Origin of the sequence: Nocardia jiangxiensis NBRC 101359 (genome assembly GCF_000308615.1) — a bacterium.
GTDB lineage: Bacteria > Actinomycetota > Actinomycetes > Mycobacteriales > Mycobacteriaceae > Nocardia > Nocardia jiangxiensis.
Map to the genome: position 1 here is coordinate 171598 of NZ_BAGB01000068.1, position 115343 is coordinate 286940.

General features: G+C 66.6%; 104 protein-coding genes and 1 pseudogene (1 of these 105 running past the window's edge). 43 read left to right on the forward strand and 62 right to left on the reverse strand.

The annotated features are described in order from the left end of the window. Both ON40_RS30150 and ON40_RS30155 read right to left on the reverse strand, forming a co-directional pair. Positions 1–512: the 5' portion of an acetaldehyde dehydrogenase (acetylating) gene (locus ON40_RS30150; protein ID WP_051193739.1), read on the reverse strand. The gene continues 415 nt to the left of window position 1, outside the view; the window shows 512 of its 927 coding nt (coding positions 1–512); it begins with the start codon at positions 510–512; its stop codon lies beyond the left edge, outside the window. 10 nt (positions 513–522) lie between these two features. Continuing rightward, positions 523–1308 carry a 2-keto-4-pentenoate hydratase gene (locus tag ON40_RS30155; RefSeq protein WP_040828259.1) on the reverse strand — a complete coding sequence of 262 codons (786 nt, stop codon included), beginning with the start codon at positions 1306–1308 and terminating at the stop codon, positions 523–525. Between the two features lie 140 nt (positions 1309–1448). Between ON40_RS30155 and kstD the strand changes: the two genes are divergently transcribed. Beyond that, complete coding sequence (gene kstD, locus ON40_RS30160) at positions 1449–3161, forward strand: 3-oxosteroid 1-dehydrogenase (protein ID WP_083896051.1); 1713 nt, start codon at positions 1449–1451, stop codon at positions 3159–3161. 40 nt (positions 3162–3201) lie between these two features. Next, positions 3202–4065, forward strand: a complete 864-nt coding sequence (gene chsH3, locus ON40_RS30165) for an enoyl-CoA hydratase ChsH3 (RefSeq protein WP_040828261.1) — start codon at positions 3202–3204, stop codon at positions 4063–4065. Between the two features lie 210 nt (positions 4066–4275). Here the strand turns inward: chsH3 and ON40_RS30170 are convergent, their stop codons facing one another. From ON40_RS30170 to ON40_RS30185, 4 genes are all read right to left on the reverse strand, one after another. Then, positions 4276–4899 carry an alcohol dehydrogenase catalytic domain-containing protein gene (locus tag ON40_RS30170; RefSeq protein WP_051193740.1) on the reverse strand — a complete coding sequence of 208 codons (624 nt, stop codon included), beginning with the start codon at positions 4897–4899 and terminating at the stop codon, positions 4276–4278. A gap of 9 nt (positions 4900–4908) precedes the next feature. After that, positions 4909–5646 carry a WS/DGAT domain-containing protein gene (locus ON40_RS30175; protein WP_157186466.1) on the reverse strand — a complete coding sequence of 246 codons (738 nt, stop codon included), beginning with the start codon at positions 5644–5646 and terminating at the stop codon, positions 4909–4911. Between the two features lie 54 nt (positions 5647–5700). Next, the gene (locus ON40_RS30180) at positions 5701–6159 is read right to left on the reverse strand and encodes a wax ester/triacylglycerol synthase domain-containing protein (RefSeq protein ID WP_157186467.1); all 459 of its coding nucleotides are present in this window, start codon (positions 6157–6159) and stop codon (positions 5701–5703) included. A 228-nt stretch (positions 6160–6387) separates the two neighbouring features. Next, positions 6388–7029: a TetR/AcrR family transcriptional regulator gene (locus ON40_RS30185; protein ID WP_040828265.1), complete on the reverse strand. Its 642-nt coding sequence runs from the start codon at positions 7027–7029 to the stop codon at positions 6388–6390. A 127-nt stretch (positions 7030–7156) separates the two neighbouring features. Between ON40_RS30185 and ON40_RS30190 the strand changes: the two genes are divergently transcribed. From ON40_RS30190 to ON40_RS30225, 8 genes are read left to right on the forward strand one after another with little or no spacing between them, the layout of a single operon-like run. Then, on the forward strand, positions 7157–7957 hold the full coding sequence (locus ON40_RS30190) for an enoyl-CoA hydratase-related protein (RefSeq protein ID WP_040828472.1): 801 nt from the start codon (positions 7157–7159) through the stop codon (positions 7955–7957). Positions 7958–7959: 2 nt separating this feature from the next. Next, positions 7960–9105 (forward strand): acyl-CoA dehydrogenase family protein, encoded by a 1146-nt coding sequence (locus tag ON40_RS30195; RefSeq protein ID WP_040828266.1) that lies wholly within the window; start codon positions 7960–7962, stop codon positions 9103–9105. A 22-nt stretch (positions 9106–9127) separates the two neighbouring features. Continuing rightward, on the forward strand, positions 9128–9874 hold the full coding sequence (locus ON40_RS30200) for an SDR family NAD(P)-dependent oxidoreductase (RefSeq protein WP_040828267.1): 747 nt from the start codon (positions 9128–9130) through the stop codon (positions 9872–9874). 13 nt (positions 9875–9887) lie between these two features. Next, a complete protein-coding gene (locus ON40_RS30205; protein ID WP_040828268.1) occupies positions 9888–11501 on the forward strand; it encodes an AMP-binding protein in 1614 nt (537 codons plus the stop codon). A gap of 59 nt (positions 11502–11560) precedes the next feature. Continuing rightward, complete coding sequence (locus tag ON40_RS30210) at positions 11561–11941, forward strand: enoyl-CoA hydratase/isomerase family protein (protein ID WP_040828269.1); 381 nt, start codon at positions 11561–11563, stop codon at positions 11939–11941. A 2-nt stretch (positions 11942–11943) separates the two neighbouring features. Then, positions 11944–12837: a 3-hydroxyacyl-CoA dehydrogenase family protein gene (locus tag ON40_RS30215; RefSeq protein WP_040828270.1), complete on the forward strand. Its 894-nt coding sequence runs from the start codon at positions 11944–11946 to the stop codon at positions 12835–12837. Positions 12838–12839: 2 nt separating this feature from the next. Then, on the forward strand, positions 12840–13991 hold the full coding sequence (locus ON40_RS30220) for an acyl-CoA dehydrogenase family protein (protein WP_040828473.1): 1152 nt from the start codon (positions 12840–12842) through the stop codon (positions 13989–13991). A gap of 32 nt (positions 13992–14023) precedes the next feature. Then, positions 14024–15196 carry an acyl-CoA dehydrogenase family protein gene (locus tag ON40_RS30225; protein WP_040828474.1) on the forward strand — a complete coding sequence of 391 codons (1173 nt, stop codon included), beginning with the start codon at positions 14024–14026 and terminating at the stop codon, positions 15194–15196. Positions 15197–15382: 186 nt separating this feature from the next. Here the strand turns inward: ON40_RS30225 and ON40_RS30230 are convergent, their stop codons facing one another. The 8 genes from ON40_RS30230 to ON40_RS30265 form a co-directional block, all read right to left on the reverse strand. Continuing rightward, the gene (locus ON40_RS30230; protein ID WP_040828271.1) at positions 15383–15811 is read right to left on the reverse strand and encodes a hypothetical protein; all 429 of its coding nucleotides are present in this window, start codon (positions 15809–15811) and stop codon (positions 15383–15385) included. Then, complete coding sequence (locus ON40_RS30235; protein WP_040828272.1) at positions 15808–17082, reverse strand: DUF58 domain-containing protein; 1275 nt, start codon at positions 17080–17082, stop codon at positions 15808–15810. The genes ON40_RS30230 and ON40_RS30235 overlap by 4 nt, the downstream gene beginning before the upstream one ends. Then, a complete protein-coding gene (locus ON40_RS30240; RefSeq protein WP_040828273.1) occupies positions 17079–18041 on the reverse strand; it encodes an AAA family ATPase in 963 nt (320 codons plus the stop codon). Before ON40_RS30240 ends, ON40_RS30235 begins: the two co-directional genes overlap by 4 nt. Before the next feature lie 31 nt (positions 18042–18072). Continuing rightward, positions 18073–18594, reverse strand: coding sequence for a hypothetical protein (locus ON40_RS30245; RefSeq protein ID WP_245568056.1), 522 nt, complete (start codon positions 18592–18594; stop codon positions 18073–18075). A 22-nt stretch (positions 18595–18616) separates the two neighbouring features. Beyond that, complete coding sequence (locus ON40_RS30250) at positions 18617–19552, reverse strand: DUF4129 domain-containing protein (protein WP_040828274.1); 936 nt, start codon at positions 19550–19552, stop codon at positions 18617–18619. Between the two features lie 188 nt (positions 19553–19740). Continuing rightward, positions 19741–20880, reverse strand: a complete 1140-nt coding sequence (locus ON40_RS30255) for an RNA polymerase sigma factor (protein ID WP_040828275.1) — start codon at positions 20878–20880, stop codon at positions 19741–19743. Next, positions 20877–21284 (reverse strand): YciI family protein, encoded by a 408-nt coding sequence (locus ON40_RS30260; RefSeq protein ID WP_040828276.1) that lies wholly within the window; start codon positions 21282–21284, stop codon positions 20877–20879. Before ON40_RS30260 ends, ON40_RS30255 begins: the two co-directional genes overlap by 4 nt. A gap of 31 nt (positions 21285–21315) precedes the next feature. Beyond that, the gene (locus ON40_RS30265) at positions 21316–21813 is read right to left on the reverse strand and encodes a pyridoxamine 5'-phosphate oxidase family protein (protein ID WP_040828277.1); all 498 of its coding nucleotides are present in this window, start codon (positions 21811–21813) and stop codon (positions 21316–21318) included. 523 nt (positions 21814–22336) lie between these two features. On the opposite strand from ON40_RS30265, the gene ON40_RS52185 reads away from it, so the two are divergent. After that, on the forward strand, positions 22337–23407 hold the full coding sequence (locus ON40_RS52185) for an LppU/SCO3897 family protein (RefSeq protein WP_157186468.1): 1071 nt from the start codon (positions 22337–22339) through the stop codon (positions 23405–23407). 183 nt (positions 23408–23590) lie between these two features. On the opposite strand, the gene ON40_RS30275 is transcribed toward ON40_RS52185, so the two are convergent. After that, positions 23591–24232, reverse strand: a complete 642-nt coding sequence (locus tag ON40_RS30275) for a hypothetical protein (RefSeq protein ID WP_157186469.1) — start codon at positions 24230–24232, stop codon at positions 23591–23593. A 765-nt stretch (positions 24233–24997) separates the two neighbouring features. Between ON40_RS30275 and ON40_RS53350 the strand changes: the two genes are divergently transcribed. After that, positions 24998–25195 (forward strand): hypothetical protein, encoded by a 198-nt coding sequence (locus ON40_RS53350; protein ID WP_169541918.1) that lies wholly within the window; start codon positions 24998–25000, stop codon positions 25193–25195. A 339-nt stretch (positions 25196–25534) separates the two neighbouring features. Here the strand turns inward: ON40_RS53350 and ON40_RS30285 are convergent, their stop codons facing one another. The 4 genes from ON40_RS30285 to ON40_RS30300 are packed head-to-tail and all read right to left on the reverse strand — an operon-like array spanning position 25535 to position 27570. Then, positions 25535–25795: a Txe/YoeB family addiction module toxin gene (locus ON40_RS30285; protein WP_040828280.1), complete on the reverse strand. Its 261-nt coding sequence runs from the start codon at positions 25793–25795 to the stop codon at positions 25535–25537. Continuing rightward, positions 25792–26076, reverse strand: a complete 285-nt coding sequence (locus ON40_RS30290) for a type II toxin-antitoxin system Phd/YefM family antitoxin (protein ID WP_040828282.1) — start codon at positions 26074–26076, stop codon at positions 25792–25794. Before ON40_RS30290 ends, ON40_RS30285 begins: the two co-directional genes overlap by 4 nt. Continuing rightward, positions 26000–26620, reverse strand: a complete 621-nt coding sequence (locus ON40_RS56195; protein WP_083896035.1) for an IS1096 element passenger TnpR family protein — start codon at positions 26618–26620, stop codon at positions 26000–26002. The genes ON40_RS30290 and ON40_RS56195 overlap by 77 nt, the downstream gene beginning before the upstream one ends. Positions 26621–26643: 23 nt before the next feature. Then, a complete protein-coding gene (locus ON40_RS30300) occupies positions 26644–27570 on the reverse strand; it encodes a DUF3048 domain-containing protein (protein WP_157186471.1) in 927 nt (308 codons plus the stop codon). Positions 27571–27770: 200 nt separating this feature from the next. On the opposite strand from ON40_RS30300, the gene dapA reads away from it, so the two are divergent. From dapA to ON40_RS30315, 4 genes and pseudogenes are all read left to right on the forward strand, one after another. Then, the gene (gene dapA, locus ON40_RS30305) at positions 27771–28673 is read left to right on the forward strand and encodes a 4-hydroxy-tetrahydrodipicolinate synthase (RefSeq protein ID WP_040828478.1); all 903 of its coding nucleotides are present in this window, start codon (positions 27771–27773) and stop codon (positions 28671–28673) included. 69 nt (positions 28674–28742) lie between these two features. Then, on the forward strand, positions 28743–28940 hold the full coding sequence (locus ON40_RS53355; protein ID WP_040828287.1) for a hypothetical protein: 198 nt from the start codon (positions 28743–28745) through the stop codon (positions 28938–28940). Between the two features lie 38 nt (positions 28941–28978). Then, positions 28979–29125, forward strand: a pseudogene (locus ON40_RS56200) (DUF4236 domain-containing protein); the annotation flags it as partial. A gap of 69 nt (positions 29126–29194) precedes the next feature. After that, complete coding sequence (locus ON40_RS30315) at positions 29195–30109, forward strand: DUF2510 domain-containing protein (protein ID WP_245568058.1); 915 nt, start codon at positions 29195–29197, stop codon at positions 30107–30109. Between the two features lie 104 nt (positions 30110–30213). On the opposite strand, the gene ON40_RS30320 is transcribed toward ON40_RS30315, so the two are convergent. The 6 genes from ON40_RS30320 to ON40_RS30345 form a co-directional block, all read right to left on the reverse strand. Further along, entirely contained in the window at positions 30214–33717 is a 3504-nt protein-coding gene (locus ON40_RS30320; RefSeq protein WP_218008886.1) for a DEAD/DEAH box helicase, read from the reverse strand. 385 nt (positions 33718–34102) lie between these two features. After that, positions 34103–34579, reverse strand: a complete 477-nt coding sequence (locus ON40_RS30325; protein WP_040828291.1) for a GNAT family N-acetyltransferase — start codon at positions 34577–34579, stop codon at positions 34103–34105. Between the two features lie 3 nt (positions 34580–34582). Then, positions 34583–38179, reverse strand: a complete 3597-nt coding sequence (locus ON40_RS30330; protein ID WP_051193744.1) for a caspase, EACC1-associated type — start codon at positions 38177–38179, stop codon at positions 34583–34585. A gap of 13 nt (positions 38180–38192) precedes the next feature. After that, complete coding sequence (locus tag ON40_RS30335) at positions 38193–38579, reverse strand: effector-associated constant component EACC1 (RefSeq protein WP_040828294.1); 387 nt, start codon at positions 38577–38579, stop codon at positions 38193–38195. An 84-nt stretch (positions 38580–38663) separates the two neighbouring features. Continuing rightward, positions 38664–40148: an FGGY-family carbohydrate kinase gene (locus ON40_RS30340; RefSeq protein WP_040828295.1), complete on the reverse strand. Its 1485-nt coding sequence runs from the start codon at positions 40146–40148 to the stop codon at positions 38664–38666. A 94-nt stretch (positions 40149–40242) separates the two neighbouring features. Continuing rightward, positions 40243–43059: a GmrSD restriction endonuclease domain-containing protein gene (locus tag ON40_RS30345; RefSeq protein WP_063713114.1), complete on the reverse strand. Its 2817-nt coding sequence runs from the start codon at positions 43057–43059 to the stop codon at positions 40243–40245. 491 nt (positions 43060–43550) lie between these two features. Here ON40_RS30345 and ON40_RS55800 point away from each other — a divergent pair, with 491 nt between their 5' ends. From ON40_RS55800 to ON40_RS30355, 3 genes are read left to right on the forward strand one after another with little or no spacing between them, the layout of a single operon-like run. After that, entirely contained in the window at positions 43551–46352 is a 2802-nt protein-coding gene (locus ON40_RS55800; RefSeq protein WP_306305401.1) for a DEAD/DEAH box helicase, read from the forward strand. Then, positions 46283–49900, forward strand: a complete 3618-nt coding sequence (locus ON40_RS55805; protein WP_306305402.1) for a helicase-related protein — start codon at positions 46283–46285, stop codon at positions 49898–49900. The genes ON40_RS55800 and ON40_RS55805 overlap by 70 nt, the downstream gene beginning before the upstream one ends. Further along, the gene (locus ON40_RS30355; protein WP_040828296.1) at positions 49900–52131 is read left to right on the forward strand and encodes a 3'-5' exonuclease; all 2232 of its coding nucleotides are present in this window, start codon (positions 49900–49902) and stop codon (positions 52129–52131) included. Before ON40_RS55805 ends, ON40_RS30355 begins: the two co-directional genes overlap by 1 nt. Here the strand turns inward: ON40_RS30355 and ON40_RS30360 are convergent. Then, a complete protein-coding gene (locus ON40_RS30360; RefSeq protein WP_040828297.1) occupies positions 52128–52700 on the reverse strand; it encodes a TetR/AcrR family transcriptional regulator in 573 nt (190 codons plus the stop codon). The genes ON40_RS30355 and ON40_RS30360 overlap by 4 nt on opposite strands. Before the next feature lie 162 nt (positions 52701–52862). Here ON40_RS30360 and ON40_RS30365 point away from each other — a divergent pair, with 162 nt between their 5' ends. Both ON40_RS30365 and ON40_RS30370 read left to right on the forward strand, forming a co-directional pair. After that, entirely contained in the window at positions 52863–53456 is a 594-nt protein-coding gene (locus ON40_RS30365) for a hypothetical protein (RefSeq protein WP_218008887.1), read from the forward strand. A 232-nt stretch (positions 53457–53688) separates the two neighbouring features. Then, positions 53689–55803 (forward strand): oxidoreductase, encoded by a 2115-nt coding sequence (locus ON40_RS30370; protein ID WP_040828298.1) that lies wholly within the window; start codon positions 53689–53691, stop codon positions 55801–55803. A gap of 207 nt (positions 55804–56010) precedes the next feature. On the opposite strand, the gene ON40_RS30375 is transcribed toward ON40_RS30370, so the two are convergent. Then, the gene (locus ON40_RS30375; RefSeq protein WP_040828299.1) at positions 56011–56934 is read right to left on the reverse strand and encodes an NmrA family NAD(P)-binding protein; all 924 of its coding nucleotides are present in this window, start codon (positions 56932–56934) and stop codon (positions 56011–56013) included. 101 nt (positions 56935–57035) lie between these two features. On the opposite strand from ON40_RS30375, the gene ON40_RS30380 reads away from it, so the two are divergent. After that, on the forward strand, positions 57036–57608 hold the full coding sequence (locus ON40_RS30380) for a TetR/AcrR family transcriptional regulator (protein ID WP_040828300.1): 573 nt from the start codon (positions 57036–57038) through the stop codon (positions 57606–57608). Positions 57609–57851: 243 nt separating this feature from the next. On the opposite strand, the gene ON40_RS30385 is transcribed toward ON40_RS30380, so the two are convergent. The 6 genes from ON40_RS30385 to ON40_RS30410 form a co-directional block, all read right to left on the reverse strand. Further along, on the reverse strand, positions 57852–59027 hold the full coding sequence (locus ON40_RS30385; RefSeq protein ID WP_040828301.1) for a lipid-transfer protein: 1176 nt from the start codon (positions 59025–59027) through the stop codon (positions 57852–57854). A 71-nt stretch (positions 59028–59098) separates the two neighbouring features. Continuing rightward, the gene (locus tag ON40_RS30390; protein ID WP_040828302.1) at positions 59099–59515 is read right to left on the reverse strand and encodes a MaoC family dehydratase; all 417 of its coding nucleotides are present in this window, start codon (positions 59513–59515) and stop codon (positions 59099–59101) included. Beyond that, positions 59512–60405 (reverse strand): bifunctional MaoC family dehydratase N-terminal/OB-fold nucleic acid binding domain-containing protein, encoded by an 894-nt coding sequence (locus tag ON40_RS30395; RefSeq protein WP_083896053.1) that lies wholly within the window; start codon positions 60403–60405, stop codon positions 59512–59514. Before ON40_RS30395 ends, ON40_RS30390 begins: the two co-directional genes overlap by 4 nt. A 60-nt stretch (positions 60406–60465) precedes the next feature. Next, on the reverse strand, positions 60466–61635 hold the full coding sequence (locus ON40_RS30400) for an acyl-CoA dehydrogenase family protein (protein ID WP_040828305.1): 1170 nt from the start codon (positions 61633–61635) through the stop codon (positions 60466–60468). After that, positions 61620–62684, reverse strand: coding sequence for an acyl-CoA dehydrogenase family protein (locus ON40_RS30405; protein WP_040828485.1), 1065 nt, complete (start codon positions 62682–62684; stop codon positions 61620–61622). Before ON40_RS30405 ends, ON40_RS30400 begins: the two co-directional genes overlap by 16 nt. A gap of 27 nt (positions 62685–62711) precedes the next feature. Continuing rightward, positions 62712–64991, reverse strand: a complete 2280-nt coding sequence (locus tag ON40_RS30410) for an acyl-CoA dehydrogenase family protein (RefSeq protein WP_040828307.1) — start codon at positions 64989–64991, stop codon at positions 62712–62714. A gap of 145 nt (positions 64992–65136) precedes the next feature. On the opposite strand from ON40_RS30410, the gene kstR reads away from it, so the two are divergent. The 5 genes from kstR (at position 65137) to ON40_RS30435 (ending at position 72042) form a co-directional block, all read left to right on the forward strand. Next, the gene (gene kstR, locus ON40_RS30415) at positions 65137–65796 is read left to right on the forward strand and encodes a cholesterol catabolism transcriptional regulator KstR (protein ID WP_051193745.1); all 660 of its coding nucleotides are present in this window, start codon (positions 65137–65139) and stop codon (positions 65794–65796) included. A gap of 246 nt (positions 65797–66042) precedes the next feature. Next, the gene (gene otsB / locus ON40_RS30420) at positions 66043–68616 is read left to right on the forward strand and encodes a trehalose-phosphatase (protein WP_040828310.1); all 2574 of its coding nucleotides are present in this window, start codon (positions 66043–66045) and stop codon (positions 68614–68616) included. Between the two features lie 185 nt (positions 68617–68801). Beyond that, positions 68802–69692, forward strand: a complete 891-nt coding sequence (locus ON40_RS30425; RefSeq protein ID WP_040828312.1) for a metal ABC transporter solute-binding protein, Zn/Mn family — start codon at positions 68802–68804, stop codon at positions 69690–69692. Between the two features lie 605 nt (positions 69693–70297). Further along, complete coding sequence (locus ON40_RS30430) at positions 70298–71122, forward strand: metal ABC transporter ATP-binding protein (RefSeq protein WP_051193767.1); 825 nt, start codon at positions 70298–70300, stop codon at positions 71120–71122. After that, positions 71119–72042: a metal ABC transporter permease gene (locus tag ON40_RS30435; protein ID WP_051193746.1), complete on the forward strand. Its 924-nt coding sequence runs from the start codon at positions 71119–71121 to the stop codon at positions 72040–72042. The genes ON40_RS30430 and ON40_RS30435 overlap by 4 nt, the downstream gene beginning before the upstream one ends. Positions 72043–72115: 73 nt before the next feature. Here the strand turns inward: ON40_RS30435 and ON40_RS30440 are convergent, their stop codons facing one another. Then, on the reverse strand, positions 72116–72991 hold the full coding sequence (locus ON40_RS30440; protein WP_040828488.1) for an HhH-GPD family protein: 876 nt from the start codon (positions 72989–72991) through the stop codon (positions 72116–72118). 300 nt (positions 72992–73291) lie between these two features. Between ON40_RS30440 and ON40_RS30445 the strand changes: the two genes are divergently transcribed. Together ON40_RS30445 and ON40_RS30450 are read left to right on the forward strand one after the other, a co-directional pair. After that, positions 73292–73915 (forward strand): carbonic anhydrase, encoded by a 624-nt coding sequence (locus tag ON40_RS30445; RefSeq protein ID WP_040828313.1) that lies wholly within the window; start codon positions 73292–73294, stop codon positions 73913–73915. 106 nt (positions 73916–74021) lie between these two features. Continuing rightward, positions 74022–74708: a hypothetical protein gene (locus tag ON40_RS30450; RefSeq protein WP_040828315.1), complete on the forward strand. Its 687-nt coding sequence runs from the start codon at positions 74022–74024 to the stop codon at positions 74706–74708. An 11-nt stretch (positions 74709–74719) separates the two neighbouring features. Here the strand turns inward: ON40_RS30450 and disA are convergent, their stop codons facing one another. From disA to ON40_RS52190, 3 genes are all read right to left on the reverse strand, one after another. After that, entirely contained in the window at positions 74720–75820 is a 1101-nt protein-coding gene (gene disA / locus ON40_RS30455; protein WP_051193768.1) for a DNA integrity scanning diadenylate cyclase DisA, read from the reverse strand. 41 nt (positions 75821–75861) lie between these two features. Then, positions 75862–77256, reverse strand: a complete 1395-nt coding sequence (radA, locus tag ON40_RS30460) for a DNA repair protein RadA (RefSeq protein ID WP_040828316.1) — start codon at positions 77254–77256, stop codon at positions 75862–75864. A gap of 104 nt (positions 77257–77360) precedes the next feature. Next, positions 77361–78035, reverse strand: coding sequence for a copper chaperone PCu(A)C domain-containing protein (locus tag ON40_RS52190; RefSeq protein WP_063713115.1), 675 nt, complete (start codon positions 78033–78035; stop codon positions 77361–77363). A 282-nt stretch (positions 78036–78317) separates the two neighbouring features. Here ON40_RS52190 and carD point away from each other — a divergent pair, with 282 nt between their 5' ends. The 6 genes from carD (at position 78318) to ON40_RS30500 (ending at position 82956) form a co-directional block, all read left to right on the forward strand. Next, positions 78318–78806 (forward strand): RNA polymerase-binding transcription factor CarD, encoded by a 489-nt coding sequence (gene carD, locus ON40_RS30475; RefSeq protein ID WP_019931623.1) that lies wholly within the window; start codon positions 78318–78320, stop codon positions 78804–78806. Between the two features lie 2 nt (positions 78807–78808). Continuing rightward, on the forward strand, positions 78809–79561 hold the full coding sequence (ispD, locus tag ON40_RS30480; protein WP_373281994.1) for a 2-C-methyl-D-erythritol 4-phosphate cytidylyltransferase: 753 nt from the start codon (positions 78809–78811) through the stop codon (positions 79559–79561). Positions 79562–79575: 14 nt separating this feature from the next. Next, entirely contained in the window at positions 79576–80043 is a 468-nt protein-coding gene (ispF, locus tag ON40_RS30485) for a 2-C-methyl-D-erythritol 2,4-cyclodiphosphate synthase (protein WP_040828492.1), read from the forward strand. An 89-nt stretch (positions 80044–80132) separates the two neighbouring features. Continuing rightward, the gene (gene cysS / locus ON40_RS30490; protein ID WP_040828318.1) at positions 80133–81539 is read left to right on the forward strand and encodes a cysteine--tRNA ligase; all 1407 of its coding nucleotides are present in this window, start codon (positions 80133–80135) and stop codon (positions 81537–81539) included. Next, a complete protein-coding gene (rlmB, locus tag ON40_RS30495; protein ID WP_040828493.1) occupies positions 81539–82513 on the forward strand; it encodes a 23S rRNA (guanosine(2251)-2'-O)-methyltransferase RlmB in 975 nt (324 codons plus the stop codon). The genes cysS and rlmB overlap by 1 nt, the downstream gene beginning before the upstream one ends. Before the next feature lie 119 nt (positions 82514–82632). Beyond that, complete coding sequence (locus ON40_RS30500; RefSeq protein WP_040828494.1) at positions 82633–82956, forward strand: DUF4190 domain-containing protein; 324 nt, start codon at positions 82633–82635, stop codon at positions 82954–82956. Positions 82957–82969: 13 nt separating this feature from the next. Here ON40_RS30500 and ON40_RS30505 read toward each other — a convergent pair whose 3' ends face one another. After that, a complete protein-coding gene (locus ON40_RS30505; RefSeq protein ID WP_040828495.1) occupies positions 82970–83779 on the reverse strand; it encodes an enoyl-CoA hydratase/isomerase family protein in 810 nt (269 codons plus the stop codon). Positions 83780–84048: 269 nt separating this feature from the next. On the opposite strand from ON40_RS30505, the gene ON40_RS30510 reads away from it, so the two are divergent. From ON40_RS30510 to ON40_RS30520, 3 genes are all read left to right on the forward strand, one after another. Then, positions 84049–84792, forward strand: a complete 744-nt coding sequence (locus tag ON40_RS30510; RefSeq protein WP_040828319.1) for an alpha/beta fold hydrolase — start codon at positions 84049–84051, stop codon at positions 84790–84792. A 148-nt stretch (positions 84793–84940) separates the two neighbouring features. Beyond that, entirely contained in the window at positions 84941–86113 is a 1173-nt protein-coding gene (locus ON40_RS30515) for an acyl-CoA dehydrogenase family protein (RefSeq protein WP_040828320.1), read from the forward strand. A gap of 9 nt (positions 86114–86122) precedes the next feature. Further along, entirely contained in the window at positions 86123–86437 is a 315-nt protein-coding gene (locus ON40_RS30520) for an antibiotic biosynthesis monooxygenase family protein (RefSeq protein WP_040828321.1), read from the forward strand. A 102-nt stretch (positions 86438–86539) separates the two neighbouring features. Here the strand turns inward: ON40_RS30520 and ON40_RS30525 are convergent, their stop codons facing one another. The 3 genes from ON40_RS30525 to ON40_RS30535 all read right to left on the reverse strand — a co-directional run bounded on the left by ON40_RS30525 (position 86540) and on the right by ON40_RS30535 (position 89026). Further along, positions 86540–86983, reverse strand: a complete 444-nt coding sequence (locus ON40_RS30525; protein WP_040828322.1) for an OsmC family peroxiredoxin — start codon at positions 86981–86983, stop codon at positions 86540–86542. Between the two features lie 226 nt (positions 86984–87209). After that, positions 87210–88058: an ABC transporter permease subunit gene (locus ON40_RS30530; protein ID WP_040828323.1), complete on the reverse strand. Its 849-nt coding sequence runs from the start codon at positions 88056–88058 to the stop codon at positions 87210–87212. 53 nt (positions 88059–88111) lie between these two features. After that, a complete protein-coding gene (locus ON40_RS30535; RefSeq protein ID WP_040828324.1) occupies positions 88112–89026 on the reverse strand; it encodes an ABC transporter ATP-binding protein in 915 nt (304 codons plus the stop codon). 286 nt (positions 89027–89312) lie between these two features. Here ON40_RS30535 and ON40_RS30540 point away from each other — a divergent pair, with 286 nt between their 5' ends. The 3 genes from ON40_RS30540 (at position 89313) to ON40_RS30550 (ending at position 92062) form a co-directional block, all read left to right on the forward strand. Continuing rightward, on the forward strand, positions 89313–90509 hold the full coding sequence (locus ON40_RS30540; protein WP_040828496.1) for a sensor histidine kinase: 1197 nt from the start codon (positions 89313–89315) through the stop codon (positions 90507–90509). Next, positions 90506–91183, forward strand: a complete 678-nt coding sequence (locus ON40_RS30545) for a response regulator transcription factor (protein WP_040828325.1) — start codon at positions 90506–90508, stop codon at positions 91181–91183. The genes ON40_RS30540 and ON40_RS30545 overlap by 4 nt, the downstream gene beginning before the upstream one ends. An 84-nt stretch (positions 91184–91267) precedes the next feature. After that, a complete protein-coding gene (locus ON40_RS30550; RefSeq protein WP_040828326.1) occupies positions 91268–92062 on the forward strand; it encodes an LLM class flavin-dependent oxidoreductase in 795 nt (264 codons plus the stop codon). 15 nt (positions 92063–92077) lie between these two features. Here the strand turns inward: ON40_RS30550 and ON40_RS30555 are convergent, their stop codons facing one another. From ON40_RS30555 to ftsH, 19 genes are all read right to left on the reverse strand, one after another. Beyond that, on the reverse strand, positions 92078–92893 hold the full coding sequence (locus tag ON40_RS30555) for a TrmH family RNA methyltransferase (RefSeq protein ID WP_040828497.1): 816 nt from the start codon (positions 92891–92893) through the stop codon (positions 92078–92080). Between the two features lie 94 nt (positions 92894–92987). Continuing rightward, positions 92988–95534 (reverse strand): ATP-dependent Clp protease ATP-binding subunit, encoded by a 2547-nt coding sequence (locus tag ON40_RS30560; RefSeq protein WP_040828498.1) that lies wholly within the window; start codon positions 95532–95534, stop codon positions 92988–92990. Between the two features lie 243 nt (positions 95535–95777). Continuing rightward, positions 95778–96719 (reverse strand): esterase/lipase family protein, encoded by a 942-nt coding sequence (locus ON40_RS30565; protein WP_040828499.1) that lies wholly within the window; start codon positions 96717–96719, stop codon positions 95778–95780. Positions 96720–96966: 247 nt separating this feature from the next. Next, the gene (locus tag ON40_RS30570) at positions 96967–97590 is read right to left on the reverse strand and encodes an FHA domain-containing protein (protein ID WP_040828327.1); all 624 of its coding nucleotides are present in this window, start codon (positions 97588–97590) and stop codon (positions 96967–96969) included. A gap of 227 nt (positions 97591–97817) precedes the next feature. Further along, positions 97818–98183, reverse strand: coding sequence for a histone-like nucleoid-structuring protein Lsr2 (locus ON40_RS30575; protein ID WP_040828329.1), 366 nt, complete (start codon positions 98181–98183; stop codon positions 97818–97820). A gap of 116 nt (positions 98184–98299) precedes the next feature. Then, complete coding sequence (lysS, locus tag ON40_RS30580; protein ID WP_040828330.1) at positions 98300–99766, reverse strand: lysine--tRNA ligase; 1467 nt, start codon at positions 99764–99766, stop codon at positions 98300–98302. Between the two features lie 298 nt (positions 99767–100064). Next, on the reverse strand, positions 100065–100487 hold the full coding sequence (locus ON40_RS30585; RefSeq protein WP_040828500.1) for a rhodanese-like domain-containing protein: 423 nt from the start codon (positions 100485–100487) through the stop codon (positions 100065–100067). 10 nt (positions 100488–100497) lie between these two features. Next, positions 100498–101190, reverse strand: a complete 693-nt coding sequence (locus ON40_RS30590) for a cysteine dioxygenase (RefSeq protein ID WP_063713116.1) — start codon at positions 101188–101190, stop codon at positions 100498–100500. Positions 101191–101361: 171 nt separating this feature from the next. Further along, the gene (locus ON40_RS30595; RefSeq protein ID WP_040828331.1) at positions 101362–102180 is read right to left on the reverse strand and encodes a type III pantothenate kinase; all 819 of its coding nucleotides are present in this window, start codon (positions 102178–102180) and stop codon (positions 101362–101364) included. Between the two features lie 7 nt (positions 102181–102187). Then, entirely contained in the window at positions 102188–102607 is a 420-nt protein-coding gene (panD, locus tag ON40_RS30600; protein ID WP_040828332.1) for an aspartate 1-decarboxylase, read from the reverse strand. A gap of 13 nt (positions 102608–102620) precedes the next feature. Then, the gene (panC, locus tag ON40_RS30605; RefSeq protein WP_040828333.1) at positions 102621–103577 is read right to left on the reverse strand and encodes a pantoate--beta-alanine ligase; all 957 of its coding nucleotides are present in this window, start codon (positions 103575–103577) and stop codon (positions 102621–102623) included. Continuing rightward, positions 103577–104557 (reverse strand): Rossmann-like and DUF2520 domain-containing protein, encoded by a 981-nt coding sequence (locus tag ON40_RS30610; protein WP_051193772.1) that lies wholly within the window; start codon positions 104555–104557, stop codon positions 103577–103579. The genes panC and ON40_RS30610 overlap by 1 nt, the downstream gene beginning before the upstream one ends. Before the next feature lie 148 nt (positions 104558–104705). Then, positions 104706–105584, reverse strand: coding sequence for a DUF6779 domain-containing protein (locus ON40_RS30615; RefSeq protein WP_085997823.1), 879 nt, complete (start codon positions 105582–105584; stop codon positions 104706–104708). A 72-nt stretch (positions 105585–105656) separates the two neighbouring features. After that, complete coding sequence (locus tag ON40_RS30620) at positions 105657–106124, reverse strand: DUF3180 domain-containing protein (protein WP_040828504.1); 468 nt, start codon at positions 106122–106124, stop codon at positions 105657–105659. Positions 106125–106179: 55 nt separating this feature from the next. After that, positions 106180–106716 (reverse strand): 2-amino-4-hydroxy-6-hydroxymethyldihydropteridine diphosphokinase, encoded by a 537-nt coding sequence (folK, locus tag ON40_RS30625; protein ID WP_040828334.1) that lies wholly within the window; start codon positions 106714–106716, stop codon positions 106180–106182. After that, positions 106713–107117, reverse strand: coding sequence for a dihydroneopterin aldolase (gene folB / locus ON40_RS30630; RefSeq protein WP_040828335.1), 405 nt, complete (start codon positions 107115–107117; stop codon positions 106713–106715). Before folB ends, folK begins: the two co-directional genes overlap by 4 nt. Beyond that, positions 107114–107947, reverse strand: coding sequence for a dihydropteroate synthase (folP, locus tag ON40_RS30635; protein ID WP_051193748.1), 834 nt, complete (start codon positions 107945–107947; stop codon positions 107114–107116). The genes folB and folP overlap by 4 nt, the downstream gene beginning before the upstream one ends. 119 nt (positions 107948–108066) lie before the next feature. Further along, complete coding sequence (folE, locus tag ON40_RS30640; protein ID WP_051193749.1) at positions 108067–108699, reverse strand: GTP cyclohydrolase I FolE; 633 nt, start codon at positions 108697–108699, stop codon at positions 108067–108069. A 78-nt stretch (positions 108700–108777) separates the two neighbouring features. Then, positions 108778–111132 carry an ATP-dependent zinc metalloprotease FtsH gene (gene ftsH, locus ON40_RS30645; RefSeq protein ID WP_040828336.1) on the reverse strand — a complete coding sequence of 785 codons (2355 nt, stop codon included), beginning with the start codon at positions 111130–111132 and terminating at the stop codon, positions 108778–108780. Positions 111133–111610: 478 nt separating this feature from the next. Here ftsH and ON40_RS30650 point away from each other — a divergent pair, with 478 nt between their 5' ends. Continuing rightward, positions 111611–112450: a hypothetical protein gene (locus ON40_RS30650; RefSeq protein WP_245568060.1), complete on the forward strand. Its 840-nt coding sequence runs from the start codon at positions 111611–111613 to the stop codon at positions 112448–112450. Positions 112451–112497: 47 nt separating this feature from the next. Here ON40_RS30650 and ON40_RS30655 read toward each other — a convergent pair whose 3' ends face one another. Further along, a complete protein-coding gene (locus ON40_RS30655) occupies positions 112498–113319 on the reverse strand; it encodes a DUF1266 domain-containing protein (protein ID WP_040828339.1) in 822 nt (273 codons plus the stop codon). Positions 113320–113478: 159 nt separating this feature from the next. Here ON40_RS30655 and ON40_RS30660 point away from each other — a divergent pair, with 159 nt between their 5' ends. Further along, entirely contained in the window at positions 113479–113730 is a 252-nt protein-coding gene (locus ON40_RS30660) for a DUF2277 domain-containing protein (RefSeq protein ID WP_040828340.1), read from the forward strand. A gap of 117 nt (positions 113731–113847) precedes the next feature. Here ON40_RS30660 and ON40_RS30665 read toward each other — a convergent pair whose 3' ends face one another. After that, a complete protein-coding gene (locus ON40_RS30665) occupies positions 113848–115194 on the reverse strand; it encodes a PucR family transcriptional regulator (RefSeq protein WP_040828342.1) in 1347 nt (448 codons plus the stop codon). Positions 115195–115343 lie beyond the last annotated feature (149 nt).

Here is a 115343-nt window from a genome sequence, read left to right on the forward strand (position 1 = left end):
CGAGTTCCGGGCCCGGCCGACACCGAGGACACCGACGCGACGATCTCCGCGTAGGGCACCTCGACCACCCGCGACACGGCCGCGACGATCGGAATCGTCGCCTGCCCGCCGCAGGTGATCATGTTGACGTTCGGGGTATCCAGATTCGCGTCCAGGTTCACCGGCGGCACCACCGCCGGACCGACCGCGGCCGGGGTCAGATCGATCGCGCGGATCCCCGCCTCGGCGTACTTCGGCGCGTACTCCCGGTGCACGTAGGCCGAGGTCGCCTCGAACAGCATGTCCGGCTTCTCCGGCAAGCCCAGCAGCCATTCCGCGCCCTCGTGCGAGGTCTCCAGACCGAGCCCGGCCGCACGCTTCAAACCCTCACTGCCCGGGTCGATTCCGATCATCCAGCGCGGTTCGATCCGGTCCGAACGCAGCAATTTGTACAGCAGATCGGTGCTGATGTTGCCGGACCCGACGATGGCGGCCGAAACCTTCTTCCCGGCGGCATTTCCGTTGTCGCTCACTCGACTCTCCTCAGCTGAAACGCAAACGAACAGAACCGAGTCCGTCGAACTCGGCATGGAAGTCATCGCCCGGACGGGCGTCGATCGCGCGGGTGCACGAACCGGGCAGCACGATGTCACCGGCCTTCAACCGCACGCCGAACGAGGCGACCTTGCGCGCCAGCCACGCCACCGCGATCGTCGGATCGCCCAGTACCGCATCGCTGCGGCCCTCGGCGATCGGTTCACCGTTGCGGGTCAGGCGGGCGTCGATCTTCTTGACGTCCAACGCATCCGGCGCGATCCGCTCGGGTCCGAGCACCCAGCCCGCCGAGGACGCGTTGTCGGCGATGGTGTCGCACAGGGCGATCTTCCAGTCCTTGATCCGGCTGTCGATCAACTCGATCGAGGGCGCGTAGGCGACCGTCGCGGCCAGCACATCGGCCTCGGTGCAGTCCTCGCCGGGCAGATCCGCGCCCAGCACGAATCCGACCTCCACCTCGACTCGCGGATAGAGGTACTTCGAGGTGTCCACGGGTGTGTTCTCGAACACTTCCATCTCGCCGAGCAGATGGCCGTAGTCCGGCTCGTCCACGCCCATCATCTGCTGCATCGCCTCGGACGAGAGCCCGACCTTGTGGCCGACGACCTTCGCACCGCCGTCCAGGCGAGCGCGGATGTTGCGCAACTGGATCTCGTAGGAATCGACCACGTCGATGTCGGGATAGCGCGCGAGGAGCGGGTCGATCGGCACCCGGTCTCGTTCGGCGGCCGCGAGCTCCGCAGCCAGTTCCCTCCGTACCGCGTCGGACAGCACGCTACTTCCTTCCACTGAGGGCCCGGTCCGGTGACTGAGACAGAAACTGAAACGAGTTTTCCTGCGGAAACTTGCCCCAGCAGTACCTTCTGCCTGACCAATATAGACCAAACGTAGGCCGATTCTATAACGTGTTCTACATGACTGATCGGGAATACGACGTGGTGGTGGTCGGCAGCGGCGCCGCCGGTATGACGGCCGCCCTCGCCGCGGCGCACCACGGCCTGCGCGTGGTGCTCATCGAGAAGGCCGCGCACTACGGCGGGAACACCGCGCGCAGCGGAGGCGGTGTGTGGGTCCCGGGCAACAAGGCGTTGCGCGCCTCGGGCCGCCCCGACGATCGCGAGGACGCGCGCACCTACCTGCACGCGATCATCGGCGACGGCGCACCCGCCGAGCGGATCGACACCTACATCGACCGCGGCGCGGAGGCGTTCGACTTCGTGCTTGACCACACGCCGCTGAAGATGCGGTGGGTGCCGAACTACTCCGACTACTACCCGGAGGCCCCCGGCGGCCGCTCCTCGGGACGTTCCTGTGAACCCAAGCCGTTCAACGCCAAGATCCTCGGCGAGGAGCGGTTCAACCTGGAACCGCCGTATGCGAAGGCCCCGCTGAACGTCGTGGTCACCCAGGCCGACTTCGTCAAACTGAACCTGATCAGGCGTCATCCGCGCGGCATCGTGACCGCGATGCGCGTCGGCGCGCGCACCTACCTGGCCAAGTGGACCGGTAAGCATCTGCTCGGCATGGGCCAGGCGCTGATCGCCGCCATGCGCAAGGGCCTGATGGACGCGAATGTGCCGGTGCTGCTGAACACCCCGATGACCGGACTGGTCGTCGAGGACGGGCGCGTGGTCGGCGTCGAAGCAAGGGTGGGCGTGGGGGCAGACGGCACAGCCGAGCCCGTCACCTTCCGCGCGCGATACGGCGTCGTCCTCGGCTCCGGCGGCTTCGAGCACAACGCGGAAATGCGGCACAAATACCAGCGTGAGCCCATCGGCACCGAATGGACAACCGGTGCCGCCGGAAATACCGGTGACGGGATCGTCGCGGGTATGGCCGCGGGCGCGAATATCGACGTCATGGAGGATTCGTGGTGGGGGCCGACCCTTTTCAAGGGCGGTAAACCGTGGTTCGCGCTCGCGGAACGGAATCTGCCGGGCAGCATCATGGTCGACGCGGCGGGTGAGCGATTCGGTAACGAGTCCGCTCCTTACGTCGAGGCCGTGCACACCATGTACGGCGGCAAATACGGGCAGGGCGAGGGTCCGGGCGAGCACGTGCCCGCATGGCTGGTGTTCGACCAGCGCTACCGGAACCGCTACATTTTCGCGGGTCTGCAGCCTGGCCAGCGGATTCCGTCCCGCTGGATGGAAAACGATCTGATCGTGAAGGCCGACACCCTCGCGGAACTGGCCACGAAGATCGGCGTTCCCGAACAGGCGCTCGCGGAGACCGTCGCGCGGTTCAACTCCTTCGCCGAGAAGGGGAAGGACGAGGACTTCGGCCGCGGCGACAGCGCGTACGACCGCTACTACGGCGACCCGACCGTCAAGCCGAACCCGAGCCTGGCCGGGCTGGTGCAGGGCCCGTTCTACGCGGCCAAGATGGTCCCGGGCGACCTGGGCACCAAGGGCGGGCTGGTCACCGACACCGCCGGCCGGGTGTTGCGGGAGGACGAGACCGTCATCGACGGCCTGTACGCCTCGGGCAACTGCTCGGCGCCGGTGATGGGACACACCTACGCCGGTCCGGGCGCGACCATCGGCCCCGCGATCACCTTCGGCTACCTCGCGATCAAGGACATCACCGATCGAGTGAAGCCCGCGGCCGAGACCGCTCACCGGTAGCGCGGTCGACAACGCGACCACGATCAGCTAGGAGAACTACATGCCGATTGATCCGAAAGTTGCCCTGGGAGCGGCACTCGCGCCGCAGGAGTTCGCGTGGACGCCCTCGGATGTGCAGCTCTACCACCTGGGCCTGAGCGCAGGCGCGCGCTGGACCGATCCGGGCGAGCTGCGCTATCTGGACGACCGCGCCCCGCAAGTGCTGCCGACGTTCGCGACGGTCGCACCGACCATGCGGGTCACCGAACCACCGCGGGTGAGTTTCCCGGGCGTGGAGATCGACCTGGCCAAGGTGGTGCACGCCAGCCAGGAGGTCGTGCTGCACCGGCCGATCCCGGCCGAGGGCAAGGCCTCCAGCACCGGGCACATCACCGAGGTGTGGGACAAGGGTTCCGCGGCGGTGGTCGCGCACGAGACCGTCGTCACCGGTTCGGACGGCGAATTGTTGTGGACGGCCAAGTCATCGATCTTCGCCAAGGGCGAGGGCGGCTTCGGCGGCGAACGCGGGCCCAGCAGCAAGATCGAATTGCCGGACCGGGCACCGGATTTCAATGTGACCACTCCCACACTGCCGCAGCAGGCGCTGCTCTACCGCATGTGCGGTGATCGCAACCCGCTGCATTCGGATCCCGAATTCGCCCGCGCCGCAGGGTTTCCCAATCCGATCCTGCACGGACTGTGCACCTACGGCCTGGTCTGCAAGACCGCCGCGGACGTCGTGCTGGATTCCGACACCAGCCGAATCACCGGATTCCGCGCACGTTTCGCCGGTGTGCTCTATCCCGGGGAAACAATTCGGTCCCGAATGTGGTTGGAAAGCAATGAGCTCGTCATCGCGGCCACGGTGGTGGACCGTGAAGAGGCTCCGGTTCTCAGCGACGTCCGCCTGACGTTCACGTCCTAGAACACCCCGACCCCGCCGTCCCGGCGCCGGAGGAGGCACGCAGCGGTCCCTCATCCCGCTGCACCCTTCGTCCCGCCGGGGCGGCGGACTCCATTTCCGGACCGTTCACCGCCGCCCGGCCCCGGTGACGGACTCCGGATCGATCAACGACCCGAGAGCGCGGTCGCCGATCACCAGGCGGATCGGCGAGGATGCGTACACCAGCGACTCTTACACTCGGACAAGAACTTTGGTGGCGCGACGGTCGGCCATCAGCCGATATCCCCGCGCGGCGTCGGTCAGGGGAACCGTCGACTCGAAGATCGGGGACGGGTCGAGCCGACCGGCGAGGACCTCCGCGAGGAGTTCGGGGAGGTAACGGCGCGCAGGGCCGGTGGCCATGACGTCGGCGAGGGTCAGCACAGCCGGAATCCGCTCATCGGTCACGTCCACCGGGACCGGCACCAGCGTCCCGTCGGCGAACGGCACCCGCACGGCCTCGGCTTGGGCGCCACCGGCCGCGACCGCCCACATCCCACCCGCACGGCAGGACGTCGGCACCCCGCGAACACACTGCACGCACACGCCATCGGCGAACATGAACGGGGCGACCACGACCGCACCGCGCCGCAGCGTCACCACATCGGCGCCGAGATCCTCGACCACGCCGACGAATTCGTGCCCGCACGCGGGTCCGGCCACCGGCCCCGGCCGCCCGGCGAACGCGCGAATATCCGTCCCGCAGACCCCGGCCGCGATCACTCGCACGACCGCATCGGTCGAATCGCGCACCCCCGCATCGTCCACCTCCCCGACGACGATCTCACCGGGCGCGTTCAGCAGTACCGCTCTCATTCACTTTCCTCATCTCGTACCCGACGACACCATCGGCGTCGCAGCACCTTTGCGCCGCGACGCAACATCGGCCGCGGCGGCGAGTACGGCGACCTCCTCGGCCCAGTTCCGCGCCAGCTCAGCGGCCTCGGCCACGCCGGTATCGGTCAGCACGGACAGGGTCGCCGTGGACCCGTAGCGGGCGAGAATGATGAAACATCCGTGCCCCGGCGGCAGCCAGGGCAGCGCGAACAGGTCTTCGACGGGACGTTCCAGGACGGTCAACGCGGGGGCGGACCGGAACACCGAGGCGGTCAGCGCGACGTTGCGCCGATCGCCGAGCCGCCGCAGGGCGGGACCGCTCCACCGGACCGGCACCTGATCGATCAGAGCCCGCGCACCGCTGCGCGCCGAGGACATCCGACGTTGCGACATCCGTTGCGCCACAAGGTGAAGCCGCCGACCCGGATCCGCGGTGGCGGTGGGCAGCGCGATGCGGACCAGTCCGAGATGAACGCCGCTGCGATCGTGCTCGTCCGGACGCCGGGTGTCGACCGGGACGCACACCGGCACATCCGCACCGACCGCCGTCCACCGCCGCACCGCACCCGCCAGGGCCGCCAGATGCACCTGCCCGACGCTGACCCCCGCACCGTCCGCGATCGCCCGCAACTCGGCCACCGGCACCGCGGCGGTATCGATCCGGCGCTGTCCGGTGAGCTCGCCGAACATCGTCAGCTCCGGCGCGGAACGCAAGGTGCGCAACACATTCGGCACCACCCGTGCCGCCGGCAGCGCACTGCCCGCCGACTGCTCGACCGTTTAGGCCGCGCGTCCGGCGAACAACACCTCGAGCGCCCGCATCACCGCCGTCCCGTCGAGTACGCCGTGATGCACCGCGAAAGCCAGCCCCCACTGCGCACCCTCACCGGGTAGCAACCACATCCGCCACAGCGGATGATCGTGACTCGGCGGATCCGGCATCCACTCGCGAATCGGCGCGACCTCGACCGGCCCCGCCGCCCGCATCCGCACATGGTTCTCGATATCGAACTGCGGGTCCGGTTCCCAGCCGACCTCCGCGGTGAGCCGATGCGTCAGCGCCGGAACCAGTCCGACCCGGCTCAGCACCTGCGCCCGCAGCTCCCCCAGCGACGGAGCCACCCCGCCACAACGCAGCAGAACCCCGAAATACACATCACTCGGGTCCGCGGCCACCTGCTCCATCGCGAGAAAGGTATGCGTCAGCAGATCGGGAGCGGCCGGACGGTGCAACGACATGGACGGGACTGTGGCACGCAGCCACACTCCGCACAATATGCCCGAGGCAAACGACCATCGTCGGCAACAAGACTTCACACGCCCGACACGAATTCCTCACCGCAGTTCAATCAATGGTCGACCGCGAGAAATCCTTCCGCCCTTGCCGATAGCCGATTCCACGACTCCATCGCAACGTCGTCGCCGACGCGATTCCGGGCAGGCACACCCGAGCGTCCGGGGGAGGATTCACTCCGCTGCGGGATTGATCCCGACCAGCATCATCAGGGTGTCGGCCAGTTCGGCGACCGCATGCTGCTGTGCCTTGCCGGTCAGGTCGGCGCACCACAGCGGCGCCTGGCTCATGGCCGCGTGCATGCACTGCAGGACGGTGTCGACGCCGGTGACGGTGAATTCCCCCGACTCGACTCCGGCCTCCACCAGCCCCCGGAACAGCTGATCGTGCCGTTGCCGCAGGTCCTTGATGCGTTCGCGCTGGGCGTCCGGCCATTCGCGGGGCATCAGAAACAGGCGCAGGGCGGCCGGATAATCGCGCACGGCGATGGTGACGTGTTCGTGGATCAGCGCGCGCAGTTGCGTTGTGGGCGTGCCCTCGGTGGCGACCAGATGCTCCTCGAGCCGTGCGGTCCACTCGTTGCCGAGCGTCTCGATCGCGGCGGTACCGAGCTCGTCCTTACTCGAAAAGTAGTAGTACAGCGAGCCTTTGGTGACATCGAGACGTTCGGCGACGTCCTCGAGGCTCACCGCGTCGTACCCGCGCTCGCCGAACAGCTCCGCGGCCGCGGCGAGGATCTCCTGGATCCGGCGGCCGCGTTTGCGCTGCACCCGGCCGGACGCCGGGCTCGCCTGCGCGGTCGGTGAAGACGTCATCAGGTTCTCCCCTCTCTCGTAGCTCTCCCGCGGACTCGACCCGAGAGTACCGGTTTGACTGTCAATTCAATTATTGACTCTAAAGTCAAAATTTGCCACGATGGTCAAACAACGAGAGGAGCGGGAGATGAGCACGTACGAGGACATCCGCTACGAGACCGAGGGTCCAGCGGCGATCATCACGATCAACCGGCCCGAGCGATACAACGCGTTCCGCGGTAAGACGGTCGAGGAGCTGATCCGGGCCTTCCGCACCGCGTGGACGGATCGGCAGGTGCAGGCGGTCATCCTGACCGGCGCGGGCGAGAAGGCGTTCTGCACCGGCGGCGACGTCAAACAGCGCGCGGAGACCGGCGACTACGGCCCGACCGAGAGCGGCATGTTCGAGATCGGCAACCTGCACAAGCTCATTCGCGATATCCCCAAGCCGGTGATCGCCGCGGTGAATGGCATCGCCGTGGGCGGCGGGCACGTGCTGCACGTGTTGTGCGACGTCTCCATCGCCAGTGAGACCGCCCGCTTCGGCCAGGCCGGTCCCAAGGTCGGCTCATTCGACGCCGGATTCGGCTCGGCCTATCTCGCCCGCGTCGTCGGCGAGAAGCGCGCCCGCGAGATCTGGTTCTGGTGCCGGCAGTACAGCGCCGTCGAGGCCGAGCGCATGGGCCTGGTCAACGCCGTCGTCCCGGCCGACCAGCTACGCGAGACCGCGCTGGCCTGGGCGAACGAGGTGGCCGAGAAGAGTCCGACCGCGATCCGCTTCCTCAAGCAGTCGTTCAACGCCGACACCGACCACCAGGCGGGCCTGTCCAATCTGGCCATGTCGGCACTGGATCTGTTCACCGCATCACCCGAGGGACTCGAGGGCGCGGCGGCGTTCGCCGAGAAGCGCAAGCCCGATTTCAACTCGCACGTCGACTGGCACTACTGATCATGGACTTCACATTCGACGACGGGGTCGAGGCGTACCGGCAGGAGTTGCGGCGCTTCGCGACCAAGGTTCTGGCCCCGCACTATCAGGCCGACGACAAGGCGGCGAAACTGCGCCCGGAACTGGTCGCCGACATGGCCCGCATGGGGCTGACCGGATTGCGCATCCCGGAGCGGCACGGCGGGCAGGATGCCAGCGCGGTGATCGCCGGCATGGCCGCGGAGGAAGTCGCGCGCGGTGATTTCAACGCCACCTACCTGATCATCGTCAACGCGCTGGTCAGCGACATCCTCACCCGCAACACCACCGAGGAGCAGCAGGCGGCCTGGCTGCCGGACATCGCGTCGGGCGCGATCGTGCCCGCGTTCTGCATCACCGAACCCGGACACGGCACCGACGCGGCCGCACTGGAAACCAAGGCCGAACCCGACGGCGACGGCTGGCGGATCACCGGCGAGAAGACCTCGATCACGCTCGGGATGTCCGCGCATCGCGCGCTGGTGCTGGCCCGCACAGGTGGGCCCGGGGCGCGCGGAGTCAGCGCGTTCTGGGTGGATCTCGATGATCAATACGTCTCGCGAGCGGCGTTCGACGATCTGGGCAGTCGCGCGATCGGCAGGGCCACACTGCATTTCGACGGTCTGCCGGTCGGCCGGGACCGGCTGGTGGGCGAGCCGGGAGCCGGATTCGTCTCGGTGATGCAGGGTTTCGACTACTCTCGCGCGGTCATCGGCCTGGCTTGTCTCGGCACAGCACAGGTTTCCCTCGACGAGGCGTTGCAGTGGGCTCGCGATCGCACGGCCTTCGGCAATCCGATCGGCACCTTCCAGGGGGTGTCCTTCCCGCTCGCGGAGTACGCCACCTATCTGCGCGGGGCGCGGCACGTCTGCTACGAGGCGTTGTGGCGCAAGGACAACGGGATCGAGCACAGCACCGAGGCCGCGATGGCCAAGTTCTGGGCCCCCAAACTGGCCGCGGAGGTCATCCACCAGTGCCTGCTGACGTTCGGGCATCTGGGCTACTCCAGTGAGAGTCCGGTCGGTCAGCGGATGCGCGACGTCATCGGACTCGAGATCGGCGACGGCACCGCGCAGGTCTCCAAGCTCGTCATCGCCCGAAATCTGCTGGGCCGCAGCTTCGCTCCCTAACCACCGAGAAAGGAAGTCCGCCATGGGCACACTCGAGGACAAGATCGCCATCGTGACCGGCGCCGGACAGGGCATCGGCCGCGGTATCGCCGAGAAGCTCTACGCCGAGGGCGCGACGGTGGTCATCGCCGACATCAATGAGAACAGCGCGAAAGGCACTGCCGCCGAACTGGGTTCGCGCGCCGTGGGCCTGCATGCGGACGTGACCGCGCCCGAATCGGTCCAGGCGATGGTCGAGCAGGTCCGTCAGCAGTTCGGCCGCATCGACGTGCTGGTCAACAACGCGGGCTGGGACAAGGCCGCCCCCTTCGTCGACTCCGATCGCGCCGACTGGGATCGGGTGATCCAGATCAACCTGTACGGCGTGCTGAACACCTGCAAGGCCGTACTGCCGATCATGGCCGAACAGAAGTCCGGCACCGTGGTCAACGTCGCCTCGGACGCCGGACGGGTCGGCTCCTCGGGTGAGGCCGTCTACTCCGCGGCCAAGGGCGGTGTCATCTCGTTCACCAAATCCGTTGCGCGCGAGATGGCCCGGTATCAGGTCAACGCCAACGCGGTGTGCCCCGGCCCGACCGACACCGCCCTTTTCGCCTCGATCGGCGGCGACGATCCGCGCCTGCGCGAGGCGCTCACCAAGGCGATCCCGTTCCGCCGGCTCGCCCAGCCCAGCGACCTCGCCAACGTGGTCGCCTTCTTCGCCTCCGACGAGGCCGCCTACGTCACCGGCCAGACCGTCAGCGTCAGCGGCGGCCTCACCATGAGCTGAACCGGAGTTCGCCATGCCATTCGCGACGATCCTCACCGCCGAGCAGATCGACCGCTACACCCGTGCGGGTTTCTGGCGAGATCGCGTCATCACCGATTATCTGGACGAGGCCGCCGCCGACGCGCCGGACAAGCTCGCCTTCGTCGATTCGCAGCGTCGAATCACCTACGCACAGTTGCGATCCGAGGTCGATCGCTGTGCGCTGGGACTGCTGGAACTGGGTGTGCGCCCCGGTGACGTGGTGTCCTTCCAACTGCCCAACCGGATCGAATGGATCGTGACGCATTTCGCCGCGACCCGCATCGGCGCGATCAGCAATCCGCTGATCCCGATCTATCGCGAACGCGAGGTCGGCTTCATGGTCGCCATGGCGAAATCGAAGGTGCTGGTCGTTCCGGCGGAGTTCCGCGGGTACGACTATCCGACCATGGTGGAACGCATCCGGCCCGGGCTTCCCGACCTCGAACATGTTCTGGCCGTGGGATCTTCGTGGGACGAGTTCATCAGCACCCCGTGGGAGCAGCGTCGCGATCCGGCCGAACTCACCACGCTGCGGCCCGATCCGAACGAGGTGACGCTGCTGATCTTCACCTCCGGCACCACCGGCGAGCCCAAAGGTGTGATGCACACCCACAATACGGCCGTCGCGGCGAACGATCCGCTGCCCGCGCGACTGGGTATCACCGCCGACACGGTGTTCCACATGGCCTCGACGCTGGCGCACCTGACCGGATTCCTCTACGGCGCGAGACTTCCCGTGCAGAATGCGGCAACCTGTGTGTTGCAGGACATCTGGGATGCCGAACGTTTCACCGAACTCGTCGCCGAGCACCGCATCACCTACACCTCGGGGGCGACGCCGTTCCTGCACGACCTGCTGGCCGCACCGCACCTGGCGGCTCACGACATGTCCTCCCTGCGCCTTTTCTGCTGCATGGGTGCGCCCATTCCGCGGGCGATCGTGCGCGAGGCGCGACGCACCCTGCCGGGCACGGTCGTACTCGGCGGTTGGGGACAGACCGAGGATGCGCTGGTCACGCTGGGTGTGCCGGGTGATCCGGACGAGAAGATCATCGATACCGACGGTTATCCGTGGCCGGGTATGCGAATCCGGATTCTCGGCCCCGACGGGTCGGAAGTACCGCCGGGCGCCGAAGGCCGATTGCAGGTGGCCGGGCCGTTCCTGTTCGTCGGCTATGCCGATCGCGAGCAGCTGACCCGGGAGTGCTTCGACGGCGACTGGTTCGACACCGGAGACCTGGGCAGTGTCGACGCCGAGGGCTACCTGCGCATCGCGGGCCGCACCAAGGACGTGATCATCCGTGGCGGGGAGAACATCCCGGTCGCGTACGTGGAGAACGTGCTGTACGAGCATCCGGACGTCGAGGCCGTCGCCGTCGTCGGGGTGCCCGACCCCCGGCTCCAGGAACGCGCCTGCGCGTGCCTGGTGCTCAAACCCGGTGCGGCCGAGCTGGATTTCGAGGCGCTGCGCACCTTCCTGTCCGGCAAGGGCGTCGCCAAACAGTACTGGCCCGAGCGCTTGGAAATTCTGCCCGAACTGCCCCGCACCGCGAGCGGCAAGATCCAGAAATTCCAGCTGCGCGCACGCATCGGCGACACCGTATGAACGGACACCATGCTCACACCGGCGCTCGCACGAATTCTATTGATCGGCAAGGACTCCCGATGACATACGACACCGTTCGCACCGATGTCGCCGACGGCGTCGCGGTGCTCACCCTCGATCGCCCCGACGTGCGCAACGCCATCGATCGGCAGGTGCAGGCCGATGTGCGGGCCGCGCTCGCGACGTTCCGCGACGATCCCGAGGTCGGCGCGGTGGTGTTCACCGGCGCCGGCGACCGGGCGTTCGCCGCCGGAGCCGACATCACCCAGCTGGCCGTCCAGCTGGCCAAACTCGTCATCCGCACCGGCATGGACGCCGATCAACGCACCGGACTGGTCGTCGAGCGGCTGGCCCAGGCGCTGCTCTACACCACCGACGACAAACGTGAAGGCGCACAGGCATTTCTGGCCAAGCGTCCCGCCGCGTTCACCGGGAGCTGACCATGATCTCCCGCATACTCGTCGTCGGCGCGGGCGCGATGGGCGCGCAGATCGCCCTGACCGCGGCCCTGGCCGGATACGAGGCCGTACTCACCGATATCGACGACGGCCGACTCATCCAGGCTCGCTCCGAGCTGACCGATCTGTTGGCCACGCGCGTCCGCAGGGAACGCCTCACCGAAACAGCCGCACAGTCCGCACTGGACCGGCTCACCTGCACCTCCGAGACGGATCGGTGGGCGCCCAGCGTGGACTACGTCATCGAGGCCGCGGTGGAGAAGCTCGACGTCAAACGAAAGCTGTTCGCACACCTCGATGGCCTGCTCCCCGAACACGCCATCCTGGCCAGCAATTCCTCCGGCTTCGTCCCCTCCCGGCTCGCCGACGCGACCGGCCGACCGGACCGGGTCTGCAACCTGCACTTCTTCAATCCGGCGCTGATCATGCGCGGCGTCGAAATCGTGCGCGGGCCACAGACTTCCGATCACACCGTGCAGACGTCGGTGCAGCTCGCCGAGCGACTCGGCAAGACCCCGGTGGTACTCGACCGGGAGATTCCGGGCTTCCTCGCGAACCGGATTCTCAATGCCGTGCGGGACGAGGCGATCGCCCTGCTCGAAGCCGATATCGCGACCGTCGAGGCGATCGACAGCATCTGCCGCACGGCGCTGGGCTATCCGATGGGCCCGTTCGAACTGATGGATCTGACCGGTGTGGACATCGGATATCTCACCAAGACAGCGCGTTTCGAGGAGTCGGGCGATCCGCGCGACGCACCCAGCCGCAGCGTCGCCCTGCTCGTCGAGCGCGGCGAACTGGGCCGCAAGACCGGCCGCGGCTGGTACGACCACGCCGCCGACGGCACCGCATCCGCCCGCCCCCGCCCCCAGGAGTGACCATGGATCTGACCCTCACCGAAGCTCAGCTCGAATTCCGCGCTTACGCAAGGAAATTCCTGGACAGCGAAGTGGTCACGCAGCGAGCCGCCTGGGATCGCGCCGAAAGTGTGGACATCTCGATCGTCCCGAAACTGGGGGAGATGGGTTTCTTCGGCCTGACCATTCCCGAGCAATACGGCGGGCTCGGTGGTGACTACCTCACCTACTGCATCGGCATGGAGGAACTCGGGCGCGCGGATTCGGCGGTGCGCGGCATCGTCTCGGTGTCGATGGGGCTGGTGGGCAAGGTGATCCTGTCGCACGGCACCGAGGAGCAGCGGGGGCACTGGCTGCCGCGGATCGCGGACGGCTCGATGCTGGCCTGCTTCGGACTCACCGAGCCCGACACCGGTTCGGACGCAGGGAATTTGAGGACCCGCGCCACCCGCGAGGGCGACGAGTACGTGCTCAACGGCCAGAAGATGTTCATCACCAACGCAACCTGGGCCGATCTCTGCCTGGTCTTCGCCAGGACCGGCGGTCCCGGCCCGAAAGGCGTCTCGGCGTTCCTCGTACCCACCGACACCCCCGGATTCGAAACCCGGGAAATCAAAGGAAAATTGGGACTGCGCGGCCAGGCGACCGGCGAAATCTTCCTGACCGACGTGCGCGTCCCGGTCTCGGCCCGGCTCGGCGACGAGGGACAGGGCTTCAGCATCGCCATGCATTCCCTGGACAAGGGCCGCGTCTCGGTCGGCGCGGGCTGCGTCGGCATCATCTCCGGATGTCTGGACACGGTGGTGGACTACGCCACGCAGCGACAGCAGTTCGGCCGCCCGCTGGCCTCGTTCCAGCTGATCCAGGACATGATCGCCGACATCTCGGTGGAACTCGACGCCGCGCGGCTGTTGGTATGGCGCGCAGCCGATCTCATCGAACGCGGCGAGCCGTTCGGCACGGCCGCGTCCAAGGCCAAGTACTTCGCCAGCGAGGCCGCGGTGCGCGCGGCGAACAGTGCGATCCAGATCTTCGGCGGCTACGGCTACATCGACGAGTACCCGGTGCAGAAGTATCTGCGCGATGCCCGGGTGATGACCCTCTACGAGGGCACCAGCCAGATCCAGAAGCTGCTCATCGGGCGCGCCGAGACCGGCGTCAGCGCATTCCTGTGAGCGACCAGACCACCCGTGTGAAAGGATTCCCCATGCCCACTCCACAGACCCCGCTCGGCCTGTTCGGCATCGAAGAACTGATCGGCGAGGAGGATCGGGCGATCCGCGACACCGTGCGCGCGTTCACCGCCGATCGGCTGCGCCCGCACCTCGCGCAGTGGTACGAGTCCGCGACCATCCCCGCTCGCGAATTGGCCGGGGAATTGGGCAAACTCGGCGTCCTGGGGATGCATCTGGATGGTTACGGATGCGCCGGAACCAGTGCCCTGGCCTACGGGCTGGCCTGCCTGGAACTCGAGGCCGCCGACTCCGGGCTGCGCAGCCTGGTCTCGGTGCAGGGCTCGCTGACGATGTTCGCCATCCACCGATGGGGTTCGCCGGAGCAGAAGCAAGAGTGGCTGCCGCGCATGGCCGCCGGGGAGGCGATCGGCTGTTTCGGGCTGACCGAACCGGATTTCGGCTCCAACCCGGGCGAGATGCGCACCCACGCGCGCCGCGACGGGGACGACTGGGTGCTCGACGGTACGAAGATGTGGATCACCAACGGATCGGTCGCCGATGTCGCGGTGGTGTGGGCGCAGACCGAGGACAAGATCCGCGGATTCGTAGTGCCCACGGACACACCGGGTTTCAGCGCGCCGGAGATCAGGAACAAACTGTCCCTGCGAGCTTCGGTGACCAGTGAGCTGATCCTGGACGGAGTCCGGCTACCGGCCTCGGCGATGCTGCCCGAGGCGCGCGGCCTGTCCGGGCCGCTGTCATGCCTGAACGAGGCACGCTTCGGGATCGTGTTCGGCGCGATCGGCGCGGCACGGGATTGCCTGGAGACGGCCATCGCCTACACCCGCGACCGCGACATCTTCGGAAAACCGCTCGCCGCCTACCAGGCCACCCAGCTGAAACTGGCCGATATGACCGTCGAACTGGGCAAGGGCATGCTGTTGGCCCTGCACCTGGGCAACCGGAAGGATGCGGGCACGCTACGCCCCGAACAGGTCAGCCTCGGCAAACTCAACAACGTTCGCGAGGCCCTGGCGATCGCACGCGAATGCCGAACCCTGCTGGGGGCCAACGGAATCAGCCTGGAATATCCGATCCTGCGACATGCGGCCAATCTGGAGTCGGTGCTGACCTACGAGGGCACCTCCGAGATTCACCAGCTGGTGATCGGACAAGCGGTGACCGGCCATGCGGCCTTCCGCTGAGCGCGGATTCAGTCCTTGGGGAAGCCCGTGGTGAACAGACCGCCGATCGCGACGGCACAGATGACGGCGACAACAGGGATGATCCACATACCAGCAGACTACAAGCCGTAGTAGTTACCGAGGCATAATTGTGCGCAGCATCACCGCAGGCAGAGCGGGGTAATGGTAGTGGGCGGACGATCGAGCTCAGTCGTCCGCCCGTGCGGCAACGCCTCGAATCACCAGTGCGAACACCAGCAACACCAGCACCGGCGCGGCCAGCGGCACCCATTCCAGCCGCGCGGGCACCTCGGTCGCCAGGACCGCGACGGCCGCGAAACCCACCGCGCCCGCCACCGACGGCAGCGTCGTCGGAACCACCCCGACCGGCGCGGACACCGTGGCGGTATTGAGCAGATAGGTGGTGGCCACCAGTCCCGTCGCGGCCGCGGCGAGCGCACCGGAATCGGCCCAGGCCAGCGCCCCGAGCGCGACCAGCGCCGCACCCACCGCGCAGGTCCGCAGCCACCACCCCGCCATCACCAGCACCGCGGCCGGAATCGCGAACCAGGGCATGACGATTCCCACCGCCGTGATCAGCAGCAGACCGGACAGCACCGCGAGGAATCTGGTCATCGCCGCACCCGCACCAGTCGTCGGCGGTCCGGGATCAACCGCATCACCTGATCCAGCCGGGTGCCCTCGGCCCAGGACACGATGTCCACCCCGACCGTGCCCATGTCCCGGTACATCGCCATCCGCTCCAACTGCCACATGCGCGCCATCGTCGGATCCAGTTCCTCGCGAAACGGCGTGCCGCGCAACACATCCACGACCACCACGACATGTCCGCGCTTGCGCAGATCGATCAGGGCCAGGGCGAATTCGGTGTCCAGCATCGTGGAGAACGCCACCACGATCGCGCCGAGCGGCACCGCGGCGTGCGGGACCAGCGAACCGGAGGTGGATACGTGCTCGTCGCCCACGTCGAGCACGGTGTCGACGATGCGGTAGAACTGCCGTCGCCCGATATCGGCCCGCAGCCAGCGCGGCGACTGCCCCAGGCAGACCACGGCGGTGCGATCGCCCGCCTGCAGCGCGGTCTGCGCCACCTGCGCGGCCCCGCGCACCGACAACTCCAGTGAATCCGCCGCGGGCCCCGGTGCCTGCATCGAATTGTCCAGCAGTACAACGACATCCGCGGCACGGTTGGTCAGCCGCTCGGTGACGTGCAGTCGGCCGCGCCGCGCGCTCACCGACCAGTTCACCGTGCGCAGCGGATCGCCGGGCGTATACGCGCGGATGTCGGCGTACTCGACCCCGGGCCCCTGACGGCGAGTCAGGTGGGTGCCGATCCGTTCGGGATATTCGGTGCGTGGCAGGCGCATCGGTTGCGGATCGGCGATCGGGTACACGTACACCTGCCCGGCGGGCAGGCTCACCGCCGCGGTGGCCAGCCCCGCCGGACTCAGCGCCGTCACGCGGATCCGCATCGGATAGCGGCCCCAGCGTGTGGCCGACAACGCCATCCGCAGTCCGGCCGGCGCGGTCCCCGAATCGACCGACTTCTCCACGCGCAGTTCCATACCGTCGAGCGGTTCGGGCTTGCAGCGCAGCAGCGCATGCCCGTCCTCGACGAAGGCCGCCGCGGACAGCACCACCTCCTCACCTTCGAAGCAGCGCAGCACGCCCCCGCCGTCCACCTGGATCTTGGTGCGCGCCAACTGAATCGGTGCGGTGGCAAGCACGCCCAGCATGGGCGCGGCGAACACCACCAGCTGCCAGCGGCCCAGGACCACCGCCGCCGCGAGCGCGATTCCGCCCGCCACGGCGAGCATGTAGACCAGGGCGGCGGGCCGCCAGCGTAGTTCGACCTCGGTCGCCGAGCTCGAATCCCGGTGTCTCATGTCCCCATGGCCCGCGGAACCCGCAGGCGCCGAAGCAATTCGGAGATGACGTCCTCGCCGCGGATGCGCCGCACCCACATCTCCGGGCGCAACGTGATCCGATGCGCCATCGCCGGAACGGCCAGGGCCTTCACATCTTCCGGAATGACGTAGTCGCGGCCCTGCAACAGCGCGCGGGCGCGGGCCATCTGCACCAGATCCAGTTCCGCGCGCGGGCTGGCGCCGACCTCGACCTGCGGATGGCTGCGGGTCGCCGCGGCCAGCGAGACCACGTAACCGACGACGTCCGGGTGCACGGTGACGAATTCGACCGCATGCCGCATCTCCAGCAGCCCGGCGGCATCGACGACCTGCCCGACCTGCGCGGGCACCGAACCTCGTTCGAGGCGGCGGCGGATCATCTGCGTCTCGTCCTCCTCGGACAGATAACCCAGACGCAGTTGCAGGGCGAAGCGATCCAACTGGGCCTCGGGCAGCGGATAGGTGCCCTCGTACTCGATCGGGTTGTCGGTGGCCAGCACGACGAAAGGCTGTGGCAGCGGGAAGGTTTCGCCGTCGATGCTGACCTGGCCCTCGGCCATCGCCTCGAGCAGCGCGGCCTGGGTCTTGGGTGGCGTGCGGTTGATCTCGTCGGCCAGGAGCATGTTGGCGAAGACCGGGCCCTTGCGGAAGTTGAACCGCCCCGAATTCATGTCGTAGATGGTCGAACCGATCAGGTCCGCCGGTAGCAGGTCGGGGGTGAACTGCACGCGGGTGAAGTTCAAACCCAGTGCCGCGGCGAAGGATCGGGCAATCAACGTCTTGCCCAGCCCGGGTAGATCCTCGATCAGGACATGACCGCCGGACAGCACCGCGATCATGATCAGCTGCAATTCGTCCTGCTTGCCGACCACGACCCGCGACACCTCGCGCAACACCGCGTCGGTGCGTTTGACGGTCGCGTCCAACGGTTTCGTCATGACTGAACTCGCACGTGTTTCCAACCCTTTTTCACATTTCCTGAAGCCGACGCAGGATCTCGTCCAGCGCGGCGCGTCCCGGTGCTCGCGAATTGTCATCGCGCAGTTGGGAATCGGCCGGATCCACCCAGCGCCACAATTCCGGCCCGAATTGCAACCGGCCGGCGGCCTCGGTGGCCCGCCGGTCCTTGGCGATGCGATGTCCGCTCGACAATTCGAACTCCTTGGCCAGCAACGGCCGCAGATGCCGATCCCAGTCCGCGCGGCTACCGTCGGCTCGGTCGACGAGCATCTCCGCGCGGGCCCGCCAGCGGAACAACATCTCCGCCGGCCCGTTCTCGATATCACTGTCCGCCGGGTCGGCCGGACCGTCGGACTTCGTCCGCTCGGCCAGCGACCGCACCAGCATGACCACAGCGCACAACACCAGTACCCCCGTCAGTACCGGTAGCAGTGCACGTTGATTGTCGTAGCCGACCGCCTCGATCAGCAGGATCAACGCGATCGCCCCGCCCACGACCGCCCCGCGTCCCCATTCGGACATCCCGGTCATGAGCCCACCTCGCCGACATCGTTCACGACTCGGCCCTCTGCAGATCGCCCAGCACGATGCGCAGCAGCTGTTCTGCTCTCATACGTTGCCACTCCAGCATCGAATGCGGGCTGAATCGCGCCTCCTCGAAGAGAATGACCAGTTCACGTGCCGAAGCGTCGCGCAGGACGCCGCGGTCGAAGGCGCGGGCCAGCACCTCCGAGGGGGTGTCGGAGATCAGCGGAGCCACCTCCCGGGCACGCGCGAGACCGCTTTCCATGGCGGCATAGCAGGCGATGATGGCCGCCCGCGCATCCTTGCCGGAGGCGATCATCGCGGCCAGGCCCATTTCGGCGACCTGCGCGAGCGACACCGCCTGCTCGGCCGGTGCGGGCTCGGGCTCGGCCGCCGGTGCGTGCACGCGGCGACGAGTACCGACCCCGACCACGATCAATCCCACGATCGCCGCCAGGATCAGCGCACCCGCCGAGACCCCGATGACGGTCATGGCGTCTGGACTCAGCGGCGATTGGACGTCCGGCCCCGGCGACGGCGGTGCGGTGGTGGACGGCGGCGCCGGAGACGGTTGCGCGCCCGGACTCTGCGACGACGACGCCGGATGCACCACGCTGAGCTGATAGATCGCCCAGCTCAGCGCACCGAACACCGCGACCACCGCCAGCGTGACCACCAGGAACAACCCCAGTTGGCGCTTGCGCACCGGCCGCCGCACCCGATCCGGATGCGCGTCGGGCAGCGCCAGCGGCAGCCGATGCTGACTGGTGATCACACCCGCCAGCAGAATCACCACCGACACCAGCGACAGCACCGGCATCAACGCCACGGCGATCACCGACGGCGGCGACCCGATATGCGGCCCGGCGCCACCCGGCAGATATCCGTGCAACGCGATGACGACGAGCGCCAGCAGTGCGATCAACCCGATCGCACGCGGAATCGCCGTACCCACCCCGACCACGGGCTGTTCTCCAATACTTCAGCACTGCCACAAGCAGGCACATCGTTACATGCCGAATGGTCCGGGAGAGGTGAAATCGCCAGAGCAACCGCATTTCGACTGCGTATAGCCACCGCGGTTGGGGCGGGATCGGAAAAGTTTGTGAAATAGCACAATGGCCGGTGTCGGATATTCGACATATTCCGGTCTCATCGCATCTCGCGCACCCGAGCGGCCTCGCGGGTGAGGTGGGCACGCTCGGCCACACTCGTGGCCGCATCGGCGGCCTCGACATACAACTCGGCGGCCCGCTCGAGGTCACCGGCGCGTTCGAGGAGATAGGCGCGAACCGCGGCGTATCGAGGCAGGCCGGGATCCACCTTCTGCAACTCCGCCAACCCGGCCTGCGGTCCGTCGGCCTCACCGACCGCGACCGCGCGATTGAGCCGCACCACCGGGCTGCCGGTGAGCTGCAGCAGTTCGTCGTACCACTCGACGATCTGCACCCAGTCCGTCTCGGCCGTGCTCGGAGCGTCCGCGTGCAGCGCGGCGATCGCGGCCTGCGCCTGATATTCGCCCAGCCGATCGCGCGCCAGCGCCGCCTGCAGAATCATCACTCCCTCCGTGATAAGCCTTGTGTCCCAACGGGATCGATCCTGTTCGGCGAGTGGGATCAGCCGCCCGCCCGGACCGGTGCGCGACGCACGGCGGGCATGGTGCAGCAGCATCAGGGCGAGCAGTCCCGCGACCTCGGGCTCATCGGTCGCAGCGGCGAGCTGGCGGGTCAGGCGGATCGCCTCGGCCGCGAGGTCGAGATCCCCGCTGTAGCCCTCGTTGAATACCAGGTAGAGCACCCGCAACACCGTGGCCGGATCGCCCGGCCGATCCAGCGGCACCCCCGCGAGACGTCGCTTGGCCCGGCTGATCCGTTGCGCCATGGTCGATTCGGGCACCAGATACGCCGTCGCGATCTGCCGCGTCGTCAGACCGCCGACGGCGCGCAACGTCAGCGCGACCGCGGAACTCGGCGACAGCGACGGGTGCGCGCACAGGAAATACAGCCACAGCGACTCGTCCACACCCGCCACCGACCCGCTCGGCGGCTCGACCTCCACCGCGAGTTCCCTTCCCCGCCTGGATGTTTCGGCCCGAGCAGCATCGAGGAACTTGCGCCACGCGACCGCGACGAGCCAGCCCTTCGCATCGCGCGGCGGATCGTCCGCCCAGCTCTCCAACGCCCGAATCAGCGCCTCCTGCACGGCATCCTCGGCCGACGCGAAATCCGCTCCGCGCCGGACGAGGACACCGATCACCGCAGGCACGAGTTCCCGCAGCAGCGACTCGTTCACTCGGTCATCGTGCACGTCGCGGACAGGAACGGCCGCAGCTCCAGCCATTCCCGGATCGGCTGCCCACCCGCACCCGGCGCCTCGGACAACTCGGCGGCCAGCTCGAGCGCACGCTCATAGGTCTCGACGTCGATGATCATCCATCCGGCGATCAGATCCTTGGTCTCCGCGAACGGACCGTCGGTGAGCGGCGCGCGCCCCTCACCATCCGAACGCACGAACGTCCCCTGCGGCGAGAGCGCCTGGTGGTCGACGTACTCGCCGGTGCCCACCAACTTCACCGCGAAGTCCTCCATGTACTGCACGTGCGCGGTGATCTCCGCGGGTGTCCACTGGTCCATCGGCACGTTGTTGACCGACGCGGGCGCACCTCGATAGTGCTTGAGGATCAGGTACTTCATCATCAACTCCTCGTGGTCGTGGGGGTGTCGGTCATCACGCGTGCTGACATTCGGCCCGCTGCGCGATCAGTTCCTCGACCGCACTGGGCAGGGTGTTCTCGAAGTCGATCAGCTTCACCCAGGTCGGGGTGACGACGATCCGGACCATCCCGTCGTACAGCGACCGAACCTCGGCCTCCCACTCGACACGTTGCTCGGGCGTCATCTCATAACTCCCGTTCATCTGCAGATACTCCTCCGGAATGCCGTCGACGACGTCCAGTTCGGCCCGCCCGCGAATCAGCAGGATCTTCGGCGGATGCACCTCGGTGTCGATGGTCAGCGCGACCTGTGGATTGTGCCGCAGCGAGGGCAGTTTCGGCGCGTTCTTCGCGGTGCACAACACGATCTGCGACCCGTTCCAGGTGAACGCGATCGGAATGTTGCGCGGCGTGCCGTCCTTGGCGACGTACGCCAGGCGGAGCAGATCGCGGGCCAGCAACTCCCGGCTGATCGGTCGATCGAGAATGTCGGTGATCTCGTGCTGTTCCATCGCTGTCGCTCCTGTCGTCAGGCCCTCGAGCGAACCGTTCTCGGCTGCTCGTACCCCTGGGACGGAGCCGCTCGCCCGTTCTCGACATCCCGCGACAAATTTTTTCCGGCGATGTTCCAAGGGCACGCAGAGCTGGCACAGGTGAGTTCCCCGGGAAGAGCAAGGTGACCGATGCGGCCGCCGGGCACGCCGACAGCATGCAGTTCGCCGCCGAGCTGCTGCTCCCCGCCGACAACGATTGGTCGACATAGCGACCGGCGATCACAGCTGTCATGGTCGGCGGTCCGGGGCTGCGCTCGACGGACTCTTTCTCACTGGCAACCGCTGTGGTGCGACGGTAACGTTTCGGCGGTCGTGTCGAGGAACATCGGGGGAACACTGTGCAGGCGGCGGTTGTCGCTTGTGGATTCGTGTTCGCTCGGCGGTTCTCAGCGGCCGACGGGGTGTGGCGGTGGCACGCGAGGGTGCCGGGCCGCGGGAATCTCACACCCCTGGTGGACGAGAAACCGTAAGGACATCACGAATGCAACCGCAACCCCCGCCGGGACCGTCGAACAACCCGTCGGGACAGTCCGGAAACCCGCAGGACGGGACCGGTAATCCCCAGTCACAGCCCGGATATCCGCAAGGGCAGTTCGGATATCCGCAGCAGGGACAGCCCATGCCGGGGCAGGCGGGTTATCCCCAGCAGGGGCAGCCCGCTGGTTATCCACAGGCGGGTCAGCCAGTTCCGGGGCAGACGGGATATCCCCAAGCCGACCCGACCGCGCAGATGCCGCAGGGCTGGGGACAGCAGCCCGGTTACCCACAGCAGGCCGACCCGAGCGGGTACCCGCAGCAGGGACAGTCCGCAGCAGATCCGACCGCTCACCTGCAGCAGACACCGGGTCAGGCGAGTTATCCCCAACCGGGACAGCAGGGCTTCGGCCAGGGGCAGCCGAGTTATCCACAGGGACAGTCGGCCCCCGGACAGCCGGGCTACGACCCGAGCGCTTATCCACAGGGCCCGATGCTGACTCCGGGCGGGCAGCCGTCCTGGGGCAGCAATGCGGCCTCCGGACTCGGCGCGGGCGCGGCAGGTGTGGGCCGCCGACTCAGATCCGGACTCGGCTCCCTGGTCGGACTGGTGGTCGTGGTCGGCCTGGTCTACCTCGCCAGCTGGGGCTGCCACCAGATCAACAAGCCCGACGCGGAGAAGGCCCAGGTCGGCCAGTGCGTCAAGGTCGCGGGCACCACCAACGACCCCAAGGTCGACATCACCGACTGCAGCAGCATGGACGCCAACTACAAGGTGGCCGAACGCCAGGACAAGAGCAGCTCCACCTGCCCCGAGGGCAACTACGCCAGCGTCTGGCAAACCGGCTCCGGCGGCTACAACCTCTGCCTCCAACTGAACGTCAAAGACGGCGACTGCCTCAACAAGCAGTTCGACAACACCACAAAGGTCGCCTGCGACAGCTCCGAGGCCAACTACAAGGTCACCAACGTCCTGAACAACACCACCAGCGACAGCGGCTGCAACAACTCCGCCACCAAATACCTCACCTACTCCAAGCCCGAGGAAATGGTCGTCTGCCTCAGCACGGTGCGCTGACCGATCGGCCCCGGTTGCCCTGTGAGCGCACAGGGTCTGCCGGGGCCGACTGCGTCACCGATAATTTCGACGCAGGTGTCGTGGGCTGCATCCGTTCACGACGGCAGCTGACATTTCGGCCGCCGCCGGTCGTGCTGCGACAACAGTCACGCTCGAACCGGTCGTCGTTGTCCCTTCCCGAGGTCATGGCCCCGATGAATGCGCCGAACTCGAGTCGCCGATTCCGTCAGCTCGACGCCGGTAGTCGTCGCGATCCTCGCCCAGGCCCTGCGCGGTCTCGGAAGCTTCGGCCAGGTGTGCGTCGGCAACGTCTCGCCGACCGGCTCGAGCCGCAGCCAAGCCCGACTTCGAATGCAGGCTGCCCCACATCGATAGCGTCTTCGGATCGCCCTTACCGATCTCACTTTCGATTCGGCTGCGGCTTGCTTCCAGGAACCGCTCGGCCGTGTTCCAGTCGGCTGCGGAGATCATCTCCCCAGCGCGCTGGTAATCGCCTGCCAGAACGGCCAATTCGTCGCCGGACTGGCCGCGGCCCACTCGTAGCGGGTCCACTGCCAGCGACGCGAGGTCAATGTAGCCGAGCTTGTAGACCAACTGCCCTGTGGCCGAATACGCCTCCGCCAGAAGACCGAAGATCCGTTCTTGATCGGGCCCTGTGGTCGAGTGCCAGGCGATACGCAAATCGTGCAGCAGCCCTGGCATGAACTCGCCCAGTTCGCTGAGCTGGACACCATGACGGAACCTCGATGCTTTCGCCACATCTTGGGCCAGGTCCAAGTGGGGGCGCATCGGGATGTCTTCCGGAGGGATCCGGTAGGTCGCCAACTCGCGCCGGATCGCCGGGATTCCCGCGTGGATCAGCTCCCAATGCCGGGAAGTCTGGTCCCGCAGGTGGACCGAGTCATCGAACAGTGCCATTACCGGCGGCCGCCCCGGCATCGGGAGAGTCCATCAAACCCACACAGCCAATGAAGGTTCCGATGCTGACGACATCGCTACTGATCGGTCTTACCGTTGCACTGACGGCTCTGGCCATAGCCGGGTACTCGCTTCCCGCAGCTGATTCTCCTCCCGCGAGATCCATTGTGCCCAAGTCTATTAGATCAACGGATGCGACTTCGCGGATTGGTCGCTGGCCTAATGAAGCGCCCAAGATGCCATTCACCGAGACGCAAACTCACCAGGTGATGCGAACGCACCGGAATTGCCGTCATAGTTACTGTGCGCGCAAAGACGCCGCATGGATGGTTCTGATCGATGCTGGACACATCAGGCCCAGGACACATTCGGATCGAATCTGGTTCTCTCTCAGCGGAATACCGAGCATCCGCCGAGCAAGCACGGGATGTGGCCGACCGGTTGATACAGGCAGTTCCGGAGCTGGTTGTCACTATCGACGCCGAAGTCCGACCAGAGCTGCCGCTGTTGCCATGTCCGCGGCTGTGGCGGCGGCCTGACCACCGGCCGGATAGCGGGACAACTGCGGACTCACTCGGGCGACTCGACTGACCGCCGCCGAACCCCATGGAACACAGAGTATTCGTCCACGCAGATGGCACACTCGCGGAAATCATGTGCCAGGTGCACGGGTTGGAGCTGACGCTCGAACGCGCCCGGGAACTCAGAGACATCCACAGCTCCCACCCGCCCGATGAGTGCATCGTGCATCTGGAAGCGGCGTTCCCTGCTGCTGACGGAAACTGGATCATGATCTCGTCGATTCAACCTCGTCGCCGACACGGCGAAACCCGGAACGAGCCCGTCCACCTCGGCTTCCATTCCCCCTGAGCAATCCGGCGTCCGGACACGTAGCCGGGTTCGAGTGACAGGGGTTCGCTGCCATGGATGAGCAGTGCACTCCGTGGCAGCGTTCCTACCGTCGGTGGAGGACACCCCCGCCGCTGGGCCGTTTCGGTTCAACCTGTCGAAATCGGGGATCGGGGTTTCGGCGGGGTGAAGGGGCCGCGGGTCGGGCCCGTGCCGCGGCGTTCCAGCTCGTGCGTTCGACGGATCCGCACCTCATGACACCCGACTCCCCTCCCCCACCAAGCTGGTATCCCGACCCTCAACATGTCGCCAACTGGCGATGGCGGGACGGAGAAACCCGGTCGAACCACGCCGAGAGTCCTACTCGTAGTGGTGGCGGCACGACAGGACGCGGATTACCTCATCCTCGACCTGGTACACCAAGCGATGTTCCTGGGTTATCCGCCGCGACCACCAGCCGGCCAGATTGTGTATCAGCGGCTCCGGCTTCCCGATGCCATCGGCTTGGCCGTGGGCGGCAATGTCATCGAAGAGGCGGTTGATCTTGCGCGCCGCCGCCCTATCGTTCGCGACCGTCCAGGTGTAGTCGTTCCACGCCTCGCTCGAGAACTGGAGCTTCACGCCACTCCCGACGAATCGTCGTGGTCTGGTACGTCCAGACGTTCACCGGGGACGAATCCACCGGCCGCGAATTCTTCCAGCCCGCGTTGCAGATGTCTGGCATTGGCGGAAGTTCCGAGTAGATGTGCGGTCTCTTTCAGCGCCTCGTATTCGCGCAGCGAAACGACAACCGCCGGTTCATGACCCGCGCGGGTGACGACAACCTCATCGAGGTCGTCGGTAGCGGACTCGAGCACTTTCGCCAGGGTCGCACGAGCCTCGGTGTAGGAGATCTGCCTCATACGAATTACTGTACAGGTTTTCTGTACAGAAGTGGGCGGGCTTGTCGCACCACCTGCTCGGCCGTGTGCGCGTCGATATCGATCGGCTGACCGAATTCGACTCGATCCATGAGTCGCAACAGCTTTCGTCGCTGAGTCGAGGTCGGCATACGGCCCAGGAGGCCGCGAGCGCCGCGGACACCCGGACCTGCCCTCCGGTGATGTCAGGCGTCCTCGGCAGACCTTCGCCGCTGCCGAATTCCGTTAGTGCGGAATTGATTTCGTCGATATCGAATGGTGTGGGGCGGAAGTGCTCGAGGACACCGTCCCCGTACCACTCACGAAATGTACGCAGCGCCTCGACATGATCGGGATGGCCGGCATCGGATGCCACGACGACGAGTTCGAACCCGCCGATCCCACCGCAGTCCTCGGGCGGATCCGGTCGCCGCCCATCCGTGCGGAGCGCCTGCGGAGCCTCGGCAGTGCGCGGCCTCAGCGTTGGCGTCCCACGCCCCTGGCCCGGCGGTCGGTACGTCGCTGACATCTCCGAATTCGGCATCATCGGTCACACCGCGAGGGCAGGGGTCACCAGAGCTGCTCTGGAATCAGAACTGTCCAAACCTGCCCCGGCGCGAAGGAGATGGCTGTACCGGTGGCGGTTGTATAGGTTGTGCCTGCCTGTGGGGAGGGCCGGGACCACACGGCCGGGAACGATTGACCGTCGCGAAGTACGAGTGCCCGACCGCTACCAGTCGTCCGGGCCACGGGTGAGACGTTGCCCGCGATGTCGCGGACCGTCGAATCGCGCACCTGCACACTCTGCAGCAAGACCGTACTTGCCGTGAGCTGTCCGGTATCGGCAGTGGTGTAGGCGGCACCGTCCATGGACACCAGCCACCGGTGGTTGCTGGGTGACCAGTCGAAACCGATCGCCGCGCCCTGATACCGCGCTTCCTCATGTTGCGTGGGCCGGCCACCGGCAGGCATAGGACCGAAGTGCAGTTGCGAAGCCGCCGGCCAGCCACCGCCTACGGGCAACTGATCAGAGCGGACGAACAGGTTGTGTGGCGCGGCGCGACTGTAGTCGCGGTAGTACGCCGCGGATTGTCGATCGGCCGAGGCATTCTGGAGCGAGGCGGAATCGACGGATGCGACCAGCTCAGGTGCGGCACCAGAGGATGCGAACGTCGGGTTGCCGAACTGGTCCAACAGCGTCAGATCCGTTTCCCGCGCGCTTCGGATAGGTCCGATCACCGGGGGTTTGTGGGTCGAGAACACGGCGGCCAACCGGCTCGAACCTCCCTCGACCGGCTCGACGTAGACCACATCGGCGGCTCCGAGCCCCACCGGTGGCCGTGCCTGCGGACTGTTGTCTATCTTCGCGACCAGCACGGGCGCCCCTGCCCGGGAAGATGTGGCCGGGTCGGACGGAGCGCGCTCGGGTCGGACGTCGCTGATGTACAAGATTACAGCGCACATCCCTAGTGCCGTCAGGAACGCGGCAATCCACATCCGCCGTCGCTGTTGCATAGGGCAACCTTCTGACTAAATTTTACGCCGCACTCGACCACGGCAGGAGTGGTCGAGCCGGTTGCTGGTTCAGGCTCATGCCCCCGGCGAGCGCCCGCGGAACCGCCCCGACGACGCCCTTCGCGTGGGCACGGGCCTTCCGCACGGGCGGTGACGTGCTCGCCGGATGTAATCTCACGATCATGGTGGACACCCCCTTCGGTCGAGTCATCACGGCGATGGTTACCCCCATGCACGCCGACGGCTCGATCGACTACGACGGCCTGCAGAACCTCGCCGTATATCTCGCCGACCACGGCCATGACGGACTGCTGGTCAACGGGACCACGGGTGAGTCCGCCACCACCACCGACGAGGAGGACTACGCCTGCGTGCGGGCGGTGGTCGAGGCCGTGGGCGACCGCGTCGAGGTGATGGCCGGCTGCGGCACCAACGACACCGAGCATTCCACTCGTGCGGCACGCGAGATGGTCGCCTGCGGGGCCGACGCTCTGCTCGTCGTCACGCCGTATTACAACAAGCCGCCACAGGACTGCATCCTCGAACACTTCCGTCTGGTCGCCGAGGCCGGCGGCGGTGTGCCCGTCATGCTGTACGACATCCCGGGCCGGACCGGGACGGCGTTGAGCACCGATACCATTCGCCGCGCGGCCGACATTCCCGCCGTGCGCGCCGTCAAGGATGCCAAGGGTGATTTCTTCGAGGCCAGCCGGCTCATGTCGCAGACCGACCTGCTCTGGTATTCCGGCGACGACATCGTCAACCTGCCACACCTCGCTCAAGGCGCGACCGGCGTCGTGTCGGTGGTCGGTCACGTCGCGGGCGATCGCTACGCGGAGATGATCGGCGCCGTCGACCGCGGCGACCTGTCTCGGGCACGCGAGATCCACCGGCGTCTCATCCCCGCCGTCGATGCGATCATGCACGTCTCGCAGGGCGCCATACAGGCCAAAGCCGCGATGAAAATGCTCGGCGTCATCTCCTCCGATGCGCTGCGTATGCCATACCGGCAGGGCCCGCCGGAGCATCAGCAACGCCTGCGTGCCGGACTCGAGGAATCCGGTCTGTTGAAAACAGGCACGTGAACATCACCGTGCAGCAGCCCCGATTGCCCTGCTGCACAGGGACCACGACCCGGCATTGACACCCAGGGAGTGACCACACTCGGACTCGTCATCGCGACCGGCCTGCCGCTGACCGTGCTGATCCTGGCGGTAGCACTGCCGGAACGACAGAACCAGGCCTCTGCCCAGCGGGAAGTCGAGATGACCAGGGCTCGATCGGGGATGTGGGCCTGTAACACCCTGCCAAAACGCGCTGATGTAGTCGGCGTGGCCGTCTTCGAGCGATAATCGACTATCGCGGGCGGCGGGTGATGCGGGAGGCATCCATGGGGTTCTATCTGCGAAAGAGTGTCAGCGCTGGGCCTTTTCGCTTCAATCTGTCGAAATCGGGGCTCGGGGTTTCGGCGGGAGTGAAGGGGTTGCGGGTCGGCACCGGTCCGCGTGGGACATACATCCATATGGGTGCCGGGGGTCTCTACTACAGAACCAGCCTTTCCGGGCCGCGTCGCACAGCAACCACCCACCGCCGGCCCGCGCCCATCGTGACGCCTTCGACACAGGTGGTTCAGGAGTTGCCTGCCGTCACCGTGCTCGACCTCGAGTTCGGCACCGCGACGGATCTGGTCCAAGATCTCAACGCCGCGTCTCATCGCTTTCCGCTGTCACCGGTCGCGTGGATGAAAGGCCAACTGCGCGTGCCGGTTATCTACGACGTCAATGATGTCGCGGCTCGCGCGTTCGAGAATCTGGTTCGCGCGTTCGACGGCATCCGCGGGACGCACGGACGATGGCTGATCGACGCGCAGGTGGCGTTGGCTTCGGATTATGCGCGCAAGGTCAACGCGGGGGCCGGGACATTGGTGGCCCGACAGCCGGTGGCACCGGTCGCCGGCGGTCCGAAATGGTTGGCCACCAACATCACCGTGCCCGGTCTTCGGACAACAGGATTCAGCCTCTACTTCCTGCCCGACCAGATTCTCGTACAATCCGGCAAGCAGTTCGCGTCCTGGCGATACTGCGACGTGGTCGCCAGGGTCGCGACGAGCCGGTTCATCGAGGCACAGGTCGTACCGCCGGACGCTGTTCAGGTCGATCACACCTGGAAGTACGCGAACAAGAAGGGCGGACCGGATCGCCGGTTCAAGAACAACCCGATGCTTCCGGTGATGCAGTACGCCGAACTCGAGATCACCGGTCCAGGGCTCACGCTACTGTGGCAGTTCTCGAATATCGCTGCGGCACAGGCATTCACGCAGCAGCTGGCCGCAATGCCGACGCTCACTCCCGAGGCCGCCTCGAGCAGCGACAATCCGGCAGATGCGCATGCCGGATCCGCCATGACGCCGACCACCGGAACTCCCGGATCGCGTCCCGCCCCAGGTTGGTATCCCGACCCCAGTCACGTCGCCAATTGGCGATGGTGGAATGGAGAGGCATGGTCCGAGCACGCCGGTTGATCCGGGTGTTTCGGTAGCGGCGGGCTGCTGGTCTCCCGGCACCCGCCGTAGCGGGGCACCCACATCCGGGGGCGATCGGAATCGCTGAACTCTTCTGACAACGTTCACGACCACACCGGCTCGGCCTGTGGAAGGTACCGGGCCAACGTACCGAAATACCGTTCGGTCGACCAGGACCGATGGTCGCCGATCACGTAGAGCCGCCGTTTCGCCCGGCTCACTGCGACATTGAGCAGATTGGGTTTGCTCGCCGCCCACCGCCGCGCGCCGGGACGGGCCGGATCGCCACCGAGGACCAGAATCACCACGTCGGCTTGCTTTCCCTGGGCGGTGTGGATTGTGCCCGCAGTCAGGCCGGGGTAATCCCGGGCACGCCGGGCGATTTCGCGGGCGGTGTCCCGAAACGGGCTGATGACCATGACTTCGGACATGGCGATGCCGAGACCTTCGAGAAACCGCAGAATCCGGTCCAGTTGCCGTCCCTCGTCGGGTATCCAGTGCCCGCGCGCGCTGGCGCCGACCACATCGATCCACTTGGATTCGGGAAGACTCGGGTAGGTCGCGTCGAAATGTTCCCGGGCAGCGGTGCCGGTGCCGTTGATCATCAGGCCGTCGTAGGCGATGGTGTTGACGATATCGAACATCGGAGAATCACAGCGCCGGTGCACGGTGAGCGGAACCCCCACCCAGGTCGGCACCTCATCGTCCGGCAGCGACGTCCCCAGTGGGGTGAGCCGGTCGGCGATACGCTGCACCGACGTGTGGCTGGAACTCCACTGCGGGTCGACCCCGAAGTCGGTGCGGAGAGCGTCCTCGGTACGGAACGGGAGCGTGGTCACCGGTTCCAACTGCAAGGGATCGCCGACGACGACGGCCCGTCGAGTCCGCCACAGCGCACCGACCGCGTTCTGCGGAGTCGCCTGTCCCGCTTCGTCGATGAGTAACCAGCCGAGAGCCTCCCGCTCCAGATGACCGAACAGCCGACCGTAAGAGGCGAAGGTGGTGGAAACGACCGGAACCACCAGGAACAAACTCTGCCAAGCCGCTTGCGCCGCCTGGACCGAAAGGTCGCGGGGCGCTCCACCACCGACTACGTCCATGGCGGCCTGCAGATTCTGGCGCATCCGGGTGGGCATTTGCTGCAGGAACGATCGGTGCAGTGCCAGGGCCGCCAGCAACAGTTCGCTGCGTACCGTATTCCACTCCGGGTCGGTCCAGGGTGCGGCCGATTCTCGGCGGTCCCGTTCGGTCCACCAGGTGTCGTCCGGGAAGTAGGTCTTCAGTCCGGCGCCGTCGGTAAGCGAGGCGTTCAGGGCCACCAGTTCTTCTCGTTCCTCCTGGAAGCGTCGTTCGACGCGGCTCAATGCTTGTGCGGCTGCGGTGACTTCGCGCTCGGCACGTTCGAGGGTCCGGTTTGCGATGATCAGCGGCTCGTAGGTCACGGACGGAAGCGGTATGCCGGCGCTCGAGGCGCGAGTTGCCGCAGTCAACTCGTGCTGGGCGGTGGAAACCGCCGACCGGGCTATGGCGAGATCACACTGCACCGCTTCCCATTCGACCTGTGCCTGCGCTATTGCCTGGGATGCCTGTTGCACCTGATCGGCCAGCGCTGAGTCGCGCTGCTTCCACTCACGACCGGCCGCACCGAAGGACCACAACAGCTTCCACCAACGAGGTCGCTGCGCACGGTGCTCTTCCCAGGTTTCGACCCGCCGATCGAGTTCCGCTACCCACCGAGTCACGGATTCCTCCGCACGGACACGGCGGCCGTCGACGATCCGTTCGACCTCTGCCCGGCAGTCATGGACCGCCTGTTCCGCCACCGCACGGCGCTGCCGGGCGGCTTGCTCGTCAGCAGCCTGTTGAACGCGGGCAAGCCGTTCGGCTTCCCGGACACATTCACTGGCGGTATGCAACGCCGAATCACGTTCTCCGCGTGTGGTCTCCGCGCTCGCCACGGCTGCAGCGAGGTCCGCCGTGGTCGTCTCGAGCTGCTGCTTCACCTCCCTGCGTCGCACCACCTGCGTATAGACGGCGCATCGCGACCGACGGATGGTTTCGACCCGTGTTTCGGCGGCCCGGAAGGCTTCCACCGCCTCCTCCCAGGTCTGCTCCGGAATCTCCGCCTCGTAGGACTTGAGGATCGACAGCAGTCCCGCCCAATCCTGTTGGTCCTCAGCAGAATCCGGGGTGTGATACCAGAACGCATTGACGAAACGTCCGCGATTGGTCTTGTTCCCGAGCCGCGCCGCCAGCAGTGCCCAGCCCTCGATCCTGGCAACCGGTATCGCCTGCGACGAGCGTTCGGCCGGATCCGGTGCCAACAGGGCGGTAGCTACCTCGGGAAAATAGTTCGCCGCAGCGGCCGCGTCCCGCCAGTCATCGCCGATCGCATCGGATGCGGGGATCTCATCGGTCACATTCTGTACTGCACCGTTGTTCGAGGACGCCACTACAATCTCGAACCCGGTCAGCTCCGGCCGCAGCAGACTGACAACACGGGTGCGGTCGCCGGTTTTCCAGCGCATCTGATCGCCGGTGAACGCCGCACCCGGTTCCGGCAGTGCCGCCAGCCGCGCGGCACGCTCCACCACGAGTGCGCTGATCACGTCACGCAACATCGTGGTCTTTCCGGTTCCGGGCGGACCGTTGACTCCCACGATGCCGGTATCGGTCATCCCCAACGCTGTATTCACGGCCAGTTGCTGAGACAGGGCGAGGGCATGACCGGGATCGCTCGGCCACCGGCCCGCCGCTACCGCGGCCGGGGAGGTCAGCTCCAGCACAGTGTCGATCCGTTCCCGCACATCTATCCGGTCGCCGGTCGATATCCGATCCTCGGGGCACAGATAGTCACGCAGAGCCGCGCCGATATTCCCCCGGGTGACGTGACCGCTCACCCGGACCAGATCGTCCATAATGAAACTGTTCAGGAAGTCGAGCCCGTTCACCTCGTTCGCCGTGCGCCGGGCGACGATCTGGCTGCGGACCCGAATGCCGGCCACCGGCAGCACTCCGCTGATCCCGGCCGCCTGGATCGCTGCGGTGAGACATTCGTCGAGAACGGTTCGGTCGAATACCCGCAAGGTCGGCTGTGCCGAATCATCACCGGGCACGCCGGTGCGCTCCGCGATGATCACCTTCTGCCAGAGCCGGGTGAACTCCAGGGATGCGTCCTGGAAATCTGCGATCCATTTCGGCCCGGGCGCATCGTCACCAGCGTGGCCGGTCGCCCAGGCGCAGCTGGACAGCACATTCGAATCCGTTACAGCGCAACCATTTTCGTCGATCAGGAAGGCGGCGACGGCACTTTCGCCGCCCGGCCGCTCATCATAGCTGTCGGGATCGGGATCGAAGCGCCGCGACAACACCTCGAAGACTTCGTCGAGACGGTAGATCCCCACATACACGATATGGCGCCACGCCTGGTTGGGGTGCAGGGTGACTCGGGCCAGCTCATGCGCCGGATCCCACGGCAGCAGTTCGTCGGCTTCGACCTGGAAAACCCGCTGCTGTCGATCGGGACGGTCCACCCGCTGCGGACTGAACATCTCCACGGCCTGCCAGAACTCGACGATCGTGCCACGCCGTTCGTCTTCCCCACCCACCACCCGACTCCACTCCGTCGACGATGTCGCCCAGTGGCCACCGATAGTAGTCGCGGTCGCCCAGATCGCCGAAACAATCAATCGCGCTGGACCCCCGCAGGGTTCAGTCCCGTCGGCACAGCAAGTCGGCCATGGAAGAGCCCCCTCCGTTTCGGTTGAGCACCGATTCTCGGTCAGCATAGACACTGTTCAGTGAAAACCACTGTTCGCCAAGCACTTCGGTTATTCGAGTCTCGGGAGATGCTTCGTTCACGGAGCATCGAGATAGTCACCGGCGAATCCAATGACGGCGAGCCCGGATCACGGAAGACGCCCTCGAAACCCTGACTAGAACCCCGGGCCAGTCAGGGTGATGTTGCTCCCCTGACTCGAGATGCGGTTGACTCTACTGGAGGATCAACTCGTAGACAGCACGGTCCTTCCCTGGACCCTTGTAATTTGCGGTCACGGACACACCATTGACAACCCGGTCACCGGGCACATTCCTGAACCCCAATGACGTCCAAGTGGCATGTGCCGCAGCATTTTCGGGTTCCGATGTGAGGTACATGCGTCGGCAGCCGAATTCTTTGCCCCGGCCACGAACATGGTCGAGCAGTGCGGTGGTGACGCCGCGGCGCCTAAAATCGGGGTGCGCGATGACATCTTGGATGTATATGTCCTCGGGGTCTTCTTGACTCCGGAACGCGATGACTGCTCCGGCGAGCTCACCACTGAGCTGGGCGACTGGGCACGTGGATGCGAATAAGTGAGCGTAGAGCCAGTAGTCGGAGGCGGTACGTGCTCGGACGAAGGGTTCGCCGAGTTGCATCAGTGGCAGGACTTGTTGTGCGAGTTCGATGTTGAGCGGGGTGATCTGCATTGGTCAGTACCTGGGTCCTTTCACCATCGTCATCATCTGGCGGGCGGCTTCTTCAGGGTCGACAGCCTCAGCGATGCTGCGGCCGACTATCAAAATGTCCCAGTCACCGCTGCCGATGATGGGGCGGTCCATGGTGCTGAATCCGCCGGAGACAGCGACTGGGAGTCTTGTCCAGCTCCTGACAGCACGGGCTTTCCCCAAGGGGAGCTGACCGCCGACGCCTTGGTCGATGTTCGTAGTGACGCAGAATCCGTCTACGCCAGCCCGTTCCATGTCTTGTATCCAGGACTGCGTCAGTTGAACGGTCGGCACGTCGAGCAAGATGGGTACGTCGAGTTGGCGGCCGGTTTCGGCTGCAGCGGCGACACTGGCAGCAGAGGCGGGTCCGATGAGGAACACGACATCGGCGCCGGCCTCGACGGCCAGTTCTACTTGGTCGCGTCCCCAGTCCGCGGACATCATTTCGGCGACGATCTTGGGGCCGTCGACCTCTCGGCGAAGTCGTTCGATGGCCGAGACGCCCGCTGCCTTGATCAGCGGGTCGCCGATTTCGATGTAGTCGACTCCGGCCCTGTCGGCTGCCTTGGCAACAACGACTGCGCGGTCCAGGTCATAGAGGTCGAGCGCGACCTGAATCATCCTCCCGCCACGCATACGCCGGTAGATTTCGCGCGGGTTGACCTCCGCGGATCCGGCTCGATTCGTTCCGAGGGCTTCTTGACGGGTCAGCCAGTTGTCCGACTGCGCGGCGAGCTTGGTGAACTCCCTGTGGAGGTCGTCGGGAAGCTCGATCCAACGGCTACGGCGTTCGCGCAGAAGCCGTCGCAATGCTCTGTCCCTGGTATCGGTGTCAACGACCGTCTCGAGGTCACCGAACAAGAGCGTGAGACGAGCAACAAGGTTGCGAATTCGTTGAGGGCCGCTGCTCCACGCATTGTCGGCTGCGATCACTGCCAATGCGTGCTCGACAGCGAGTTGGGTCCTGCCGTCGAGTAGCCCCTCCAGCAGCGAACCGCGCACATACCAACTCGGGTCCGTCAATGTGGTGTCGAAGTGCTGCCAGAGGTGGGTGCCGGAAATTCGTCCGGCAGCTCTGGCGATTGCTCCGCGAACTTTGTAATCCTCGTCTGTGACAAGGCGGTTGGCGATGTGGATGCCGAGCGAGTCGGTCCAGGTGTTGGCTTCGGCAAGACTGTGGGCAAGGCCCGCACGAACGCGCCAGTCGGAGTGGCCGAGCAGTCTTTCCAACAACGGGTTCTGGTGGTGACTGCCATCAGCGAACAGGTGGAAGTAACGCGCGAGGAAGGTGGCATGGGAGGGCTTTTCGACATCTGCCGCACCGAGAAACTGTTCGAGGGTGTCGCCATACAGGGCGGACTCGATATGGGCCACCGTGTCCGGCCAGATTCTCGCCCCGAATCGTTCCAGACCGTCGAGGATCCAGCTGGTGTACCGGTCACCGAGCGCAGCGGAGATGTTCGGGATGGCCAACAGAGAGCGGGCGACGTCGATCGCTTCATCGTTGGTGCAGCGGCGGGCACTGTTCACCAACACTTCGTTGTTGGCGAACTGTGTGCCAGTGCGGGCCAGTCGCAACATGATCGGCAAGGTAGTGGTCACAGCCACCTGTGGAGCAAGCGCGAAGCTCGAAGCCAGTTCCGGTGAGTGACTGTCGATGGCATAGACCACGAACTCGAAAAGACCGCGAGCCATCGCCGAAGTCGTGCTCTGAATAGCCAGCTCGTTCAACGCAGCGATAGTCGTGCTGTTGCGCCCCTTCTTGACCATCAGACGTGCGACTCGCGTAGCCAGTGCGTACTCACGGATCAGGTCATGAGCGAATGCGACGCCACGCGATGGGCTCAGCTCGATCAGCGGAGCGAACGCGACCGAATAGGGCTCCAGTGCGGCAGCGGCTTTGGCGCTCGTGGGCTGTGCCCGTGGCGTATCGAGAAGCTGTGTTGGTATGAGATGGAGAAGCTCGCCCTGAGCAAGATCGCAGAGCAGTTCGAGCGACTGGTCGATGTCCCCGCCGGCCGATCGCAGGATCGATCGGACACAGTGATCGAGCAGCCGGTAGGCGTTCGTCTCCTGGAGCCCGTCCGATGTGCCGGCAGTTTTCAGCAGCTCCATGAAAAGCGGCCGGCGGGCCAACTGTTGAATCGACTCCGGAAGTGCCATGAACGACGGCTCATCCGATTCTCGGGATGCTGTCCACACCTCGTTGGCGGTTCGTTCGTCCCAATTCGCGACGCAGAACGACGTGCCTATCGACCGAACGGACAGTTCGAAGATCGATGCGGCAAGCACTGGAAACGAGGCGAAGCTGACATCGGGCGGAGTACGGATCGCCAGGACGATCCGCAAATTGTTCACGGTGACCTGCCGCAGGATGCTGTCGACCTGTCGGCCGAGCCGATCGAGCTGGGTTTGGGTGCTCATGCCATCGATGACCACCACGCACGGCCTGAACAAGCCGACCGCAGCACGTTCCAGTGTCAGAAGCGGGTCGCCCGCGGGCGGAATGGAGGCGTACCGCAGGATCTCAGTGGCCAGATCGACCTTGGTGACATCCCATGAGTCGAGAGTGTGTAACTGAAAGTCCGCCTCAGAGTCGAAGACCGATGCCAGGTGGGTGACAAGGCGAGACTTCCCGCTGCCGGAAGATCCCTTGATGACGTATATCCGGGACTGGCTGGACAAGAACTCACGGTACTTGGTGACCGCTGAAGGTGAAGGCTGGTACTGCAACCGATGCTGTCGTCGGTTGACCGAATCGAGAATCGCGGAGCTGCGCTCTGCCGAATTGGTTCCCAAAGTGGCAGCGCCGCCAGTGATTACGATGTCAGCGACCGCATTGCGGTACGCCGGGTTCGGGACGAGGACGAGATCTTCGATAACTTCACTGACCCGCTGATGCGGACGTGGATAGCCCTGGGCCGGCAGCGTGCGACTGAGATACTGATACGCGTCACGAAGTGTAAGTTCGGGCGGGCCCTGCGGATCGCCTTCGGTCAGGAAGCGGATGACCTCGCCGGAGAACGCGGTGTGAGTAGCTCCTTCAGGCGCAAGCGCCAATTCGTCCCTCGCCGCAGAGGTTAGGACGCACCCGCCGTAAACCTGTGTCAGGTCGGCGATAGCCGTGTCGGAGTCGTTCAGAACACCGATCGCCCGGCCCGAGTAGCAACAATCGAGAATGACCACTACCGAACTCGCACGACTGTCGAGCACACTGTCTCGCACCGCCGAGAAGGCCAGCGAGGTGTGCGCCAGGCGTGTAGGCCGACGGTCGGAGGACGCGGTTGCCAGATAGAGGTCGCCGCCTGGACTGACCATGCCGTGCCCCACGTAATACACCAGCAGTACATCGGTCGCCTTCTCGGCTTCGTCGGCGAGAACAAGGCCCAGTTCGGTGGGACTGGCCGGGTCGAGAACAACCTTCACGTTGTCCGCTTCCACTCCACAGCGCGTGACGAGCGCGGCGTTCAGATCATCCAGTGTCGCCCGCACAGCCGGCACCGTTGGGAGCCCGTTGTCGCCGGTCCCGGTCTGCGTCCCGATCAGTATCGCCCGTGTACCAGGGCCATTCAGGGTGGACATGTGATCGATGAATCTACTCTGCCGTGGTCTCTGACACTGCTGGAGCTTCCATTGCCACAGCAAGGTCGCGCACAACCTGCTGAAGCGCGGCGGCATCGCAGCCACGCAACTGCTTCGCTGACAACTCTGCCGACGACCCGTCCGGGCGGGAGAGCTTGCAGACGACGTCGGTCGATCGATTACGAACCCACGCAACAAGAGCAGTCGCCAGAACAGCACCGACTCCGCTGGGCCCCAGCGCGACTATCAACATGTCGGCTACACCCCCCAACGTCCCAGAGGCCGGTGGCCGGTCCGTCATGCTGACCCGACCGCGCAGTTCGAACTCCCGCCCCAGATCCCGGTAGAGCGAGTGCAATTCGTCTGTGCTCGTTCCGGCAAGCGTGACTGCGATGTCCATCTGATCGTTCCCCTCGTAGATCGGTGACTGCCGACGCGATGCAGCGAAACACCTTTCATCCCAGATTATTTCAAGATCCTACTGTCATGGTTCGAGCCTTGTCCCGGCACTTCGTTGTTGTCCGGCGAGGAAGCGGCCGACATCTTCGGTGGCGTCGTATAAGGCCCGATGCCGCCGGTAATACTGCGTATAGAGGCTCGCCGTTTCGGAGTCGGGCTCGATGACGGCCCGGACCGGGTTCCAACCAGATGTATCGGCCCCCAGCGCAGCCGCAGCCATCCGTGCATCGCCCAGGCAGGCGCCGATGGTCTCGGTCGGAATCTGCTGCGGCAGACCAACGATGTCGGTGATGATCTGCGTCCACACTCGCCCCGTGGTACCACCGCCTACCGCGATCAGGCGAGGCGCAGAGTCGCCGCACGCGTTCGACATCGCCTCGAGATTGTGGCGTACCCCGTATCCGACTCCCTCGAGTGCAGCCCGATACAGGTCGGCTCGCGAGTGAGCGGTGGTGAGACCGGCAATTGTTCCTCGGGCGTCCGGATCGAAGTTGGGCGTCCATTGGCCCGCGAAGTAAGGCATCACCAGAAGACCTCGACTGCCGGCCGGCACCGCCTCGGCCTCGGTTGTGAGGTCCTGGTACGAGGCACCGACGAGTTGCCGCAGCCAGTCCGTGACAGCGCCTGATGTCGCCATGCCCGCCGAAGCCAGAAACTGTTCGGGCGCACTCCCCATCGCCGCCCACAGGCCCTCGTACGGCCCTGCCGAATCCATGATTCGAGTCAGAAACGTCGTTGTCCCGTACATGATCATCGTGTCACCCGGCACCGAAAGGCCCACACTGATCGCCTCGGCCCAGCTATCGATCGTTCCGCACGTGACCGGCAGGCCGACTGGCAGCCCGGTCTCGGCCGCTGCTGTCGGGGTGACTCGCCCGACGATCTCGCCCGGCCAATGCAGTTCCGGGAGTCTCAGGTCCGGAGCAACAGCGTCACTCCAGTCTTGCGCCCAGTCCTGCTGGCTGAGGTCATAGAACGGATTGCATTTACTGCCGGAATGATGGTCGAGGACATAGCGGCCGGTCAGTCGGTACACCAGGTAGGAGCTGGCCATGAAGAGCATCCGGGCCTTTGCGAACACGTCCGGCTCATGGCGGGCCAACCATCGCAGCCGTGGCCCTAGAGCCTGGGCGTTCAACGCCGCGCCACCTCGGGCCACGATTGCGCCGGCGCCGAGTTCATCGGTCAGCTCGTCAACCTCTGCCGCACAACGCGTATCGATGCCATACAGGATCCCCGGACGCAACGGCTTGCCATAACGGTCGGCAGGAAGCAGGCAAGGGCCGATCCCGCTCACTCCGACCGCGTCGATCGGAACCTCGGTGTCGACAAGCCGACGAACCACCTCAACGAAATCCGACCACCACAGCGAGTCGGCATCCTGCTCGAACCAGCCCGGATGGGGCGTCGATACCCCGTGCGTTCGATCGGCCCTCCGCACGATCGCGCCATCCTCGTCGACCACCACGCCCTTGGAGCTGGAAGTCCCGATATCCACACCCAGAAACATGAACCGACCTAGTCCCTCCCCACGCGGAAACTACAGTCGCACAGACTAATCGATGCCGATTGAAACGAGAACGAGTGCATGTGGCGCACGACGTTCAGTCAGTGCCCAAGCACTCGGTCAGGCGATCGACATCCGCTTGCTCGACAGAGACAACCTGATACCCCTCGTCCCGCATCCTTTCGTCCCGATCGCTGTCCACGCCCTCGACCAGAACAACGCCCCGAGTCAGCCACGCCGCCTCCACCGGCCAATGCTGGGTTCCGAGCTCGACGCCGATCTCCGGCTTGCCGACCCCTCGCTGCGACAGTGTGCGCAGAAGTTCGAGAACGGGCGCGGATATCAAAGCCGGGTCCAGCCCCCACGGGCCGTCCGAAACCAGCACGTCACCGATCAGATCGAGCGCGGTGTCACGGAACCAGACCAAGGTCTCACGGAGCCGCTTGTGGTCGACTTCATCGACGATCGCGGTCAACGGGAAACTCGGACGCAGAGCAAGCTTACCTGCGGCGATGTCGACCCCTGCCAGGTCATTGATCCTGCACCGCAACTGATCTCGCACACCGATCTCGGTGAAGGGGTCACGGTCGGCGAGGTACTTGAACACGACCTCCGCCTTCCCTGCACCGCCGTTGCCGGGATAGATCGCCAACGGCCAGATCTGACCAGCCGCGGCACGGTCGAGCATGAGGAAACAACTGGTGGACTTGGCGCCATCGCCGTATTCCAGATGTCCGCCGAGCGATCCCCAGAAAGAGATCAAGCTCTCGACCGCGGCCACTGTTTCCTTCGAATTATTCTGTGCGAGTTGGGAAAAGAAGCGATCGCGACGGGTATTCAACGGCGGAGCAGCACCATCACCAGCAGTGTCGTCACCACTGGTCATGCCGAGCAGTTCAGCCAGGTCATGAGTCGACAGGCGCTGCGCGGCGGAGGCGACGCCGTTGTCACTGAAGTCGATGCCTTCCGCACACAACAGCTCGACGACATCACCTCGATCTTCTCCCTCCGGCCAGCGGAATCCGGAGGAGACCCGGCCACCGGAATCCAGCACCCGATACGCACCGGGGAACGGACGAGTCATTTGCTGACCTACAGCGATCGGGCTCGACCCGACCAACGCGGCGAGATCCCCATACGAAGTCCAGGTACCCTTCGGCACAGCCGCGACTGCCTGACGAAGCAACGTCCAATCACGCGCCTTCTCCGTGCGGTCGGCTCCGGCAATCGGGCCCGGCCACAGCGCAATAGCTCTATCGGCGAGTTCATTTGCCCGCGCCCTGATTTCGGCCGCACCCCAGCTCTCGGTCTTCGCAATCCGGCGGTTCATTTCCAGATGTGAGCCGGCGAGCAGATCCTGTTTGCGCTGGAAGGGATGGTTGGACAACCGCGAATTCTCAGCTGTCAGAGTCAGATTGCCCAAGGTGTGGACCAACCGTTCGTGCAGCTCCTCAGGAGAGCCATCCTCACCGGTGTCATCAGCCAACGTCTGAAGCCATTCCGATCCGGGCTGCTGAGGAAGCACATGCTCGATGGTGAGCTTGGCGGCTGCGAAATCAACCGGCTCCGGATGCTCGTAGCTCTCCTCGAGCCGCTGCAGGACAAGGCGACGCTGCTCCGGTTTGCCCTGCCAGTAGAACGGCTTCGCGGCAATCGCCTCCCGGAGTTCGGCATCCGTCGCCCAGTAGCGTCGAGGTGTCGACAAAACCTGACGCAAACCGTCGACGATCGACATATCGTCGGGAAGTTGCCCTGGCAACTCCTGGAAGCTCCTGTTCAAGCCCTGCGTCGGCCGATGACAGATCATTCGCCGGACCAGGAACGACTCGATATACGACAGCCCCCGAAGCAGTTCGGTCGTGTCGATCACGCCTGCGTCACGCCTGTCGAGCAGCAGCATCAGAACAGGATGTGTAGTTGCGGCCTGCCACTGATCGAGCCGCCGAAGATACCGGCGTACTTCAAGATTTGTCTCCTCCTCCGGTTTCACGATGCGCAGAAAATGGTTTGCACGGCGGTACAATTCGCAAACGTATGCCTCGATCTCCGCCTCGGATTCACGGTTCTGGAAGCGGCGCTGCTGCGCGACATACATGTCCTGACGGCGAACCCGCGCTTCGCCGTCGAGCACCAACATCAACCACATCAGATGTTCGATCTGTTCATTGGCCAGAATGCGCTGCAGTGGCAGCCAGTAGGTCTGGTAGACGTACTCGCCCCGCGTCGGCAGTCGCATGAACAAGTAGTTGCGCAACAAATCCGCCTGCGACAGCTTCAATCCGGTGTTGTTGAGCGACTCGAAGATTCGATGGACGTTGTCGTCCCTGTCAGCGACTACCTGGACCAGCGTGAGCCTCGTTGTGATCGCTTTCTCGATGTGTAGGACCGTGGGCACATCCGCCGAGTTGTCCAGCGCGAGCAACTCTTTACGGAAGTAGCTGTACGCCGCACTGACTCGGCCGCCGCCGCCGGAGTGCGTGTTCCGCACGTGCTCGCCATACGCACCACGATCGGCCTGTGTAGGCAAAAGTCGGAAGAACCCGTCTCCGTCCTGAAATTTGTTGACCAGGTACTGTTCCTCGATCCGCTCTCGCTGCCGCGGATCGGTGACGCCGATATGGTCCCGAACCGCTGCGAGCGCCAGGCTCAACGTCGTCAACCGCTGCTGGCCATCCACCACCAGCCAACGAGCGAAACTCGCATCATTGAGCGGTGACGGGGCCAGCACCACCGACCCACAGAAGTGCGTCGTGTCCTGGTCTCCCCGCACCAGTAACTCGGCCTGCTCGTAGACGTCGCCCCACAGTTGCGCGAGCTGCTTGTCCGTCCACGAGTATGTCCGCTGATACAGCGGAATCTGAAACTGCTTCTCCCCCTGCACAAGTGCCGCGAAAGTGGTTTCCGACGCCTTCATCCCAGCCCCTCATACTCATACGTCCGACCCGTCGCGAGGTTACCGGTACCGACGCCACCGCACAGCTCCAACTTCGAGATCGCGATCGCCCACTTGAACTCCGGTACGCGGGCCACCGTGAAGTACATCTCAGGTTGCCCGGCAGAGATCGAGCACGAACGCTGCTGGTGCGAGCAGCTCGGTACAGCACATCGCGATTGCGGGCGTCACGTCTGACGGTAAGCCCATCTCGATCTGCCCTGTGACGAAACCTGATGTGCGGGTGCGGATGGACAGCAAAGGATCCACCGACATCGAACGCCGACAGCCGCCGCAGTAACCAAATCCTGTTCGACACCGATGTGATGCCTGACCTGGAATGCACTCAGCCGAACGGCAGTCCGGAACGCCACCGAATACGATTGACCTTCATAGGTATTCGCAGCGCACATACCGGTTAATTCGGGTCACAGCAACCATGCACAGCGTAGGAACACCGAGGGGAGTCGATCATGGGGGCGTTACTGCCCACACTGCAGGCCGACAGGCTGCGGGAAGGTCTGACCGACTACCTCGCCACCACCTTCGCGTTGACCGATGCAGATACCAAGGGTGCGCTGGTCGACTTCATCGACCATCCCCGCGACGGCATGTTCAAGGGCCCCTACCTGCGGCTTCGGTTGCCGTTCGCACCGGCGCGCGGCAACTGGGGCATGCACCTGGACTGGTGGCCGGACAAGTTCGTGCCGTACGGGCACCAGGCGAAGGCGTTCGAGCAGCTGTCGACGAAGTTCCAGTCGCGGCCGAAGCCGACGCTGGTCACCACTGGCACCGGTTCGGGTAAGACCGAATCGTTTCTGATCCCCATCCTCGACCACGTGCTGCGCGCCAAGAAGGCCGGTGTTGCCGGGATGAAGGCGCTCATCATCTATCCGATGAACGCCCTGGCCAACGACCAGGAACAACGTCTAGCGCGGATGATCACCAGCAATCCGGCACTTGCGGGGGTGACTGCCGGTCTCTATACCGGCGAAAGTTCGACGAGCAGCCGCACGCTGGTCTCGGCAGACGGGCTGATCACCGATCGCCGGATCATGCACGATTCGCCGCCGGACATCCTGCTCACCAACTACAAGATGCTCGACCACATGCTGTTGCGTCCGGACCGGGCGCCGATGTGGCGGCAGTCGGCGCAATCGCTGCAGTATGTGGTGCTGGACGAGTTCCACACCTACGACGGCGCGCAGGGCACCGATGTGGCCATGCTGCTGCGGCGGCTGGGGTTGACGATCAAGTCGTATTGGACCGAAGACACGGCGGTCACGGACGAGGATCGGGCTCGGCCGCTCGGCCGGATCACCCCGGTCGCGACATCGGCCACGCTCGGGTCCGAGGCGGCGCCGACTGCAATGCTCGATTTCGCGCACACGGTGTTCGGCGAGGTCTTCACCGAGGACGCGGTGGTCGGAGAAACCCGGCTGAGCGAGGACGAATGGCTTGCGGATCGCAGCCCTACCCTGGATCACCTCTACCGCCCGATCCGCCACCCGGCGATCGACGAGGAAAACCTGCGCGACCTGGAGAATCAGGTCGCCGACGCGCCGAACAACGCCGCGACCACCGCATTGATTCTGGCCACCATGTTCGAACGGGTCGGGGCGGAAGGCGGTCTCGGCGGGCGTGCTGCCGACCTGCGAAAGCTCGACGACACAGAGCTGCTAAACCTGCTGAAGAATCACGACCTCTTCCGGAAGCTACTTCGCAAGTGCGTCGATGCCACTTCTCTCGCCGAGCTCGCCGACACCATCTTGGAGACCACGACCAGCAGCCGTGAGCAGCCGCGTGACGTTGCCCGTCGGCAGCGCTATCTGGACTACCTGTTCGCCGCGCTGTCTCATCTGCGAGCAGGTATCGGGCGCAGCGCGTTGAATATCGATGTGCACCTGTGGATTCGGGAATTGTCCCGGATCGACCGAAACCTCGCAGCCGCCACCGTATTCCATTGGGCAGACGACGGCGCTGTCGATACGCCCGGCACGACCTACCTGCCCGCCGTGTACTGCCGGCACTGCGGACGATCGGGCTGGGGTGCACGACTGGCGCCCACGGGTATGGCTCTGGACGTCACCGATGACGACATCCGTCGTCAGCACGCCGCAGGCGGCCAGCGTTTCCGCGCATTGATCTCCGCGCCCGTCGAAGCCCAGCTGGGTAAAGAGATCGATGGCTTGCGGTGGTTGCATGTCGACGAACGCGAAATCGCCGAGGAGACACCGGATCCCGAAGGCGCCGAAGTGCTGGAAGGACGTGTCCTTCCGATCTTGGTACTCACCGGGCCCGACGCCGAGGACAATTCGCAGAAGGATATGTGCCCAGCCTGCCGGACCGCGGACGGTATCCGATTCCTCGGCAGCGCGGTGGCCACCCAGCTCTCGGTGGCGTTGTCGAGCATGTTCGGCGATCCCGGGCTCGACTCCGCCGAGAAGAAGGCGCTGATGTTCACCGACAGCGTGCAGGATGCGGCACATCGCGCCGGGTTCGTGCAGGCACGCTCGCACACCCTCAGCCTGCGGTCGACTCTCCGAAATGCCCTCGGGACAACAACTCCCGACGCCGGACTGCTGCCTCTTACAGATCTGTGCGAGGCCGTGATCGACCTGGCCGAACCGAATGCCATGCGCCGGTATCACCTGCTGGCACCGGACATCGTCGAGCGCGACGAGTTCAAGGCGTTCTGGGACGATCAGTCCGTCTCGACCGCTCGCAACAAGGCCCTGCGTCTGGTGCGTAAGCGCCTCCAGTTCGATATCAACCTCGAATTCGGCTTGCAGTCGCGACTCGGCCGCACCCTCGAGCTCACCGGAAGCGTTGTCGCCGAAGTAGATCTGGGATCACCGGCACGGATCGTCGAGCTGGGCATGCGCGCGCTCGGCAACACCGAACACCAGTTGACCTTCGCCGAGCCGGATCCCGTGGCGGTAACCCGATGGGTGCGCGGGACCGTCGAACGGATGCGTGCCCAGGGCGCGATCGGGCATCCCTGGCTCGACAAATACATCGCGAAGGATGCGAACCGTCGGTGGGTGTGGGCGGGCGGCCCAAACACGAGGGGATGCCGGCCTTTCCGAAAGGTCGTCCGGCACCAGCGTTTCCGGCCATCGGGTCACGCACGATTCCCGAGGGTCTCGATGCGATCACTTCCCCGGCTGCCTGGTACGCACGCTGGGCCAGCAAGTGCCTGGGTGTGTCGGCCTTCGAGGGCGGTTTCGCGGCACGGGCGCTGTTCGCGGCGCTCGCCGAGCAGCGGATCCTGACCACGAGAACGACCGAGAAAGACCTCACCGTCTACCAACTGGGTTCTGCATCCGTCCTGGTGGCTGCAACCCGACTGGGAGATCTCGAGGCCGGATCGAATCTACTCACCTGTGATGTCTGCCAGACACAGATTCCGGGAACCGCCACTGTCACAGAACAACTCGACGGCGCATCCTGCCTGCTCGACCGATGCCCCGGCACCCTGCACCGCACGCCGCGGGCGTCGAACTTCTACCGCAGACTCTACGACGACTCGGAGATGAAACGCGTCGTCGCTCGCGAGCACACCTCACTGTTGCCTCCCGAGACTCGGCTCGAATACGAGACCAAGTTCAAACAGACAACCCCCGACCCGACCGCGCCCAACGTCCTCGTCGCGACACCGACGCTGGAGATGGGTATCGACATCGGCGATCTGTCGACGGTCATGCTCGGGTCGATGCCGCGTACGGTGTCCTCCTATCTGCAGCGAGTCGGCCGCGCCGGACGTCTCACCGGCAACTCGCTGGTACTCGCGTTCGTTCGCGGGCGCGGTGAGCACCTCCCGAAGCTCTACGAGCCGGTCTCCGTGATCCAGGGGGATGTGCGCCCACCGGCCACCTTCCTGACCGCCGAGGAAATCCTGCAACGGCAGTACGTCGCGCACATCGTCGACCGGCTAGCGCGAGAGCCGGGTGCGATGGACCCCATCGAGGCCCGAGCAGTGCTGGGCACATTCGACCAAGGCAGTTGGATGGCAACGCTTCTCGCCGCCGCGGATGCGGACTCGAAGAAGCTGCTGGATGCCTTCCTCTCCCAATTCGACGGACTGCTCGACGCACGCACACAGGACACCTTGCGTGCCTGGGCCACCGGGGCCGCAGACGGGACACCCAGTGGGTTGGTCGCACACTTGCGTGAAGTGGTGCACCGCTGGAACCGTGACGTCCATGAATTGACGGACAGACGCACAGCCGTCGATGCCGCCATCCCCGAGTTCGAGAAGCGCGCCAACTCCCCCGCCGCCACCGATGAGGACAAGCGTGAACTACGCACGGCCAAAGGTACTTTGCGGGTGCTGGGCAAGCACGTCAAGGAGCTCACCACCGAGCATTGGGTGGGCGTCCTCGAACGGTACGGGGTACTGCCCAACTACACGTTGCTCGACGATTCGGTAACCCTGGATGTCGGCATCACGTGGATCGATCCCGATACCAACCAATACGCCGGCGGTACCGCCAGCTACCAGCGCGGTTCACGAGTCGCACTCACCGAGTTGGCCCCGGGCGCAACGTTTTACGCGCAAGGGCTGGCAGTGCAGATCGATGCCGTCGACCTCGGTCCGGGCGAGGCGAACATCCATACCTGGCGGATGTGCCCGCAATGCGGATGGGTCCGTATTTCCCATTCCGCGGACGACAGCCCGCCACCCGCGCAATGCCCACGTTGTCACACCGCCGCCATCTCCGATGTGAACCAGCAGCTCCAGGTCGTGGAGATGTCGCGCGTCTCTGCAGAGGTCCGCCGTGACGAAGCATCCATCACCGACTCCCGAGACGACCGCAAACGCGAGTCGTTCAACGTCATTACGGCCGCCGATATCAACCCCGACGATGTGGCGCAGCGGTGGTTCGTCACCGACCGTGACTTCGGTGCGGAATACCTGCAGCGTATAGACATTCGGTGGCTCAATATGGGCCGGCGCACCTCCCAGGGGGGCAAGCGCGAGATCGCCGGGCAGGAAACAACCAGTGGACTCTTCCGGGTCTGCTCGGGCTGCGGCCAGCTCGACCGCATCGCCGGGCACAACCGCAGCCACGAACACCGCAGCTGGTGCAAGTTCCGCAATGCGACCGACGAGAAACACGTGCGTGAGATCGCGCTCGCTCGAACCCTGAACACCCAGGCGGTCCTGCTGCACGTTCCCGGCTGGCTCAAATACGATTCGTTCACCTATCCGAGCCTCAAGGCCGCGATCCTGCTCGGCCTGCGGGAGGTGATCGGTGGGTCGCCGGAACATCTCGATGTCGCGATCATTCCCGACTCGCTACACGCGCCGAGTCAGCAGGCGCTGCTGATCCATGACACCGTTCCAGGCGGCACCGGATATCTCGCCGAATTCGCCGATGCCACGAAGGTCTGGGCCGTGCTAGCGGCAGCGCGGCGGGTCGTCCGGGACTGTGAATGCGCCGAACAGCAGCGACTTGCCTGTCATAAATGCCTGCTGCCGTTCGCCACACCGTATGAACTCGACCATGTGTCGCGTAAGAGCGCCGCACGGGTTCTCGACGAACTGCTGGGAGTGGAGAAGGAAGCCGAACCTGTCTGGAGTGATTGGGAGAACGTCCTCACCACCGAACAACCGCGGCGCAGGGTCGGAAGCGAGGAGTCGGCGCTCGAAGGCAGGTTCTATGCCGCCTTCATCAAGCGTATGAAGAATATGGGCGCGACGATCAAGGAGACTCCTGGGACCTATGCGCCTTCGGCGACAATTACATTGCCCGGCAAGGTAATTCGAACCTGGACACTGACACCTCAGATGCCTATGGAGAACAGCCGGCCCGATTTCGAGCTGAGCACCTTCGACACGAACGTTCCTGCCATCGCGATCTTCGCCGACGGACGCCGGTATCACGCGATGTCCGGCAAGAACAGGGTTGCCGATGATGCGAGTAAGCGCGAAAACCTCCGAATCAGCAACAAGATCGTGTGGGCCTTCGGCCACGAGGACCTGGTGCGCTTCGAAGCAGGCAAGACGCCGGTTCCGTCGTGGCACAGGGAGCAGTTGGCCAAGGTCGCCATGCAAAATGGCAGTCTCCGCCCAGCGCTGTTCAAATTGATCACTGCGGACCCGATCACACAGCTCGTGGAGTTCATGCAGGATCCAGACCGTGATGCATGGGAGGCCGTCGGTCATTGGCTCCCGATGATGTTCATGGGGGCCGACCGGGTCAAGGGCGACCTGACCGCCGTCGCTCCGTGGGCGCTGGATCTACTGGACGGACGTGCACCGTCCATTCCGGCAGGAAACTACGCATGCTGGTCTTATTCCGTTGGCCCCCTTGCGATTACCGCCGCACTGCGGGCGGACACGAAAACGATCCACGCCGTACTCGCCCTCGACGATCGCGACGAGAAGCTGGAAGCTCTCGACGGCCAGGGGTGGAAGGAATGGCTGCGCCTGTCGAATTGGTTCGGGCTGTGCGACAACCACATCATCACCACACGTAGCCTGCTCGCTGCCAACACCGAAGCTCCCAAGGAAACACCGACCACCAGCGCTGCCGAGCTGAATCACGACTACCAACAGGCATACGGCGACGCATTCTCCACCGCCGAGAGGGAGCTCGTGCTCGCGCTCGCATCCGCGCAGGCGCCGGTCCCGGTGGTCGGCGGCGAGAGCGACGACGGCCATGCACTGGACCTGGCCTGGCCGCAGGCACAGGTCGTCGTGCTGTTCGACACCGAGTCCGAAACCGCGCAGGTGATGACGGAACGCGGTTGGACCATCTGCCCGCCGGATGCCGGGCGAATCGTGGAAGCTTTGACGACGAACGGGGTGATGTGATGGCGAATATCGTCATAGCGACCAACACCAAGGCGATGGGCAAGCTCGACGGCTCCGTCAAACGCAAGGTGTACGACTTCCTCGAGAAGCTCCAAACCGACGACACCGCACCGAGTTTGCATATCGAGCCCATCAAAGGCGCAGCCGACGCACGAGTTCGGACCGGCCGGGTCGATCTGAACTATCGGGCGATTCTGTTCCGCCTCGACCCCGAAGGCGGCGACACCACCTACGTCTATATGGGGACGTGGAAGCACGATGAGGCGAACGATCTCGCCGAGCAGTCGACGCTGCGGGTCAACAAGATCAACGGCACGGTCGAGGGAATCATCGGTGAAATCAACAGCGGGGAAGACCGTAAGAAGGTCTCGGCCATCCCCAACGCGACAGCCGAAGTCCGCGCCACCGTCGATCGGGACAAGCCGCCGTATCTGGTCGGTGCCGGATTCACCATGAGCGATCTCGTCGACCGTCTGGGTCTGGATCCCGTGCTGGCCGAACGGGCCATGGCCGCAGCCGACGACTACGCGATCAATGAGATCGCCGCCGATATCGATGGGTGGCAGGGCGACGCCCTGCTGGACCTCGCCTGCGGTACCGCCATCGATGACATTCGCGAAAAGTACTCGTTCACAGACGGTGCCGTGGACGAGAGTTTGGACGAGGACAGTCAGATCCTTGCCGCACTCGAGCATCCTGCGTCGAGGATGCAGTTCACCTACATCGATGACACGGAGGAACTTCGCCGCGTCATCGAGGGCGGCGATTTCGCGGCATGGCGAACCTTTCTGCATCCCGAACAGCGCACCTATGTCGAGAAGGACTTCAACGGCGCGTTCCGGTTGTCCGGCGGCGCCGGCACCGGAAAGACCGTCGTAGCGATCCATCGCGCGCGCAGGCTGTGGAAGAGCAACCCGCAGGCGAGAATTATCCTGACCACTTTCAACAAGACTCTCGCCAAGGGGCTCGAAGCAGACCTGAAAGTCCTCGATCCCGACGTGATCATCGCCAAACGTCCCGGTGATCCGGGCATCTACGTGGCGGGCATAGACAAGCTCGCCAGCGATATCGCAAACCGGGCAAGCGATCTGACGGCCGCTACTACCGCAGTTTTCGGAGCGCCCGTCGATGTGACCCCGAAACGCACCACCCCGGACCGAGTGTGGCGGGAGATTGCTCAGCCCGGCGGCAGCGGTCTCGACCAGCGGCTGTCCACTCCGGCCTTCCTCGAAAACGAGTACGTGTCAGTTGTTTTGGCCAACAAGGTGACGACACTGGAACAGTACGTCCGAGTTGCGCGCGCCGGGCGAGGGGTACGCCTGAGCCGGGCGCAACGAATTGCGGTCTGGAAGCTGGTGGAAGCGTTCCGGCGGCACAGTCGCACCGACAGCAGCCTCAGCTTCCCGGAAATCCTCGCAGTGGCTGCCGAACACCTGACACTCGGACAGCAAGCCGGGAAACCCTTCGTTGCGGATCACGTGCTCGTAGATGAAGCCCAGGATCTACATGCGACCCACTGGGCGCTACTGCACGCTTTGGTACCCGAAGGCAGTAACGACCTTTTCATCGCCGAAGATTCGCATCAGCGGATCTATGGACAGCCGGTTGTGTTGGGACGCATGGGGATAAAGATCGTCGGCCGCTCCCGTCGACTGACACTGAACTACCGGACGACCGCACAGAACCTCAACTTCGCCGTAGGGGTTCTCTCGGGGGCCGACTATCACGATCTGGAGGAAGGCGAAGAGTCGACCCTGGGGTACCGCTCGGCGCGACTGGGGCCGAATCCTGATCGCCATCAGTGCAATTCTCTGGCAGACGAGTTGGATTACGTCGCCGAGACCGTGCGCAAGTGGCTTGCCGAAGGAGCGGAACCTGAGACCATCGCAGTGTTGACCCGCGGCCAGAACGACCGCACCCAATTCGTACGAGCGCTCGGTGAGCGCGGAATCGATGCGCGCGCACTCGATGACAACCCTGCGACCACCGGGCACGTCCAAGTGTTGACCATGCATCGGTCGAAAGGCATGGAGTTCTCGCGAGTCGTTCTCGCCGGGGTCGACGAGGCTCACGTTCCCTCGCAGGCAGCCATGCGAACAGTGCCGGAAGAGGAAAAGGCCGAAGCCGAACTGTGCGAGAGGTCCCTGCTGTACGTAGCAGCCAGCCGGGCCCGTGACGAGCTCGTTGTGACCTGGAGCGGAAAACCGTCGACGTTGCTGGGGAACGGCTAGCCGTCCGCACCCTGACGGCTGCGGTACCCCAGCAACCCCTCGACCCCGCGCAAGAACGTCTCGCAGATGGGTTTCGGGTCCGTCAGGCACCCCGCCGCCATGGCCCCATCCCGAAGCATGACGAAGTGGCGGGCGGCGGGGTCGGCATCGGGTTTGCCTGTAGCGGTGAAGAGTTCGGTCATTGTGGTCAGGAACCATTGGCGGTGGTCCAGGACGGCCTGGTGGACGGGGTGGGTGGGGTCGGGGAATTCGGCGGCGGCGTTGAGGAATGCGCAGCCTCGGAAGCCTTCTCGTTGGATGTCGTCGGCGATGGATCGGGTGACGACGCGGATGATGTCGTCGGGGGGCGAGGTCGGGGTGCGGGCGGCGTCGACCTGGCCGCGGACTGCCTCGTCGGCTTGTTTCAGGTAAGCGACCAGGAGGTCGTTCTTTCCCGGGAAGTGGCGGTAGAGCGTGGCGCGGGTCACCTTCGCCTCGCTGATGACGCGTTCGACGCCCACGGCGTGCAGGCCCTCGGCGTAGAAGAGGCCGGTCGCCGTGTCGAGCAGTCGAGACCGTGCTTCCGACATTCGTTCCCATCCGTTCCCTCGAAGTGTCGGCTCCAGACTAACAGAAAGAACGATCGGTCTTGACACTGCGAGACGCGTACCGCAGACTCAGCTGTACCGATCGTTCTTTCTCTCTATCGGGACGTCGGGATCATCCACGCTCCACCACTCGAGAGGGATCTGATGTCCAGTCCATTCGCCACCGACGCCCGCGACACCTCCACCGCCACCGTGGCCGATGCCACCAAGGACACCAAGGCGCTGCGCAACCTGTATTACATCCGGTTCGGATTCGCCATCGTATGGGCGATTCTCATGGTGACGGTCGCCAAGTCGATCAGCCCGGGAACCGTTGCACTGCTTGTGATCTACCCCCTGTTCGACGTCGCCGCGGCCGTGGTCGACTACCGCTCCTCCGGCACCACCCGGGCCAAGGCGCCGCTCTACATCAACATGGCCCTGAGCCTGCTCGCCACCATCGGGTTGTGCTTCGCGGTCTCCTCCGGAATCCCGAATGTGCTTCGGGTGTGGGGCATTTGGGCGATCACCGCCGGCATCGTCCAGCTGATCGTCGCGATCCTGCGCTACCGGCTCGGCGGTCAGTGGGCGATGATCCTCAGCGGCGGCATCTCCGTGCTCGCCGGCGCCAATTTCTTCGCATCGGCCGGAGGCCCGAAGGCCGCACTCACCACGGTGGCCGGTTACGCGGTCCTGGGCGGGGTCTTCTTCCTGATCTCCGCGATTCGACTGCATCGCGGCGCGGCGAAGTTGAAGTGAGATGACCTTCGCAGCCTGATGCGCTGCTCGGCTTCGCCAGCAACGGGTTCGACGGGTTGCGAAGATTCAGCACATCCGCCTCATCTGCTCGCCCGGCGGCTTTTCAACCAGCCACTGCGGGCGGGCAGATGCATTTGCCGAGCTCATCACCGTGTCGTGTGGACCTCGCGGCGAAGTCTCGGTGATCGGGAATCGCGCGATCGCATCCGACCGGCAGACTTAGCGTTGATTTGTGACCCGTAAAGCGACTTTTCCGCATCTTCTCGCCCCCGGGACCATCGGGCCCGTCACCGTGCCGAATCGAGTTGTGCTGCCCGCGATGGATATGAATCTGTGCGAGGACGGGGCGATCGAGCAGGGCGATATCGAACACTTCGTGGCTCGGGCGGCCGGTGGGACGGGGTTGATCATCACGGGGTGCTGCGCTGTTGCGTATCCGATCGGGTGTGCGAGCACCAGGGAACCCGGGCTGTCGGAGGATCGGTTCATCCCCGGACTTCGGGCGCTTGCCGATGCCGTGCATGACGCGGGGAGCAAGTTGTGCGTGCAGATGACGCATCACGGGAAGATCGCCCGGATCGACACCGTCGCCGGACGACCGCTGTTGGTGCCGTCGATACCGACCGGGTCCGCTGATCTTTCCGCGTTGGGGGACAACACTTCTGGCGAGTTGCAGAAGATGTCGGCGGTGACCGGCGGTAAGCAGGCCACCTATCGCGAGGCCACTCAGGACGATATCGATTGGGTGGTGCGGTGTTTCGCGGAGGCGGCCGGGCGGGTGCGGGCCGCCGGTGCCGATGCGGTCGAGATTCACTGCGCGCACGGCTACATACTCGGCGGATTCCTGAGCCGGGCGGACAACAAGCGCACCGACGGATACGGTGGGGCGCTGGCGAATCGGGCACGGTTGGCGGTCGAGGTGATCCGGGCGGTCAAGGCGGAAGTCGGTGATTCGCTGGCGATTCTGGTTCGCATCGCCGGACGTGAATTCGGCGAGGACGATGCGTTGACCACCGAGGAAGCCGCACAGGCATCCGCACTGTTCGAGGCGGCCGGCGCCGACGCGATCCACGTCACCGGCTGGGGTCGAAATCCGTTCTCCAACTTCACCGATGGTCCACTGCCCGACCGCGTCGGCGCGTACACGGAGTTGGCGGCCGAGGTGAAGAAGGCAGTGTCCATTCCGGTGATCACGGTCGGCCGGGTACTGCCGGAAGTCGGCGAAAAGGCGATCGCCGAGGGGCGAGCCGATTTCGCCGCGATGGGACGGCAACTGCTCGCCGATCCCGAGCTGGTGAACAAGCTAGCGGCCGGGACCCCGGAGGACATCCGGCCCTGCATCAATTGCTATGTGTGCGTCCAGGAGAACTTCTGGGACGACACCCCGATCTGCGCGGTGAATCCCGCACTGGGCAATGAGAAACTGCTGCCGCTGTCGCCTGTCTCGACCCCGAAACATGTCGTGATCGTCGGAGCCGGCCCCGGCGGCTTGGAGGTGGCCCGCCGCGCCGCCGAGCGCGGGCATCGAATCACACTGCTGGACAAGACAGATCGACTCGGCGGCACGCTCTGGTTCTCCAGCCTCACCACGCCGGACAATCAGCGACTGTTGAACTGGCTGAAGGTCCAGGTCGAGCAGCTCGACATCGAAATCCGCTTGAACACCGAGGCCACCGCGGCCTCGATCGCGGCCCTGAAGCCGGATGTGGTGGTGGTAGCCACCGGCGCGGTGCGCGGACGCCCGGACGTTCCCGGCAGCGATCTACCGCACGTTCATACCGGAGATACCCTGCGCGCCTTGATGACCGGATCCGGCGATGTCTCCGAAGTGCCACCGCTACTCCGTACGATCGCGAAACTGGGCAAGCTGTCCGGTATCACCAGAAGCCCTGCCGCCATTCGCACCGTGACCCGGAAGTTCCTGCCGATGGGCAAGAACGTCGTCGTGATCGGCGGTTCGCTTGTGGGACTCGAACTCTCGGAATTCCTCGCCGAACGTGGCCGCAACGTCACATTACTCGAGGAGGGGCAGCAACTCGGCGTACCCATGGCCATGCCCCGCCGCTGGACAGCGGTCCGTCATGCGGGCGAACACGGCGTGACGATCCACCGGCATGCGACGGTGCAGCGAATCACCGAGCAGCACGTCCAATTTCGCGTTGCCGACAAGACCATGACCGCCCAGGCGGACATGGTCGTCGTCGCCTCGAAGGTCTCCGCCCAGGCCCCACTCGCCGAAACCCTCGCGGGTGCGGTTCCCGAGGTACACGTCGTCGGAGACGCCGCCGAAGTCGACTACATTCAGGGGGCAATTCACTCCGCGTGGAAAGTCGCCGCCAAGTTGTGAACATTGCCTCCCGGCCGAGCCACGATGCGAGCCGCGGATCACTGGCGTGCGGGGCGTCGGGACGGTCTCGGCGCAGTTCGCGGGTCGCGGCCGGGACAGCTGACAACCGAAAGTCGTTCGGGGACAGACATTGTCGACTGCCAACGTAATCCCGCCCGCTCATCCGGATGCGCATGCCCGACACGTCCCGCCCACCTCGACCAGCCCTCAGGCGACGGGCCGAAGGTATCGCCGGGCCCATTCCTCGAAGCTGGTGACGACGATACCGAGATCCTTGGCGTACTCCGGACGGGCGGGCTGAGGGACCACGTTCAGCAGATCCAGACCAGCACCCATGGCAGGCATTCCGGCGGCCAGGGCTTGTTCCTCCGTCATGTTCGCTGCGGACAGCGGCGTGTTCAGCACGCGGGAGAGAACTTCGGCGATTTCGGTCATCGTCAAAAGGTCACTGGCCAATTCGAGTTCGACGCCGTCGAACCGCTCGGGGGCGGTGAGGGCCGCAGCGGCGGCGCGGCCGATATCGTCCACCGCGACCAGCGATAGTCGAGTCTCAGGGTTGATGACGCTCACCAGTCCGCCTTCGATACCACGCGGGAACAGGTACGCGACGGAGGGCAGGAAGTTCTCCATGAATGTCGCGGGCTTGAGCAGCGTCCAGTGCGGGAAGCCCGCCGCACGAACCCGGTCCTGGAGCGCTGCCTTCGCTGCCAGACTGGCCTCGGCCATCGGCCAGCGCCCCTTGATCCAGCGCGGGTCTTCGGTGCGCTGGCCCGCACCGGATACGGAGGTGTGCACGAACTGCGGCACCCCCGCGGCCCGCGCACCCTCGATGAGATTCACCCCCTGGGCTATCTCACTGTCGAAATCTGGCCCTGCCGTGGTGAATTCGGGCATCTGCACGGAGAATACGGCCCGCGCCCCCTCAGCTGCCCGGATGATCGAATCGCGATCGCGCAGATCGCCGGTGACCAGTTCGGCGCCGAGCGCCGCGACGGCCTCGGCTCGCGCGGTGTGCGGATCGCGGACCAGAGCCCGAACTCGAACGCCCGCGTCGAGCAGGGCGCGCGCAGTCGCACCACCTTGCTGACCTGTGGCACCGGAGACCAGAACTGGTGCGGAAACTGTGGACATGATGCCCCTCACGTGCGGATTCACTAAACGGCGAGGCCCGCCGTTTACCTTCCTCTAAGATATGGCGGGGTCCGCCGTTTAGCAACCCAGGAGGTGACGTCGTGCCCGAACACCAGCGCGCCGACGCCCGTCGTAACTACGCACGCGTCCTCGCGGTAGCGGAAGAGGAGATCGCCGCCCACGGCGCCGGTGCGTCCCTGGAGCAGATCGCCCGCATCGCGGGAGTGGGTTCGGGGACCGTGCGCCGCCACTTCCCCACCCGCCGCGCACTGCTGGAAGCGGTCTCCCACAAGCGAATCGAAGCGCTGTGCGCCCGCGCCGAGGAGATGATCGATTCCGCGGACAGCCGCAGCGCATTGCTGGACTGGCTGGGCGACGTCCTCACCTATTGCATCAGCGCACGAGGACTCGCGGCCGTACTGGCCCACGACAGCGCCGGAACCGACCCGGTACACGACAACGCCTGCTCGAAAGCCTTGAAGGAGGCCGGAAACCCGTTGCTGCACCGCGCAATTCAGCAAGACACCGTAGCAACCACCGCAACCGTCGAGGAACTGATCATGCTGATCGTCGGCATCGCCCTCACCACGGAGAGCTTCCCCGATCCCGCCCCCCAGGCCAACCGACTGTTCGAGCTGACCATCGCCGGTCTACCCACAGGACGACCGACGTAGCCCGGACCGCACGAACCGGTTGCACGACCGCTCCGAGAAGGCGACGGGCGCAGCGAATCTACAAGCAGTACAATGCAATTCGTATCACCAAAAATCTCTGCTACCCACTGACGCAAATTCCGCGTAGAAAGTTGCAGCGGAGCGTGAACCCATTCCATGTGCTTCGGCCGACATGGACGGACTGTTCACGCCGAGGGCCCGCACCCCGGGGCATGCGCGGCCCTCGGGGTACGGGGTTCGGGGTCAGCCCGCGGTGAGGACCAAACCCGATGTGGGGACGCCGGTTCCGGCGGTGACGACGATGTTCTGGACGTTGTCGACGGGGTTGACCGAGGTGCCGCGGATTTGGCGGACGGCTTCGGCTATGCCGTTCATGCCGTGGATGTACGCCTCGCCCAGTTGGCCGCCGTGGGTGTTCAGCGGGAGGCGGCCGCCCACCTCGATGGCGCCGTCGGCGATGAAGTCCTTGGCTTCGCCGCGGGCGCAGAAGCCGAGTTCCTCGAGTTGCATGAGGACGAACGGGGTGAAGTGGTCGTAGAGGATCGCCGCTTGCATATCCTCTGGGCGCAAACCACTCTGGGCCCACAGCTGGTCGCCGACCAGGCCCATTTCCGGCAGGCCGGTGAGCGCGTCACGGTAGTAGCTGGTCATGACGTACTGATCCGCGCCGGAACCCTGTGCGGCACCGGCGATCACGGCCGACTTCTGCGGAAGGTCGCGCGCCCGTTCGGCACTCGTGACCACGATGGCCACGCCGCCGTCGGTCTCCTGGCAGCAGTCCAGCAGGTGCAGCGGCTCGGCGATCCAGCGCGAATTCTGGTGGTCCTCCAGAGTGATCGGCTTGCCGTAGAAGTGGGCCGCCGGGTTCACTGCCGCGTGTTTGCGATCGGCCACCGCCACCGTGCCGAAATCCGCACTGGTAGCGCCGTATACGTGCATGTAGCGTCGGGCGACCATGGCCACCTGCGCGGCGGGGGTGCCCAGGCCCTGCGGATATCCCCACGCCGCATCCACGCCCGAGGAGGTCGGCGCGGCAGCCAGGTGAGTGGCGAACTGGCCGAACCGATGTCCGGACCGTTCGTTGAAAGCGCGGTATGCCACAACGACATCCGCGATTCCGGTGGCCACCGCCATGGCGGCCTGCTGCACGGTCGCCGCCGCCGCACCGCCGCCGAACGGGATGTTGCTGAAGAACTTCAGATTCAGCACGCCGACCGCACGGGCCACCGCGGCCTGGGTGTTGGTGTCCATCGTGAACGTGGTGAGGCCGTCCACATCCGCGGGCGTCAGCCCGGCATCGGCCAGCGCCGCGGTGACCGCCTCCGCGGCCAGACGCAATTCGCTGCGGCCAGAATCCTTCGAGAAGTCGGTGGACCCGATGCCGACGATGGCGGCCTTGCCGCTGATACCGGTACTCATGCTGTTTCCACTGCGCATGAGCGAGGGGCCTCCATGGTTACGCTTCGCTGCCGCCTCCGGCCCTGACTCGCTCATGCGCCCTCCTGCAGCTCGATCACGGCCTTGGCGGTGATGTGGTCACCGAGGCTGTCCCGGCCCACCACATCGATGTGGACCTGCGCGCCCTCGATCGCGGTCACGGTGCCGCTCAACGTCAGCGTGTCACCCGCGTACAGCGGCACGCCCAGGCGCAGGGCCAGCGATTTCACGATCGCGCCGGGTCCGGCCCAATCGGTGACGAACCGCTGCACCAGACCGGTATCGGTGAGGATGTTGACGAAGATGTCCTTCGAACCCCGCTGCACCGCCTTGTCCCGGTCGTGGTGCACGTCCTGAAAGTCCCTGGTGGCCAGGGCCGAACTGACCACGAACGTAGGATCGGCGTGAATCACCAACTCGGGCAGCGTATTTCCGACCTGCACCGCCGAGGGTTGCAAAGTCCCGCTCATCGGACCGCCTTCCAGTACGGCAGCGTGTTGTCGTCGTCGAGCTTCTCGAAGGCCACCTCGACCGGCGTGCCCACGCCGACCTCGCTCGGCTCGATGCCGCGCAACTCACCCAACACGCGCACACCTTCTTCGAGTTCGACCAGGGCCACCACGAACGGCAACGTCCGCCCGGGCACCTTCGGCGCATGGTGCACCACATAGCTGAACACCGTGCCGCGCCCCGAGGCCACGACGTAGTCCGGCGTCTTCTCCTTGTCCTGCCACAGTGCCGGAATCGGCGGATGACGCAGCGAGCCGTCCGGCAGACGCTGAATCCGGAGCTCGCCGAGTTTGGCGCCCTCCCAGAAGAATTCGGTGTCCTTGGACACGATCGGCCGGACCCGTTTGCTCAGATCGTCCTGCGGCGCAGCCGGTTTCCCGGTTCCGGGCACGAATTTCAGCATCCGGAACGACATCTCGGTGACGGCCTCGTCACCGACGTACCAGGTCAGCAGGTAGGTGGCGAACCAGCCCTCACCCAGTGCGGTGCGCTTGGGGCCGACCAGATCCTTCAACCGGGTCCGCGCGTACGGCCGCTCGCCCAGCTGCAGATACCGGTGATAGGTCTGCTCGCAGTTGGTGGCCACCACCGAGGTGTATCCGGCGGCGTCGAGCAGATCGTTGACCGCGTTCATCGGATCGTCCGAGGGCCGCGCCCCGTGCAGGCCGGGCATGGTCCACACCTGCGCCATCGCGGGCGGCGCGACGATGCCCGGATGCCCCGCGGCGCGCGCGGCCTCCTCGTCGACGTAGATCGGATTCGCGTCGCCGATGGCCTCGACCCAGTTGTTGATCATCGGCTGATTCACCGGATCGCGACCGTAGCGGGGGGCGCATTCGCCCTGCGCCATGATCCGATCTCCGGCGGCGACGATCTCGTCGGTTGTGCTGGTTTCCGGCACTCCAGGCTCCTATCTCGGTACGCGTGGCAGCTGCAGGCCGGCAGTCGCGATGAGTTCGCGCATGACTTCGTTGACGCCGCCGCCGAAGGTCACCACCAGGTTCTGCTTGGTACGCCGGTCCAGCCAGCCCAGCAGCTCCGCGGTCGCGGGTTCGGCCGGATCGCCGTAGCGGCCGACGACCTCCTCGGCCAAACGTCCTGCCTCCTGCAGGGATTCGGTCGAGTAGACCTTGGTGGCGGAGGCGTCGGCGATGACCCCGTTGGGATCCTCGGCAGCGTGATCGGCCTTCGCCGCGACCTGCCAGTTCAGCAGTTCGTTGAGCCGCGTCATGGCGTGCAACCGGCCCAGCGTGCGCTGCACCCCGGACTCGCCCAGCACGTCCTGCGCCTTCGCCCAGTCGTGCACGCGGTCGTAGAGCTGCTCGATCTTGCCCGACGGTCCCAGGCCCACCCGCTCGTGATTGAGTTGGGTGGTGATCAGCTTCCAGCCCCGATTCTCCTCGCCCACAAGCATATTCGCGGGCACGCGGACGTTGTCGAAATACGTCGCGTTGGTGTGGTGCGCGCCGTCGCAGGTGATGATCGGGGTCCAGGAGTAGCCCGGATCGGTGGTGTCCACGATCAGGATCGTGATCCCGCGATGCCGTGATTCGGTGGTGCCGGTGCGGCAGGCCAGCCAGATGTAGTCGGCCTCGTGCGCGCCGGTGGTGAACACCTTCTGCCCGTTGACGATCCAGTCGCCATCGGAGTCGCGCACCGCGCTGGTGCGCAGCGCAGCGAGGTCGGTCCCGGCCTCCGGCTCGGAGTAGCCGATCGCGAAATGGATGTCGCCGGACAGGATTCCGGGCAGGAACTTCTTCTTCTGCTCGTCGGTGCCGAACTGCTGCAGTGTCGGGCCGACGGTGAGCAACGTGACCAGCGGCAGCGGCACATCCGCGCGCACCGCCTCGTTGTAGAAGATCTGCTGTTCGACGGGCCCGAATCCCTGGCCGCCGAACTCCTTCGGCCAGCCCACCCCGAGCCGGCCGTCCCGGCCCATGCGCCGCACGACCGCGCGGTAGGCGTCGCCGTGCCGGTTCACCAGCATCTCGGCCTCCTCCTCGGGAGTGACGAGATCGGTGAAGTACGAATGTAGTTCAGCGCGCAGCTTGCGCTGTTCGAGCGTCAGATCGATGAACATCTGGCCCCCAGACGGTCCAGCCGGAACGATTCGCCGCCGAGCCAGCGGGCGATGTCCTTGGCCTGTGAGTAGTAGCGATGCAGTGGATGGGTCACGTCGACGCCGATACCGCCGTGCAGGTGATGGCAGGTCTGCATGGCCGCGGGCAGATCCGAGGCGACCGCGTAGGCCAGTACCTCTAGATCGTCGTCGACCCGGTTCTGATGCTCGGGACTCTGATCCTGTTCGGCCAGTGCCCAGTTCGCCGACACCGCCGCGACGTGCAGTGTGCGCGAGACGACGTAGACGTCGGCGATCTCCTGTGCCACAGCCTGGAATTCGGCCAGCGGACGGCCGAACTGCTGACGGGTCCGCACATGTTCGGCGGTCAGTGTCAGCACACCCTCGAGCAGCCCGTCGGCGACCGAGCCGATCGAGGCCACCGCCAGCCGGTGCAGAACGCCGATCTCGACCGACAGCAGCTGTCCGGCCGGGATGACCACATCGTCGAATTGCACGGAGAATTCCGGGAATCCGGCCGAGGTCGGGCTCTCGACGCGGCTGATTCCGGTCGCGTCGCCGTCCACCACGGCCAGACCCGCGTCGGTCGGCACCAGTATCCACTGCGCCTGATCCGCGTACGGCACAGCGGTTTTGCGACCGGAGATCCGGACCGAATCACCCTCGGTGACCGCGGTGGTCCGCGGCGCGGTGGTGAACGGCGCACCCGGCTCGTGCAACGCGGCGGTGAGCACCGCGCCCTTCGCGACGGCGGGAAAAATCTTCTCCGCCAGGGCATCCGGAAGATTGCCCACCAGCGGCAGCACACCCAGACCCAGCGTCGCCAGGGCGGGCACCTGCACCGCGTCGGTGGCCAGCTCGGTCAGCATCGCCGACACCTCGAGCAGGCCCATATCGTCGCCGCCGAAACGTTCGGGAAGGGCGACGGCCAGCAGACCGCTGTCGACGAGGGTGGGCCAAAGCTCGATATCACGCTCGGTATTGCGTTCCAGCAAGCTTACGACAACCTCGGCGACAGCGTCCTGGCTCTCGTCTCTGTTGAAGTCCAATTCCATGCTCCAGATCGAGGTGTGGACCTACGCCTGCGGTTCGCGCGGGAGTCCGAGTATCCGTTCACCGGCCACCGTCAGAAGGATCTGCTCGGTACCGCCCGCAATCGATAAACAGCGCGTCAGCAGGAATTCTTTCACCACGTCGATGTCCTGCGCACCCGCCGTACCGGCGAGTTCGACGGCGAATTCGGCGACCGCCTGCCGGTGCCGCACACCGACCAGTTTGCGTACGCTGCTCTGTGGGCCCGGATCACCGCCGGCGAGCATGCGCTGCGCCGCACGAGTCTCCAGCAATAGTCCAGCAACAGCATCGGAGACCAGCTCGCCGATCCGGTCGGCGATCAGCTCCGCACCCGGGCCCGAGGTCGGGGCCGCGGCGATGAGTTCCTCGAGGGCTTCACCGATTCCGCTGCCGCCCATGGCAACTCGCTCCGAGGACAGCGTCGATCGGGCGATCTTCCAGCCCGCGCCGAGCTGGCCGACCAGGCAGTCGTCCGGGACGAAGACCTCGTCCAGGAAGACCTCGGAGAAGCGCGCCTCACCGGTGATCTGCACCAGCGGCCGCACCTCGATGCCGGGACTGGCCATGTCCACCAGGAAATAGCTGATCCCCCGGTGCTTGGCTGCGCTCGCATCGGTGCGGGCCAGGCAGATCGCCCAGTTGGCCACATTGGCCAGCGAGGTCCACACCTTCTGCCCGCGTAGCTGCCAGCCGCCGTCGACCCGCGTCGCGGTGGTGCGCAACGCCGCCAGATCCGATCCGGCCTCGGGCTCACTGAACAGCTGACACCAGATCACCTCGCCGCGCAACGTCGGCTGCACGAAACGTTCGATCTGCTCCGGACTGCCGTGCTGCAACAGGGTGGGCACCGCCCAGTTGCCGATCGTGATGTCCGGCACCGTGATTCCGGCCTTGCGGACCTGTTCGTCGATCAGCGTGCGCAGGATCGGTCCCGCACCCCGGCCGTACGGCGCGGGCCAGTGCGGTGCGAACAGGCCGGTGTCCACCAGGGCATCTCGCTGCTGTTCGACCGGAAGTGCCGCGATCCGAGCGAGATCCGCGGCGAGTTCGGTCGCCTGCGCGGCATCCAGCCCGAGGGACTCCCACGCCTCGGCGTCGTTGCGAATGTCGTCACCTGCGCCGGCTTGCGCCCCTGCGAGCGAATCCAACGCGACGCCCAGGTCCAGCCCGACCGTGCGGCGATCACCGCGGCGCACCAACTCGGTCACCCGGGCCCGCCACGAGCCCGAACCACCCAGCAGCTGCCGCAGCGCGATCGCGCGACGCAGGTAGAAGTGCGCGTCGTGCTCCCAGGTGAAGCCGATACCGCCGAGCACCTGGATGCAGTCCTTCGCGGTCTGCACCGCCGCATCCAGCGAGATCGTCATCGCGATCGCGGCCGCGATCGGGAGTTCGGGATTGCGTCCCTGATCGACCGACGCGGCGGCCGCCGCGTCGGCGGCGACCGCGCGGATCAACTCCGCCCGGCACAGCATCCAAGCGCAAATATGTTTCACCGCCTGGAATTCGCCGATCTTGCGGCCGAATTGTTCACGGACCTTGGCATATTCGGTGGCGGTCTCGAGGCACCAGCCCGCGATCCCGGCGGCCTCGGCCGCGACCAGAACCGCGGCGAGATCCCGTACGGCATAACCGGGTTCGAAGACGTGCTCGGCGGGCACCCGCACCCCGGCGCATTCCACGCCGGCCAGCGGAGTGCTGTGGTCGAGCGGTTCGAGTGGGTCGATGCGCAGTCCGGCCGCGTCCGGCGTGATCAGGCACCACGCCTCCCGATCGCCGCGCAGCACCGGCAGCAGCACCGCGCCGCCGGGCGCCGCGCCCAGCACGGTCGGCCACGTCCCGGTGAGATCCAGGTCACCGGATCCGTTGCCCTGCACCCGAACCGAATCTTCCAGTGCGACGCCGCAGGGCGTATCCTCGGCCAGAGTCGCGCCGGTGACCAGACCGGCCAGGGCGGTCGAGAGCACCGGTCCGCCCACCAGATCATGGGCCGCCTGCTCGATCAGCACGGCCAGATCGCTCACAGAACCATCCGCGGCGCCGTCACCCTCGGCCACGGCGACGCGGAAGACGCCCAGCCCGACCAGGCTGGACCAATACTCACGCCAGGAATCGGCCGCTCGGTGTTCGTCGGGACCGGTCGAGGAGCTCGGGTGGTCACCCTCCGCTGCCGCCTTCGACCCCAGTCCAGCGCGCATTGTTGCAATCGGGCCGACCGTCGCCGCCCATGCGCTCATCGACTCCTGAACGGCTTTATGCTCGTCAGTGGTGGCGATGGTCACAATCCATACCGCCTTTCCGGCGTGACTCCCACACCTAGAACATGTTCTAATATCCTCATCGGGCGGATGTCAACCGCCGTCCCACCAGACAGACGAGACGCACCTCGCCACCGGATGAGGCTTGTGCAGGAAAGGACTTTCATCGATGGCCAGTCCCTCCCGAGAGCAGGCAACAGACTCGGGGGCGCAGAACGGCGGCCGTTCACGCGCGACCCCGGTGTCCACGCTCAGTGAGGACGAACTGAGCTCGACCGCGCAGCGCGAACGCCGCAAACGCATCCTCGACGCCACCCTGGCCCTGGCCTCCAAGGGCGGGTACGACGCGGTGCAGATGCGTGCGGTGGCCGAACGCGCCGACGTCGCGGTGGGGACCCTGTACCGGTATTTCCCGTCCAAGGTGCACCTGCTGGTCTCGGCGCTGGCCCGCGAATTCGAGCAGTTCGACAACAAACGCAAGCCGCTGGCCGGGCAGAGCCCGCGCGAGCGCATGCACCTGATGCTGACCCAGGTCACCCGTGCCATGCAGCGCGACCCGCTGCTCACCGAGGCGATGACCCGCGCGTTCATGTTCGCGGACGCATCGGCCGCCGCCGAGGTGGATCGGGTCGGCAAGGTGATGGACCGCTTCTTCGCCCGCGCCCTCAACGAGGACGAACCGTCCGAGCGCGATCTGGCGATCGCCCGGGTGATCAGCGATGTGTGGTTGTCGAATCTGGTCGCCTGGCTGACCCGTCGCGCGTCGGCGACCGACGTCGCCGAACGCCTGGAATTGACCGTCGACCTGCTGCTCGGCTCGCAGGCCTGACCCGGAACCGTCGCGCGACATTCACACCGAATCGAGGTGACTCGCCGATGCGAGCGGACTCGCCGGGTTTGGGACGTTTGTCGTGGCTTCCCTGTGGCTAATAAGGTGACGCACCGCAGGAGACCTCACAGTCGGGGTCGCGCACGGCCGATACGTCGGCGACGTGCGCGAAACACGTGAGCAACCCCCACCCAGTAAGGTTTCTCGCGCCCCCGGTATTTCTCCTCCGATCACAAGGTTGGATGCGTGAGCGCACAGGATCTGCCAATCGAACTTCGCCGTGCGTTGTCGGCGGTGGCCCGCATGCCGCGGCTACTGGTCGCTTCGGACTACGACGGGACACTCGCGCCCATCGTCAGCGACCCGACGAAAGCCTATCCCCATAGGGAGTCGGTGAGCGCCCTACGCGCGCTCGCCGGCCTGACCGCCACCACGGCGGCCGTCATCTCCGGCCGAGCCCTGCGAGATCTCGCGGCGCTGTCCCGGCTCCCGGTCGAGGTGCAGCTGATCGGAAGCCACGGTTCGGAATTCGACGTGGGTTTCGTCCATGCCATCGATAACGACGCCCGCAAGCTACTGCAGGAGGTGCAGAACTCGCTGACCCGCATCGCCCAGGACAATCCGGGCGTGTCGGTCGAGGTCAAACCGGCCAGCGTGGCGCTGCACGTGCGCAATGCCGCACCCGAGGTCGGCCGCCGCGCGCTGCAGCAGGCGAGCCAGGGGCCGGCCAGCTGGGTGGGCGTGCAGGTGACCGAGGGCAAATCGGTCATCGAACTGGCCGTCATCCAGACCGACAAGGGCGCCGCGCTGGACATCATCCGGCATCAGGAGGGCGCGTCGGCGGCGGTGTTCTTCGGCGACGACGTCACCGACGAGAAGGCGTTCGCGCGTCTGGCCGGGCCGGACGTCGGCATCAAGGTCGGCGACGGAACGAGCCGGGCCGGATATCGGGTCGCCAGTACCGAGGAGGTGTCCAAGGCCCTGGCGTTCCTGCTCGAGGAGCGCCGCACCTGGCTGGCCGGCGCTTCGGCCCCCCGAATCGAACGGCTGACCATGTTGGCCGGCCCCCGAGCGAAATCCCTGGTCACCCCCGACGGCACCGTCACCTGGCTGTGCCATCCCGAGCCGGATTCCGCGGCGGTGTTCGCGCATCTGCTCGGTGGACCCGAGGCCGGGCATTTCACCATCGTGCCCGAGCGACCTGGACTGCCGCTGTCGCAGCGCTACATCGACGGCACCATGACCGTCGAAACCCGTTGGGCCAGTTTGCAGGTCGTGGACTACCTGCCGCACGACGTGGCGTCCGAGCGGACCGATCTGACCCGTGTCATCACCGGTGACGCCAAGGCCGTGGTCACCTTCGCGCCCCGTCCGGAATTCGGGCAGGTGCCGGTCACGCTGGTGCAGGAACCGTCCGGACTGCGGGTGCACGGCACGAACGACCCGATCGTGCTGCGTTCGCCGGGCGTGCAGTGGACGATCCTCGAGGAGGGCATCCACCACGTCGCCACCGCGGTCGTGGATCCCTCGCGCGGGCCGATCGTCCTGGAAATGCGCTGCGGCACCTCGGATCTCGCACCCGCGATGGCCAGCGAGCCGGACCGTCGCAGCGAGGCCGAGCGGTACTGGAAGGAATGGGCAGCGACGCTGGAGCTGCCGCCGCTGAAGCCGGATCTGATGAAGCGTTCGGCGCTGACCCTGCGCGGTCTGGTGCACGCGCCGTCCGGATCGATCATGGCCGCGGCCACCACCTCCCTGCCGGAGGACATCGGCGGCGTGCGCAACTGGGACTACCGCTACTGCTGGCTGCGCGATGCCTCGCTGACCGCGCACGCACTGGTGGCGTTGGGCTCGCTGACCGAGGCCGAGGACTTCCTGGCCTGGACGCACCGGGTGCTGGAGACGCTCGCCGGTCCCGAACGCCTGCACCCGCTGTACACGCTCTACGGCGAGACCCTGGGCCCCGAGGCGGTGCTGGATCAGCTGCCCGGTTATGCCGGATCCCGGCCGGTCCGGGTGGGTAACGCGGCCAATATGCAGGTGCAGCTGGACGTGTTCGGCCCGATCGTGGACCTCATCGCCGCCCTGGCCGACGCCCGTGGGCACAAGGGCATCCTCGACCCGGCCCAGGCCCTGCCCGACCGGGACTGGGAGCTGGTCACGGCGATGGTGTCCGCGGTGCGGCGGCGCTGGAGCGAACCCGATCACGGCATCTGGGAGATCCGCGGCAACCCGCGGCACCACGTGTACTCGAAGGTGATGGGCTGGCTGACCGTGGACCGCGCGGTGCGACTGGCGACCAAGTTCGCGCGGCGGGCCGATCCGAGCTGGGCGGAGCTGCGCGACACCATCGCCGAAGAGGTGAGGGCCAAGGGCTGGAACGAGGAGGTGCAGTCCTACACCGCCGCCTACGACGGTTCGGACCTGGACGCCGCGACCCTGCACATCGGGTTGAGCGGGCTGATCGACCCGTCCGACCCGCGATTCGAGGCGACGGTCGTGGCGACCGAGGCGGAACTGCGCAGCGGCTCGACGGTGTACCGGTACCACCACGACGACGGGCTGCCCGGCGGCGAGGGCGGATTCCATCTGTGCGCGGCCTGGCTGGTGGAGGCGTATCTGCTGATCGGCAGGCGGGCCGATGCGGAGGCGCTGTTCGCCCAGCTCGTCGACGTCGCGGGGCCCACGGGCCTGCTCAGCGAGGAGTACGACCCGGTTGCCGAGCGATCCCTGGGCAATCACCCGCAGGCGTACAGCCATCTGGGGTTGCTGCGGTGTGCTCAGTTGCTGAGCCAGCCGGTTCCGGCGCTGGCGCAGTGATGCGCTAGTCCGTACGAGATCCGTCGAACGGCCCGTCCGAATCGGACGGGCCGTTCGTGCGTCGGGACGATGAGTGCGCGGTGTCACAGGGACGAATCGGACAGACGATACCGCCGGTTCTGGACACGTGAGCTACATTCAAATGGAAATCGTTTCCGTTATCGGTAGTGCCAGGAGTACCCCGCGTGTCCAGAAATCTCACTGCTCGAGTTGCTGTCATCGCATTAGGGGTTGCCACCGCCGCAGCACTGACCGCATGCGGAACTTCGAAGCAGGGCTCCGGCAAACCGTCCATCGTCGCCTCGACCAACGTCTGGGGTAGCGTCGCCGCCGCCGTCGCAGGTCCGGATGCCGAGGTCACCTCGCTCATCTCCAGCCCCACCGACGATCCGCACTCGTACCAGACAACCCCCGTGGACGCCGCCAAGATCCAGGACGCCGACCTGGTCGTCTACAACGGCGGCGACTACGACGAATTCGCCGAGAAAGCCACCGAGGGGCGCAGCAAACCCACCATCGACGCGTTCGCGCTGCGTCCGGCCACATCGGCGAAGGACGACAACGAACACGTCTGGTACGACGTGCAGACCGTCGGCGCGGTCGCGACCAAGATCGCCGCCGAACTCGGCGCCGTCGACAAACCGCACGCCCAGGCGTACACCGATCGCGCGATCCAGTTCGACTCCAAGTTGAAGAACATCAGCGCGATCACCGACCAGATCGCCACCGACCACGCCAAGGCCCCGGTCCTGCAGACCGAGCCGATCGCGCACTACCTCCTGCAAGCCGCCGACGCCGACGACCGCACCCCACGCCCCTTCGAGGAGGCCATCGAACAGGGCACCGATCCGGCCCCCGCCGATCTGGCGGCCGTGCGAGACCTGTTGAACGGCAAACAGGTTCGCGCCCTGGTCTACAACATCCAAACCGAGGACAAGACCACGCAGAACATCGCGGCCACCGCGAAGGCCGCCGGAATCCCCGTCGTGAACGTGACCGAAACCCTGCCGGAGGGCACCGACTATCTCGGCTGGCAGACCCGGAACGCCGAGGCCCTGGCCGCGGCCCTGAACTGATCGGCAACACCATGCCCACTCGCACCTCCCGCACGGCCGCCGAACCCGCTGCGCCGGAATCGGATTCGACCACCCCGGACGCATCCGGAAACGGCCTCGGACGAGTCGCCGAACCGATCGAGAAGTCGGCCGACGAGTTCGACGGCTCGACCGAATCGTCCGGCGCGACTTCGAGTTCCGATACTCCGCTCATCCCCGCGACCACCCTGGACGCGGCGGACTGCCCCATCTGCGGGCCGACCGAGTCGCCGGACGCCGGGCCCCAGGCCGGCGCAGCGCCCGGCGAGCTGAACGGGACCTCCTCGACCGCAACGGAATCCGATTCAGCCCAAAAGATCGACTCGACCGGGCAACCCGCTACGGGCAACGGCGCCGGAACCCCGGATGCCGAAGTCCGAGATTCCTCGAAGCGTGGTTCGACCACGTCTACACCCCATGCGCTGCACAAAATCCCCTCAGCAGCAACGGAATCCGGTGGGGTTCGGGAGAACAGCACGGCTGGTCCGGCAGGCGAGCCGAGAGGACCGGCCGCTGCGGCAGCCGACGATGTAGCCGAAAGTCCGGCTGTAGCTTCCGTCGCCTCCGAAAAGGACGATTCCGAGGCTCTGGCGGCTTCGGAAGCTACACGGGATCGCGGGCCGGTCGTGCGACTACGAGGGGCACGGTTGTCCTACGGAGAGCGAACCCTGTGGGACGGGCTGGATCTGGCGGTGGAGGCGGGGGAATTCATCGCGATTCTCGGGCCGAACGGGTCGGGGAAGACCTCGCTGTTGCGGATGCTGCTGGGGCAGGTCGCGCCGAGCGCGGGTGCGGTGGAGATCGCGGGAGTGCCTGCGCGGGTGGGTAATCCGCATATCGGCTATGTGCCGCAGCAGAAGACGATCGATGCGGGCGTCCGGTTGCGCGGGGTGGATCTGGTGGGGCTCGGCGTGGACGGGCATCGGTGGGGGCTGGGATGGCGCGGGCGCAAGGAGCGGCGGCGCCGGATCGCCGAGGCGGTGGCGCAGGTGGGCGCGCAACATTATGCGCACGCGCCGCTGGAATCGATGTCCGGCGGTGAGCAGCAGCGGCTGCGGGTGGCGCAGGCACTGGTCGGCGATCCGCGGGTGTTGCTGTGCGACGAGCCGCTGCTGAGTCTGGACATGGCCAATCAGCGACTGGTGGCCGAACTGATCGACGCGCGGCGGCGCAGCCACGACACCGCGGTGCTGTTCGTGACACATGAGATCAATCCCGTACTGCCGCTGGTGGATCGGGTGTTGTATCTGGTCGACGGCAAGTTCCGGATCGGGACGCCGGACGAGGTGATGACCTCCGAGGTGCTCTCGGAGCTGTACCGCACCGAAGTCGATGTGTTGCGAGTACGCGGACGACTGGTCGTCGTCGGCACCGGAGACACCATGGACGCACTCGGCGGGGAGCACCGATGAACGAGAAGCTCACCGACATCTTCACCAAACTGCTCGACTTCCACACCACCGCCGATCTGCTGTACTACGACTTCGTGCAGCAGGCGGTGCTGGCCGCGGCGCTGCTGGGCCTGCTGGCCGGTGCGATCGGTCCGCTCATCGTGAGCCGGCAGATGTCCTTCGCGGTGCACGGCACCAGCGAACTGTCCCTGACCGGTGCGGCGGCGGCGCTGCTGGCCGGAATCGGGGTGGGCGCGGGCGCGATCATCGGCTCGGTGGTCGCGGCCGTGATGTTCGGCCTGCTCGGATCACGTGCGCGCGAACGCGATTCGGTGATCGCGGTGGTGCTCTCGTTCGGGCTCGGGCTCTCGGTGCTGTTCCTGTGGCTGGGGCCCACCCGCGCCGGATCGAAGTTCTCGCTGCTCACCGGGCAGGTGGTCAGCGTCGGCAACAACGGGCTCACCCTGCTGTCGGTCTGCACCGCCGGTGTTCTGGTAGTACTCGCATTCATCTACCGCCCACTGCTTTTCGCCAGCACCGACCCGGAAGTGGCGGTCGCCCGCGGCGTCCCGGTACGGGCGCTGTCGGTGGTCTTCGCGGTACTGCTGGGCGTCACCGCCGCATTCGGCGTCCAGATCGTCGGCGCACTACTGGTCCTGTCCCTGCTGATCACCCCCGCGGCAGCCGCCGCCCAACTGACCGCGAGTCCGCTGCGCGCCGCGATCCTGTCCATCGTCTTCGCCGAACTCGCCGCAGTCGGCGGCATCATCGCGTCGCTGGCTCCGGGAGTCCCGGTGTCGACGTTCGTCACCACCATCTCCTTCGCCATCTACCTGATCTGCCGAGCCGTCTCGCCGCGTCTCGACTCCGGTCGACGCAGACGAATTCAGGCCCCCACCGCGACTCCCGCGCCGATCGAGGCGAGCGTCACTTCGAGCTGAGTCGACCCCGTCCGGACACTCGGCGCACGCGGCCGGTTGCCCTGCGGCGCAGCCATTCCCCGAGACGCGCCGATCAGCTCCCGGCTTCTCCCGCCAGTGCGAACAGGCCGTCCGGGGTCTGTTCCACGAGACCGTCGGTGAGCAGGGAGTCCAGGGCACGGGCGCGCTGGCCGGGATCGCGGGTCCAGGCCAGGTCGAGGGCGACACGTTCGACGGGGCCGGAGGCTCCGCGCAGGACGTCCAGCAGTCGACCGCGGGCCTGACGGTCGGTGCCGTCGTATTTCTGCGTGCGCCGCACCACATCCGAGGCGGGACGTCCGGCCGCGAGCCAGGCGCAGCGCGGCAGCGGGCACAGGTCACAGTCGGGAGTGCGGGCGGTGCACACCACCGCGCCCAATTCCATCAACGCCGCGGAAAACACTGCGGCACGGTCGATTCGGACCGGAAGCAGCTCCTCGGTCTCGACCAGATCGCGGGCCGCGGGATTGCCCGCCTCGGCCCGGCCGTGCACCGCACGCGCGACGACCCGGCGAACGTTGGTGTCCACCACCGGAACTCGCTGCCCGTAGGCGAAACATGCCACGGCCCGCGCGGTGTACGCGCCGATCCCCGGCAGGCCGAGCAGCACGTCGACATCGCCGGGCACCTCGTCACCGTGTTCGGCGGCCAACACCCGCGAACATTCGTGCAACCGCAGCGCGCGCCGCGGATATCCCAGTTTTCCCCAGGCGCGCAACACCTCCCCGGGCGAGGCCGCCGCCATCGCCGACGGCACCGGCCAGCGCGCCACCCACTCCCGCCATATCGGCTCCACCCGAACCACCGGCGTCTGCTGCAACATGATCTCGCTCATCAGGATCTGCCACGCCGAGACTCCCGGGCGCCGCCACGGCAGATCCCGCGCCGTCTCCCCGTACCAGTCGATCAGCACATCGGAGTCGATACTCACCCACACACCCCCGATGTCCACCCACGGCGCCCGGCCTCGACACTTCCCGGATCCACCGCCCACACGAGCGAATTCAGCTGCCGAACCATCACACAGCCATGATTCACCCCCCGGTCTGCGCCACCCGCACCCGGTCCGTTCGGTTGCGGACATCGCGGCGGGATGCCGCTGCCACCCACCGAGATCACAGGGCAACGCCGATGCCCTCACAATCGGCCCGGACGGTATCTACGCAGACATTTGCCGGGATGTAACCATGCGGACTGGCCGGTAACCGCAAGCGCATGGAAAATGGGACGCATGCCTCAAACCAACCCGATCACCGCCTGGAAGACCCTCCGTGAGGGCAACGACAGGTTCGTCAGCGGTAACCTGCAGCACCCCGGTCAGGGGAGCGCGGACCGGGCCAAACTCGTGCACGGTCAGCAGCCGGCGGCGATCCTGTTCGGGTGCGGCGACTCCCGCGTGGCCGCCGAAATCATCTTCGACCAGGGCCTCGGCGATATGTTCGTGGTCCGCACCGCAGGGCATGTGCTGGACGACTCGGTCCTCGGATCCATCGAATACGGCGTGGAGATCCTGAACGTACCGCTGATCGTGGTGCTCGGGCACGACAGTTGCGGCGCGGTCGCCGCCACCATCAACGCGCTCGACGGCGGCGACGTCCCCGGCGGTTTCATCCGCAGCCTCGTCGAACGAGTCACCCCCTCCATCCTGCTCGGCCGCCGCGAGGGCCTGACCGGCGTGGACGAGCTCGAGGCCCGGCACGTCGTGGAAACGAGCCGACTGCTCATGCAGCGCTCGATGATCATCTCCCAGCGCGTCGCCACCGGTCAGTGCGCGATCGCCTCGGTGACCTACAAACTCGCCGACGGCCGGGCCCACCTGCACCGTTCGGTGGGCAACATCGGCGAAACGGTCTGAACCGGCCGTAGATCCGGCGAAATGTACCCGGTTCCACAGCTGTTCCATACCGACACGCCGCGCAGCTGAGCGGCGGGTCACCCGATGGTGCCCTTACCGTGGTGTCGTGCTGGAACCGACTGGACCACTGCCGCCGGAGATCTACTGGCGTCGTCGCGTGTTCGCCATCGGCGCGATCGTGATCGCGCTGGCGCTGGTCATCTGGCTGGCGATCATGCTGTTGCACGGCGGCGGCTCGTCGGGCTCGACGGCCGCCGCGACGTCCACCTCCGCGAACGCCGCGGGGCCCGCGGCCGGTTCGGCGACGACCACTCCCGCGGCGACGTCCACCCCCGACGCGGCGGCCTCGGCCAGCGCGACGCCGTCGGGCACGGTGAACGCCACCGCGGCCAGCGCACCCGCCGCCTGCCCGGATCAATCACTGGCAGTGAAGGTGACCGTCGGGCAGCCGAGTTACAAGGCGGGTGACAAGCCGGTGTTCGGGATCGTCATCACCAATATCTCGACCATGGCCTGCTCCCGCGATATGGGCTCGGGTCTGCAGCAGGTCTCGGTGCAATCCCTCGACGGCCAGCGCCGCCTGTGGACCAGTACCGATTGCGATCAGGGCGGCCAGCCCGACGTGCGCACTCTCAACGGCGGTCAGCAGGCGGCCTTCACCCTCACCTGGTCCGGCACCACCTCCCAGCCCAACTGCGCGGGCGACCGCGTCCCCGTCCCGGCGGGCGCCTACGCCGTCAGCGCCCAGTTCGGTTCCGTCCGCAGCTCCCCCGAGACGTTCAACATCTCCTGATGCGATTCGGCTCAGACGCCGCCGGATTCGGCGAGCCGGGACAGCCCCTCGCGGATCTGGCGGGCCAGCTGATTGTCGATGCCGTCCAGGGTTTCCAGTTCGTCGGCGGTGGCGGACAGCAGGCTCGACAGCGAACCATACACCGCGACAACGGATTCCACGCTACTCAACGAGACTCGCGGAATCTCGGCGAGCAGCCGGTAACCGCGCGGGCACACGGCGGTGTCCAGAGCCTCGAGAGTTGCCGGAAAGCCCAGCGCGGGGCCGAGGTTCACCAGATCCAGCAGATCCACCTCGAGCAGACCGTCCAGTTCGAGCAGGGCCGCGTCGACATTCGCCTCGTCCACCGGATGCGCCCGCAGATAGTCGCGGACCAGCAGCCGCCGCAGGGTGTCGGTCTCGCCGACCAGTTCGGCGAGCTGCAGGGCCAGCTGACGGCCGTCGATACCGAGTTCACCGACGTCGGAATCGATTTCGCGGCCGACCCGGCGCACCAGTTCCAGGCAGTGCAGGACGGACAGCACATCGCGCAGGGTGGTGAAATCCTCCAGCTCCACGATCGACAGCAGCCGCGCGGTCTCGTCCAGCCTCGAACGGTAGCGCTCGAGCGTGCCCATGGCCTGATTGGCGCGCGAGAGAATCGACTGCGAGGGCTGCACCAGATGCCGCAGACCGCCCAGATACACCGTGACGATCCCGGTCGAGCGACTCACCGAGATCACCGGATAGCCGGTCTGCGCCGCGGTGCGCTCGGCGGCCTTGTGCCGGGTGCCGGTCTCCACCGTGGGCAGCGCGGGATCGGGGACCAGATGCACATTGGCCCGCCGGATGCGCCCGCCGTCGGTCGAAAGCACCACTGCGCCATCCATTTTCGATAGTTCGCGCAGACGCGTCGGGGAGAACTCGACATCGAGTTCGAAACCGCCGTCGCAGATCCGCTCCACCGGCTCGTCGTGCCCGAGCACGATCAGCGCGCCGGTGCGGGCCAGCAGGATCCGATCGATACCGTCGCGCAACTGCGTGCCCGGAACCAGCCGGGCGATCACGTCGCGCAACGCGAGATGCCCGCTATCGCAGTGCACCACAGCGGAATTGGAATGCTCGCCGCCCATCGCGGGCTTGCCGAGCAGATTGGTGACCCAACGGCCAGGGTTCATTCGGCAGCCTCCGCATGTTCGCCCCCTCGCTTCGACAAACCACTCAACGCAACTGCCGCACGCACATTCGCCACCTCGCGCACCCGCATGGACAGGCCGGAGCAATCCACGCCCGGCGGCACCAGCGCCTCAGTGAAACCTAGCCGCTCGGCCTCGGCGAGGCGACGCCCGGCCCCCGTGACACGCCGAACCTCACCGGCCAACCCGACCTCACCCAGGATCACCAGCCCGCCGGGCAGCGAGATACCCCGCTCGGAACTCGTGATCGCCAGCGCGACAGCCAGATCCGCACCCGGCTCGGTCAGCCGCATACCGCCGACGGTGGCCGCGTACACATCGTGTTTGCCGAGGTAGACGTGGCATCGGCTCTGCAGCACCGCGAGCACCATGGAAACCCGGTTGTAGTCCAGACCGCTGACCGCCCGGCGCGGCGCGGGCGCGGGCGTCGACACCGTCAGCCCCTGCACCTCGGCCAGCAGCGGACGTTTGCCGTCCATCGCGACGGTGATCGCCGTACCCGGCACCGGATCGGCGCGATGGTGCAGGAACAGTCCGGAGGGATCGGGCACACCGGCGATGCCGTCGTCGTGCAGTTCGAAACAGCCCACCTCGTCGGCGCTGCCGAAGCGATTCTTCACCCCGCGCACCATGCGCAGCGTGGAATGTTTGTCGCCCTCGAACTGCAGCACCACGTCGACCAGATGCTCGAGCGTTCGCGGACCGGCGACATTGCCGTCCTTGGTGACGTGCCCGACCAGCAGCACCGCGATACCGCTGGCCTTGGCCAGCGAGGTCAGCGCCGCGGTCACCGCGCGCACCTGCGTCACCCCGCCGATCACGCCCTCGGCATCCGCGGCCAGCATGGTCTGCACCGAGTCGACCACCAGCAGCGAGGGCCGCACCTGCTCGACATGCCCGAGAATGGTGGCCAGATCCGATTCGGCGGCGAGGTAGACCCGCTCGTGCACCGCGCCGGTCCGATCGGCGCGCAACCGCACCTGCCCGGCGGACTCCTCGGCGGTCACATAGAGTGCGCGTTCCTCCCGATGACGCGCCCAGCGGTGGGCCACCTCGAGCAGCAACGTCGATTTGCCCACGCCGGGCTCGCCGGACAGCAGCACCACCGAACCGGGCACCACGCCGCCGCCGAGCACCCGGTCCAACTCGCTCACGCCGGTCGGCCGGGCACGGGTGACCTTCGAATCGATGGTGGAGATCGGTGCGGCGGCCGTCGAGGGCAGCAGGGCCCGCCGCCCGGTCGCGACCGATGCGGGCGCCGCGGCCTGCTCACCGATGGAACCCCATTCACCGCAGGAGGGACAGCGTCCCACCCACTTGGCGACCTCGTGCGAACAGGCGGAGCAGCGGTAGAGCGATTTCACCTTGGGCACGTGCGCAGCCTAGGGATCGACTCCGACAGACTCCGCGTTCCCCGTCCGGCCGCGCTGTGCGTCACGACTGCTCGGGCCGCCGACGGACCGGTTCCCGCCCCGGATCAGCTCGCGTTGTTCGGGGCGCTGCCGCCGTCGACCGGAACGTTCACCAGAACGGTCCCGGCCTCCTTGAAGTTGAAGGTCACCGGATAGGTCGGCCCGGGGGTGATGTCCTTGGTCAGACCCGAGATCTCGACCAGGATCGGCTTGGCCGCACCGGCGGCCGGCTTACTGGTGGCCGCCGCCGACGCGGAGGTGGACGGCGTGGTGGTGGCGGTGCCGGACGACGGCGCCGTGGTGGTGGTCGAGGCGGCCGGCGCGTTGGACTGCACGGCCTGCGGGCCGCCCGCGACGACGGTCCGGCCCGGCTCCAGGGTCGTATCAGCCGGGGTGACCTCGACGGTGCCAAGGTCGGTGGTGATGCTGCTGAGCTCGTCGGGCTTGGACGCGCCCTCGTTGACGACGCTGAACGCGATGAGCGCCTTGCCGCCCTTGGCGTTGGTGTACTCCTCGGACTGCGGCAGCAGGATGCGCACATCGCGCAGCGCCACATCGCCCACGTTGGCGGTATTGCCGTTCACCGCCGAGACCTGCCGCGCGGTCTGCGCGATCTGGCCGGAGCTGCAGCCCGACAGTGCGAGTGCGGCACCCGCTGCCAGCGCGGCAACTGCAACAGCACTGCGGCGCACGGCGCTGCGGCGCGCCTGGGACGCTGTGGTGGCTTTCAGGGCAGTCACGGGTTGTCCTCCATGTCGACCGGGCTCACTCCACGATGCAGAGTAGTAGTACGGAGCGTAATAGTTGTCCGGGCGCGCGGATCGACGGGGCCCTGACGGTTTCCCGCGCCACCCCCGCCGCGCACGGGCCCGGCCGTAACTTGTTCTGGCACAACAGGATGCACAACGTTTTGGTTCTGTCAACCCCCAGCGCCCGGCTGTTGTGGCCCTGACCTGCGTCGTTGATCGCGCCGTTATCGAGTCGCATGTTAAACTGTGAGCATCGAAAGGGGCACGGGACACATGATTTTTAAGGTCGGAGACACCGTCGTTTACCCCCACCACGGAGCGGCGCTGATCGAAGCTATCGAGACTCGCACCATCAAGGGTGTGCAGAAGGAGTATCTGGTCCTGAAGGTCGCCCAGGGCGATCTCACCGTACGGGTTCCCGCCGAGAATGCCGAATACGTCGGCGTTCGTGACGTCGTGGGCCAGGAGGGTCTCGATCGAGTCTTCCAGGTGCTACGTGCGCCGCACACGGAGGAGCCGACGAACTGGTCTCGGCGTTACAAGGCCAACCTGGAGAAGCTCGCCTCCGGCGATGTGAACAAGGTGGCCGAGGTCGTGCGTGATCTCTGGCGGCGCGAACAGGATCGCGGCCTGTCCGCCGGCGAGAAGCGCATGCTCGCCAAGGCCCGTCAGATCCTCGTCGGTGAACTCGCCCTCGCCGAGGGCACCGATGATGTCAAGGCCGAGACTCTGCTCGACGAGGTTCTCGCAGCGGCCTCCTGATCGTGAACCAACTGCACGACACCAGTCGTGTCGTGGCATTGGTGCCTGCCGCCGGTCGGGGCGTTCGCCTGGGTGAGTCCATGCCCAAGGCGTTCGTCCCGGTCGGCGGCAGCCCCATGCTCACACTCGCTACCGACGGCCTGATCGCGTCCGGAGTCGTGGACCACATCGTGATCGCCGCGCCCGCCGAACTCCTCGACGAGGCGCGAATTCTGCTAGGTCACCGCGCCGAACCGGCATGCCCCGTACCGGTGAGCGTGGTCGCCGGCGGCGCGGAACGCACCGATTCGGTGCGCGCCGGAATTGCCGCCGCACCGCAGGCCACCCATTTCCTCGTGCACGACGCCGCGCGCGCCCTGACGCCGCCGTCGATGATCGCGCGGGTGGTGGCCGAACTGAAGTCCGGTTGCCCGGCCGTCGTACCGGGTCTGCCGGTCGCGGACACGATCAAATCCGTGGACGCCGACGGCGAGGTCACCGGCACCCCCGATCGCTCGGTTCTGCGCGCGATCCAGACTCCCCAGGGCTTCGACGGCCAACTCCTGCGGGACGCCTATGCCGCCGGAATGCACGCGACCGACGACGCGGGCCTGGTCGAAGCCTTCGGCGCGCGCGTACGCGTGATTCCCGGCGATCCGCTGGCGTTCAAGATCACCACCCCGTTGGATCTGCGCTTGGCCCGCACCCTGCTGGCCGAGCGCGACACTCCCGGCCGCACCGAGATCTTCGAACAGTTGAACACGGTGACGCGATGACCGATCCGGCCGCCATGCGCGTGGGTATCGGCACCGATGTGCACCCGATCGAACCCGGCCGTCCCTGCTGGATGGCCGGGCTGCTGTTCGAGGGCGAGAGCGGCTGTGCCGGTCACTCCGACGGTGATGTCGGCGCGCACGCGCTGTGCGATGCGCTGCTGTCGGCCGCCGGACTGGGCGATGTGGGCGCGGTATTCGGCGTCGGGCGGCCCGAATGGGCCGGCGTGTCCGGTGCGGACATGCTGCGCGAGGTCCGCCGGCTGCTGGCCGAGGACGGATACACCATCGTCAACGCGGCCCTGCAGATCATTGGCAATCGTCCCAAGATCGGACCTCGCCGTAGCGAGGCGCAAGATGTCCTGGGAGAATTACTCGGTGCACCGGTTTCGGTGTCCGGCACGACCACCGACGGTCTGGGGCTCACCGGCCGCGGCGAGGGTGTAGCGGCGGTCGCCACCGCGTTGCTGAGTTGTCGTAACTAACTCGCCCGCACCCCTGAGCTGCCGGATATCCCGTACCCGGCACCTGCCCCGTACCTCATGCAAAATTCCTGACAGTAGGATGGCTGGTCGTGACTCTGCGCCTCTTCGACACCGCGACGCGGACCCTGCGTGATTTCACGCCTCTGGTCCCCGGCCGAGCGTCGATATATCTCTGTGGCGCCACGGTGCAGGGCGAGCCGCATATCGGACACGTCCGCAGTGGAGTCGCGTTCGACGTCCTGCGCCGTTGGCTGGTCGCGGGCGGTTACGACGTCGCATTCGTGCGAAATGTCACCGATATCGACGACAAGATCCTGAACAAGGCCGCCGCGGCGGGCCGCCCCTGGTGGGAGTGGGCCGCCACGCACGAGCGCGCCTTCGACCGCGCCTATGCCGCACTCGGCGTGCTACCCCCGTCGGTGGAGCCGCGCGCGACCGGGCACATCACCCAGATGGTCGAGATGATGCAGCGGCTGATCGACCGCGGTCACGCCTACGCCTCGTCCGGGAACGTCTACTTCGATGTGCGCAGCTATCCCGAATACGGCGCACTGTCCGGGCACAAGCTCGACGACGTGCATCAGGGTGAGAGCGCGGGCGAGGGGAAACGCGATCCGCGCGACTTCACGCTGTGGAAGGCCGCCAAACCCGATGAGCCGACCTGGCCCTCGCCGTGGGGTCCGGGCCGCCCCGGCTGGCATCTGGAATGCTCGGCGATGGCCGGGTTCTATCTCGGCCCGGAATTCGACATCCACTGCGGCGGTATGGATCTGGTGTTCCCACACCACGAGAACGAAATCGCCCAATCCCGTGCCGCCGGTGACGGTTTCGCGCGGTACTGGTTGCACAACGGCTGGGTGACCCTGGGCGGGGAGAAGATGTCCAAGTCGCTCGGCAACACCCTGGCCGTGCCGAATGTGCTCGAAAACGTTCGGGCCGTGGAACTTCGGTTCTATCTGGGCAGTGCGCACTACAGCTCTATGCTGGAGTACTCCGATCAGGCGCTGCGCGATGCGGCCCAGACCTATCAGCGGCTCGAGGCGTTCGTCCGCCGCGCGACCGAACGCCTGGGCGAGGTTCCGGTCGGCAAGTGGACCGACGCGTTCGCCGAGGCGCTGGACGATAATCTCGGAATTCCCAAGGCGCTGGCCGAAATTCATCGGGTCGTGCACGAGGGCAACAAGGCCCTGGAATCCGCCGCGACCGACACCGCCCGCGAGGCGGCCGGACAGGTGCGTGCGATGCTCGGCATCCTGGGTGTGGATCCGCTGGATCCGCACTGGTCCGGGCCGCAGGATTCCTCCTCGGCGAACGACGCGCTGGAGATTCTGGTGCGCGCCGAACTCGAGCGCCGGCAGCACGCCCGCGCCACGAAGGACTGGGCCGAGGCCGACGCGGTGCGCGATCGGCTGCACGAGGCGGGGGTCGAGGTCACCGACACACCCGACGGCCCCGAATGGTCGCTGGTGTCACCGACGGCACGAAAGGCGAACTGATGGCAGGCAATTCGCAACGGCGCGGTGCGGTGCGCAAGGGCGGCACCAAGAAGGGCCAGGTGGTCGGGTCCGGCGGGAAACGTCGTCGTGGACTCGAGGGCCGGGGCGCGACCCCGCCCGCGACCGAGCGCAAATACCATCCCGCGGCCAAGCGGGCCGCCGCGGCGGCCAAGGCCGCGGCCAAATCCGGCGGTGGTTCGGGCGGCGGCCGGGTTGCCGGACGCCGCAACGCCGATGGACCCGAACTGGTGCTCGGCCGCAATCCGGTGGTGGAGTGCCTGCGCGCCGGCGTCCCGGCGACGGCGCTGTACGTCGCGGTGGGCACCGAGAACGACGAACGGCTCACCGCCTCGGTGAAACTCGCCGCCGACGCCGGTATCTCGATCCTGGAGGTGCCGCGCACCGACCTGGATCGCATGAGCTCCAACGGATTACACCAGGGCATGGCCCTGCAGGTGCCGCCGTACCGGTACGTCCATCCGGACGATCTGCTCGAATCCGCCCGCGGCTCGGGCGAACCCGCGTTGCTGGTGGCGCTGGACAACATCTCCGATCCGCGCAATCTCGGTGCGGTCATCCGCTCGGTCGCCGCCTTCGGCGGACACGGCGTGGTGATTCCGCAGCGGCGCAGCGCGAGCGTCACGGCGGTGGCCTGGCGGACCAGCGCCGGCGCCGCGGCGCGGCTGCCCGTCGCGCGTGCGACGAATCTGACTCGCACACTGAAGGATTGGGCCTCGACCGGCGTGCAGATCGTCGGCCTGGACGCGGGCGGGGACACCGTCCTGGACGAATTCGACGGCACCGCACCGACGGTCGTGGTGGTCGGTTCGGAGGGCAAGGGCCTGTCCCGGCTGGTGCGCGAGACCTGCGACGAGATTCTGAGCATCCCGATGGCCGGGCCGGTCGAATCGCTGAACGCGTCGGTCGCGGCGGGTGTCGTACTGGCCGACATCGCACGTCAGCGCCGGTCCTGACCGAGCCGAATCGGCCCGTCCGGGAGGGGAATTGCGCCCGCGGACGGGCGGGTCGAGGTGAATTGGCGCGCGTCCGGCCGATGAAACGGCCCGTGTCACCGTAGACTTGGACGGTGTCCATGTGGAATGAGCAGCCCTACTGGGGAGAGCTGCCCGATCAACCGGTCGGTCCGGCGGTCGAGCACCCGCACGCGACGACCGTGCTGCTGCTCGGCATCCTGAGCATATTTTGTTGCGGCGCACTGGGTCCGGTTGCGTGGGTCCTGGGTAAGCAGGCGCTGAATCAGATCGAGCAGTCCGATCAGCTCAATCACGCCTACGGCGCCACGCTCGGCGGACGCTCGCAGATACTCGTCGGATACGTCCTGGGCATCATCGGCACAGTCCTGATGGTCCTGGTGGCCATCGTCTTCCTGCTGATGGTCCTCGGCGGACGCGCCTGAACCAACCGGGTCGTCAGTCCAGTCCGGGACGCTCGGGCTCGGACGGCACTTCCCAGGCGGGCCATTCACTGCTGATGCTGCCGGTCCATCGGGGCGGGCGGCGGTCGCGGAATGCGGCCATCCCCTCACCTCCGTCGAGGCTCCGCCCGACGTAGCCGTTCAACTCGGTCTCCATCCGGCCGACCGCCTCCTGGGTCATTCCCAGGCCCTCCCACAGCAGCCGTTTGGACAGCGCCGCGGGAAGCGGTGCGGATCCGCCCGCGATGTCGTGTGCGACGGCCATAGCGGTCGGCAGCACCTCGGAGCCGTGCAGGCAGCCGTTGGCCAGGCCCATCGACTTGGCCTCCTCGCCGTCGAAGGTGCGGCCGGTGAGCATGATGTCCGCGGCATTGGCCATGCCGACCAGCCGGGGCAGCGTCCAGTGCGCATAGCCGTCGGCCAGGACTGCGCGACGGACCTGATTGAGTCCGTACACCGCGTCGCGGGCCATGTATCGCAGATCGCACTGCAGTGCCAGGGCCAGTCCGACGCCGACCGCGTGGCCGTTGACCGCCGCGATCACCGGTTTGCGCACCCGCCACGGCGGCGGATCGAGGGTGGCGCTGACCTCGCCGACCCGGTGGGACAGATCCGCGCCAGCGCAGAAGGCCGGTGGCGTCCCGGTGAGCACGACCGCGCGGATCGCGTCCTCGACATCGCAACGGCGCAGGGCCGCACCGAGTTCGTCGGTCAACTCCGGAGTCAGCGCGTTCTGCTGAGCCGGACGATTGAGCGTGAGTACCGCGACGCCGCCGGAAACATCCACGTGCAGTTCCGAACTCATGCAGTGTCCTTCCGGCGCGAACAGGTCCGCCGCGACGGATCGTCGCAGCTGTTCCCGACCGCAGATGTCTTTCCGCACGACCCGGCCTCACGCGGCGTGAGGCCGCCCCGGACGTGCTGTGTACCTGCCGCACGAGCCGATCCGAGGGACCCGCTCTTGCGTGCGACAACATCCTAGGACACCGGCGCCGGGTATCCCGGGGGCGTGCGCATTCAGGACATTCACACCCGCCGACGCGGCCGAGGGAGTCCGCCGTATGGTCGGAGCCGATGCTGATCGACGAGGGTGGCACAGGTGTGCCGATTCTGCTGTTGCACGGGCTCATGGGCAGCGCGCGGACGTGGCGCGCACAACTGGACTGGCTGCGCCCGTTCGGGCGGCTCTACACCTTCGACGCGGCCGGACACGGTCGGCCCGCGCCCCCGGAACTGACCACCGAGGCGTTCGTGGCGGATCTGGCCACGGCCACCGCGCAGATCACCGAGCCGATGGTGGTGATCGGTCACTCGATGGGCGGACTGCACGGGTGGATGTTCGCCGCGGCCCATCCGGACCGGGTGCGTGCGCTGGTGGTCGAGGATATGGCTCCGGACTTCCGCGGCCGCACCGCGCGGGACTGGGCGGAGATGATCGAAGCCTGGCCGCAGCCGTTCCCGGACCAGGACGCGGTCCTGGATTTCTTCGGTCCGGTGGCCGGACGCTACTTCCTGCAGGCCTTCGCCCACGGCCCCGACGGTTACCGATTGCACGGCGCGGTCACGACCTTCCGGGATATCTCCGAGGAGTGGGGCACCCGGGACTTCTGGTCGCAGTGGGATGCCGTGCGCGTGCCCGCCCTGCTGATCGAGGGCGAGCACACCATCACCCCGCCCGGCCAGATGCGTCGCATGGCCGCCGATCATCCGCAGGCTCGCCACGTCCTGGTTCCCGATGCGGGCCACCTCGTGCACGACGACCAGCCCGCCGCCTATCGCGCCGAGGTCACCCGCTTCCTGTCCGAGGTCCTGGGCTGATCCACTGCGGAATGTATCCGTGATCCTGCTCGCCGATCAGCGCCGTGAAGTGCGACGTTGTGCGCGATGAGATTTGAGGGCGTCTGCCGTCAGTCCGTGTCGAGATGCGTCGTATGCTCGTCGCAGGCCAACGAACGAAGGTGACCAGATGATCGATTTCTCGATTCCCGCCGACCTCGCCGCCGAACGTGATCGGGTGCGGCAGTTCGTCATCGACAAGATCGTTCCCTACGAGCGCGATCCCCGGGTGACCTCGCACGGGCCGACCGACGACCTGCGTCAGGAGCTGGTGGAGCTGGCGCGAGCGGAGAAGTTGCTGACCGTGCAGGCCCCGGTCGAGCTGGGCGGGCGCGGACTCACCCACGTCGAGCAGGCCGTGCTGTACGAGGCGGCGGGCTGGTCCACGCTCGGACCGGTCGCGATGAACTGCGCCGCACCCGACGAGGGCAATATGTTCCTGCTGTCCAAGGTCGCGGACGCGCAGCAGATCGACCGGTACCTGATGCCGGTGATCACCGGACACCAGCGTTCGGTCTTCGCGATGACCGAACCGGACGGGGCCGGATCGGATCCGGGTCAGCTGGCCACCACCGCCACCTTCGACGGCGAGAATTTCACCGTCAACGGCCGCAAATGGCTCATCACCGGCGCGGACGGGGCCAAGACCTGGATCATCATGGCCCGGCTCGAGGCCAACCCACACCTGCCCGAGGGACCGACACTGTTCCTCACCGAGGGCGACACTCCCGGCATCGTCATCGAGCGCACGATGAACACCATGGACCGCAACTACGTCGGCGGGCACGGCGTGGTGCGATTCGAGAACCTCACGCTGCCAAGGGAATCCGTCCTCGGCGAGACCGGCCAGGCACTGCGGTACGCGCAGCTGCGGCTGGCCCCGGCCCGCCTGACGCACTGCATGCGCTGGCTCGGCGCGGCCGAACGGGCACAGAGCATCGCGGTCGAGCACGCGCGCACCCGCACCGCATTCGGCAAGCCCATCGGCGAGCACGAGGGCGTGTCGTTCCTGTTGGCGGACAACGAGATCGCGCTGCACCAATGCCGCCTGACCATCTGGCACGCCTGCTGGCTGATGGACAACGGCCACAAGGCCCGGCACGAGAGTTCGATCGCCAAATCCAGTGTGTCCGAAGAACTTTTCAAGGTCGCGGATCGCTGCGTCCAGGTTCTCGGCGGCATCGGCATCAGCGACGAGACGGTCGTGGAGATGATCTTCCGCGATATGCGCGCCTTCCGCCTGTACGACGGTCCCACCGAGGTCCACAAGTGGGCCATCGGGCGTCAGGTGCTGCGCGGCTAGCATGGCCTCATGGCTGTTGTGAAGATCAATGCGATCGAGGTCCCCGAGGGTGCGGGGCCCGAATTGGAGAAGCGGTTCGCGGGCCGCGCGCACGCGGTGGAGAACTCGCCCGGCTTCCTCGGGTTCCAGCTGCTGCGCCCGGTCGCCGGAGACAATCGGTACTTCGTTGTCACGCAGTGGGATTCGGAGGAGTCCTTCGCCGCGTGGCGGGACGGCCCGGCCAAGACGGCGCACGCGGGTGATCCGTCCCGAAAGCCGGTGTCGACCGGCGCCTCGCTGCTCGAGTTCGAGGTCGTGCTCGACGTCGCGGCCAAGCCCGCCTAGTTCGCAAATTCGCTGTTCACCCGGTTCGTAGCGGGTGGATCGGGCCCCGCGTGCGATGTCGCCGGGGCCCGGTCCGTGCGCAGGCTCGACCCGCGCGATGCCTCAGCCCTCGAAGCTCGCGTCCAGCTCGATGGTGCCGACGCCGGCCAGCGCCTTGCTGATCGGGCAACCGGCCTTGGCGGCCTCGGCGGCCTTCACCGCGCCCGCGGCGTCCAGTCCGGACACCCGGCCCCGGACGGTCAGCTTGATGCTGCTGAGGCGGAAACCGCCCGCCGGATCCGGTCCCAGCGTCACATCCGCGTTGACGTCCAGGCTCTGCACGGTGCCGCCGGCATTGCCGATCTCCGCGGAGCACGCCATCGCGAAACAGGACGAATGCGCCGCCGCGATCAGCTCCTCCGGGCTGGTGGTGCCCTCGGCGGTGTCGGCCGTCCGCTTGGGGAACGACACGTCGAACGTGCCGACTCCGGAACTGGCCAGTTCGACCCGGCCCGAGCCGTCCTGCAGTCCTCCGGTCCATGCGGTGCGTGCGCTACGTGTTGGCATCACGGTCCTTTCTGTATTTTTGGCCTCCGCTTCGCTCCGGCGGGTTTGCGGCGCTCTGAGGCTTGCCGCTCGGCCCCGCGTCGGGTACTCGTTCCTCGCACCCGCCACGCGTCCGAGCGGCAAGCCGCGCCGCAAACCGGAGGTTGGCGTTGTCCGGCATCGACGTTGTCCGGCATCGACGTTACTCGGAGTTCGACGTCATCCGGGAGTCGACGATGATTGCGGCTCAGGCCATGTCGCGACGGTGCAGCAACCACATCATCGCGACCGCGAAGACGACGATGTAGACCGCGAGGACCACGAAAGATGCGGGGCGCGAGAGGATGTCGAGCACACCCGGGGTCGGCTCCCCGGAGATCGTGCGCATCGCGCCGGCGAGCGAACCCGCCGCGGTGCCGGGCAGGTGATCGGTGATCGCCCGGATCGGCGCGAAGATCGAGGCGACGCCGCGCAGCAGATTCTCCACCACCAGCACCCACACCAGCCCCAGCCCGACGGCCAGCGCCGGACCGCGAGCCAGCACGCCGATCACCGCGCCCGCCAACGTCCACATCCCGAGAATCACTGCACCCGTGAGGATTCCGAGCAGCGAGCGTCCGGCACCGGGCAGCGCGAGCGACTGATGCTGCACCGTGCCGATGATCGCGGCCACGCCGGTGTCGACCACGAACGCGGTGAGCACCAGCGCGACGACCACCACCGCCAAGGCCAGCACCGTCCCACCGGCCACCCTAGCGCGCGAGGGCCCCTGGGTGAAGACGGTCTTCCAAGTGCCCCAGCCGTATCCGCTTCCGGTCACCAACGCACCCAGCACCAGCATCAGTGCGCCCCCGAACATCGCCATACCCTGCGTGAACACCTCGGGCACCGCGGCGGGCAGCATCTGCTGCAACAGGATCGCCCGAGGCTGCCCGTTGGACATGCGCATCGACGAACCCGTCGCATAGGCGAGATAGTTGAACAGATAGGCGAAGACCAGGTTCAGCACGATCCAGGTCCCCAGGATGATCCAGAAGGCGGGCCAGCGGCGCAGGCGGGCGAATTCGGCTCGGGTGCAAGCGATCAGGTCGGTCATGACAGGTTCTCCGGCTTCGTCGTCTCGAACAGCGGGCACAGCCTCCACCCCGGTCACGACACACGCTCCAGCGTCGTCAACTCGAAGAAGACCTCCTCCAGCGACCGCTCGTCGCTGCGCAGTTCCAGCAGGTCCGCACCGGACGCGACCACCGCACGAGCCACCTCGGGCGCCATTGCCACACCGGCATCGACTCTGATGCCGCCGGTGGTCAGCAGTGCGGTGCGATCCCCCAGTACGGCACGGACCGCAGGGAAGGCCAGTTCCACCGGTTCGGCTCGCAGGAAAAGCGTTGTCGTGCCGCGTAATTCGCGCACCGTCGATTCGGTGAGCAGGCGGCCCTGCGAGATGACGCCGACGCGGTCGCAGATCTCCTGCACTTCGCTGAGCAGGTGCGAGGACAGCACGACGGTGTGCCCGTCGGCGGCGAGTCCGGTGATGAGCTCACGCATCTCGGCCATTCCGGCCGGATCCAGGCCGTTGGTGGGTTCGTCGAGGATCAGCAGATCCGGGTGCCCCAGCAGGGCCGCGGCGACCCCGAGACGCTGTTTCATCCCCAGCGAGTAGGCGCGGAACCTGTCGTTCCCGCGGGCGGCCAGGCCGACTCGGTCGAGCGCCTCCTCGGCGTCGTCCCGGGTACAGCCCCGATAACGCGCCAACACCCGCAGATTGTCCCGGCCGGACAGGTACGGGAAGAAGCCCGGCCCCTCGATCAGCACCCCGATCCGGCGCAGCGCCGCGGGATCGCCGGGACGCCGCCCCAGGACGCTCGCGTGGCCCGAGGTCGGCCGGATCAGGCCCACCAGCATGCGCAGCGTGGTGGTCTTCCCGGCCCCGTTCGGTCCGAGGAAGCCGTAGATCTGCCCGGCCTCGACGGTCATGCCGACGGCGTCGACGGCGGTGTGCGTGCCATAGCGTTTGGTCAGCGCCTCGGTGCGCACGACCGCTACGGGATCCGATTCGTTCATGCTTCGAGAATCCGCCCGCGACCTGGCCGGGCACATCCGCCGACGAGCGTGACCGGGCGTACGTATCCGGACGTAACCCATCTCCCGCAATGACCGAACCGGCACAATCGGACCATCCGGATACCACGCGCCACACGTGGCGTCCGGCACCAGCGCGATCGGACCCGTGCACCCGAACACAACCCGCCCCGACGTCCGGGAACCGGCGCGATCGGACCGTACGTATCTGGACGTAATTCGCTGCGCGGGGCGTCCGGAACCGACGAAGCGGCGTTACGGTTCGATTGTGGAAGCGCGCGTGCGACCCAGTGGCCGGGTTCTGTTGCCGACGCTGATCGCCGCCGTCGTCCAGGTGGGGGCGGGTGCCAAGGCGAATGCGCACTGGCACGCGACCGGCTCGCGGGAGCTGGATGCCCTGGGGTATGCGCTGCTGCTGGCGGGTCCGGTGCTGCTGCTGGCGCGGCGCGCCTATCCGCGCGCGGTGCTGTACGCGGTGCTGGTCGTCACGCTGGCCTATCTGGTGCTGGGATACGGGTACGGCCCGATCTTCATCGCGCTGGCGATCGCGTTCCTGGCCGCGGCCCGACGTGGTTCGCGCTGGTGGACCTATCCGATCGTGCCGCTGGGATATCTGCTGATGGTGTGGCCGGCGCCGTTCACGCACGGGCATCCCACCAATTACTGGCAGATCATCGGGCTGTTCGCCTGGCTGTCGGTGCTGGTGGCGCTGGCCGAGGGGATTCGGCAGCGGCGTGCGGTGCTGATCGCCCGGCGGCAGCGGGCCGAGGCCGCCCAGCGGAACGAGCAGGCCGAGCGAGCGCGCGAGCAGGCCCAGCGCGAACAGCGGGCCACACAGGAGCGTCTCGCGATCGCGCGCGAGCTGCACGACGTTCTCGCGCACAGTCTTTCACTGATCAACGTGCAGTCCTCGGTGGCGCTGGAACTGCTCGACCGCAAACCCGAACAGGCCGCGACGGCGCTGGCCGCGATCAAAACCGCCAGTCGCGACGCGCTCGGCGAGGTGCACGCGCTGCTGCAATCCATTCGGTCGGGAGCGGAAACCGTTGCCGCACCGACGAGTCCGGCCGTGCGGGTGGGCGATCTCGACGCATTGATCGAACCCGCTCGCTCGGCGGGCCTGCTGGTCCGGACCGAGGTGACCGGCGATCCGGTGCGACTGCCCGCCGTCCTGGACGTGGCTGCCGCCCGGATCGTGCAGGAATCGCTGACCAACGTGCTGCGGCACGCTTCCGGCGCGAGTGCCGTTGTCGGCGTGCACTATTCCCCGGACGAGCTGCGCGTCGTGGTCGAGAACACCGCACCCGCGAATACTCCACAACCATCCACAACCCCGGGCGGCAACGGCATCCCGGGCATGCTCGAACGCGCACACGCACTCAACGGTGAGCTGTCCGCCATCGCGTTGCGCCACGGCGGATTCCGCGTGACCGCACGTCTTCCGATTCCCCAGGAGCCCCGATGACCCCCGAACGCCACGGTATCCGAGTTCTGGTGGCCGACGATCAGGCGCTGGTGCGCGGCGGATTCGTCGCCCTGCTGGACGCGCAGGAGGGCATCCGGGTCGTGGGCGAGGCCGACAACGGCGAACAGGCCGTGCGGATGTCCCGGGAACTGACGCCCGACGTCGTACTGATGGATATTCGGATGCCGTTGCTGGACGGTCTGGCCGCCACCCGCGCGATCGCGGCCGATCCCGCATTGAGCGCGGTGAAGGTGGTGGTGCTGACCACCTTCGAACTCGACGAGTACGTCTTCGAGGCAATGCGTTCGGGCGCAACGGGATTCCTGGTCAAGCACACCGAACCGGCCGATCTGGTCCGGGCGGTGCGTGTGGTGGCGCAGGGCGATGCGCTGCTGTCCCCCGGTGTGACTCGCCGTCTGGTCGCCGAATTCGCCTCCCGCGCGAAGCCCGCGCCCACGGCCGAGCTCTCCGAACTGACCGACCGCGAACGCGAGGTGATGGCCCTGGTCGCCGAGGGCCTGACCAACGCCGAGATCGCCGAACGCCTGTTCATGAGCCCCGCGACCGCCCGCACGCACGTCAGCCGAATCCTGTTGAAGCTCAACGCCCGTGACCGGACCCAACTGGTCGTGATGGCCTACGAGTCGGGGTTGGTGCGGCCGGGCTGGCAGTAGCGGATCGGCCGCGCCGATCCGGGAATGATCGACCGGTTCCGGGGCGCTGAGTGACAGACACGACATTTTTTCGCAGGAGGTTCGATGACCATTCGATTCGGCACGATGCAGGCCCCCGGATCGGCGGCGGACTGGCTGGAGACCGCCAGAAACGCTGAGCGACAGGGCTATCACACGATCCTGATGCCCGATACGCTGCGCACCGCGTCCCCCTTTCCGGCCCTGGCAGCCGCGGCGGCGGTGACCACGACCCTGCGCGTGCGCCCGAACGTCATCGCGGCGCCGCTGCGAACGGCCGCGGTCGCGGTGCGGGAAATCGCCGCGCTGCAACAACTTTCCGACGGACGCTTCGAACTGGGCATCGGCATCGGACGCCCCGATGCGGTACAGGAGGCCGAAAAGCTCGGCAGGCCCGGTGGTTCGGCATCCGAGCGACGCACGCATCTGATCGAGATCGTGGCGGCCGTGCGGGCCGAGGTCGACCCCGCGCCGCCGGTCATGATCGCCGCCTCGGGTCCCCGCATGCTCGCGGCAGCCGGGCGGATCGCCGACCGCGTCCTGCCCGCACTGCATCCCGCCGCCACCGAGAAGGACCTGGCCGGGATCATCGCCACCGTGCGTGAGAATGCCGATCGCCCGGTCGCATTCACCGGTCAACTGATCGGCATCGGCGATCAGCTGGCCCCGCCGCCGGGCAACTGGCAGGTCCCGACCGCCGCCGAACTGCGCGAGGCAGGTGCGGTCGGTCTGCTGCCCGCCGACCCCGCCGAGGCCGCCGCCGTTCTGGAATACCGCCGCGACACCTATGGCATCGATGAGGTGATCGTCCCGGGCGCACTGGCCGAGGCGTTCCAGCCGATCCTCGATCGCCTGCGCTGAACGACGCGTGCGGCGCTAGCGCTGAACGGCGCGGCGTTGCCGGGCCGCTTCGTACAGCAGGACCGATCCCGCGGTGGCGGCGTTGAGGCTGCTCGCGCCGCCGCCGATCGGGATGCGCACGATGTCGTCGCACGCCTCGCGCCAGCGCGCGCTCAGGCCGCTGGTCTCATTGCCGATGACGATCAAACGCGGCCCGGTCAGGTCGTAGTCGGCGATATCGGCGGTGCCGTGCTCGTCGGTTCCGACGATGCGCAGCGGAGTTCCCGCCCGCTGCCGCTCGTGTACCCAGGCCGATACTTCATCGGTGGATCGAGCCCGCACCACCGGCAGGCTGAACAGCGAGCCCGTACTCGCCCGCACCGCTTTCGGATCGTAGATATCCGCGGCATGACCGGTGACCACGACGGCGGACGCACCGAAGGCATCGGCCGAGCGAATCAGCGTGCCGACGTTCCCCGGGCTGATCGGCCGATCGAAGACGATCCCGAAAAAGTCCGGCCCACAAGTGATTCGGCCGAAATCATCGGGCCGGGCCACACCCACCGCGATCAGCTCCGGCTCACCGGACCCCCGCTCCCCCAACTCGGCCAGCAACTCCGGCGCGACATCGATCACCTCCGCGTCACTGTCCCGGATGATCCCGCGTGCCCATTCGGACAGCTGCCTGCCCTCCGGCCGCAACAGGCTCTCGAACCGCCACCCGTTCGCCGCCGCCAGCGAGATCGGCCGCACCCCCTGAATCAGGAACACCCCGGCCCGCTGCCGCTTGTTGCGATTCGTCAGCAACGCCTCCCACTGCTGAAACCTGGCATTTCTGACGGTGACCTTCAGCGTTCGGCCTTCCTGTCGGGGTCCGGACGTCGCCCGGACATGGGCAACGGCCCCTTCCCGAAAGCGGGAAGGGGCCGTGCGACGGTACTGCCTATTACTCTCCGGCCGCGGTGGCGGATTCACCGGCGAGCGCTGCCACCGGCTTCTCCTCCTCTTCCGCGGGCTTGGCGGGCTTGGCCCGACCGACGAAGGTGAACTTGGCGTCCTCGCCCTGGCCTTCGCCGTCCCAGCCCTCGACGGCGACCGAGACGATCTGGCCGGGGCCGATCTCGCCGAAGAGGATCTTCTCCGACAGCTGGTCCTCGATCTCGCGCTGGATGGTCCGGCGCAGCGGGCGAGCGCCCAGCACCGGGTCGAAGCCGCGCTTGGCCAGCAGGCTCTTGGCCTGCTCGGACAGCTCGATCTCCATGTCCTTGTTCCGCAGCTGGGTGGCGACGCGGTTGATCATCAGATCCACCATCTCCACGATCTGCTCGGTGGTGAGCTGGTGGAAGACGATCACGTCGTCGATGCGGTTCAGGAACTCGGGACGGAAGTGCTTCTTCAGCTCGTCGTTGACCTTGAGCTTCATCCGCTCGTAGTTCGAGCCCTCGTTGTTGGACTGGGTGAAGCCCAGGCCGACGGCCTTGGAGATGTCCGAGGTACCGAGGTTCGAGGTGAAGATCAGCACGGTGTTCTTGAAGTCGACCGTGCGACCCTGACCGTCGGTGAGGCGGCCGTCCTCCAGAACCTGCAACAGGGTGTTGTAGATCTCCTGGTGGGCCTTCTCGATCTCGTCGAACAGCACGACCGAGAACGGCTTGCGGCGCACCTTCTCGGTGAGCTGGCCGCCCTCCTCGTAGCCGACGTAGCCCGGAGGGGCGCCGAACAGCCGCGAGGCGGTGAAGCGGTCGTGGAACTCGCCCATGTCGATCTGGATGAGCGCGTCGTCCTCGCCGAACAGGAAGTTCGCCAGCGCCTTGGACAGCTCGGTCTTACCGACACCGGACGGACCGGCGAAGATGAACGAGCCCGAGGGACGCTTCGGATCCTTCAGACCGGCGCGAGTGCGGCGGATGGCCTTGGACACGGCCTTGACCGCATCCTCCTGGCCGATGATCCGCTTGTGCAGCTCGTCCTCCATACGGAGCAGACGGGTGGTCTCCTCCTCGGTGAGCTTGAACACCGGGATACCGGTCCAGTTGGCCAGCACCTCCGCGATCTGCTCGTCGTCGACCTCGGCCACGACGTCCAGGTCACCGGAGCGCCACTGCTTTTCGCGATCGGCGCGCTTGGCGACGAGCTGCTTCTCCTTGTCGCGCAGCCGCGCGGCCTTCTCGAAGTCCTGCGCGTCGATGGCGCTTTCCTTCTCCCGGCGCGCGTCGGCGATCTTGTCGTCGAATTCACGCAGGTCCGGCGGTGCGGTCATGCGACGGATGCGCATCCGGGCGCCGGCCTCGTCGATCAGGTCGATCGCCTTGTCCGGCAGGAACCGGTCGTTGATGTAGCGATCGGCCAGCGTCGCGGCCGCGACCAGCGCGGAGTCGGTGATCGAGACGCGGTGGTGCGCCTCGTACCGGTCCCGCAGGCCCTTGAGGATGTTGATGGTGTGCTCGACGGTCGGCTCGCCCACCTGGACCGGCTGGAACCGGCGCTCCAGGGCGGCGTCCTTCTCGATGTACTTGCGGTACTCGTCGAGGGTGGTCGCGCCGATGGTCTGCAGCTCGCCGCGGGCCAGCTTGGGCTTGAGGATCGAGGCCGCGTCGATCGCGCCCTCGGCCGCGCCCGCACCGACCAGCGTGTGCAGCTCGTCGATGAACAGGATGATGTCGCCGCGGGTGTTGATCTCCTTGAGCACCTTCTTCAGGCGCTCCTCGAAATCACCGCGGTAGCGGCTGCCCGCGACCAGGGAACCCAGGTCGAGGGTGTACAGCTGCTTGTCCTTCAGCGTCTCGGGGACCTCGCCGTTGACGATGGCCTGGGCCAGGCCCTCCACGACGGCGGTCTTACCGACGCCGGGCTCACCGATCAGCACCGGGTTGTTCTTGGTGCGGCGGCTCAGCACCTGCATGACGCGCTCGATCTCTTTCGAGCGGCCGATGACCGGGTCGAGTTTGCCCTCGAGCGCAGCCTGGGTCAGGTTGCGACCGAACTGGTCGAGCACCAGCGAGGTGGACGGGGTGCCCGACTCGCCGCGCGAGCCCGACTCCACCGGCTCCTTGCCCTGGTAGCCCGAGAGCAGCTGGATGACCTGCTGACGCACCCGGTTGAGGTCGGCGCCGAGCTTGACCAGCACCTGGGCGGCCACGCCCTCGCCCTCACGGATCAGGCCGAGCAGGATGTGCTCGGTACCGATGTAGTTGTGGCCGAGTTGCAGCGCCTCGCGCAGGCTCAGCTCCAGCACCTTCTTGGCCCGCGGGGTGAACGGGATGTGCCCGGACGGGGCCTGCTGGCCCTGGCCGATGATCTCCTCGACCTGGCTGCGCACACCCTCCAGCGAGATGCCGAGCGACTCGAGCGACTTGGCCGCGACACCCTCACCCTCGTGAATCAGACCCAGCAGGATGTGCTCGGTACCGATGTAGTTGTGGTTGAGCATCCGGGCCTCTTCCTGGGCCAGGACAACGACACGCCTCGCGCGGTCGGTGAACCTCTCGAACATCGCTCCCTCACTCTCCTGCTCCGACATTCCGGCATCCGGCGCTTCAGACGACTGAGCGCAAGCCTGCCATGAAGCCCTGGGGTTGCATCCCCCGCCTCCACTCTAGTTGGCCGGGGTCGCGGGCGTCGTCCGTCCACCCTATTGCGAACGGGCGACAACTCGACTCATTCATGCATAACGCGACGGTCCCCGTAATCGTTTCCGTCCCAACTATGCCCACAGCGAACAGGGAACGCCTCGCAGTTATCCACCGGTCAGCGGGGCGATGAAGTGACAGGGCACCGGTCGCGGATGGCCCGGATCCAGGGCGTTCAGGGCGAAGGTTGCCGCGCGGGCGCTGCCCGCTATACCCGCATGTTCCGAGTAGTCGGCTGGACAACCATCCTGGACGAGAATGTTCGTGGTGCGCGGACCGGGGACCAGGCCGACGGTGTACGGGACGACCGCCTCGTCGTAGCGGGTCTCGATATTCGTATAGGTCACGTGCGGGTCGTAGACGCCGTCCGCGTCGAACGAACGCACGAACTCCGAGGTTCCGGCCATCTCACCGCAGGACCGGCAGAGGTTCGCGCTGATCAGAGCGTCCACCGCGGGTTCCGCGCCGAGCCCGCGGGCGAGCGCGCGCACCGGATCCGCCACCGGGCCGTAGGTGCCGAGCCAGGGCGCGGCGATGGCGACGAACCGGTTCACCTCGCTCGCACCGCCGAGCCGCTTGATGAAATAGTTGCCGACCAGATTGCCCTGCGAGTGCCCGACCAGATCCACCTGCGCCGCGCCGGTGGCCGCCAGCACCCGGTGCACGAAGGCCGCCAGCTGAGCCGAGCTGTCCTCGATCGGAGCCATCCCGCCGATCGCCGAGAGCGGCCACGGCATATCGAGCGCACCATAGGTCAGCGCGTAGACGCAGTACCCCGCATCGGCCAGCAGCGGCGCGTACACGCCCCAATTGGTTTGCGCCCCACCGCCCGTGCCGTGCACCAGCACGACCGGATCCGGATGCGCGGCACTCGGACGGCAGGACCGGTCGTTGGATCCCGGCAGCGAACCACCCGGATGAGCCAACTCGTCGGGGATGCCCGAGAAGAAGTCGTAATCCACCGGATAGTCGGCGGTGGGCCCCGGCGCGGCAGGTTCTCCCGCCGCTACTCCTGCGGCACCCACCCACAAGACGGTCGACACCGCCATGATCAGCAAGGATCCGGGCAACCTACGTGGTGGCGGTATACGCATGAGCACTCCCGAGTCGATACGCACCCCAAGGCTAATTGGAACGCGTTCTACTCGAAGCACGAATGAGAAAACCACTACCCATTCGTGTCACAACACCATTCGCACACCTGATTCCGTCAAGCCCGTTGAACACCAACACCAGGTTTGCGGAGCGGTGAGCCTCAGAGCGCCGCAGACCCGCCGGAGCGAAGCGGAGGCCGAATTACAGATCGCGGTCGGCGATGATGCCGCTCTGGATGGCCAGGCCGGCGAGGCGGACTCGCTTCTGGTTCTGCGGGAGGTCTTCCACGCCGAACTTCGAAAACAGCGTGCGCAGATGGGTTTTGATGGCGTCGACGCTCAGGAACAGCTCGTCGGCGATCTGCTGATTCGATGCGGGCGTGGCGAATCCGGCGTTGTTCTTGTACGGGCGGCACAGCGCGATCAGCACCGCGCGCTGGGTATCGGTCAGTGAGCGCAGCGTGGGGAAGGTGCCCGAGGAGATACGCGTCGCGTCATCGGCCGCGCCGCCGTAGTCGTGGAAGGACACCAGCGAGGTGCCCACTCGGATCCGGTCCCCGGCGGCGAGGCGGCGGCGGCCCGCGAGACGTTCGCCGTTGACGAAAGTGCCGTTGCGAGAAAGTCCGTCGTCGACGATGGTCCACTGCGCGCCGAGATACTCCACTGCCGCGTGTAGTCGGGAGACCTCCGCATCCCAGGACAGCGTCAGATCCGCCTGCGGTGAGCGGCCGATGGTGATGCGCTGCTGATCAGGACTGAGTGTCAACTCCTGTTGACGACCTGTATCGTCGGCGAAGCGCAGGAACGATCCGCGAAAACCGCTCACCGTGACGACACCTCGGTCATCGGAACCAACGACGTATTCTGCACAGTTTCCATGGTGCCGCGCCCTCCCAGCACGAGCAAGATCGTAAAGCGGATACCCCCGCAAGTAGGGTCACCGGTTATATCCGATATGCATGAAAACGCCGCCGCTGTCCGGATGTCGCACGATTCCTCCGGACCGCGGCGGCACAATGGGAACAACCCGTCGGCTTCCCGGCGGCCGATGAACTAGCTGGCGCGACCGACTTCCTTGTTGTACGCATCGGTGATTTCCGCGGAGATACGTCCGCGGGCGGAGACCTTGTGGCCCTTGCGGCGCGCCCATTCACGAATTGCCGCACTCTGCTCGCGATCCATCGACACGCGACTCTTCGGCGCGCCGGCGCTCACTGCGGCCTTGCCGCTGCGCCGACGGCCGCTCACCCGACGCGCACTGGCGACCCAGGTTTCCAGGCCGTCACGCAGCTTCGCCGCGTTTGTCGTGGACAAGTCGATCTCGTATGAAACACCGTCGATCGCAAACTCGATGGTCTCATCCGCGATGGACTCACCATCGACATCGTCGATCAGGCTAACGGTGACCTTCTTTGCCATGAGATGAACGTCCTCTCGAAATCGTGCGACCCGCATACTAGGCCGATACCCGAGTCGAGAATACCTCGAATTCGGAAATTTCCAAGCCGGGGTCAGTGCAATGAATCCGGTACGACTCAGCGCGCAGCCGGACGCACAATTGGGAACAGTATCGTTTCTCGGATTCCGAGACCGGTCAACGCCATCAGCAAGCGATCGATTCCCATACCCGTTCCGGTGGTCGGCGGCATACCGTGTTCCATCGCGGCGAGGAAGTCCTCGTCCAACCGCATCGCCTCGTCGTCACCGGCCGCGGCCAATCTGGCCTGATCCATGAACCGCTCGCGTTGAATGACCGGATCCACGAGTTCGGAATAGCCCGTTGCCAACTCGAAGCCGCGGACGTACAGATCCCACTTCTCGGTCACTCCGGGCACACTGCGATGCTGTCGGGTCAGCGGTGAGGTCTCCACCGGGAAGTCGCGCACGAAAGTCGGCGCGTAGAGCTTGTCGCCATAGACGTGCTCCCACAGTTCCTCGACGAGTTTGCCGTGCCCGTAGCCCTTGCCCTCCGGAATTTCCAGACCGACCTGTTCGGCCAGCGCCAGCAATTCCGGTACGGTCGTTTCCGGAGTGACCGGCACACCCAGCGAGTCGGACAGCGACGGGTACATCTCCACGGTGTTCCACTCGCCGCTCAGATCGTATTCGGTGCCGTCGGCCAGGGTGACCGCCTGCGTCCCGAATGCCTCCTGCGCGACCTCCTGGATCAATTCCCGCGTCATCCGCGCGGAATCGTCGTAGGTGCCGTACGCCTCGTAGGTTTCCAGCATCGCGAACTCGGGGGAATGCGTGGAATCCGCGCCCTCGTTGCGGAAGTTGCGGTTGACCTCGAAGACCTTCTCGATACCGCCGACAACGCACCGCTTGAGGAACAGCTCGGGCGCAATGCGCAGGTACAGATCGATATCCAGGGCATTGGAATGGGTCACGAACGGACGCGCCGCCGCACCGCCGTGCAGGGTCTGCAGCATCGGTGTCTCGACCTCGAGGAAACCCCTGCGCTCCAACGCATTTCGCACCGCACGCACGACCTTGACGCGGGTGCGCGCCATTTCCCGGGCTTCCGGTCGCACGATCAGATCCACATAACGCTGCCGGACCCGGGACTCCTCGCTCAACTCCTTGTGCGCGACCGGCAGCGGGCGCAGCGACTTGGCGGCCATCGACCAGGAATCGGCCATGACGCTCAATTCACCGGTACGCGAGGAGATCACCTCGCCGTGCACGAATACGAAGTCACCGAGATCCACATCGGCCTTCCAGGCCGCCAGCGCATCGGCGCCGACGCCGTTCAGGCTGATCATCGCCTGCAGCTTGGTTCCGTCGCCCTCCTGGAGCGTGGCGAAACACAACTTGCCGGTATTGCGCACGAATATGACGCGTGCGGCGACGCCGACCGTCAGACCGGTCTGCGTATCGGGTTCCAGATCGGGATAGGCCGCCCGGATTTCCGCGAGTGTATGTGTGCGCGGAACCACGACCGGATACGGTTGCACCCCCTCCTCGAGCAACCGCTCACGCTTGTCCCGGCGAATCCGCATCTGCTCGGGGACATCGACTTCCGCTGCGGCAGGACGGCTTTGCCCCGCGGGTTTCGAGCCCGCAGCGCGACCGGATGACGGGGTGTTCGGGGTGCTCACGGCACATACCCTATCGTGCTCGGGAAATCGTTCGACGCGCCGCCCGAGCACTACCGGGCCGCACCCCGCCGACGGCATTTCCGGCGCCTCGACAGGTATGCGCGAGCGGGCACGACGAAACACGCCGGAAAGGTGATATTCCGGACACCAACCCGAAATCTATTGCGCCGGTCCGCCGTTCGTCTCGGGAACCGGAGAATTACAGCGAGACGAGCGCGCCGACCTCACGGCTGAAGTGTGTGGCACCCGCCGCCACCGACAGCAGCCCGGCCGCCTTCAGCGCCTGATATCCACCCACCAGATCGGTGGCCCGGCGCAATCCGAGCCGCTGCAGCGACGCCGCGGCCAGACTCGAGGTGTACCCCTCCGAGCACACGATGATCCATTCCACGTCGTGATCCGCGGCCAGCGCCAGACGTGCGGAACTGGTCGGATCCAGCCGCCATTCCAGCACATTGCGTTCGATCACCAGCGCGCCCGGCAGAGTGCCCTCCTTACCGCGCTGCGCCTGCGGCCGAATGTCGACCAGTAGCGCGCCACGCTCGATCGCCTGCGGCAATTCGAACGCGTAGATCCGCGCCAGCCGAGCGCGGGCCTCGTCCAGCATGTCGTCGATCGTCAGATGGGTCATTTCACATCGCCTTCGGGGTATGTGTGGCGGCGCCCGGGTTCGACGGCAGGATGCCGCTGGTGGCCGTGTCGGGCTCGGGCTCGTCGGTGAGTACGGTCCGGGTGCGGCGCAGCGTGCCGTGGCCGGTGACCTCGTAGTAGGACATGGCGGACAGAGGTGGGGAGTACGCGTGCACGGACAACGTCGGATCCATCGGCCCGAGTTCGGCTTTCGCGCCGGGCACCAGATCGGGGGCGCGCACCACGTCGTGCACCCAGCCGAGCGGGAACGACGCCTGATCGCCCGCGGTCAGCGTGCGCTCGCGCAATTCCCTTCCGTTCCAACGGAATTCCGATAACGCGCCGCTGAGCACGGTGAGCGCGCCCAGCGACCCGGCATGATCGTGCAGTTCGGTGGAGTGGTCCGGCACCCAGCTGATCAACCAGACGTCCACCTCGTCGTCGGCGAGCAGCCTTGTTGCCCAGCGGTTTTCGGTGGGCCAGATGCCGCCCGCCGGGAACAGGTGGTCGTACCGACCGGCCAGCACATCCTCGGCGCCCTCATCGGTCAGGCGCAGCAGATCGGCCGGGCGCAGCCGCGTGGGCAGCGCCGAGGCCACGGCGCGATCGGTGATATCGGTGGACAGCCGGGAATTGGCGGCCGAGAAATGCGACGGAACGACGCGTGCGGGACGAGTGATACCTGCGGAACGCATGAGGGAGGCTCCAGGAGAAGTGGCGGTCGGGGGCGGATACGAAGCCCCGACATCAGCCGAGGCGAATCAGCCTCGACAACACTCCTGGATGCTCACGCGGTGGGACACGAGCGCAATAGTAGCAGCGGATCGCGGCAGCGCACACCACGGTGTGGCCGATCCGACAATCCGCTACTTGTACGGCCGCGCTCGCACCGAACCGCCCGAACGCTGCTGGTTGCGCTCGTAGACCAGACGCAGGCCCTCGTGCGTCAGATGCGGCTCGTGATGGTCGATGGTCTCCGATTCGGGCACGATCAGCGGCGCGCTCGGCCCGGTCGCGACGATCGCGACGTCATCTCCGGCGAAGGTGTCGAGTTCGTCGCGAATCCGATCGATCAGACCGTCGACCAGACCGGCGAAACCGAAGATCGCCCCGGACTGCATGCACTCCATACTGTTCTTCCCGACCACCGAGCGCGGACGGGCGAGTTCCGCGCGACGCAGCGCCGTACGCGCCACCAGCGCCTCGGTGGAGATCTCCACTCCGGGCGCGATACTGCCGCCGAGGAATTCCCCTTTGGCCGAGACCAGATCCACGCAGACCGCGCTGCCGAAATCGACCACGATCGCCGGAGAATTGAAACGCTGATATGCCGCAAGACAATTCACGATGCGGTCCGCGCCGACTTCCTTGGGATTGTCGACCAGCAGCGGAATTCCGGTCCGCACGCCCGGCTCGACCAGCACATGCGGCAGATGCCCCCAGTACCGGCTCATCATCTCGCGCAGTTCGCGCAGCACCGGCGGAACCGTCGAGAGCGCCGACACCCCTACGACCTGCTCGATCTGCTCACCGACCAGCCCGCGCACCTGCATCGCGAACTCGTCCGCGGTCAACAGCGGATTGGTGTGCGTGCGCCAGGTCCGCACCAGCTTCGCATGCTCTCCGCTGCCGGAGAACAGGCCGATTTCGATACTGGTATTGCGCACATCGATGGTCAGCAGCATCGGGTGCTCAGGCCGGGGTGAGCGAACGCGGGGAGGTCAGGCCGGAGCCCTCCGGAGCGTGTGCCGGGTCGGCGCCGAGGTGGACCGGCCGGTTGTGTTCGTCGACGAACACCACGTGCGGGGTGTATTCGCGCAGTTCGGCCTCGTCCATCATGCCGTAGGCGATGAGGATGACCAGATCGCCCGGATGTACCAGATGTGCTGCCGCGCCGTTGATTCCGATCACTCCGGAGCCGCGTTCACCGGCGATCACGTAGGTCTCGAGGCGGGCGCCGTTGGCGATGTCGACGATGCAGACCTGCTCGCCCTCGAGCAGATCCGCGGCGTCCATCAGATCCGGATCCACGGTCACCGAGCCGACGTAGTGCAGGTCGGCCTGGGTCACCGTGGCGCGGTGGATCTTCGACTTCATCATGGTGCGCAACATCGTCGTCGTCTTCCTATGCGGTCGCCGGAGCGTGGTCGGGGGTGGTCGGGTGGCCGTCGATCGGAGCGCCGATCGTGAGCGGCATGTTGTCGATCAGTCGCGTCGCACCGACGCGGGCGGCGACGAGCAGGCGGGCGTTGCCGTTCCAGGCCGTACTTGCCTGCGCCGCACCGGATTCCGGAATCGGGCGCAGGTCCGCGGTGCGCAATTCCAGATAGTCGATCTCGATATCGGAGCCGCTGTCCAGGACCGCGCGCGCGGCCGCGAGCACCCCGTCGGGCCCCAGGCCCGCGGCGTGCCGGCCGGCGGTCAGCGCCGCGGACAACGTGACCGCCAGATCGCGCTGCACCGGATCCAGATAGCGATTGCGTGAGGACATGGCCAGCCCGTCCGATTCGCGGACCGTGACCACCGGAACGATCTTCACGTCGAAATTCAGATCCCGCACCAGCTGCCGGATCAGGGTGAGCTGCTGATAATCCTTCTCGCCGAAGAACGCCTCGTGCGGTCGGGTGATCTGCAGCAATTTGCTCACCACCGTCAGAACGCCCGCGAAATGCGTTGGGCGGGAGGCACCTTCGAGTTCCGAGCCGATCGGGCCCGGATGCACCGAGGTGCGCGGGCCGTCCGGGTACATATCGGCCGCACTGGGTGCGAAGACCAGTTCCACGCCTTCACCGCGCAGCAGTTCCACATCGGCGTCGAGGGTGCGCGGATATTTGTCCAGATCCTCGTTCGCGCCGAATTGCAGCGGATTGACGAAGATCGAGACGATCACGACCTGATTGGTGCGCCGCGCCTGACGGACCAGTTCGAGGTGTCCGTCGTGCAGTGCGCCCATGGTCGGCACCAGCGCGACCTTGCGGCCCACCGAGCGCAGCGCGCCCGATACCGCGGTCACCGTCGCCGGATCGTGCAGGACGGTCAGCTCGCCGGGTTGGTACGCGCCGCGCAGTTTCGGATCGAACATCAGCTGTGCCTTTCTTCCGCCTGATCGGCGCCCTCGATGGTCGCGTGATGCGGCGCACCAGGTTCGCAATCTTTCAGCAAATGGAGCAGATCGCCGTCCGCGCGCACCCGTTCGGCCGTGCGCAACGACAGTGCGCGATAGCCCGCGGCCAGCCGTGGATCGGTTTCGGCCAGGGCTTTCAGGTGCGCGGCCACCGCGTCGGCGTCACCGCGCGCCACCGGACCCGTCAGCGCGGCCTGTCCGCGACGCAGCGCGTTCTCCAACGCGGCCGACGCCAACGGCGCGAGCATGCGCTCGGCAAGCCCGTTCGGCTCCTCGCCGACCAGTTCCTGGCCGAGCAGTCCCGGACCGGTCAGCGCGGCGCGCAGCGCGGACACCGCGTCCACGACCAGGGTGAGCAGATGATTGCTGCCGTGCGCGAGGGCGGCGTGGTACAGGGTGCGGTGTTCCTCCGCCACCCGGACCGGTTCGCCGCCCATCTCGATCACCAGCGACTGCGCGATCGCATAACCGATCTCGTCGGCCGCGGTGATCCCGAAACAGGCGTTGGCCAGGCGGGTCAGATCCTCGTCGTGGCCGGTGAACGTCATCGCGGGATGGATCGCCAACGGCAGCGCACCCCGCTCGGCCAGCGGTCCCAGCACGCCGACGCCGTTCGCACCCGAGGTGTGCGCGACGATCGTGCCCGGCCGCACCGCCTCCGCGGCCGCGAGCCCGGCCACCAGCGCGGCCAGCTCACTGTCCGGCACCGCCAGGATCAGCAGTTCACTGCGCCGGGCCACCTCCTCGGCGGGCAGAATCTGCGAATCCGGCAATCGGGTGCGGGCACGCTGTATCGAGGCATCCGAGATCGCGGATACCCCGAAAACGATGTGACCGGCGCGTTCCAGTGCCGCGCCCACCGCCGAGCCCACGCGTCCCGCCGAGACGATTCCCACCGTCAGCCGTGCGGGCGCAGGGTCGGCCCCTGAGACAGGCATGTCCGAGGTCACCATTGTCCTCTCGAAGTCGTTCCAGTCCCGCGACTACGGCGGGTACCGGACGTTACGTTCCCGAGAATAGAACCCCGCAGCTCACGCGACCAGAGCCACCCCCGGTGACATTCGCCGCACTATTGCCCCGGCCGAATCAGCTCGCGCCGCGCTCGGATTGCAGGTTGGCCATGATCTCGGCGACCGAGAGTTTGCGACCCGAGTAGCCGTCGCCGGAATCGGCGAGGCGCCGGCGGCGGGTGGTGGAACGGATCGGGGTCGGGCCGGGCGCGGCGTCCGCGGCGTGCGCGGCTTCCTCGGGGGTGAGCCCGAAGTTCGCGGCGTCCTCGGCCTCGGCGGCGGCCAGGTCCTCGGCGGTGACCACCGAGGTCTCCGCGGTGACCGGCTCGTCGTCCGGGCTGGCGAACGCGGGCGGTTCGGGGTGGTCGGGTTCGAAGACCGGCGTCACCGGATAGCGGGCGACGACCGGGGAACTCCAGGCGTCCCAGGTATCGGTTTCCTCCGGGTTATCGTTCGCCGGGGCGTGCGTCGCGGCGGATGCGCCGGGCAGTTCCTGCAGGCGGATCGCGTCGGCGCGCAGGGCCGGGCGCTCCGCGAGCAGATCGCCGTCGAACAGGCGCTGCAGACTCTCGCGCAGCACGGTCAGTTCCGCGCGCAATGCGGCCATCTCACCGGCGTCCGCGGCGACCTCCTGCCGGACGCGGGCCTCGACGCCGAGCTCGTACTCGCGCCGGGCGGTGACCTCGCGCTCGAGTTGCAGCTTGTACACCGTCCGCAGATCCCGCACCTTGGCCTGGTCGATCGCGGCCTCACGGCGATAGCGGGACGCGGCCAGCGCGCCGATGACCGCGGCCCACAGCGCCACGACGAGACCGACGCGGATCAACTGCAGACTGCTGCTGAAAATCAGGAAAGCACTGGCGATCAGACCGAGCAGAATCAGACCGCCGATGATCAATTTCCCCGCGTCAACCCGTCGGCTGCGGGAAGTACTGCTTCGGGCGGGTGGCACCATGCCGACAGGGTAGCTTGCGTTCGGGGTTCCGGCTCGCAGCTCAGGGGGTAAATCCGGGCATGAAGTTTGCCGTTAAGTAGCTGGTTCGTCGGGCGGTTCACTGGGCGCCCGGCAGCAATACTCCAGCCACAGAGCCGCCGCGACGAGCGCCACCCCGGCGATCAATCCGACGATCGCACCCGGGGTATCCGAACTCGCCGCACGCAGCGTCGAATGCTGCGGCAGCGCCCAGATCAAGAAGCCCAGCCACACTCCCGCCGCCAACGAACCCACCTGAGCCGACGCCTTCGCCAGCGCGACAGCGCGCGCCGCGGTAATCGGATGCAGTTGCTTGGGCCCGTCGCCGATCCGCTGATCACCGACCCGCGCCCGAATCACGAAGGCCAGCACCGCATCGAGCGCGGCCACCGGATACAGCGACGCACCCGCGATCACCGTGATCGGCGGAAAACTCGAATACGCCCAGCGCGTCGCGATCCAGGCGACCACCGCGGCGATGAAGACGTTCGCGGTCAGATCCAGGATCTTGGTCGGCTTCATGACGTTCATGCCACGGCCTCACTCGTCACGTGCGGTGCGCACGACGCCGCATCCCTCACGACACCGCCCGGCGCAAGGTCAGCTCGGTCAGTCGCACCCCGTCGCGTTCGGCCCGGTCCAGCGCGTCCAGGAGTTCGCGCACCGGACTCGGGCGGCCCTGCACCTCGAGGATCGCATCGGGTTCGACCTCGACCCACGGCACCAGGACGAAGGCGCGGTTGTGCGCCTGCGGATGCGGCAGGGTCAGGGTCGGGTCCAGGCTCCGGCACACCCGCAGCCCCTCGGGCCGATGCTCCGCACACCAGACCACGTCGACGTCGAGAGTCCGTGCGCCCCAGCGCACCTCGCGAACCCGTTCGGCCGCCTGCTCGAGCTCCTGCCCGCGTCGCAACCAGTCTCGCGCGCCCGCGGCCGGATCTTCCACCAGCAGAATGGCATTCAGATAGTTCTCCTGCGGCACCCCGCCCCAGGGCGCGGTCGAGTACACCGAGGACACCCCGACGATCCAGGGCGCGAAGGCGTCCACCACGCTGCGCAGATGGGCCAACCGGTCGCCCAGATTCGAGCCGATCGACAACACCGCCCGACTCATGCCGCACCCGTCCCGGCGGGCTCGGCGGAAACCTCGGCGCGGGTGCGGGTGGCGACCACCCGGACGTCGGCGAAGGTGTGCGGAATCGGGGCCGACGGCTTGTGCACCACCACCTCCGTCGCGGTCACCCGCGGATCGGTCATCACATCGTCGGCGATCTCGCAGACCACCGTCTCGATCAGATTGCGCGGCGGCCCCTGCACGATCGCCACCGCGCGCTCGGCCAGCTCGCCGTAATGCACCGTATGCGAAAGATCGTCCGTCGCAGCGGCTTCGGTGAAATCCATCCACAATGTGATGTCCACCAGGAACTCCTGCCCCTCACGCCGCTCGAAATCGAAACAACCGTGAAACCCGAACGCCCGCAACCCAACCAGCTCTATGCGGTGCTCTCGCGTCATCGGATGGCTCCCTCCGTGGTACCGGATCGATCGGCGGCGCGGGACCAGGCGTCGGTCACGGTAATGGCATCGAGGGATGCGCGCACGTCGTGGACCCGCACGCCCCAGGCGCCGTGTTCGGCGGCCAGCGCGGAAATGGTTGCGGTCGCGACCTCGCGGCCGTCGGGGGGACGCAGGTCCTGGCCCTCGGCCAGCAGCGCGCCGAGGAAACGCTTGCGGGAGGCGCCGATCAGGATCGGCAGTCCGCTCGCCGCATAACGCGGCAGGGCGGCCAGCAGGGCCCAGTTGTGCGCGGCGTTCTTGGCGAAACCCAGTCCCGGATCCAGCACCAGACGATCGGTGTCCACCCCGGCGGCCACCGCGAGATCCACCTGGGTGCGCAACTCGTCCCAGACCTCGGCGACCACGTCGTCGTAGTGATCGGCCGGACCGGTGTGCCGGTAGTCCGCGTTCGCCCGCCAGTGCATCAGGATCCACGGCAGGCCCACCGCGGCGACCACTTTCGCCATATCCGGATCCGCGCGTCCGCCCGACACGTCGTTGACGATCCACACGCCCGCCTCGATCGCGGCCTCGGCGACCCGTGCACGCATGGTGTCCACGCTCGTGGGCACACCCGCCGCGGTCAGCTCCCGGATCACCGGCGTCACCCGAGCGGCCTCGGCGGCGGGATCGACCCGCACCGCGCCGGGACGGGTGGACTCACCACCCACATCGATGATGTCCGCACCCATCGCGTGCAGCGCCAGGCCGTGCGCCACCGCCAGGCTCGGATCCAGATAGCGGCCGCCGTCGGAGAACGAATCGCTGGTGACGTTCACGACACCCATCACCACACACGAACGCCCGTCCCGCGGAAGAATCGGCAACCCGGTGCGGGCTTGGGCACGTGGTGTTCCCCGATCCTCCGTCACGCCCCGGGCGGGCTCGCGATGCGTGGCCAAGGCGCTCACTTCCGGAGTATCAGATCCAGGGCTTCGGCACGCGAGCTGGCGCTGCTCTGCAGCAACCCGCGCACCGCCGACGTGGTGGTGCTGGCGCCGGGCTTGCGGATACCGCGCATCGCCATGCACAGATGCTCTGCCTCGACCACCACGATCGCGCCGCGCGGATCCAGCTTGCGCATCACCGCGTCCGCGATCTGGCTGGTGAGCCGCTCCTGCACCTGCGGGCGCTTGGCGTACAGATCCACCACGCGAGCCAGCTTCGACAACCCGGTCACCCGGCCGTGCGGGCCCGGAATGTATCCGACGTGCGCGACCCCGTGGAAGGACACCAGATGATGTTCACAGGTCGAATACAACGGGATGTCGCGCACCAGGACCAATTCCTGATGCCCTTCGTCGAACGTGGTGTTCAGCACCGCGTCCGGCTCGGTGTACAGGCCCGCGAACATCTCCTTGTAGGCCCGCGCGACCCGGGCCGGGGTTTCGCGCAGCCCGGGGCGATCGGGGTCCTCCCCGACCGCGATCAACAACTCCCGCACCGCGGCCTCGGCACGAGCCTGATCGAAACCACGTCCCGTGCCGAGCGCGACCAGGTCGGTGGCTACGCCGGAGTACCCATTGTTTTCGGCCGACACTCGAGGACACCTCCACAAAAATCCTTGGATACCGGGCAAACTTCCGGTACCCCGACCGTCGAGCCTAACCACCACCGGTCAGTTACGGCCGTTCGGTCCGTCCCATTCGCCGCCCTCGCCCTCGCGGGGCATGGTGTATCCGGCATCCTCCGGATCGGCCTGCTGATGCTGCGGCCGCTGATAGCGCTGCCCGCCACCGGTAGCCCAGCCGCCGTTGTTCTGCTCGCCGCCGTACCCCGGCTGCTGCGCGGCGTCCTCCTGCGGCGGCCAGCCCGGAGCCGACCAACCCGCCGGAGCGCCGTAATCGGGCCGGGAGCCGTGCGTACCGCCCTGGTTCGGATAAGCGGGCGGCTGACCCTGGTATCCGGGCGGCGGAGTCTGGTACCCCGGCTGCGGCGCGGGATGACCCGGCTGCTGGTTGCGGTACGCCTCCTGCGGATATCCGTTGGCCGGAACCGGCTGCGGCGCAGCGGCTTCCAGCGCCTCGTCCGGCCACGGTTCGCCGCGCTCGGCGGCCAGCTCACGCGGGGTCTTCACCGGCGGACGATCCGAGGGGACGCGCTCGCCGAAGTCGTTGAACGCGGTGATCCGCGGACGCTTGACGACGGTGGTGAGCACCTGCTCGAGTTCCTTGCGGTGCAACGTCTCCCGCTCGAGCAGCGCGGTGGCCAGCGAATCGAGCTCGTCGCGGTACTCGTTGAGGATCGCCCACGCCTCGGTGTGCGCGGCCTCGATGAGGTTGCGCACCTCCTCGTCGATCTCGCGGGCCACCTCGTGCGAGTAGTCCGAATTCGTTCCCATCGACCGGCCCAGGAACGGGTCGCCCTGCTCCTGTCCGTACCGCACCGCGCCCAGTCGGGCGCTCATGCCGTATTCGGTCACCATCGCGCGAGCGATCTTGGTCGCCTGGTCGATATCCGAGGACGCGCCGGTGGTCGGCTCGTGGAACACCAGTTCCTCGGCCGCGCGACCGCCCATCGCCATCACCAGGCGGGCGATCATCTCCGACCGGGTCATCAGGCCCTTGTCGTCCTCGGGCACCGTCATCGCGTGACCGCCGGTGCGGCCGCGGGCCAGGATGGTGACCTTGTAGACCGGCTCGATATCCGGCATCGCCCAGGCGGCCAGGGTGTGCCCGCCCTCGTGGTACGCGGTGATCTTCTTCTCGTGCTCGCTGATGATGCGGCTCTTGCGGCGCGGGCCGCCGATGACGCGGTCCACCGACTCCTCGAGCGACGGACCGGTGATGACGTTCCCGTGCTCACGCGCGGTGAGCAGCGCGGCCTCGTTGATCACGTTGGCCAGATCCGCGCCGGACATGCCGACGGTGCGCTTGGCCAGACCGTCCAGGTCGGCGTCGGACGCGATCGGCTTGCCCTGCGAGTGCACCCGCAGGATCGCGCGACGTCCGGCCAGATCCGGATTGCTGACCGGGATCTGCCGATCGAACCGGCCCGGTCGCAGCAGCGCCGGATCCAGGATGTCGGGCCGGTTGGTGGCCGCGATGATGATGACGCCGGTGCGATCGCCGAAGCCGTCCATCTCGACCAGCAACTGGTTCAGCGTCTGCTCGCGCTCGTCGTGGCCGCCGCCCAGGCCCGCGCCGCGCTGGCGGCCGACCGCGTCGATCTCGTCCACGAAGATGATGCAGGGGCTGTTCTGTTTGGCCTGGTCGAACAGGTCGCGCACGCGGGACGCGCCGACACCGACGAACATCTCCACGAAGTCCGAACCGGAGATGGTGAAGAACGGCACACCCGCCTCGCCCGCGACCGCGCGCGCCAGCAGCGTCTTACCGGTGCCGGGCGGGCCGTACAGCAGCACGCCCTTCGGAATCTTCGCGCCCAGGGCCTGGTAGCGAGCCGGATTCTGGAGGAAGTCCTTGATCTCGTAGAGCTCCTCGACCGCCTCGTCCGCCCCGGCCACATCGGTGAAGGTGGTCTTGGGCATGTCCTTGGACAGCTGTTTGGCCTTGGACTTGCCGAAGCCCATCATGCCGCCGCGACCACCGCCCTGCATGCGGGCCATCACGAAGACGAACACGATCAGCAGCGCGACCATCGGCAGCACGAACAGCAGCACCTGGGTGAGCCAGCTGTCCTGTTTGACCGTCGTGTTGAACGGCGCGCCGGAGGCCTGCACATCCTTGAGGATCTGCGCGGACACCTCGCTGCCGCCCGGATACTTCGCGATGATCTGGGTCTGGTTGCTGGTCGCGTCGTTGCCCTTGTTCAGGGTGATGCGCAGCTGCTGCTCTTTGTCGTCGATCTGGACTTGATGGACGTTGGCCTTGTCGGCGAGCTGAGTGAGCGCCACCGATGTGTCGACGTTCTTCCAGCCGCGCGTGTCGTTGCTGAAATAGCTGACCAGATAGATCACGAGCAGGATGCCCGCGACTATGGCCAGGTTGCGAAACACTGTCTTGCGGTTCATAGAGCGTCGGCCGGCGGGCCAGTCCTTTCCGGTGATTCCGGTGTATGCCTGCGTGCGTCGCGGTGCGTCCGCACCATCAACCCGCCCCGGTCGGAGCGAACGGATGCGGACACGCCACGTTACCGCGTACGGTCTAACCGATACATCGCGCAGTTCGGCAGCTAATGCAGTTCAACAGGTAAACGGTCGGAGAACGCAGCTGGTTCCCCGGCTTGTACTCGGGCAGACACCCCGCGGCGTCTGCCCAAGCAGTCACAATCATGGCATGCACCACCTATTGTGAGCGACAACACAACCCTGTGGTGTGAACGATGGGTCCGGCGGTAGCTTGTCCTCCCGCCACCGGAGCCCGCGAGCACCGCAAGTCAGACAGAGCGCAGGGGGTATGGACATAGTCGAGCTACGGACACCCACAGCGATACTGCGCCACGGCGCCGGGCGGCTTCAGGTCCTGCGACCGGGCGCCGAAGGCGAGCGCGTGCTCGATGTTCCGGTCTCCGACCTGCTCAAGGTCCGGCTCAACCGGCGTGTCGACGACGCGGTCGTCATCGAGATCTACCTCCGATATCCCAGTCCGGTCCTGACCGGCGTGCCCGCCGACCGCACCCCGCTGCCGGTGCTGATCGCCGAGCACGACATGCCGACCGCGACCGTGATCGTGGAGCGCCTGAACAACCAGATCCTGGAGACCCAGCGCATCGATATGTCGGTGCCCGATCTCACACCTCCGGCGCCGGCGTGGGGCAAATCCGGCCCGACGCGCGCCGATGTGGACCGCGCGGTCCGCCGGATGGCGCCTCGGCGCGAGGCCAGGACGGCGATCGGCGCGTTGCACCAGATGGTCGGCCCCGACGAGTTCGCCTTGGAGACCGCATTGGCCGCGGCGACACCGCCCACCGGGCGCGGGCGCGGCCTGCTCGCCGTCACCACCGAGCGGCTGCTGTTCCTGTCCGTCGGGGTGGCCGAGAGCTACGCCTACGAGGTGCCGGTTTCGGCGCTGCTGTCGGCGCGGCAGGTGGATCAGCCCGCCGAGGAGGGCGCGGATCCCTCCGCCGAATTCGGCATGTCCGTCTACGACGGCAACCAGACGATGTACTTCACCGGCGCGGACCGGGCCGATACCGATCGCATGGTCGGCGCGCTCAACTTCGCCATCCAGCGCGAATCGGCGGACGGCGCGGTCGCCCCACCCGATCCCGGTGTATCGCAGCTGTATTCGGAGTGGGAACTGCTGGTGGAGCGGCATTCGCTCGGCATGGTCGACGATTCGCAGTTCCAGCGTTACGGACGCGGGATCCTGCGCTCGCTGCCGGACTGAGTTCACCGGCGGGCGGATTCACCCGGAATTCGAGTGAATCCGCGTGCTCACTCCGATTGCAGGCTGATCCGACGCCACGGTGAGGTCTCGCGCTGCCACAGGCGGATGAGCTCCAGCCGCCGGTCGACGCCGCCGGATTTGAGTTCGGCCAGGTCTTCACACGCCTGCCAGTAGGTCCAGCCGGTCAGGTAGGCGTCGCCGAACTGTCGCCAGTTGCGGTAGCGGCGTTGCGCGGGGGTCAGAGCGCGCATCACGTATTCCCAGGCCACGTCGGCGTCGAGGTATCCGGCGGTGAAGGCCATCCTGGCCACCGCGACGACGCGGGCCAGATCCCATGCCTGGATGTCCGCGGGCAGCGGCTGGACCAGATGGTCGACCAGATCCAATTTGATGGCCTGGGACCAGATGTCGTAGTCGCGCACCAGCGCCTCGGGATTGTCCATCCCCCGAAACGCCCCGACCTGACGCAGGAAGGCCCGTTGCTTGTCGGCCCGCTCGCCGAAACGATCCCGCTCGGGCGAGTTGATCCCGGCCATGACCAGCGGATGCACCATCGCGTACAGCGGGGAGTGCATCCCGTCCAGGAGTTGTTCCATCGAGGCCATCGCCTCGGCCCCGTCGGTGATGCCCCACGCGCCGGTCAGCGTATCGATGGCCAGCTCGCGCCGGTCGCCGAGCGGATGCTCGCGCTCGGGTCCGAGCAGCAGCGCGTCGTGGAACGCGTCCCAGCGCGCCGAATAGAACGCGCCCAGCGACAGGGCCCGCAGCTCGTCGTCGGAGATCTGCGCGCCGGACCAGTGATCGTCCTCGCGCCGATCGAGTTCTTCGTAGGGGAAGGTGGTCAGTGTCGGCAGGTCGCGGGCAGCCATATCTCCGATTGTGTCCCATCTGTCTCGGCCGGGCCCGCTATTCCGCGGACAGTGTCTGAATGCCGACGCTTCGCTGGCCAAAATTCCGCAACGCAGAGTTTTCACATTGGCTGCTCGTTGCGCTGTCATGAGACCCGAGCGAGGGCTAGTCTCGGCGCCATGTGTAGGAACATCACCGTCCTGCGTGGGCTGGAACCTGCCGCGACCGATCAGGAGATCTTCGCGGCAGCGCAGCAGTACGTGCGGAAGGTCGGTGGGCTGACGGGGCTGTCCTCGACGACGAAACCGGCCTTCGACAAGGCGGTCGCGGCTGTCGCGGCGGCGACCACCACGCTGCTGGCCGAACTGCCCGAGCGCCGGGTGCCGCCGTCGACCGAGCCGCCGCTGCGCCGCCTCGCCGCCACCGACTGACGCCGCGGCCCCGACCGGGCACGCCGCACCCGCGCTCTCGCGGGTAGCTCGCGTGCCCACCACATGCCGTTCCCGAACGGCATCGCGTTCCCGGCCGGGTCGCACGACCCGACCGTGTCAAGCGTGCTCTCGGACTCCGTACACCGCCGCGCAGTCCAGGGCGATTTCCAGATGCAGGCTGCGTTCCTCGATCGGCCGGCCGAGCAGTTCGGTGATTCGCCGCAGTCGATAACGAACCGTGTTCCGGTGCACACCAAGCTCTTTGGCCGCCGCGTCCGGGCTCCGGCGGCAGCGCAGGTAGGCGTGCAGGGTTTCGCGCAGGCGCGCGGCGTTCACTCCCGGCCGAGCCAGCGCACCCAGTTCCCGCTCGATCAGCGCGCGCATCGCGGCCTCGTCGGCTCCGGCCAGATAGGCCACCTCGACCTGTGGATAACACAGCACCCGGCCGAGATCGACGACCGCGCGTTCGGCGACCTGACGCGCGGCCACCGCCTCGCGGTGACTCTCCCGGAATCCGGCGACCTGCGCGGCCGGACCGCCGACGGCGATCCGCACCGGGGGCTCGACGGTGGCGGGCAGCCGATCGAGGCCGGTGCCGGCCTCGACGCCGATCCACGCCCACAGCGCGGTCGCCCCGGACGGGATGGTGAGGGCGCCGCCGCCGAGCGCCGTAGCCAGTCGCGCGACCACGCGTTCGAGGGTTCCGAAGATCTCCGCATCGCCGGGGTCGGCCGCGGGTTGTGCAGGGCGCCCGGCTACGACGGCGTCGCCGACGAGCCGGGCAACGCCACCGCCGAGCGTGCCGATGTCACCGCCGGGCACAGCGACCCGCGGCTGCTGTTCGTCGGTCCACAGCACACAGGCGATATGCCGTCCGGAGAGGCGGTAGCCGAGCCGGGCGGAGGTGGATTCGAGGTCCGGGTTCGCACCGGCCAGCAGGGAACGCACGATCTCGGTGCGTTGGTTCAACGCGGCGCGCAGGCCCCGCTCGCGTTCCTGCATGTACGTCCCGGTGAGCGCTTCGACCGAACTGCTCACCCACAGACTGGACCGCTCGAACAGGCGCAGCAGCACCGCACGTTCGATATCCGGTGGGGGATGGCGTTTTTCGAGCGTCTCGGTCATGTATTCCAGCACGGCTTCCTGGCCGAGGTGGTAGACACGGAGCAGCAGTCGCAGATCGTGACCGCGCCGGGCGACCGTACGGGCGAAGGCGTACGCCTCGGGCGGTACCGGGTAGTCCATCCGGTCCTGGGTCAGCCCGCCCAGCATCACCAGGGCGTGCGCGCGCGTACTGGCCGCCAGATCGCGGCGCATGTCCCGATCGGTGAGTTCGGGCAGCCGCCCGACGATCGCGGTGTCCAGCCGGTCCACGACCTGATCGAGGGTTTCGGTGCGCAGAGTTTCGGCGACGAAATCGGCGATCCACTGCCGAACCACCACGGCGGTCTGCGCCCTCGTCACGCCACACCCTCCGATTTGTCCCCGATGCACAAAAACGCCGGGAATAGTTGACCGTAACTGCCAAGAACTCCGCACCCGATTGTGCCACGATCATAGGCCAGTGAACTGATTCACATTTGCCCCGAAGTAGCCCACGTGGGAGACCAGAT

Excerpts from the sequence above, each read along its gene's own strand:
- kstD (WP_083896051.1), top strand. The coding sequence starts at position 1,449 with ATGACTGATCGGGAATACGACGTGGTGGTGGTCGGCAGCGGCGCCGCC.
- chsH3 (WP_040828261.1), top strand. The coding sequence starts at position 3,202 with ATGCCGATTGATCCGAAAGTTGCCCTGGGAGCGGCACTCGCGCCGCAG.
- ON40_RS30170 (WP_051193740.1), bottom strand. The coding sequence starts at position 4,899 with ATGAGAGCGGTACTGCTGAACGCGCCCGGTGAGATCGTCGTCGGGGAG.
- ON40_RS30180 (WP_157186467.1), bottom strand. The coding sequence starts at position 6,159 with ATGTCGTTGCACCGTCCGGCCGCTCCCGATCTGCTGACGCATACCTTT.
- ON40_RS30185 (WP_040828265.1), bottom strand. The coding sequence starts at position 7,029 with ATGACGTCTTCACCGACCGCGCAGGCGAGCCCGGCGTCCGGCCGGGTG.
- ON40_RS30190 (WP_040828472.1), top strand. The coding sequence starts at position 7,157 with ATGAGCACGTACGAGGACATCCGCTACGAGACCGAGGGTCCAGCGGCG.
- ON40_RS30195 (WP_040828266.1), top strand. The coding sequence starts at position 7,960 with ATGGACTTCACATTCGACGACGGGGTCGAGGCGTACCGGCAGGAGTTG.
- ON40_RS30200 (WP_040828267.1), top strand. The coding sequence starts at position 9,128 with ATGGGCACACTCGAGGACAAGATCGCCATCGTGACCGGCGCCGGACAG.
- ON40_RS30205 (WP_040828268.1), top strand. The coding sequence starts at position 9,888 with ATGCCATTCGCGACGATCCTCACCGCCGAGCAGATCGACCGCTACACC.
- ON40_RS30210 (WP_040828269.1), top strand. The coding sequence starts at position 11,561 with ATGACATACGACACCGTTCGCACCGATGTCGCCGACGGCGTCGCGGTG.
- ON40_RS30215 (WP_040828270.1), top strand. The coding sequence starts at position 11,944 with ATGATCTCCCGCATACTCGTCGTCGGCGCGGGCGCGATGGGCGCGCAG.
- ON40_RS30220 (WP_040828473.1), top strand. The coding sequence starts at position 12,840 with ATGGATCTGACCCTCACCGAAGCTCAGCTCGAATTCCGCGCTTACGCA.
- ON40_RS30225 (WP_040828474.1), top strand. The coding sequence starts at position 14,024 with ATGCCCACTCCACAGACCCCGCTCGGCCTGTTCGGCATCGAAGAACTG.
- ON40_RS30230 (WP_040828271.1), bottom strand. The coding sequence starts at position 15,811 with ATGACCAGATTCCTCGCGGTGCTGTCCGGTCTGCTGCTGATCACGGCG.
- ON40_RS30235 (WP_040828272.1), bottom strand. The coding sequence starts at position 17,082 with ATGAGACACCGGGATTCGAGCTCGGCGACCGAGGTCGAACTACGCTGG.
- ON40_RS30240 (WP_040828273.1), bottom strand. The coding sequence starts at position 18,041 with ATGACGAAACCGTTGGACGCGACCGTCAAACGCACCGACGCGGTGTTG.
- ON40_RS30245 (WP_245568056.1), bottom strand. The coding sequence starts at position 18,594 with ATGACCGGGATGTCCGAATGGGGACGCGGGGCGGTCGTGGGCGGGGCG.
- ON40_RS30260 (WP_040828276.1), bottom strand. The coding sequence starts at position 21,284 with ATGATGAAGTACCTGATCCTCAAGCACTATCGAGGTGCGCCCGCGTCG.
- ON40_RS30265 (WP_040828277.1), bottom strand. The coding sequence starts at position 21,813 with ATGGAACAGCACGAGATCACCGACATTCTCGATCGACCGATCAGCCGG.
- ON40_RS52185 (WP_157186468.1), top strand. The coding sequence starts at position 22,337 with ATGCAACCGCAACCCCCGCCGGGACCGTCGAACAACCCGTCGGGACAG.
- ON40_RS30290 (WP_040828282.1), bottom strand. The coding sequence starts at position 26,076 with ATGAGGCAGATCTCCTACACCGAGGCTCGTGCGACCCTGGCGAAAGTG.
- ON40_RS56195 (WP_083896035.1), bottom strand. The coding sequence starts at position 26,620 with ATGATGCCGAATTCGGAGATGTCAGCGACGTACCGACCGCCGGGCCAG.
- ON40_RS30300 (WP_157186471.1), bottom strand. The coding sequence starts at position 27,570 with ATGTGGATTGCCGCGTTCCTGACGGCACTAGGGATGTGCGCTGTAATC.
- dapA (WP_040828478.1), top strand. The coding sequence starts at position 27,771 with ATGGTGGACACCCCCTTCGGTCGAGTCATCACGGCGATGGTTACCCCC.
- ON40_RS30325 (WP_040828291.1), bottom strand. The coding sequence starts at position 34,579 with ATGCAGATCACCCCGCTCAACATCGAACTCGCACAACAAGTCCTGCCA.
- ON40_RS30330 (WP_051193744.1), bottom strand. The coding sequence starts at position 38,179 with ATGTCCACCCTGAATGGCCCTGGTACACGGGCGATACTGATCGGGACG.
- ON40_RS30335 (WP_040828294.1), bottom strand. The coding sequence starts at position 38,579 with ATGGACATCGCAGTCACGCTTGCCGGAACGAGCACAGACGAATTGCAC.
- ON40_RS30340 (WP_040828295.1), bottom strand. The coding sequence starts at position 40,148 with ATGTTTCTGGGTGTGGATATCGGGACTTCCAGCTCCAAGGGCGTGGTG.
- ON40_RS30345 (WP_063713114.1), bottom strand. The coding sequence starts at position 43,059 with ATGAAGGCGTCGGAAACCACTTTCGCGGCACTTGTGCAGGGGGAGAAG.
- ON40_RS55800 (WP_306305401.1), top strand. The coding sequence starts at position 43,551 with ATGGGGGCGTTACTGCCCACACTGCAGGCCGACAGGCTGCGGGAAGGT.
- ON40_RS30355 (WP_040828296.1), top strand. The coding sequence starts at position 49,900 with ATGGCGAATATCGTCATAGCGACCAACACCAAGGCGATGGGCAAGCTC.
- ON40_RS30360 (WP_040828297.1), bottom strand. The coding sequence starts at position 52,700 with ATGTCGGAAGCACGGTCTCGACTGCTCGACACGGCGACCGGCCTCTTC.
- ON40_RS30365 (WP_218008887.1), top strand. The coding sequence starts at position 52,863 with ATGTCCAGTCCATTCGCCACCGACGCCCGCGACACCTCCACCGCCACC.
- ON40_RS30375 (WP_040828299.1), bottom strand. The coding sequence starts at position 56,934 with ATGTCCACAGTTTCCGCACCAGTTCTGGTCTCCGGTGCCACAGGTCAG.
- ON40_RS30385 (WP_040828301.1), bottom strand. The coding sequence starts at position 59,027 with ATGAGTACCGGTATCAGCGGCAAGGCCGCCATCGTCGGCATCGGGTCC.
- ON40_RS30390 (WP_040828302.1), bottom strand. The coding sequence starts at position 59,515 with ATGAGCGGGACTTTGCAACCCTCGGCGGTGCAGGTCGGAAATACGCTG.
- ON40_RS30395 (WP_083896053.1), bottom strand. The coding sequence starts at position 60,405 with ATGGCGCAGGGCGAATGCGCCCCCCGCTACGGTCGCGATCCGGTGAAT.
- ON40_RS30400 (WP_040828305.1), bottom strand. The coding sequence starts at position 61,635 with ATGTTCATCGATCTGACGCTCGAACAGCGCAAGCTGCGCGCTGAACTA.
- kstR (WP_051193745.1), top strand. The coding sequence starts at position 65,137 with ATGGCCAGTCCCTCCCGAGAGCAGGCAACAGACTCGGGGGCGCAGAAC.
- ON40_RS30435 (WP_051193746.1), top strand. The coding sequence starts at position 71,119 with ATGAACGAGAAGCTCACCGACATCTTCACCAAACTGCTCGACTTCCAC.
- ON40_RS30445 (WP_040828313.1), top strand. The coding sequence starts at position 73,292 with ATGCCTCAAACCAACCCGATCACCGCCTGGAAGACCCTCCGTGAGGGC.
- disA (WP_051193768.1), bottom strand. The coding sequence starts at position 75,820 with ATGGGCGGCGAGCATTCCAATTCCGCTGTGGTGCACTGCGATAGCGGG.
- carD (WP_019931623.1), top strand. The coding sequence starts at position 78,318 with ATGATTTTTAAGGTCGGAGACACCGTCGTTTACCCCCACCACGGAGCG.
- ispF (WP_040828492.1), top strand. The coding sequence starts at position 79,576 with ATGCGCGTGGGTATCGGCACCGATGTGCACCCGATCGAACCCGGCCGT.
- rlmB (WP_040828493.1), top strand. The coding sequence starts at position 81,539 with ATGGCAGGCAATTCGCAACGGCGCGGTGCGGTGCGCAAGGGCGGCACC.
- ON40_RS30500 (WP_040828494.1), top strand. The coding sequence starts at position 82,633 with ATGTGGAATGAGCAGCCCTACTGGGGAGAGCTGCCCGATCAACCGGTC.
- ON40_RS30505 (WP_040828495.1), bottom strand. The coding sequence starts at position 83,779 with ATGAGTTCGGAACTGCACGTGGATGTTTCCGGCGGCGTCGCGGTACTC.
- ON40_RS30510 (WP_040828319.1), top strand. The coding sequence starts at position 84,049 with ATGCTGATCGACGAGGGTGGCACAGGTGTGCCGATTCTGCTGTTGCAC.
- ON40_RS30515 (WP_040828320.1), top strand. The coding sequence starts at position 84,941 with ATGATCGATTTCTCGATTCCCGCCGACCTCGCCGCCGAACGTGATCGG.
- ON40_RS30520 (WP_040828321.1), top strand. The coding sequence starts at position 86,123 with ATGGCTGTTGTGAAGATCAATGCGATCGAGGTCCCCGAGGGTGCGGGG.
- ON40_RS30525 (WP_040828322.1), bottom strand. The coding sequence starts at position 86,983 with ATGCCAACACGTAGCGCACGCACCGCATGGACCGGAGGACTGCAGGAC.
- ON40_RS30530 (WP_040828323.1), bottom strand. The coding sequence starts at position 88,058 with ATGACCGACCTGATCGCTTGCACCCGAGCCGAATTCGCCCGCCTGCGC.
- ON40_RS30535 (WP_040828324.1), bottom strand. The coding sequence starts at position 89,026 with ATGAACGAATCGGATCCCGTAGCGGTCGTGCGCACCGAGGCGCTGACC.
- ON40_RS30545 (WP_040828325.1), top strand. The coding sequence starts at position 90,506 with ATGACCCCCGAACGCCACGGTATCCGAGTTCTGGTGGCCGACGATCAG.
- ON40_RS30550 (WP_040828326.1), top strand. The coding sequence starts at position 91,268 with ATGACCATTCGATTCGGCACGATGCAGGCCCCCGGATCGGCGGCGGAC.
- ON40_RS30560 (WP_040828498.1), bottom strand. The coding sequence starts at position 95,534 with ATGTTCGAGAGGTTCACCGACCGCGCGAGGCGTGTCGTTGTCCTGGCC.
- ON40_RS30565 (WP_040828499.1), bottom strand. The coding sequence starts at position 96,719 with ATGGCGGTGTCGACCGTCTTGTGGGTGGGTGCCGCAGGAGTAGCGGCG.
- ON40_RS30575 (WP_040828329.1), bottom strand. The coding sequence starts at position 98,183 with ATGGCAAAGAAGGTCACCGTTAGCCTGATCGACGATGTCGATGGTGAG.
- lysS (WP_040828330.1), bottom strand. The coding sequence starts at position 99,766 with ATGCGGATTCGCCGGGACAAGCGTGAGCGGTTGCTCGAGGAGGGGGTG.
- ON40_RS30590 (WP_063713116.1), bottom strand. The coding sequence starts at position 101,190 with ATGCGTTCCGCAGGTATCACTCGTCCCGCACGCGTCGTTCCGTCGCAT.
- ON40_RS30595 (WP_040828331.1), bottom strand. The coding sequence starts at position 102,180 with ATGCTGCTGACCATCGATGTGCGCAATACCAGTATCGAAATCGGCCTG.
- panD (WP_040828332.1), bottom strand. The coding sequence starts at position 102,607 with ATGTTGCGCACCATGATGAAGTCGAAGATCCACCGCGCCACGGTGACC.
- panC (WP_040828333.1), bottom strand. The coding sequence starts at position 103,577 with ATGTTCGATCCGAAACTGCGCGGCGCGTACCAACCCGGCGAGCTGACC.
- ON40_RS30610 (WP_051193772.1), bottom strand. The coding sequence starts at position 104,557 with ATGCCTGTCTCAGGGGCCGACCCTGCGCCCGCACGGCTGACGGTGGGA.
- ON40_RS30615 (WP_085997823.1), bottom strand. The coding sequence starts at position 105,584 with ATGGTGCCACCCGCCCGAAGCAGTACTTCCCGCAGCCGACGGGTTGAC.
- ON40_RS30620 (WP_040828504.1), bottom strand. The coding sequence starts at position 106,124 with ATGAAGCCGACCAAGATCCTGGATCTGACCGCGAACGTCTTCATCGCC.
- folK (WP_040828334.1), bottom strand. The coding sequence starts at position 106,716 with ATGAGTCGGGCGGTGTTGTCGATCGGCTCGAATCTGGGCGACCGGTTG.
- folB (WP_040828335.1), bottom strand. The coding sequence starts at position 107,117 with ATGACGCGAGAGCACCGCATAGAGCTGGTTGGGTTGCGGGCGTTCGGG.
- folP (WP_051193748.1), bottom strand. The coding sequence starts at position 107,947 with ATGGGTGTCGTGAACGTCACCAGCGATTCGTTCTCCGACGGCGGCCGC.
- ftsH (WP_040828336.1), bottom strand. The coding sequence starts at position 111,132 with ATGAACCGCAAGACAGTGTTTCGCAACCTGGCCATAGTCGCGGGCATC.
- ON40_RS30655 (WP_040828339.1), bottom strand. The coding sequence starts at position 113,319 with ATGGCTGCCCGCGACCTGCCGACACTGACCACCTTCCCCTACGAAGAA.
- ON40_RS30660 (WP_040828340.1), top strand. The coding sequence starts at position 113,479 with ATGTGTAGGAACATCACCGTCCTGCGTGGGCTGGAACCTGCCGCGACC.